Raw genomic sequence first — 115343 nt, forward strand, 5'->3', positions numbered from 1 at the left:
CCCCGGCGCCAACTCGATACCGACAGTCGCGGTCTCGGTGTGCTCGAAAACGCCGTCGTTCTTCACCGTGATCGGAACGACAACCGACGTGTCGCCGGCGTGAATCGTGACCGGGCTGGTCGGCAACTCGAAGTCGTCCTTGCCGGGCCCGCTCACGCCGTGGGTGGCCGTGCCGTCGGTGACGGTCACCTTGACGTCGACGTCCTCGGCGGCCGCGCGGTCGAGCTGGACGGTGAAGCCCGCCGTGCCCGCCGTACCCTCCGTGAACGGGGCCGGGGCGACCAGGTCGTTGAGCACCGCCTCCTGGCCGGAGTCGTTGTCGGCGATCTCCACGTCGACGCTCGCCGGGGCGATCGGCGCGTCGCCCGGTGACGGGTTGGCCAGCTTCACCTTGAACAGCTCGGTGCGCTCGAAGATGGTGTCCTCGTTGATGGTCACCGGGATCGACTCGCTGACGTCACCGGCCACGAAGTCGACAGTGCCGGTGGCCGTGGTGTAGTCACCGGGCTGCTTCGCGGTGCCGTCCTCGGTGGTGTACCCGGCGGTGATCCGCTTCTCGGTGGTGAGGGCCTGGTTGCCGTTCAGGCTGAAGTCCAGCGTCACCGGGACCTGCACGGTGCCGTCCGACTCGTTCTTCTGCAGCCCGGCCGCGACGATCGTCGGGGTCTTGTCGGCCACGTCGTCGTTGATCGTCAGCCAGACCGGCGCGACGTCCGGGATGCCGGTCAGCGACACCTTGACCGTCTCGGCGTTCTCGTCGGCGGTGTCGGCGAGCAGATCGACGGTGCCGATCGTCCAGGGGTTGCTGATGTTGCCGCCGGGCAGGTTCACCGCGGCGAGCAGGTTGGTGGCGTCGAAGTCGCCCGGCTCGGCGGGGTCGCCGTTCGGCTGGGCGTCACCCGCGGCGGCGAGCGTGATCGCGACCGGGTCCTGAGAGACGCCGGTGACCGTCGCGGTGATCGCGGCGGTCTGTCCTTCCGCCCGGCCGGTCTGGGCGTGCAGTTCCACCAGCGGGGCATCGTCGTCGTTGGTGAGGGTGAGCGTCGAGGTCAGGTCACCGGCCACGATGGCGGGATCGTTCATCGTGGTCGCCACCTTGATCGTGGCGGACTCCGGGCCCTCGTACACCTTGTCGCCGTTGACCTGGAACGTCACGTTGGCCGTGGTCTGGCCGGCCGGGATGGTCACGGTGGCGCTCGGCGCCTCGAAGTCGTTGGCGCCCGGCGCGCCGGCCATGATCACCGCGCTGCCGGGGGTGGCGGTCACGTCCAGGGTGATCGAGGTCGAGCTCGGGTTGGTCAGCGCGACCTCGATGGTCTTGGACACCTGGGTGTCGCCCTCGGCCATCGTGAGGTTGGGGAAGGTCGACAACTGCGGGGTGGCGTCGTCGTCGTTGATCGTCACCGTGTGCACGCCACTCGGTGCCAGGCTCGCGGTGCCGGCGGCGTTGGACAGGGTGACAGTGAAGGTCTCGTTGGGCTCGTCCTTGACGTCGCCCTTGATCTTCACGGTGAACGTCTTCGACGTCTGGCCCGCCGCGAAGACGAGTTCGTCCGAGGTGACCGCGTCGAAGTCCTCGCCCTCGGTGGCCGTGTTGCCCTGCACCGCGTAGCCGACCCGGACCTCGCGACCGGACGCGGCGTCGAGCGAGACGGTGAAGGTCTCGTCCCGGGTGCCCGCGTTGCCCTCGGTCACCGACGCCGGGCTCAACGAGACCACCGGAAGGGCGTCATCGTCGCTGATGTGGCCGGTGGCCTCCATCGTCCCGGCCGTGTAGTAGCCCTGGGTCGGCGCTCCCGGCGCGGTCAGCTTGACCTTGAAGTCCTCCGGGTTGAGCTCGTTGAGCAGATCGGTCGTCGTGGGCACGGACACCGTCTTGGACGTATCGCCGGGCGAGAACACGACGGACTGGTTGGTGACAGCGGTGAAGTCGGCCGACGACGCCGTGCCGGTCTCGGTGTTCGCGACCACGGTGACCACACGCTTGGACGCTGCGGAGAGGTTCACCGTGAAGTCGAGCTGGGTTCCCTCGGTGGCGGCGCCGGGCCCGACGATGTTCACCGTCGGCATCGCGTCGTTGTCGGCGATCTCCACCTGGAGCGCGGGTCCGGGCGCCGCGGTGGTGTTGGTCTCGCCCGAGCCGGCCACCGTGAAGGCCTCGATGTCCGGCTCGTCGAACAGATCGTCGACGATCGGGATGTCGACGTAGCCGGTGGCCGCCCCGACCGTGATGGCCAGGGGAACGTTGTTCTGCCTGGTGTAGTCGTCCGGCTGGACGGCGGTGCCGTCCGACGTGCTGATCGGAATCGTCACGGCACGACCGGAGACCGCCGACAGCGTCGCGGTGACCCGGGCCACTGACGCGTTCTCCGCGACCGGGTTGGTCACCGACAGCGTGTACGTGGGCGTCACGTCGTCGTCGTCGAGGATGCCCTGGGCCTCCACGGCGAGCGGCTGCCCGCCGACCGTGCCGGTGAACTTGAGCTTGAACGTCTCGTCGTCCTCGTCCAGCGCGTCGGAGAGGCCCTGGACGGTGAACTTCTTGGTGGTCGCCCGGGTGCTGTTGGCCGGGAAGGACGTGGTGCCGCTGATCGCGGTGTAGTCCTTGCCGGCCTCGGCCGTGCCGTCCTCGGTGGTGTAGGTCAGGTCCAGCTTGTCCGAAGACCCGCCCTGACGGACGAGTTCGAAGACGAAGGCGTCACTCTCCACCGACTCCTGGTCGCTGGTGAAGTCGACCTCGCCGGCGGCGTAGGCCGGAGTGGCCACGAACACCGCGGGAACGAGACCGATGAACGCGGCGACCGCCGTCGCCAGGAGCATCCGGAGGGAGCGTGGAGCCCCCGGGGTGTAGTGCATGGCTCAACGTCTCCTTCAGGCGGAATCGCACGTACGTCGGACGTAACGTAACCGAAGGTTTACCGCCAAAAGGTGCGAATAGCTTTCTCTACCGGGCCCGCAAACCGCTCAAAAATATCGAGAATATGGCAATACCCAACAGAACAGTCAGAATCGGAAGGCACCACCACCACGCGAGGTCCGGCGGTGGACCGGCCGGCGGGGCGCTCACCCACGGGCGCGCGCTTTTCGACCAGGCCACGAAGGCGTCTCCGACGGGGAGTACGCCGAACGCGTAGCGCCGGGCGTGCGGGGTGTCGATCGGCACCCCGGCGACATCGGCCAGACCGGTCAGCGCGTCGGCGAGCCGCCCGTCGCCCTGCACCCGGGCGGCGCCCATCGTCACCGCGGTGGCCGAGAGGCTGACGCCCAGCACGAGCGGACCGGAGTCGACGTCACCCGCCCCGGCCACGCCGGTCGGGAACTCACGGATGGCCGGGCCCCACGGCCGGAACCGCTCGCGGAACACCCGGTACTGCTGGGCCGCGAAAGCCGGATCGACGTCGACCAGGAATCGCTGGATCATGCTCTGCGAAGAGCCCCGGGCCACCTCGATCGGAGCGCCGGTGGCCACGTCGGCGCGATGCGGCAGCAGCCCGGTGGCCGGGTCGAGCCGCTCCTTCGCCCCGGCCAGCCAGCGGTCGACCGTCGCCCGATAGCGCGGCGCGGGAGTCGCCCGGCCGCCCGGCGCCGGGTCCGCGTGCGGCGGGAAGAGCTTGTCGTACAGCCGGAGCGAGGCGATGGCCACGGTCGAGTCGACCGGCCAGGCCTGGCCCGGATAGGCAGCCAGGAACGGCGTCGGCGCGGCGTCGAAGGCAGCCGCCAGCTCGGCCGAATCACGCTCGAACCGAGCCGCCTCGGGACCGGACGGGTCGAGGGCGACGATGCCGCCGCGCAGCCAGTTGGTCCAGCCGCGGTAGAAGACGCCGTAGGACGGGGTCAGGCCGGCGTCGAAGGGGGCGCGGCCGTCGGCCGAGTCGAGGGCGGCCAGGGCCCAGCGGGCCGCGGTCAGCTCGCCGGCCCGCTCCCCCGGCGGCCGGCCCAGGCCCAGGTCGACCTCGGTCAGGCCGTACAGGGCGTACAGGAAAAAATAGCCCTCGGGGAACATCGCCTGGGCGTCGTGGGCGGCGCCCGACTCCAGCTCCGACCGCAGGAACGCGAGCTGACGGCGTACCGAAGCGGGGTTGTCATCGGCGACGACGAGCCGCACCGCCGCGATCAGCGCGCCCAGGCACACAGCGACGGCCAGCCCTGCCCGAAGCATCCGGAAGATCCGCACCCGCCCGATGGTAGAAAGCCCTGGCCAGCCCAAAGCGGGGAGCAGACGTTGTTTCTGCCGGGGCCGTTCAGCTTCTGTTCACCCGCGGTCCTCCTTAGACTGATGCGGTGTTGCGCATGAATGCTCTTCGTTCCCGCCGGATCGCGCTGACGCTCACCGCGCTCGCGGTCGTGGCCGTTCCCAGCGCGGCCGTCGCCGGTGACGCGCACCGGGACAACACCCAGTCGGCCAAGCACGCGATCCAGGGCGGCAAGGCCCGCAACGTGATCCTGCTGATCGGTGACGGCATGGGCGACAGCGAGATCACCATCGCCCGCAACTACCAGGTCGGCGCCGACGGCCGCCTGGCCATGGACAAACTCCCGCTGACCGGTGCCTACACCACGTACGCCGTGCACAAGGACCGCCCGACCATTCCGGACTACGTGACCGACTCGGCCGCGTCCGGCACCGGCTGGGCCACCGGCCACAAGACCTACAACGGCGCCATCTCGGTGACCCCGGACGGCAAGCCCAAGCCGACCATCCTGGAGAAGGCCAAGGCGGCCGGCTTCCGCACCGGCAACGTGACCACGGCCGAGCTCGAGGACGCCACCCCGGCCGTGCTCGTCTCGCACGTGGTCAGCCGCGACTGCAAGGGCCCGGACGCGATGGCCACCTGCGCGGTCAACGACAAGGTCAACGGCGGCGCCGGCTCGATCGCCGAGCAGCTGGTCGAGACCAAGGCCGACGTCACCCTCGGTGGCGGCAAGGCCTACTTCGACCAGAAGGTCAAGGCCGGCAAGTACTCCGGCCTCACCGTCCTGCAGCAGGCCCAGGTGAACGGCTACCAGATCGTCACCGACACCACCGGCCTGGCCGGCCTCCCGGCCAACCCGAAGGGCCCGGTCCTGGGCGCCTTCGCGCCGAACAACATGGACCTGGAGTGGGTGGGCCCCAAGCCGACCCGCACCGGCACTCCGGCCACCCGCTGCGCCGTCAACACCGCCCGCAACGCCGCCCAGCCGCACCTGGTCGACATGGCCGGCAAGGCCCTGCAGATCCTCGACCGGCAGACCCGGGACAGCCGCAAGGGCTTCTTCCTGCAGATCGAGGGCGCGTCCATCGACAAGCAGGACCACGCGGCCAACCCGTGCGGCCAGATCGGTGAGACGGTCGCCTTCGACGCCGCGGTCAAGAAGGCCCTCGACTACCAGAAGTCCCACCCCGACACCCTGGTCGTCGTCACCGCCGACCACGGCCACACCAGCCAGATCGTGGAGGCGGCGACGCTCGGCTACACGGCGACGCTGACCACCAACGAGGGTGGCGAGCTGACCATCTCGTACGCGACCGCCGACATCACCGGGTCGCAGCAGCACACCGGCACCGAGGTGCGGATCGCGGCCGGCGGCCCGCAGGCGTCCAACGTCCTCGGCGTCACCAACCAGACCGACCTCAACTACACCATGCGGCGCGCACTCGGCGTCAGCTAAGACTGGTTTCAAACTCGCTTTCGAGGCGCTTCCACAGGCGGCGAATGTGGAACTAGTCCTAGGCAGTAGGTTGGGCGGCGTGCGGCTCGCCGGGATCCTGATGGTTCTGATCCTGGTCTCGGGCTGCACGCCGCCCCCGTCCGCACCGGCTCAGCAATGGCGACTGGTCTGGGCCGACGAGTTCGACGCCCACACGATCGACCGGTCGAAGTGGACCATCCGGAACGGCGAGGGCCGTGACGTCGACCTCGGATGCAACGTGGACGACCCGGCCAACTCGTATATCCGCTATGGGTTCCTGGTGATCCGGGGATTGCGGAAGACCGTGCGATGCGGGTCGCGGACAAGGCACTACACGCAGGCGTACCTGGACACCATCGGCCGGTTCTCGTGGACCTACGGGCGCTTCGAGATCCGGGCCAAGGCGCCTTCGGAAGCCACCGGGATCTGGCCGGCGTTCTGGCTGCGCCCCGACGACGGCGGCAAGGGCGAGATCGACGTGGTCGAGCTGCCCGGCGGCGCAAAATGGCAGGACAAGGCCACCGCCGCGATCTTCTACGACTACTCCCCCGTCAAACAGGACACCCGGATCCCGCTGACCGGCGACGGGTTCCACACCTACGTCACCGAGTGGACGCCGACGTCGCTGACCTGGTTCATCGACGGACAACCGGTGTGGCGACGAGACAGCTCGACCACGAAGTTCTTCGGCGAGGTCTTCCACAAACCGTACAACCTGCGCCTGAACCTGCAGGTCGGCGGCTGGCTCGGCGCCCCCGACGCGACCACCGTGTTCCCGGCCGAGTTCGTCGTCGACCATGTACGCGTCTATCAAAGCTCGCCTATGGTTAGCCCGTGATTCCGCAGCAGCGCCGGTCGTCGGCCGCGCGCCCGGACTATCCCGCCGACGATCCGCGTTCGCGCACTGACGGGCTCGGGTGGGTCGCCCGGGCCGTTTTCCCCGGCCCGGCACTGCGGCTCACCGTCGGTGGGGGTGAGCCTTCGGCCGCCCGGTACGCCGTGCTGCCCGCCCTCGACGACGCGAAGTTCCTGCTCCCCCTGGCCTCGCGCACGGTGACCGCGGCGTCCGTACTGGCCTACAACGCCCTGCGCCCGCCCCGGGTCCGCGCCACCCGGGCGGCGATCGGCGGCCTCGCCCGCACCGGACTGCTCGGCCTCACCCGCGCCCCGATCCTGCACGTGTCCGGCGGCCCGCTGCTCACCGACCATCTCGCCGGCCTGCTCGGCACGCCGCCCCTGCACGCCGCCATCGGCATCCGCCCGCCCGACCCGCACCACAAGCCGACGCTGCAACTCTTCGACGATCAAGGGCGGCCCCGGGGGTACGCGAAGATCGGCTGGAACGACGGCACCCGCGCCATGGTCCGGCACGAGGCGGCGGCGCTGGCGTCCCTGCCCGAGGCCACCGGCGACTTCCCGGCCGCGCCCGCGCTGGTCCTGCACACGACCTGGCAGCAGCGGGAGATCGCGATCATCGCCCCGATGCCCCGCCAGGTCCGGCGGATCCGGCGGCCGGCGTCGCCCCGGACGGCGGCGATGCTGGCGGTGGCCCGGGTGTCCGGGCCACGGGTGCCGTTCGGCTCGTCGGAGTTCTTGGACAGCTGGCGGCGGCGGGCGGCCGGCGGGGCGCTGGCCGGGGCCGAGTCGCCCGGGGCGATCACGGTCGACGACGCGATCGAGGCGCTGGTGGCCCGGGACGGCCGGCTGGAGCTGGATCTCGGGCACTGGCACGGCGACTGGGTGCCGTGGAACATGGCCCGCCACCGGGGCCGGCTGCTGGTCTGGGACTGGGAAAACAGTGCTCCGGGCGTACCCGTCGGATTTGATCTGGCCCATCAGTTCTTCCAGACCGCGCTGTCGGGTGGCGCGGCGGTCGCTCCGAGCGCGGCCGCCATGGACCAGGCGTTGCGGCGGCACGGGCGGGCGCTCGGCCTCGACGAGCGGCGGCAACGGTTCGTCGGGGACGCGTACCTGATCGAGCTGTGGCTGCGGACCTACCAGCTCTCCCCCGGCGCCGGCTGGAACCGGCGGCTGCACCCGGCCCTGCTCGACACCCTGGCCGGGCGACTCGCCTAGCCTGGGTCTCGGTTTCCGACCGCACTCGCCTAGCCTGGGATCCCGTGGATGATTCGGTGCTCGACAATCCCGGTTGGAGTTCCTTGACCGGGCCGCACGCACGGTTCGCGGACCGGCACGGGCGGGCGGCGCGCTACCCAGCCGACATGTCACCGTGGCACGCCCTGGAGGATGTCTCCGACCCGGCCGCCTGGGCCGACGCGGCCGAGCTGGCCGGGCCCGGCGGCAAGATCACGCTGATGGGCGGCCCGGCCATCCCGCCCGACGGCTGGACGTTCTTCCGCGGCGTCCCCGGCGTGCAGATGGTCGGCGACGCGGTGGCGGCCGAGCCCGACCCGGATGCGGTGGTGCTCGGCCCGGCCGACGTACCCGAGCTGCGCGAGCTGGTGCAACGGACCGATCCGGGGCCGTTCGAAGAGCGCACGGTGGAGATGGGTACGTATCTCGGCCTGCGCGACGGCGGCCGGCTGGTGGCGATGGCCGGTGAACGGCTGCGGCCGCCCGGGTACACCGAGATCAGCGCGGTCTGCACCGACCCGGCGTACCGCGGCCGGGGCCTGGCCACCCGCCTGGTCCGGGCCGTCGCGGCCAACATTCGCGCCCGTGGCGACGTGCCGTTCCTGCACACCGCCGCCTTCAACGCGACGGCGATCCGGCTCTACACCGCGATGGGTTTCACGCACCGCGGCGCGACGCGTTTTGCCTCCTACCTGACACAAGGAGCGCCTGGCACGAACCCGTGAGCAGACCGGGGGCCAAATTTTCCAGACTGGACTCCTCAACGCGAAATCACAGGGGGAGAACCAATGTCTGGCAAGAAGATCGTCGTCGCGGCGCTGTCGGCCGGTATCGCTGTCGCCGCTCTGACCGGCTGCACGCCGGGCGCCACCCGTCCCGGTGCCGCGGCGCCGATCTCGTCGTCCACCGCACCCACGCCGGCCACCTCGTCCGAGCCCTCGTCTCCGGCCGCTCCGGCGCACAGCGCGGCGCCCCGGCCCACGAAGACCCGGACCACCGAGCCGGCCGGGCAGGGCGGCTCCGGCGGTTCCGGCTCGACCGGCTGGTCCGGCGTCGATTTCAACAAGGTGCTGTTCCGGGCCCTCGGGTGCGTCGACAACGCCGAGGCCAAGGGCAAGGTCGCGCTGTACAGCGTGGACCGCGTCGACCTGGCCGGTGACACCGCCCCGGAGGCCGTGGTGGCCGGTTCCTGCACCCCGCTGACCGGGCCGGACCACGCCTACGTGCTGGTCTTCGACGGCGCCAAGCCCGGCAACCACCCGCGGACGATGCTGAAGATCGGCGACGGCCAGACCCTGACCTCGGCCGACGTGCGGATCAACGGCCGGAACATGCAGATCATCTCCCGGGCGCTGACCGAGAAGGCCCCGCTCTGCTGCCCCGACCTGCTGATCACCCAGACCTGGGTGGGCCACCGCGGCGGCGGCATCACCCGGACCAGCCTGACCACCCAGCACCTCAAGGACTGACGTCAGTCGTCCCCACGCACGCGGGCGTGCAGATGCATGTCATGGCGGCCGTCCTCGTGGACGGCCGCACCGCGTTCGATCCCCTCGGGGCGGAAGCCGGCCTTGGTCGCCACCCGGCACGACGCCGGGTTCCGGGTCGAGTGGTCGAGATGCAGGCGGTGGAAGCCCACATCGAAGGCCCATTCGCTCACCGTACGCAGGGCGGCCGGCGCGACGCCGCGACCACGGGCGGCGGGCACCACCCAGTACGCGCACCCGGCCAGTCCGGCGGCGAAGTTGAAGCCACGCACCGCGATCCGACCCACCACCGCGTCGTTCCGGGTCACCGCCCAGTGCCCGCCCCGCTCCCCGGCCCAGTCCTCGGCGTAGGCGGCGAACCAGGCGCGGGCCTCATCGAGGGAGGCGGGACGGTTGGTGTGCCAGCGGCAGATGGCCGGATCCTGGTAGGCGGCCACGAAGTCGGTCAGGTCGGCGGATACCCACGGGCGCAGCACCAGGTCACCGGGCTCACCGGGTTCGCCGGACCGCAGCACGGGCTGCGGTGTGCGGGCGAGTGACCCGGCGGCGATCACCGGCGGCGTGACCAGGGTCATGACCAGGGGAAGCGCATGTGGAGGTGTGCGGCCAGGGCGGCGTTGTGCGGGGCGTAGAAGGCCCGTAGCTCGGCCCGGGTGGCCGGGTTCATGGCCTGGCTCGGGCGGGTGTTGTGGGCCTCGTAGTGGGGCAGGTCGTGGGGCGGGAGTCCGATGAAGGACAGCACCCGGGCGTAGGTGGCGGCCGGGTCGGCGTAGAGGGACTCGCTGGCCAGGAACAGGAACTGGGACTCGTCGAAGCGGTCCAGCCACGGGTAGAGGTGGTCCAGGTAGAGGCCGCGCTCACGGTAGGCGTACCAGTCGAATGGTTGTGAGAAGTAATGCGGGTCGACGATCATTTTGGCCCGCTCGCCCGCGATGCGCCCGGCCTCCGCGGCCAGGGCATCCTCGAAGGACAGGGGCTCGACGCCCTCGCCGCGGCGTTCCTTCCAGTGTGAGAAGGCGCGTTCGACCGGGTCGCGGAGCAGAACGATGACGCGGGCCCGGGGCATGAGATTGGCGACCCGGTCGGCGGCCAGCGGATGGAACATGTAGAGCGGTGCGGCCTCGCCGGCCCGGGGCGGGGCGCCGTGCCTGCGTTCCAGGGCGGCCCGCTGCCTGACCGTCGGAAAGTGTGAGCGGTACCACGCCTCGCCGCGGTGGTGGTTCTCCTCGAAGTAGTGCGAGGTCTTGGTGTTCCAGGCCGGGAAGAGCCGCGGGACCAGCGGGTGCTGGATCAGGTAGCGCCACAGCGAGGTGGTGCCGCCGCGCTTCGTGCCGATGATCAGGAAGTCGGGCAGGGGGCGCTGGTCGCTCGTACGCACGGCGTAGCGCACCAGCGCGCCGCGGATCTGCTCGCGCGCCTGCCGCGGCGCCACCCCTTTGATCAGGTCCTTGACCGTCACGCTCTCCCCCGTCGACACTTCACCGCGCCCGCCACGCCCGCCCCCAGCGGCACTTTCACCGCGCCCACCACGCCCGCCCCCAGCGGCACTTTCACCGCGCCCACCACGCCCGCCCCCAGCGGCACTTTCACCGCGCCCGCCACGCTCTCCCCCGGCGATACCGGACCGCGACGGCCGCGACGATCGGCAGCAGCAGGAGCAGCGCGACCGCCAGCCCCGGCAGCTGCCGGCCCCCCGCCCACACCCCGGCCGCCGCGGCCAGCCCCGCCACCGCCGTCGCCCCGATCACGATCAGCCACAGTGGCCGCGACGACAGCGGCTCCCGCAGCGCCCGCCGGGCCAGTCCGGCGGCGATCAGATTTTCGGCCACGATGCCGAGCGACCAGGCCAGCGCCGCGCCCAGCGCCCCCGATCGCGGGATCAGCACCAGGGCGGCCAGCACGTTCAGGACCAGGCCGGTCAGCGTGGCCACCAGATGGCCCCGGCTGTCGCCGCTCATCAGCAGCACCGTCTGCACCAGCCCGACGCCGACGTTGACCAGCATCGCCACCGCCAGCACGGCGAGCGGACCGGCGGCCGCGCCGAAGTCCCCGCCGAACAGACTCAGAAAGGCCGGGGCGAAGACCGCGAGCAGAATGTACGCCGGGAACGACAGCGCCACGATCGCCTGCGTGGTGTTCCGGTAGAGCGTGGCCGCCTCGGCCGTCCGCCCCGCGCCGAGCAGCCGGGACAACCGCGGCGCCATGGCCACCCGCAACCCCTGCATGATGAGGAGTCCCGCCATCGCATACCGGGCCGCGCCGGCGAACAGCCCCGCCTCCCTCGACCCGGCCAGCGCCCCCGTCAGCAGGACACCGACCCACATGGTGCTGGCGTCCACGGCCACCGACACTGCTCGTGGCAGCGCGTACCCCCAGAACGCCCGCCACCCTCGCGGCCGTCCCACCCGCGGCGCCAGCACCCCTCCGACCAGCAGCGCCAGCCCGACCGGGGCCAGCCAGGCGCCGAAGCCGAGCAGCAGACCGCCCCCGGCCGCGATCAGGAGTATCGGACGCAGCACCGGGACCAGCACGAACTGGACGGCGACGTAGGCGGTCACCGGCCGGGTGGCGCGCACCGCGGCCATCAGAATGGTGCCCGCGACGATCACCGGCACACCGCCGAAGGCCAGCCGGAGCAGCATCGGATCGGGCACCTCGAGCAACCGGGCCAGGGGACCCGCGGCGACCACGCCGGCCACCGCTGTGACCAGGGCCAGGCTGACGCTCGGAATCAGCGCCGTGGCCACCAGCGCCCCCGCCGTTTCACAATCGTCAAACTTGTTGCGGGCGCCGCCCCCGCCCCCACCCCGGCACTGGGTGGGCGTCAATGTAGCGCGGGAAATCGTTGGGGTTACCGGGTTTTCCACAGGATTCAGGCGTGGCAATGCCCACATCAGTGCCGTGTCGGCGCCCAGGCAGCAGACCGCGCCGACGATCGACACGACGCCGATCACCGTGAACAGCACGCCGGCGCCGTCCGCACCGTACCCCCGGGTCAGGAGCGTGGTCAGCACGAACCCGAACGCGCCGTTGACCGCCGCGCCGACCAGCCCGATCGCGCCGCTCCTCGCCGCCCGCCGCGTCTCCACCGCCGTCACGTGACAGAACCCGTCCGCGGCGGCGAGGAGCCGGCCGGCCCGTCCACCGCGGCCAGCCCCAGCCCGATGCCGGCGAACAGCACGGCCATGTTGGGGTCGATGAACGCGTAGAACGGCGTGATGACCACCGCGATCACCGGCAGCGCGCTCAGCCACATCCCGCCGGGGGTGACCGCCGCCGCCATCCGTCGGGTGATCACCAGGAACAGCAGGTACATGACGATCACGGCGGGGATGCCGTGACTGTAGAGGACCTGCCAGATCATGCCCTGGGTGCCGAGGGGTTCGGCCGCGTGGGTGGTGTCGACCGAATTGGGCTGACCGTAGCCGAGCAGCGGCGAGTGGGACACCGCGGTCCAGGTCTGCAGGTACAGGTCGAGGCGGTCGCGGGTGGTGTCGGTGGTCGTGGTGCGGTTGGTGATCAGGTCGGCGACCGGGATGAACAGGGTGATGATCCAGCCGGCCAGGACGATCAGGGCGATCGGCAGCATCAGCCGGACGCGGCCGCGGGCGATCTCGCGGCCGAGCAGGTAGAGCAGGCCCGCGCCGAGGCCGATGAACATGCCGCGGTTGAGGGTGAGGAAGGCCGGGACGATGGAGAGGGGCAGGGAGGCGAGCAGGACGACGCGGATGGGCCGGCCGCGGACCCGGGTGAGGTGGGCCAGGACGAAGGGTACGAGGAAGCAGTACGCGGTGCCCCAGTTGTTGGTGTACGGGTAGGGCGCGGCGGGGCGGTAGATCGGGTTCTCGCTGAAGCGGTTGAACTCGGTGGCGTCGAGCGTGGTCAGGTCGGTGATGAAGCGTTCGCCGGCCAGGCCGTCGGGCAGCAGCAGCGCGAGCGGGCTGTGCACGCTGAACGTGGGGGCGAGCACCCCGAACCAGCCGAGGGCGACCAGCGCCAGCCAGTAGATGATCAGCGGGTTGGCGATCCGGGTCCAGGCGACCCGGTCGCGACGGAGGTTGTAGACGTAGACGCCGACCAGGAACGCGGTCAGCAGGTGGCCCAGGCGCAGACCGAAGATCAGCAGCTGGGTGGAGCGTTCCAGACGGATCGCGCTGATCGCCACCAGGGCCAGGAAGATCAGCCAGAGGGCGGTGCCGGCCGGGCGGCGGACACTGCCGCGGGTGGCCAGCAGCACGAAGAGGACCAGCCCGAAGAACGGCCACACGAAATACCAGACGCCGAGCGCCCACCACACCGGCATGAGCGCGAACATTCCGTACAGCGGCCACACCGGCAGGTCGGCCGGACGCACCTGCCAGATCTGCCGCCCCTCGGTGGCCGCCGACCCGGCGACCACGAGGTCAGATTCCCTTGCCACGCTTCTGCGCCATCCGCAGGACCCGCTCACCGGAGAGCAGGCCGAGGATCACCGGGACGATGACCGCCGTACGCTTCTCCTTCGGGTTGAGCCGCAGCACGGCGGCAAGCTCGCGGATCGCCTCGATCCGACGGCCGCCGGAGGCCAGGGCGAACGCGATCTGCCCCCGGATACGTGCCTCACCGGTGCGGCTGCGGCCCAGCTCGGGGTGCTTGCCGAGCAGGTAACGCTGGGCGTCGACGATCGTCGCCCAACGCCCGAAGTAGAACGAGCCGCCGTGCCAGTCGACGGTGACCAGCGGCTCCCGGACGATGGCCACGTCGGTGTGCCGGGCCAGCCGCAGCAGCCACTCGTAGTCCTCGCTGTAGCCGCCGGGAATGTTCTCGTCGACCGGGCCGGCCGCGGCGAACGTGGTCGCCCGGACCAGCAGCGTGCTGGAGTGGACCTCCATCACCCGGTCGACCAGGAAGTCCTCGATGGTGACGACGTCGCGGTCGAGGACGCGTTCCCGGTCGATGCCGGGTCCCTTGAGGTGCAGGCCGCAGCTGACCGCGCCGATCGCCGGGTCGTCCAGCATTGCGACCTGCCGGGTCAGTTTGGCCGGCCGCCAGACGTCGTCGTCGTCGCAGAAGGCCAGCAGGTCACCGGAGGCCGCCTCGACCCCGCTGTTCCGGCCGCCGGGCAGCCCACGGCTCCGCGAGTTGTGCAGGAAGCGCAGCTTGCGGCCGGGGCCGTGCGGGATGTCGAACTCGCGGACGTCGACGTGGTCGTAGACGACCAGGCACTCGATCTCGCCGGCGTAGTCCTGGGCCAGGATGCTCGCGACCGCCCGTTCCAGCAGGCCGGGACGGTCCCGGGTGGCGACGACGACGCTGACGCTGGGCGGGTTAGGCACCCTTGCCGCCGGTGAGGACGAACCCGGCGGTCTGCGCGCCGGCCGACCGGAGGCGGTCGACCAGGCGGGTCAGGTCGCGGTTGCGGGTGCGGTCGCGGGCCACCACGAGTACGGCCGTACCGTACTGCGCCGCGCGTACGCCCCGCTCGTCCACGTCGGACGGCGGCGCGTCGATCACGGTGACGCCGTTCTGCGGCTGCTCGCTCAGCGACACCAGCCGGACCAGGCCGCCGCCGATGGCCACCACCAGCGGACGCCGGCCGTCCGGACCGGGGAAGCCGCCGCCACCGCCACCGCCGGCGAAGGACGGCATGTAGCTGCGTTGCGGCGCGAGCACCGCCTGGCCGTCGGCGTGCTCGATGACCAGCGTCGACTCCGGGTCGTCGTTCATCGGCGGCCCAGGCACGGCCGGCAGCACGGTCACGCCCGGCGCCGGAACCCCGTTGGTCCGCTGCACCTCGGCGCCGACCCGGAGCACCCGGGCCCTGGGCGGGGTGCGCTTCTGCGCCGCGAACAGCACCGGCCGCAGGCCCTCGTGCAACTCCGGGGCGGTGACCAGGGAGACGTCCTGACCGGACTCGGCGATCGCCACGGCCACGTTGACCGACACGGCGGCACGGCCCTCGTCGTCGCGGCCGGAGAGCACGACCAGCGGCCGGCCCGGGTGCCGTTCGATCCACTGGAGCAGGGCCAGCGACACGTAGCGGGCGTCGGCGGCGGCCGCGTCCTCGGCGTGCCGACCGGCCCGGACCGTGCCCAGGGCAGGCACGCCGATCAGGTCGGCGGCCTGGTCGAGGGAGCGGACCCGCCGGTCCAGCGCCTCCCGCGCGTGCGCGGCGATGATGCCGGCCAGCAGGCCGCCGAGCAGCGCGCCGAGCAGGAACAGGGGCCACGAGTCGTGGCTGGACGGCAGCGGGCCGCGGGCGGCGGCGGTGATCGAGCCGGGAGTCAGGTCGGCCGAGGCGATCTTCGCGCGCTGGTTGGCCAGCTGGGCCAGCTGGTCGTTGAGCGCGGCGACCTCGTCCAGCTTGGCCTGGGTCCGCGGGGACGCCCCGTCGCGCTCGTCGGCGTCGTCGGGAATCCCCCTCTGCGCCGCTTTCCGCTGGTCGGTGACCTGCCGGACGGTGTTGTCGTAGGACAGCAGCAGCCCTTCCCGCTGCTTCTGGTAGATCGCCTCGCGAACCCGCAGATAGGTCTTGGCCGCGGTGTTCGCCCCGGCCACGGCCCGGTCCTCGCCGTCGTCGGCGTAGTCGAAGCGCAGCACGGCGCCGCCGGTGGGCACCTCAACGGTGAGCGATTCCCGCACGTCGTCGGCGTCGCGGGCGAGCGCCCGGGCGGTCGCGTCGATGACCTCGTTACCCAGCGCGACGCCGCTCTCCGCGGTCATGTTGATGGCCCGGTCGGCGCCGCTGGACGGCAGGGTGAACGGGTCGGTCACCACCGGCCGCAGCACGACGACCGTAGTCGCGTGGTAGGTCGCCGGCAGCAGGAACAGGTAGGCGGTCACCGCCAGCAGGGTCAGGACGGTGGCCATGAGAACGGTGCGCCAGCGGCGCAGCGGGATCAGGAGGACGTCGGCGAAGCCGACCACCCGCTGCCGGTTACCGGCCACGGAATCGATGACATCCATGAATAACTCCCTCTGCGCCGCTGGGGCGTGTTTCGTGGATCAGCTGAGTGCGAGGCGCGGTCCAGAGTGTCTGGCGTCGCCCACGACACGCCCTCATCCTGGTTCTGATGTGGGCGTCTCGCGGGTGGCGTCAGGCGCGCTCCGGGCCACGCCGCAGCCCCGGCTGATCCACGAGACGCGCCCCTAAGGCGATTGTGCAGCTAGCTGGTCGCGAAGAACAGCGTGGGGTTGTTCCAGCCCGAAGCGGCGACCTGAGTCGCCGTCGAACCGACGACCGCGGTGGCCGCGCCGGGGCTGAACGCCACCCGCTTGAGCGCACCGGTGGAGGAACCGTAGAGCAGGCTGTTGTTGACCCAGGCCAGGCCCCGGACCGTCGACCAGTCGACACCGCTGGTGGGCAGCGTGAACTCGGTGCAGCCGATGATCGACCCGTCCGGCGTGAAGTAGCGGTAGTAGAGCCCGCTCTTGCCGGACAGCGTGTAATACATCCGGCCGCTCAGGTAGAACGCGCCGGTCATCGTCGACGCGTTGAACCACGCGTTGAAGCCGCTGGCCTCCCACGGCGCCCCGCCCGCGCCGGCCGAGAACACCGAGGCGTTGAGCTTGCCCGCCGTGGTCGAGTAGTAGACCTTGTTGCTCAGCGAGAACGCCGCCTTGGCCCCGTTCAGCTGGCTCTGCGTGCTGGTGGTGGCCGTACCCAGGGTGGTGCCGTTGAACGGAACCTTGGTGAACGCGGTCGTGCCGGCCCCGCGGTACAGGTAGCCGCTGGTGGCCGTGGGCGCGTTCTGCACCGCGATGGTCCGGCCGCCGGTGGTCGGGAACAGCGCCTGCCGGCCGTGGTACTCCTGGGCCACGCCGTCCGAGTCCTGCCCGATGTAGACGCCGTTGCTCCCCTTCCAGATCTCCCAGACGATCGGGCCCCAGTCGGTGCCGCCGGGCGGGAGCGCGTCGCCCGGCGAGCGGCCCGGGTTCCAGGACAGCGGCAGGCCGTTGTTCGGGTCGAGCGCGCCGAAGCCGTACCGGTCGATGCCACCCGGGCCCTTGGCGTCGTCGCCGTTGGCGTTGCTCAGCCAGCGGAAGTGGCCGCCGACGTAGACGATGCCGTCGGCCGCCTCGATCGAGGTGACCGAGTCCGTGCCGGTCCGGTTGACCCAGGTGGCGGTGACCGCGCCGCGGTCGGCCGTCTCGAACCGGGCGATCGCGTCGCAGTAGCTGGTGCCCTTGCCGCCGTCCGCGGCGATGACGAAGTAGCCGCCGTCGTCGGAGAAGTCCACGTCGCGGGCGTAGAACGAGAACGAGTTGGAGGCGCAGGGCGCGACGTACTGGTCGGTGCTCCAGTCGGTGACGGCCGGCACGCCGCTCACGTCGATCATCGCGACCTGGTTGCGGCTCTGCCCGTTGACCGAGGTGAAGTTGCCGGTGGCGACCAGCGTGTTGCCGTCCGGGGACAGGGCCAGGGCCCAGACCAGCTCGGCCGAGTTCGGGTACGGCCGGGCGCCGCTCGCGTCCACCTGGAAGCCGGCGTCGATCGCGCCGGTGGTCGCGTTCAGCCGGGCCAGCAGCGAGTGCTCGGTCCCGTTGACCCAGTGGAACGCGCCCGCGATGTAGAGCTGGTTGCCCTTCACGATGGCGCGCCGGACGACACCGCCGTCGCTGCGGCCGACCCAGGCGGCGATGGTGGCCCCGGTGGCCGGGTCGACCTCGACCAGGTTCTTGCGGGCGACGCCGTTCACGGTGCCGAAGTTGCCGCCGACGATCAGCTTGCCGTCCGGGCTGACCGCGAGCGCCTGCACCGGACCGTCGAAGGTGGGCGTGAAGCCGGTCTTCAGGGCACCGGTGGTCGCGTCGTACGCCACCAGGTAGCTGGCCGCGGACCAGCTGGCGGCGCCGGCCGCCTTGACCCCGGTGAACCCGCCACCCGCGTAGATCGTGTTGCCGATCTGCGCGAACGCCCGGACGTCGCCGTTCTGGAAGTGCGGCAGGTAGTCGACCGGGTCGGCCGACACGATGGTTCCGGCGACCGGCGGCGGCACGTAGACCGCGCTCGCCGGTACGGCGCTGAGACCGACCACCAGGCCGGCGACGGCGGCCGGCACCAGGAGCCGACGGAGTAAGGACACTTGCCCTCCCTAGGGAACGGACTGCTGAGTTTCGGACGTGAGGCGGAACGGTGTGACAACCGGGAGACTGCGCACCGACCAACCGGCGGCGGTCTCCAGATCGGCGAAGGTGACCTCGCCGGCCTCGCGGGCCACGACGAGATCGCGTTTCTCCAGGTCGCGGGCGATCGCCACCTGGTGGTCGTCGACGTGCTCGCCGTACGCGCGGCGCCGCGGAACATACAGCGCCCGGCGGCCGGCCTGCATCGCGGCCAGCGCCGAACCCACCCCGGCGTGCGAGATCACCACGTCGGCGTCGCGCAGCGCCCGGCGCATCTCGGCGATCGGCACCTGGGCCCGGGCGCCGGCCGGCATCCGGTCGATCCGGGTCGCGCCGGTCTGCCACAGCACCTCGAGGTGCGGGGGGAGAATGTCGACGAGGCGGTTGAGCAGCCTCGGGAACGCGTACCCCGGATGGGTGCCGAGCGTGACGACCACCTTGCGCACCGGCCGGGGCCGCGCGGGCTCGGCGTGGAAGCTGTCGAAGATGGACCCGCCGTACCGCCAGGTGTGGTCGGCCCAGGCGCGGTGCTGGGTGAAGAGCCGGGTACGCGGCAGCCACGCCGCCAGCCGCCCGGTCAGCGACGGGCCCTCGGTGCGGGTCGCGCTCTCGATGTAGGTGCACCGCACGCCGGTGGCGACGGCCGGCACGAAGAACGACAGCGCGATGCTGGCCCCGGTGCTGATCACCTCGTCGTAGCGGCCGTCGCTGAGCATCCGCCGGGCCACCGCCATGGTCCGCAGCGCGCCGGGCAGGTCGCGGGTGGTGGACGGGCGTACGTGCACGACGTCCTCACCCTCCAGCAGGGACCGGCTCTGCGGACTGTCGAACGTCACCCAGCGCCGGTCGGGCACGCCCAGCCGCGGCACCAGGTCGTGCAGCTCGGCCAGGTGACCGCCGGTCGAGGCGACCAGGAGCGCGGTCATGCGGCCGGCTCCAGGGCTCGCGGGGAGGCTTTCCGGGTGACCCCGGCCAGCACACAGACCGACAACGCGAAGCCGGCGAACAGGGCCGGTCCGAACATCAGACCGCTGATGACGTCGGTCAGCCAGTGCTTCTGCACGTAGACGCGCGAGTAGCCCTCGTAGGTGGCGAGCACCAGCACGCCCGTACCCAGCGCGACCTTGATCCTGGTAGTGAACCGCCAGGTGAGGGCGGCGAACAGGGCGAGCGTGCCGAACACCATGACGATCCGGGCGATGCCGCCGGACGGGTACGTGCCCAGTCCCGTCGGCGGGTGCCCCCGGTCGACCATGCCGGCGATGATCGCCTGCACGTACTGTTCGAGCACGAACTGGGCCGGGATCGCCACCAGCGGGATCCAGAAGCGACGCCGCCACAGCACGGCGAACACCAGCGCCCCGGCCACGGTCACCCACTTCAGCGGGTAACGGTCGCCCAGCGCGGTGTACAGCCAGTTGAAGTCCTCGAAGCCCGGGCTGCGCCGGGGTGCCACCCAGTGCAGCACCGGCCAGTCGACCACGTGCTCCAGCGCGTGGGCGAGCTCGCCGATCGGCCAGAACACCGCCACGACCGCCGCCGACCAGGCCAGCACCACGGTCACCGCGGCACCCGGGCGGCCCAGAGCCGCCACCAGGCCGCCGGTCGCCGCGCGGATCCGGCCCGCCGCCGCGCTCCGGGCGAACCGCCGGCCCGGCCCGTACGCCAGCAGCGGTCCGGCCGCCACCGGAAGGATCACCGCCAGCCCGGCGATGAGATACAGCGTTACCAATTTCCCAGTCCCAATCCCGCGGCCGTCCCTTGCCGCTCGATCCCGCCCCCGCGTCCGTACGCCGTCAGTCAGTAGGCACCCTGGCCACGCATCACAACCATCGCGGTGCGCATGAGGATCACCAGGTCGACGGTGAGTGACCAGTTCTCCACATACCTCAGGTCGAGCCGGATCGAATCCTCCCAGGACAGATCCGACCGCCCGCTCACCTGCCACAGCCCCGTCATCCCGGGCTTCACCACCAGCCGCCGGCGCATGTCGTCCGGATATTGCTCCACCTCGGCGTGCAGCGGCGGCCTGGGCCCGACCAGTGACATCTCCCCCAGCAGCACGTTGATCAGCTGGGGCAGCTCGTCGAGCGAATGCCGGCGCAGCACCCGGCCGGACCGGGTCACCCGCGGGTCCTGCCGCATCTTGAACAGCACGCCGGCGAGGTCGTTGCTCTCCTGCATCGCCGCGCGGCGCTGTTCCGCGTCGACGTACATGGTGCGGAACTTGAACATCCGGAAGGACTCGCCGCCCCGGCCCACCCGGGTCTGCCGGAAGAACACCGGCCCGCCGGTGTCCAGCTTGATCCAGGCCGCCACGGCCAGGAACACCGGCGCGAACAGGACCAGCAGGAAGGCGGCGCCGGTGATGTCGAACACGCCCTTGATCAGGCGTCGGCCGCCGATCAGCCGGGGGTGCTCGACGTGCATCATCGGCAGCCCGTCGACCGGCCGCACGGTAATCCGGTCGCCGGCCGTGTCCACCAGGGACGACGCCACGATCAGGTCGATGTCGTCGCGTTCCAGCTCCCAGGCCAGCCGGCGCAGGATCGGGCCGTCCAGTTCCGGGCAGGACAGCACCATGACGGTGTCGGCGCCGGCCGCCGCCGCGGAGTTGGCCGCCGCGCCCAGCGCCCCGAACACCGGCACGTCGACCACCGCCGACGCGCCCTCGAGCTGGCCGGCCGGCAGGCAGGCGCCGATCACCTGGAAGCCGTGGTGGTAGCGGCGGTGCAGCTGGCGGGTCATCTCGGCGACCGTGTTGGCGTGGCCCAGCACCAGCACGCGGTGCATGGCCCGGCCGGCGGCGCGCTCGCTGTGCAGGCGCTGGCGCAGCAGGAACCGGCCCAGCAGGGACAGTCCCGTGGTCAGCACCAGGACCATCAGCACGTAGCCGCGGGCCAGGTCGGCGTTGAGCACGTAGGAGGCCAGGGCCAGGCCGATGGTGAGGCGGGTGCCCGCGCGGAGCACGCGCTGGTATTCGTCGGTGCCGACGAAGAGCAGGCGGCGCTCGTACGCGTGGGTCATCGCCAGCAGGCCCAGCCAGACCGGCGGCAGCAGGGCGGAGAAGACCAGGTACCACGTCGCGTACGCGGCGCCCTGGAAGCGCAGCGCGTACGCCACGAGGGTGGCGAACAGCGTGGCGGAGAAGTCGACCACGAACAGCCACCGGACGTAGCGTGCCTCCCAGACCCAGCGGTCCGCGAGCCGGCGCCCGGCGGCGTCCCCGAGGTCTCTCTCGGTCACGCCGAAATACGAAGTCGTAGTCGGTATCGATCCCGTGTCGGCGTCGTCCGCCGTCATGTCCGTCGTCGTCACGACGCCCCAGCTCCGAGAGAGTCCCCACGCCCACGAGGCATTGCGGTCATTGGTGCGTCCCCCGCTCCCCATTTCGCGGTGAACATCAGATGAGGTGCGAGAGAATACCGGACCCTTTCGCAGAATGTTTGTTTCGTTTATGCCGACCGGCTCCACATCGGACAATAGGGATCTGAACGACTCTTGATTGAGCCGTCAAGATTCTTTAGTCCGGTGCGATTGCGGGGGCATCGAACGTTAACACAGGAGGCCGGGCGGGCCCGAGAGGGAGAACGTCATCCGTCGATGAATCGTGATATGTCCCACTGGACAATGGACAGTGCACCCGCCGGACCGGCGGATATCGATCAGGGTGGAAGTTTACGACCGAGGTCCGGGCGACGATCTTCCCGGCCGGGTCGGTTCGCGGCCGCCGGAGCGTCCTCGACCAGCGGTTCGGGGATCAAATCGGCCCCACCGGCGGCAGCCGTCGCAGGCGGGGCTACGGGGCCTCCGGTCACGAGGCGGTGGGCTGCTTCTGATCAGGCCGTGGCGTTTGCCGTCCGGGCTTGCTGTGTCTCACCCCGCCGGTGGTCACAGCAGCTCGTCCGACATGGCGGTGGTCACCGCGGCCGTCCGGTCGGCCACGTCCAGCTTGCCGAAGACCCGCAGCAGGTGCGTCTTCACCGTCGCCTCGGATATGAAAAGCTACTTGCCGATCTCGGCGTTCGTCTGCCCCCGCGCGACCAGCCGCAGCACTTCCGCCTCGCGGGCCGAGAGGGCCGGCGGCGCCGGCCGGCGAACCTGCCGGACCAACGTCGAGGCCACGCTTGCCGGCGCCGGCCTACTCCCAGCGGAAGAAACGCGTCGCCGCGGTGACACCGACCGCCGCCCAGGCGGCCAGGCTCAGCCAGATCGCCCCCGGAATCGCCGCGCCACTGAGCGCGTCCCGCAACGCCTGCGCGTGCGCCGCGAGCGGCAACACGAACCACCCGGCCACCCCGAGGTCCGGCGCCGCGAACATGATCCCGCCCACCGACAGCATCACCACGTAGATCAGCGTCGCGCCGGCGGTCACCGTCTCTGGCCGCAGCAGTCCGGCCATGGTCAGCGCCAGCCCCGAGTACGCCGCCACCGCCAGCACGGTGACCCCCACCGCCGGCAGCAACTGCCCGAATTCCGGCCGCCACCCGACCGCCACCCCGACCAGGGCGAGCACCAGCAGCTGGACCAGGACCAGCCCGAGGATCGCGGAGGTCTTGGCGAAGAGCAGCCCCGACCGGGTCAGTGGCGAGGCGCCGAGCCGTTTGAGGACGCCGTAGCTGCGTTCGTAGCCGGTGGTGATCGCCTGTCCGGTGAACGCGGTCGACATCACCGTGAGCGCGAGCACCCCGGGCACCACGTACGCCAGCCGATCGTCACCGGGAACGTTGGTCGCGTCGGTGAGCCCGGCACCGAGCAGCACCAGCAGCGGCACACCCATGGCGAGCACGACCGCCTCGCCGCGGCGCGCCGTGAGCAGAAGCTCCATCCTGATCTGACGCCGCATCACCACGCCACGAGTGGCTCGCCCCGGCGCCGGTGTGAAGGTACCCGCGCTCATCGCAGTGCCTCCGTGTCCTCGGCCGGCGTCTTCGTCGACGTCAGGGCCAGGTAGACGTCCTCCAGCGTGCGCCGCCGCGAGTTCACCGCGGTGACCTGCGCGCCCGCCTCGGCGAACCAGCTCAGCACGGCCGCGATGGCCGCGCTGTCCAGGGAACCGGCCACGGCGTACTCACCCGGCGACAACTCGTCGATCTTGGCGTCGATCCGTTCGCCCAGCCTCGCAACCGGCAGGCCGGCGTCGGCGCGTACCTCCAGCAGGTCTATGCCGGCCGCGGCGGTGAGCTCGGCCGGCGTGCCGGTCGCCGCGACCCGGCCGGACCGCATGATCACAACCTGGTCGGCGAGCCGCTCGGCCTCGTCCAGCAGATGGGTCGTGAGCAGGACGGACACCCCGTCGGCGCGCAGTTCCTCGATCAGCTGCCACGTGGTGTGCCGGGCCTCGGTGTCCATGCCGGCCGTCGGTTCGTCGAGGAACACCAGCTCCGGACGCCCCACCAACGCGACCGCGAGCGCGAGCCGCTGCTGCTGGCCGCCCGACAGCCGCCGCCACCGCGTACGCCGGATCTCACGCAGCCCGAGCCGGTCGAGCAGCATCTCGGTGTCGAGCGGCGTGGCGGCGAACCCGGCGAACAGCTCGAGGATCTCCCCGACCGTCGCCCACGGGTAGACACCGCCGGCCTGCAGCATGATCCCGATCCGCGGCATCAGCGCGTCATGATCGCCGACCGGGTCGAGCCCGAGCACCGAGGCGTTGCCGCCGTCCGGCCGCCGGAAGCCCTCGCACACCTGGAGCAGGCTCGTCTTCCCGGCACCGTTGTTGCCGAGCAGCGCGAGCACCTGCCCGCGCGGCGCGGTCAGCGAGACGCCATCCACGGCGGTGACGTCGCCGTAGCGAACCACCACGTCCCGCACCTCGACGGCCCCGGCCTGACTCATCCCGCCCCATCGTCCTGGCGGATCCCGGCGGATCCGCTCCGGCCACGATACGTTGCGCCCGGCCACGGCCTTGCGCCGAGCCTCGCGACGTTCGGTCACCACCGCCGTCCCCCCTTTCCCGCTTCGCTTCCTCGTGCCTACCGGCTGACAACCGGCGATTCCTCCTCCCGGCGGCCGCAGCGCTCCTCCCTGAGGTGGATATGTTGCGTCCGCAACCGTCGTCATCCGGCCGCGGGCGAGCCCCGGCCGCCGACGATCGGTAGGGTGCCCGCCATGACCGACCGAACCGTCGTCGAGATCTACACCGACGGGGCCTGCATCCCGAACCCGGGTCCCGGTGGCTGGGGCGCGGTGCTGCGTTACGGCACCTCCGAACGTGACCTCTGCGGCGGTGAGGCGACTCCCACCACCAACAACCGGATGGAGCTGACCGCACCGATCCGCGCGCTGGAGTCGCTGACCCGGGCGCCGCTGACCGTGATGCTCTACACCGACAGCGTCTACGTCCGGGACGGCATCACGAAGTGGCTGCCCCGATGGAAGGCCAACGGCTGGCGGACCGCCGCCAAGCAGCCGGTCAAGAACGTCGACCTCTGGCAGCAGCTGGAGGCCGCGGTCAGCCGCCACGAGGTGCGCTGGCACTGGGTCAAGGGCCACGCCGGGCACCCGGAGAACGAGCGTGCCGACCGTCTCGCCGCCCGCGGGCTGCAGGAGGCTCTCGACGCCGCCGTCGAGACCCCACCGGCGACAACGGCCCTGATCGGCGACCCCGGGCCAACCGGCCTGTTCTGACCTGCTGAAGTCCGGCGCGCCCTCAGGTGCGGCGCCGGATCCGTCCGGACGCCTTCGCCAGAAGGATGGCTCTGTGCTCGAGAACGTCCACGACCCAACCCTGTCCACCGACCCCGTGCCCCCGTCTGGGCGCCGGCCTGCCTCCTGGCCGATCGGTGTGCTCCGCGGCCTTTCCTTCCTCGTCGTGCTCCAGGTGCTGTTGCAGGCGGTTCTGGCCGGCGGATTCGTCACCGGGGAGGTCTCGCTGCTCGGCCTGCACAGCACCAACGGCATCGTGCTCTTCGTGACCTCGGGCCTGCTCGTGGCCGGCTCGGTCCTGCTGGTTCGTCCGGGCCGCGGCCCGTGGTGGCCGATCGTGCTCACCAGTGTGGTGTGGTTACTGATCGCGGTGCAGGACTGGTTCGGCTTCGCCCGCATGATCGGCCTGCACATCCCGATCGGTGTCGCGCTCATGGGTTTGATCACCGGATTCGCCTGGTGGACCGGCATGTATCGGACGCCCCGATGAATCTGCACCGGCGCACCCTGCTGACGCTCGCCGGGGTGACCGCCGTGGCCGGCTGCGGACGCCTCTCCGACGGGCCGGGCACGGGCCGCCTGCTCACCAGCAAGGTGCGGCCCCCGCGGTTCAGCCGGCCGTTGCCGATCCCGGCAACCGCCCGGCCGGTCCGGGTGACCGCCGACGCCGATCACTACGTGCTCACCCAGAAGGCCGCCGACGTCGAGCTGGTGCCCGGCCAGAAGACCCGGATCTGGGGTTACGACGGCACCTTCCCGGGCCCGACCCTGCGTGCCCGGACAGGACGGCCGATGGTCGTGACGATGCGCAACGAACTGCCGGTGCCGACGTCGACGCACCTGCACGGCGGCGTCAACCCGCCCGATTCCGACGGGTTCCCCAACGACCTGACCGTCCCCCGTGGCTACTCGCCCGCCCCGCCGTCGTCGCCGGGCGGTCGCGTGCACGAGGCGAGCCGCGACTACCAATACCCGAACGACCAGCGGGCGGCGACGCTCTGGTATCACGATCACCGGATGGACTTCACCGGACCGCAGGTCTGGCGCGGCCTGGCCGGCTTGTTCCTGATCACCGACCCGGCGGAAGAGGCCCTGCCGCTGCCTCGCGACGAGCGGGACCTCCCGCTGTTGATCTGCGACCGGTCCTTCGACGCCGACGGCTCGTTCGCCTATCCCGCGCACGACATGGCGATGCACCAGCCTGGCGCCCGCGGCGAGTTCGTCACCGGCGTCTTCGGCGATGTGATCCTCGTCAACGGCGCGCCGTGGCCGCGACATGAGGTGGACACGGCCCGGTATCGGATACGCCTGGTCAATGCCTCCAACGCCCGTCGTTACCGGCTCGCCTTTCGCGCGCCCGACGGCCGGCGTCTGCCCATGGTGCAGATCGGCAGCGACGACGGCCTGCTGCCGGCCCCGGTCAGCCACGACGAGATCATCATGACGCCGGGCGAGCGCCACGACGTCGTGGTCGATTTCGGCGACCTGCCGATCGGTGCCGAGGTCACCCTGGTCAACGATTTCGGTACCGGCGCGACCGGCGAGGTGATGCGGTTCGTCGTGGCGCGGAAGGTCGCCGACGACACTCGGATCCCGGAACGGCTGACCCCCGTCGATCAGCTCGCCAGGAAGGACGCGGTCGCCGAGCGGCAGTTCGACTTCCGCTACGACGAAGGGCGGTGGACGGTCAACGGGCAGCTCTACGACCCCGCCGGCAGCCTGGCCGCGCCACGCCTGGACACCGTCGAGCTGTGGCGGTTCACCAGCGACTTCCATCACCCGGTGCATCTCCACCTGGCCCATTTCCAGGTGCTGTCGAGGGCCGGTCAGTCGCCCGAGCCGTGGGAGAGCGGCTGGAAGGACACCGTGGACGTACGACCGTACGAAACGGTCGAGGTACTCGCGAAGTTCGCCGGCCACCGCGGCAAGTACATGCTGCACTGCCACAACCTCGAGCACGAGGACATGGCGATGATGGCCAACTTCGACGTGGTCTGACGCTCGCACCGGGCACCTCCCTCAGGTGGCGTCAGGTTTACCACCTCCCTCCGACAAGTGTTCGAGACAGCGGAGAAATACCTGCTCATCCCCTGTGGATAACTTTTCGAGGAGGCCTCGCTCGGCGGCGCGGATGGCCACCCGTACGACTCGATGAACGTCTCGGCCCGCATCCGTGAGCGCCAGTAGCCGGACCCGCCGATCGGCCGGGTCCGGTTCGCGCTCGATCAGGCCGCGCCGCTGCAGGTCGTCGAGCACCGGGATCAGCCGGGTCTTGTCCGCGCCGATCGCCTTGGCCAACGCCGCCTGCGTCCGCATCGGCTCGTCGCGCAGCGCCGTGAGCACCACATACGCCCACATCGACAGGTCGTTCTCGGCCAGGATCGGCTGCTCCAGGGTGATCAGCAGCCGCGCCAGCCGGGCCGCCATCGCGCCCAGATCGGGCCGATCCGTGTCGCTTGTCACGCCGAGACGATACCCGTTGACAGATCGTACGCTCAGGTAGATCGTAAGCACATGCATATCGATCTGATCCGAGCCGATGCCACCGCTGTACGAGCCACCGTCGAGCTGGTGAACCGTCTTTCCCCCGACGACCTGGCCCGGCCGACGCCCTGCGCGGGGTGGAGCCTGCGGGCCCTGCTCGCCCACATGACCGCGCAACATGAGGGCTTCGCCGCGGCCGCCGCCGGGCGCGGGCAGGATGAGGCGGTCTGGCGTCCGCGATGGCAAGATCCCCAACCCCTCGAGGGGTACGCCGTAAGCGCGGCCGTCGTGCTCTCGGCGTTCGAGGGCGAGGGTGTGATGAACCGTCTGTTCCACCTGCCCGAGATCCGGCCGGAGCCGGTGCCCGGTTTCATGGCCGTCAGCTTCCATCTGGTCGACTACCTCGCCCACTGGTGGGATGTCGCCGCCACACTGGAGCTGCCCTGGTCACCGCCGGCCGAGGTGGTCATCGCGGCCCTGCCGATCGCGCGCCAGGTGCCCGACGACGGCAGCCGCACCCGGTCCGGCGCCGCCTTCGGCCCCGGCATCCCGGTCCCACCGGACGCGTCACCCGAGGTCGAGTTCCTCGCACTTCTGGGCCGATCCGCGTCCTGGCGACCGGAAACTGTCGGATCCGACTGATAGGACAAGGTCATGACAGAGCAGACGACGCGCTTCGGCGTGGTTCTTCCCGGCGGCACCGCGGCGCGACAGCTCGATCAGGCGATTCTGGCCGAGCGGTCGGGGTGGGACGGTGTGTTCGTGTGGGAGACGACCTACGGCGTCGACGCGTGGAGTCTGCTCGCAGCGATGGCCGTCCGGACGACTCGGGTACGCCTCGGCACCATCCTCACGCCGCTGCCGTGGCGCCGCCCGTGGAAGGTCGCGAGTCAGGTCGCGACCGTCGACCAGCTCTCCGGGGGCCGCGCGATCCTCGGCATCGGGGTGGGCGCGGTGATCAAGGAGTCCCAGGTGACCGACGAGGAGACCGATCTGCGCACCCGAGCCGAGATGATGGACGAGGGCATCGATCTGATGCGCGCGCTCTGGGCGGGTGAGGCACGGTCCGCGGGAGAGCACTACCGGTACGCGTTCGATGCCGGCGATCTTCCCGGGGCCGCCCGGCCCGTCCAGGCACGGGTCCCCATCTGGGTGGCGGCGATATGGCCCCGGCCCAAGTCGATGCGCCGTGTGCTCCGGTGCGACGGGCTGATTCCCGGCCACGAGCAGACGCCGGAGGTGATTCGGGCGACCCGCGCCTGGCTCGATGAGCGGGGAGCGCCGGCAGATCTCGACATCCTGGCCGAGGGCGAGACGCCGACCGACGACGCCCGGGCCGGGTGGGATACGGTGCGGCCGCTGGCGGAGGCGGGTTGCACATGGTGGCTGGAGACGCGCTGGGGGCAGCCGAGTGACGAGGACGACCGGATGGCCCAGATGACCGAACGGATCGCGGCCGGCCCGCCCCGGAGCCCGGCATGACGACTATCGAGCCGTTTCGCCTGCGGATCAGCAACGACCGGATCGCCGAGTTGCGCAACCGGCTGCGCTGGACCCGCTGGCCCGAGCCGGCCACCGCGCCTGGGTGGGGGCAGGGGCCGCCGCTGGACTACGTGCGTGAACTCTGCCGCTACTGGGCCGACGAGTACGACTGGCGGGCCACCGAGGCGCGGCTGGCCGCGGTGCCTCAGTTCCGCACGACGATCGGCGGCCTCGGGATCCATTTCTGGCACGTGCGGTCGGCCCGGCCGGACGCGATCCCGCTGATCATGACTCACGGCTGGCCGGGCTCGGTGATCGAGTTCGAAAAGGTGCTGGGTCCGCTCAGCGAGCATTTCCACGTGGTGTGCCCGTCGTTGCCCGGCTACGGCTTCAGCGATCGGCCGGCCGGGCGCGGCTGGACGGTGGAACGGATCGCCGACGCGTGGACCGAGCTGATGACACGGCTCGGATATGGCTGGTTCATCGCGCAGGGCCACGACTGGGGCACCAGCATCAGCACCGAGATCGGCAAACGCCGGCCCGACCGGGTGATCGGGCTGCACCTGATGCCGCCCCTGGCGCCGCCCGATCCGGCGACCGCCGGCGACCGCACTCCCGCCGAGCAGGCCGCCGCGGCCGCGCTGACCTCGGCGAGCATCGGCGACGGCTACTCGCTGGAACAGTCGACCCGGCCACAGACCATCGGCTATGGCCTGGTCGACTCGCCCGCGCTGCTGTGCGCCTGGATCATCGAGAAGTTCCAGGCGTGGACCGACTGCGACGGCGACCTGCAAAGCGTCCTCACCCGCGACGAGTTGATCGACAACCTCATGCACTACTGGCTGCCCGGCACGGGAGCGTCGGCCGCCCGGCTCTATGCCGAGAGCTTCGCCTCCGTGCAGAGCCGCTTCCGCGGCGGCGTCGCCGACAGCATCGACGTTCCGACCGGCTGCTCGATCTTCCCGAAGGAGAACCCGCGGCCGTCCCGCCGCTGGGCGGAACGCCGCTTCACCAACATCCGCTACTGGAGCGAACCTCCTCGCGGTGGCCACTTCGCCGCCTTCGAACAGCCCGCCCTCTTCACCGCCGAAGTCATCGCCTGCGCCCGCGCCCTCACCGCCGACATCCCCAGCTCATGACCCGCTCTCACGACGCGAGCCAGGAAGTCGTAGTCCCGGCCGCCCACCAGTTCTGCCCCTACAGCGACGCCACCCACGGCACTGGCAGGCACGATCGCTCCGCCGCGCAGGGAGCCCGACAGTTGATCCTTACACGATCGGGGTAAATCAAACGGGCCATAGCTCTCAGTCGATACTTATCGCCAGAATCGGGGAATGACCGCCCCCCTCGTGTCGTCGATCCTCGCTGTCCTCTTCGCGCTCGCGGGCTACGCCGCCGGTCGCTACCAGCAGTGGCAACGCGGTGCCGGAGAACGGGAGGAGGCCTATCGCGAGGGCTACGACGCGGCCACCGAGAGCACGTTCAGCATGGCCGCGCGCATCGCCTCCCCGCCCAAGCCGGCCACCACGCCCGCCGCGACGGAAACGCCGCCGGCAGCAACGTCCGTCCCGGCTGCGGCCCAGGCCAGCGCCTCGGTCGTCACACGCGCGCCGGCGTTGACCCCCATCACGCCCGCACCAGGCCCGGCCCCGCAGACGACGGCCATCGCACCCCACTCGCCAGCCCCAGCTTCCACCCCGCCCACGCTGGCCACGGACCCCGTCGCGCCCGTATCTCCATCCGCTCTCACAGGTCTGCCCGCACCGGCCGCCGCGCCTTCGCGGCCAAGCCCACCGGCGCCCGCAAACGCAGCGCACGGTGCGACAAACACGCCGGCTGGCGGGGGCGGAGACCTGAGTGACGACCCGACCACCCGGCTCGGCGGCGGTCAGAGGTCGGAGGCGCCGGCGGTGAGGTTCGGTGGGGCGGGTTACGGGTCGCACTCCGGTGCTGCGCTCGGGCGGGGACTGGCGGCAGATCATGCGGCGATGTCGGCGCGGGAGCGTGCTGGCGAACTCGGGGATCGAGGCCGGTCGGTTCGTTCGGCTGAGGAGGACTCCGCGCATCTGGCTCCTGTGGCCGAGCCAGCTGTCGGCATGCCGCTCGGGCAGCGGCACAGGGGACAACACGAACAGTTCGAGGACGAGGCCGGCCGGTGTCAGGGGGAACCACGCGGAGAGGACAAGGGGGCGACCGGACACCGGCACCAGGCGGAGCCGTCCGAAGAGGAGGAGCGATCGGTGGCGTTCTTCGCGCCGGTCGTGCGTGACGCAGGTGAGGGGGCCGACGCGAACGACGACGGTGAGCCTCGGGTGGGGCGGCGGGGGCGGCACTACGTACCGGATGAGCTTGTCCGGGCCTCGACCTATCGGCTGCCGGCCGATCGGGTGGCTCGGGCGAAAGTGCCGGGGACGATCAAGCCGGACGAGGAGGAGGACGAGCCGCGCGGGCATGTGCCGAGGCCTCGGTCGTCCTGAGGAAACGACGGCGCGGGATTGTCGTACCCCGGGGATAGCGTCCTCGCATGGTGACGGTTGAGGACGTGCGGGAGGTCGCGCGGCGGCTGCCCCGGAGTGCGGAACACCTGATCCGAGACAGGGTGAAGTTTCGGGTGGGAAAGATTGTGTATGTGGCGTTCTCGCGGGATGAGACCGTCATGGGGTTCGGGTTTCCGCGGGAGGAACGGGCCGCTCTCGTGGCCTCCGCGCCCCGGGTGTTTCATCTGCCGGACGCGGTCAACATGCGCTTTCAGTGGGTGCAGGCGTGGATGGGTGAGCTCGATCAGACCCTCATGGAGGAGTTGGTGATCGACGCCTGGCGGATGGTGGTGCCTAAGAAGGTTGCGGGCGCCTACGTCGCGGGGCTGGCCGATCGCTGACACAAAAAGAGAAGCGGGCAGGCGAGGCAATCGGGCGGGAAGCAGGCAAGGCCAGCGGGCGAGGCGCGAACAGCGGAGGGAACGGGAGCGGCGCCGCCTGACTGGGTGAGTAGGCGGCGCCGCTGGGGGGCTCAGCTCTTGACTGAGCCGGCCATCAGACCGCCGATGAACCAGCGGCCCAGGAGCACGTACACCAGCAGGGTGGGCAGGGACGTGATCAGGGCGCCGGCCATCGAGGCGGCGTAGTCGGGGCTCTGCGCCCCGGCCAGTGCGTTCAACGCGATCGTGATCGGGCCGTTGCGGGTGTTGGAGAGGAAGATCGCGAACAGGTAGTCGTTCCAGGCGCTGGTGAACTGCCAGATGATGGTGACCACGAAGCCGGGGATGGAGATCGGCAGGATGATCGACCAGAAGGTGCGCAGCAGGCCGGCGCCGTCCATGCGGCCGGCCTCGATCAGGTCCTCGGGCACCGTGGTGGCGTAGTAGTTCCGGAAGATCAGCGTACAAATCGGAATGCCGTAGATGCAGTGCACAAAGATCAGCGTGGGGATGCCGGGCTGCAGGTTGATGTTCGTCACGATCTCGCGCAGCGGGATCATCACCGCCTGGTACGGGATGAACATGCCGAACAGGATCATCGTGAAGACGACGTCGGCGCCAGGGAAACGCCACCGGGCCAGCACGAAACCGTTCGCCGCCCCGATCAGCGACGAGATCAGCGCCACGGGAACGGCCAGTTCGAACGTACGGAAGAAGGCCGGCTGCAGAGCGGTCCACGCCTTGCCCCACGACGCGAACGTCCACGTCGACGGCAGGTTCCACTGGCCGGTCACGCCGATCTCGTTGCCCGCCTTGAACGACGTCACGATCAGCACGTACGCCGGCATCAGCACGACCAGCACGAAAAGGATGGCCAGGGCGTACTTGATCACCGGGCCGACGCCGGAGGACGAACGACGACGAGGCGCGGAGGAAGGAGCCTCGAGGCCGGTGGGAGGCGCGGAAGCGACAGTGGTCATCGGTTCTTCTCCGCCCGGTTGGTGTAGATCAGGTACGGCACGATGACGACGGCCACCAGCAGCAGCAGGATGATCGAGATCGCTGCGGCCTTGGAGTAGTCGCTGGTCAGCAGCGCCTGCCAGACGTAGACGGCGGGCACCTCGGACAGCCACTGCGCGCCGGACACGCTCATGATCAGGTCGAACATCTTCATCGACATGTGGCCGAGGATGATCAGCGCGGACAGGGCGACCGGCGTCAGCTGCGGGAAGATGACATTGCGATAGAGGCGGTAGGTGCTCGCCCCGTCCATGGCCGCCGCCTCGCGCAACTCCGCGGGGATGCCACGGAAGCCGGCCAGGAACAGTGCCATCACGTACCCGCTCAACTGCCAGACGGCCGGCAACGCCATCGCCGCCATGCCCCAGTCGGGGTTGGTCCACCAGGTGTTCTGCAGGAATCCGAGGCCGAAGCCGTCGAACACGGCGTTCAGGCCGCCGTCGGCGGGGTTCATCAGCCAGCGCCACACCACACCGGACGCGACGAAGCTGACGGCCATCGGGAACAGGTAGACCGTACGGAAGAAGCCCTCGCCCCGGACCCCGCGCTCCAGCAGGAACGCCCACAGCAGGCCCAGCAGCATCGTGCCGACCAGGAACACCACCGTGAAGAGCAGCAGGTTCTTCAGCGAGTGCAGGAACCGGTCGTTGATGTCCTTGGTGAACAGGTTGACGTAGTTCTCCAGCCCGACGAACCCCTTCGAGCCGCGGGCGTTGTGCTCGTCGGACAGCGAGACCTTCGCGGTCCAGGCGATCAGGCCGTACACGAAGACGGCCAGCAGGATCAGGGACGGGGACAGCAGAACGAGTCCCGGCCCCCATTGCCGCATGCGGCGCATCGGAGCTCCTCAGGTACACGCGTGGGACGGCCTCGGCCGTCCCACGCGTTGCTACGCGACAGTTACTTCTTCTTGCCGAACTGCTCGGCCGCCGCGGTCAGCGCCTTGGTCAGGGCGGCGTCGTCCTGGTTGGTGCTGTACGCGCCGAGCGCCGAGTTCGCGGCACCCTGCCAGCCCTGCGAGCACGCCGAGCCGTGGGCGCACGACGGCACCGGCTTGGCGGACTTCCAGTCGGCCATGGCGGCCTGCTGGTACTTGGGGTAGTCGGCGGGCGACGCGTCGGTACGGGCCGGGATCGAGCCCTTCTTGGTGTTGAACGCCTTCTGGCCCTCGGCCGAGCCGACGGTCTTCAGCCAGCACTTGGTGCCCTCGGGGTTCTTGGCCCCCTTGGGCAGCACGAACGAGTCGGCCAGCCACTGGAAGGTGGTGCCGTTGCCCGGGAAGGTGAACCAGGCGTAGTCCTTGAAGCCCTTGGCGTCGAGGTCGGCGGCCTCCCAGTCACCCATCAGCTGGTAGCCGGCCTTGCCGTCCATGATCTGCTTCTCGGCGTCGGTCCAGTCGAGAGCGTCACGATCCTTGTTGGTGTACGACAGGAGCTTCTTGAAGTCCGCGATGCCCTTGGTGACGCCCGGGTCGTTCCACGGGGTGGTGCCGTTCCACAGGCCGGTGAACTTCTCCGGGCCCAGGTCGGTGATCAGGACCGACTCGAACAGCATGAGCTGGGTCCAGTCCTTGCCGACGGCCAGCGGCGTGACGCCCTTGGCCTTCAGCTTGTCCAGGGCGGCGAAGAACTCGTTGAGGTCCTTCGGGTCGGCGGTGATGCCGGCCGCGGTAGTGACCTTCTTGTTGCTCCACACCACGTTGGCGCGGTGGATGTTCGCCGGCACCGAGTAGATCTTGCCGTCGACGGTGAGGTTGTCGATCAGGCCCTGCGGGAAGGCCTTCTTGAGTCCCCAGCTGTCGTAGTCGGCGCTGATGTCCTCGACCTGTCCGGCGTCGATGTAGTCGAGCAGCTCGGCACCGGCGTGGGCCTGGAACGTGTCCGGCGGCGTGTTCTGCTGCAGCCGCGAGGCGAGCACCGACTTGGCGTTGGCGCCGGCGCCACCGGCCACCGCGCCGTTCTCGAAGGTCTGCCCGGCGCAGGCGGTGCCGAACGCGCTGACCAGGCCGTCCAGACCGGCCTTCTCACCGCCGTCCGCCCACCAGGTGAACACCTCGACCTTGGTCGATCCGGTTCCGCCGCTGTCGTCACCGCTGCCGCACGCGGCGGTGGTCAACAGGGCGGCTATGCCGACAGCCGCAACCGCGGCCCGCGTGAAGCGCATATGTCCCCCAAGCTCGTTATTTGACATCGTTGTCAAAGACAACCGGTCGCACACTGCCGCTCAACACCGAACATCGTCAAGGGTGATTGCGCCATCGTTTCCGCAACGTAACGTGACGCTATGCGGGCGGACGCTCACCCGATCCACGAGGGACGACCGTCGTCGAGATGACGACCGTCTGCGCGGGACCGTCGTAGCCGCTGATCCGGGCGTAGGCGAGGCGTGCGGCCTCGCGCCCCAGAGCCACCATGTCGTGGGCGACGACGGTGATGCCGAGTACGTCAGCCAGGTCGAAGTCGTCAAAACCGATCAGCGCCGGCGGCGCCCCGGAGTGATCACGGAACGCACGCAAAGCACCAGTGGTCAGCCGGTTGTTGGTGGTGAAGATCGCGGTCGGCGGCTCGGCCGACGCCAGCAGATCCCGGACGACGTCCTCGGCCCGGCGTACGTCATGGACGTCGGTCTTCAAGAACCAGTCGGAGTTGCCGGCCGCGGTCATCGCCTGCACGAAACCCTCGATGCGGTTTCGCTGCGGCGCCTTGCGGGCCAGGTCGGAGACCAGGGCGATGCGCCGGTGCCCGCCGGCCAGCAGGTGCTCGCCCGCCGCCCGGGCCCCGCCGAGGTTGTCGATCAGCGCGACGTCGGCCTCGAGACCCTCGGGCGGCCGGTCCAGGAAGACGAACGGGACCCCGCCCGCGCCCTCGGCGGCCAGGTGGTCGTGCCGCTCGGCGCTGGGCACCACCAGCATCGCCCGCACCCGGCGTTCCAGGAACGCGTCGACCAGGCTGCGCTCGAGCTCCGCGTCCTCGTCGGTGTTGGCGGTGATCAGCTGCAGGCCGTGCTGGCGCAGCTCGCGCTCGATGCCGCTGGCCACGGCCGAGTAGAACGGGTTGGCGAGGTCACCGCTGATCAGCCCGACCAGGGCCGAGGTCGCGCCCCGGCGCAGCTCCCGGGCGATCCCGTTGAGGCGGTAGCCGAGCAGGTCAGCCGCCTCACGGACGCGCTGCCCGGTGTCCTCGGCGACGTTCGGCTCACGGTTCAGCGCCCGGGACGCCGTTTTCAGGCTGACCCCGGCCAACGACGCCACCTGCGTGAGCGTGGGGCGGCGCACGGCGGACATGGCGGACAGTATGACATCGATGTCGGACCGGATCATCCGCCGTGATCTGTCCGGTCCCCGTCCTCTGTCCGTTCGGACAGCGGCGCATGACGGCGAAAGCAACTACGTTCGGTGATTGCTGCCCAGAGCAGGTTCCGAGAAAAGAGCAGCTAGGAGCGCCATGCCGAGCATTAAGGCCGCCAGCAGAGATCGGTACTTCGATACTCTGCGTGCATTGGCCATGATCCGGGTAGTGGTGTTCCACGCCTTCCCGTTCGCCGCTCTCGAGCTGGTCTTTCCGTCGATGGGCGTGATGTTCGCCCTGGGCGGTTCGCTCATGGTCAAGTCGCTCGACCGGTCGGTGTCGCGGACCATCCGCAACCGGGTTCGCCGGCTACTGCCCGCGTTGTGGGCCATGGGCCTGATCCTGGTGCCGCTGATGCTCCGGCTGGGCTGGGAGGATCATGCGCGGTGGTCGCTGCTGCTCTGGGTCGTGCCCGTGGCGCAGCCCCCGTCATCCGAGTTCGGGTTCCCCGCCGCCGGCGTGTTGTGGTATCTCGTCACGTACCTCTGGCTGGTGCTCCTCTCGCCGCTGCTGCTCAAGCTCTACCGCCGGGCGCGGATCGCCACACTGCTGCTGCCGCTGGCGTTGCTGGCGGTGTTCACAATCCGGCCCGACACGTTCGGGCAGCAGGCCGGCGAGGTGGTGCAGAACGTGCTCGCGTACGCCACCTGCTGGATGCTCGGCTTCGCACACCGCGAGGGCGACCTCAGGCGGGTCGGCAAACGCTACGTCTACCCGCTGGCCGTCGCCTGCGTCGGCGGGGCGCTGGCCTGGGCGTTCACCCACCCCGAGGACAGCGGCTTCGACCTGGTCGGCATCCCCCTGGCGTACGCGATCTTCTCGATCGGTTTCGTCCTGGCCCTGATGCGCTGGTCGCCGAACATGGCGTGGCTGGCCAAGGTGCGGCCGCTGGACGGGTTCGTGTCGATGGTCAACAACCGGGCCGTCACCATCTATCTGTGGCACAACGTGGCGATCACGATCGCGGTGGTGCTCTTCGACCCGCTGAAGCTGTGGGAGATCCCGACCCAGTTCGCCGAGGACCTGGCCGACTTCAGCATCGCCATCACGCTGCTCATCGTGGCCGTGCTGAGCCTGGGCTGGGTCGAGGACATCGCCGCGCGTCGCAAGCCACGGCTCTCGCCCTTCCCCCGCAAGAAGAGGAGCCGTGTGGTCAGCGTGCCCACCATTGGGGGGCAACAGGCGAAGCCGGTTGCCGCTTGACCTTTCCCCTGGGGAAAGACCCAAGGTTGCTTGTGCCGGTCAGAAGATCGGCACGAGGAGGGTACGAGTGGAGCTGCTGACCATCGGCGGGTTCGCGCGCGCCGCCGGGCTGACCCCCAAGGCGCTGCGCCTGTACGACGAGCAGGGGCTGCTCCGGCCGGCCGCGGTCGACGCCGCCAACGGGTACCGGTTCTACACCCACGAGCAGCTCGGCCGGGCCCGGCTGATCGCCCGCCTGCGCCGCGTCGACATGCCGCTGGCCCGCATCCGCGAGGTGTGCGACCTGCCACCGGCCGAGGCCGCGGCGGTGGTGGCGGAGTTCCGGACGGGCGTGGAGGCGGACGCCGCGGCCCGCGCCCACGAGGCCGGCCTCCTCGTCGATCTGCTGACCGGTAGGGAGACAACCATGACCACGCTGGGACTGAAGTCAGCCGCGCGGACCGCGATCGGTTTGGTGCGGACGACCAACGAGGATGCCGCGTACGCCGACGACACCGTGCTGGCGGTCGCCGACGGCCTGGGCGGGCTGCCCAACGGCCACGAGGCGTCCGCCGCGGCGGTGGCGGCGGTCCGCTCCGGCGACGGCGACCTGGCCACCCGGATCGCCGCCGCGAGCCGGACGATCAAGGCGATGGGCGGGCCCGCCACCACGCTCACCGCGCTGGTCCGCTCGGGCGACAGACTGCTGCTGGCCCACATCGGCGACACCCGGGCGTACCTGCTGCGCAACGAGGAACTGGCCCGGCTGACCCAGGACCACTCGTACGTACAGACCCTGGTCGACTCCGGCAAGATCGGCCCCGGCGACGCCGCCGACCACCCCAAGCGCCCGGTCCTGCTCCGTGCGCTCGGGGCCACCGCCGACGACGACCTCGACCTCGGGCAGCGCGCGATGCTCGCCGGTGACCGCTATCTGCTCTGCTCGGACGGCCTGTGGGCGCACGTGCCGCCGGCCGAATTGGCGGCCGCCCTGCCCGGCGGCGACCCCGGAACCGCCGCCGACCGCCTGATCGAACTCGCCCACACCCACGGCGCCCCCGACAACGTGGCCGTGGTCGTCGCGGACGTGCTGGTCGCGGACTGATTACGAACCGAGCGGACAGGCGCCGGCGGCCCTAGGCTGAACCCGTGACGACGGTGGACGAGCAGCAGTCCGGGTTCGCCATGCGGGTGGCCCAGTCGAAGATCGAACCCCGCCGCGACGTGGTCCGGCGCACCGAGGTGGCGCTCCGGGTCACCGCGGTCACTCTGGCCTGGCTGGTGACGCTGGCCCTGCTGCTGGGCTGGAGCCTGGCCAGCCCCGGCCCGGCCGGCGCCGAACGCTACGCGGCCGCGCTGATCGCCATCCTGCTGCCGTTCGTGGCCGCGGTGATGGCCGTCAGCAACCATCAGGGCCGCCTCGGCAGCGCGTACATCGTCCTGACCCTGGTCATGGTCTTCCCCGCGCTGGCCATCGCCGGGTGGGCGTGACATGGAACGCCACGGCGTCACCCTGACCAACCTCGAACAGGAGATCTTCCCCGAGGCCGGGGCGACCAAGCGCGACCTGATCGACTACCTCGACGCGATGAGCGACCGCATCCTGCCGGTCCTGACCGACCGCCCGCTCACTGTCACCCGCGTGCTGCGCGGCCAGGACGCCTTCGTCCAGAAGAACCTGCCGAAGTACACGCCCGACTGGGTCGAGCGCACATCGGTGTGGGCCGAGGCGTCGCACCGCGAGGTGTCCTACGCCCTCTGCAACGACATCCGCACCCTGCTGTGGTTCGGCAACCAGCGCGCCATCGAATACCACCCGGCCTTGATGCTGGCCGGCAGCCACCACCCGACCCACCTGATCATGGACCTCGACCCACCCGAGGGCGGCGCCTTCACCCAGGTGGTCGACGCCGCGCAGCTGGTCCGCCGGGTCCTGGACGACGCCGGCCTGGGCCACGCGGTGAAGACCAGCGGCTCCAAGGGCTTGCACATCTTCGTACCCCTCACCGACGACGTCCCCATCGAGGACGTGGCCGCCGCGACCCGCGCGACAGCCGCCCGAGCCGAACGCCTCGACCCGTCCATCGCGACAACGGCTTTCATCCGCGACGACCGCCACGGCAAGGTCTTCCTGGACTCCACCCGAGCCGGCGGCGCCACCGTGGCGGCGGCTTACAGCCCGCGCATCCGCCCCGGCGCCCCCATCTCCTTCCCCCTGTCATGGTCCGACCTGGACGGTGTGACCCCCGCCGACTTCACCATCAAGAACGCGCTCGATCACCTGGCCGACCGCGACCCGTGGTCCGACCTCATGCCCCCACCCCAGCCCCTCGACAAGTCCCTGGTCGAGGAGGGCCACACCATCCCGATCGCTCGCGTGGCCGCCATGCACGAGGGCAAACGGCGCAAAAACCAGAAAAAGCCGGCGTAAGCGCTTCGGTTTGGGGCACGCGAGCGTCCCCAGACGACATCAAGCGACGCGTTCCGCTCCCGGGCAGCCTGATCACCACGACCGCCGCCCTAGGCACACCAAACCCTCCGTCCCCCACTCCGCCCGCTCAGCGACCCGCCCAAACCGTGCCGCGCCCAGCGGTCGTGACCGATCCGGCACCCAGAGCGAACACGCCCCCACCAAGGGTCCCGCCGCGGCCCCTTTGCTCTGAGCACAAATACGCATCACCACGCCCCTTGCTCTGAGCACAAGCACGCATCACCACGCCCCTTGCTCTGAGCACAAGCACGCATCACCACGCCCCTTGCTCTGAGCACACATACGCATCGCCTTGATGGGCGGCGTGTCGGATACCGCCGGTTTCCAAGTGATGCATATGTGTGCTCAGAGCAAAGGCGCGACCAACCACACATGCCCGGCGCGCGCGGCACGGCCCGGACGCGCACGAAGCGGGCGGAGTGGGGACGGGACTGAGGTGTGCCCGTACCTGGAAAAAGAGGGCGCCGCTCAGAAGACTGAGCGGCGCCCCCTTGCTCTCAAACGATCACAGCTTTGCGCACTGGCCCTGTTTGGAGCCGGTGACCCGGTTGGGCAGGCCGTTGTCGACCGGGGCCGGATCGTTGCCGGAGCAGGTCAACGAGCCCGTGATGCGGTTGGCGGCCAGGACCGTCGCGGTGTTGTTGCGCCGGATGGTTACCGAACCGCGGACTACCGAGTTCTCCACGCTGACCGGGCCCGAGTCGACGGCCTTGACGGCGCCGGTGATCGTGCTGTTCAGGATGGAGAGCGTGCCGGCGTTGGTGGCCGTGACGTCGCCCTTGATCGTCGCGCCGTTGGTGTAGAGGGAAGCGCCGTCCTTCACGGTGATCGTGCCGTTGACCGTGGCTCCGGCGGTCAGGCAGGTTACGCCGGACTTCACGGTGAAGCCGCCGACCACCTTGTCACCGATGGTGGTGGTGCAGGCCGGCTTGGGCTTACCGAGGAGTTCGATCTCGGACAAGGTTGTGTTCGCGCCCGAGGACACCTCCAGGCGGTAGTAGGCGTAGGTGCCGGGGTGGGTGATCTTGAACGGGCGGGTCTGCAGGCGCCAGTCGAACTTCTGGGCGCCGCGCTCGTCCAGCGTCGTCCACGTGGTGCCGTCGTAGGAGCCACGCAGCTTCCACGCCGTCGGGTCGGCGCCCTCGGTGGGGCCGGACGTCAGCGTGTAGAACGAGGCCTGCTCGCCGCCCGAGGCGAACTGGTACTGCCACGCGTTGCCGGCCAAGGAGGCCCGGGTGGCGGTGGTGTCGTCGACCAAGGTGGGCTCGGACGCGGTGCCCTTGCCGGGGCCGGTCAGGTCACGCAGCGGGTCGGCCACCGCATCACCCGAGGTGAGCGACTGCGGCGGGCCGGACGTGCCCCACGACGACGGCTGGGGGCCCATGTCGAAGTCCAGCGTCGCGCCGTTGGCCAGCAGAGAATGCGGCAACGAGGTGGAGTCGTACGAGGCGCCGTTGACCTTCAGCGATTGCACGTAGACGTTGGTCGCCGAGTTCGAAGGCGCGTTGACGACGATCTTCTTGCCGTTCTCCAGGTTGACCGTGGCCTTGGTGAAGAGCGGCGAGCCGATCGCGTACGCTGGCTTGCCCATCTGCAACGGGTAGAAGCCGAGCGCACCGAACACCTGCCAGGCGCTCATCTCGCCGTTGTCCTCGTCGCCGGGGTAGCCCTGGCCGATCTCGCTGCCCAGGTAGAGCCGAGACAGCGCCTCGCGGACCAGCTTCTGCGTCTTGTGGGGCTGACCGGCGTAGTCGTACATGTAGATGATGTGGTGCGACGGCTGGTTGCTGTGGCCGTACTGGCCCATCCGCACGTCCCGCGCCTCGAGCATCTCGTGAATGACCGAGTTGTACGAGCCGCGCTTGGTGGCCGTCTCCGGCGTGCTGAAGAACGAGTCCAGCTTCTTGGCCAGCCCAGCCTGCCCGCCGTAGAGGTTGGCCAGGCCCTGCCCGTCCTGCGGGACGTGGAAGGCCATGTTCCAGCCGTCGGTCTCGGTGTAGTCGTAGCCCCACACCTCGGGGTCGTACTGCTGCGGCCCGAGCCGGAAGCCGCCGGCCGAGTTGCGGCCCTGGAAGAAGCCGACCGACGGGTCGAACATGTTGACGTAGTTCAGGGCCCGGTTGCGGAAGTACTCCGCCTCCTCCGTGTGCCCGAGCTGCGCCGCCATGTTGGCGATGCCGAAGTCGTTGATGTAGCCGTCCATCGCCCAGGACAGCGCCTCGCCGGTGGTGTCGTACGGCGTGTAGCCCTTGAAGATCGACGTGGCCAGGCCCTTGCGGCCGACGTTGCTGTTCGGCGGGGTGACAGTGGCGTTCTTCAGGGCCGCCTGGTACGCCGCTTCCTGGTCGAACTGGATGCCCTTGCCGGCCGCGTCCGCGAAGGCGACGTCCGAGCTGGTGCCGACCATCAGGTCCGCGTAGCCGGGCGCCGACCAGCGCGAGATCCATCCGCCGTCCTTGTACTGCTGCACGAACCCGTCCGCCATCTCACCGGCATCCGAGGGCGTGAACAACGAGTAGGCCGGCCAGGTGGTGCGATAGGTGTCCCAGAAGCCGTTGTTGACGTACACCTTGCCGTCCTTGACCTGAGCCCCGGTCTCGGTCGGCGTGCTCGGCGGGGTGGTCGTGGACGACTGGACCGCGTGCTTGTAGACCGGGTTCGCCGCGGTGCCGGTGTTCTCGTAGGCCGAGTTCGGGTAGAGGAACAGCCGGTACAGGTTCGAGTAGAGCGTGGTCAGCTGGTCCTCGGACGCGCCCTCGACCTCGACGATGTGCATCTTCTGGTCCCACAGCGCCCGGGCGGCCGCGCTGACCGACGCGACGGTGGCGTCGCCGGCGAGCTCCAGGGCCAGGTTCTTCTTCGCCTGGTCCACGCTGAGCAGCGACGTCGCGATGCGCATGGTCACCGTCTTGTCGGTGCTGGTGTCGAACTTGAGGTAGCCCGTGGACGGCCGGTTGCCGCTGGTCAGCATGCCGCCGGCGGTGACCGGGGCGTCGACCGTGCCGTACACGAACAGCCGGGAGAAGCCGGCCGAGCCGCCGCCGCTGTTGACGTCCGACCAGCCGGAGAACGACCGGCCGGCGGCGTCGATGGTCAGGCCGGCGTCGCCGTCGACGTTGTCCAGGATCAGGTTGGAGCTGTTGCCGGTGAACGTGAAGTCGAAGATCGCGGCGTGGTCGGTCGGTGCGAACGACGTCTTCATGCCGTTGTCGAAGGTGACGTCGTAGCCGTACGGCTTGGCCACCTCGTTCTCGTGGCCGAAGGCGAGCGCCCGGGCGGCCCGGTCGGCGTTCGGCGTGCCGTCCCCGGCCGAGGGCATGACCTGGAACGTCTGCCGGTCACCCATCCACGGGCTGGGCTCGTGGCTGGCCGCGAACGCCTCGATGGTGGGCCGGTTGCCGGCGTTGTTGTCCCGGTGATATTCGTACAGCCAGCTGGTCGTGCCGGCGTTGGTCACCGGCGTCCAGAAGTTGAAGCCGTGCGGGACCGCGGTGGCCGGGAAGTTGTTGCCGCGCGAGAAGTCACCGGACGAGTTGGTGCCGCGCCGGGTGTCGACGTGGTCGGACAGGTGGTCCTTGGGCTGGGCGGCCGGCACCGAGGCCAGGCTGATGTCGTCGAACCAGGCCTTGAACTGGGCCGGACCGGCCGGTTTGTCGTAGCCGATCAGGATCCGGTCGACTGTCTTGCCCTCGGCGACCGCCCCGACGCGCGCGGTCCGCTTGTTCCACTGCTGGGTGTAGAGCGTCTTCGACTCGCCCTGCGCGGTCGGGCTGACCTTGACGCCGTGCTGGTCGACGGCGTTCAGCTGGGACAGGTAGGTCCCGTCGGTGAAGGCCAGGTCGACCGCGGTGTACGTGGCCGGGTTGCTCAGGTCGTCCTTGGTGAACTCGGGGAACACCAGGTAGGACAGTTCGGTGTCGGCGGTGACGGGCAGGTCGACGTCGAAGACCTTGTTGTACGAGTACGCCCGCCCGGCCGCGGTGTGCCGCCCGGCGATCTGGAACGCCCGCAGCCCGGAGTAGCCGACGCCGGTCTTGGCCGTCGGCGACGAGTTCGGTCCGGCGCCGATGTGGCTGGTCATGTTCGGCGGCGGCTCCGAGGTGGTGCCGTCGTTGAGTTCCCAGTCGGCGAGCTGGGTCAGGCTGCCGGACGGGTGGCCGGTGATGTTCAGCCGGTAGATCGAGAACGAGCCCGGGTTCGCGATCTCGTACGCGTTGGTCACGAACCGGTCGCTGAAGGTCTGGCCGGTCCGCGAGTCCACGGTCGTCCAGTCGGTGCCGTTGTTCGAGCCGAGGATCTGCCAGTCCCGCGGGTCCCGTTCGGCCGCGTCGTTGGCCGAGGTCATCGTGTACTTGATCGCCCGCGCCGGGCCGTCCAGCGTGTACTGGGCCCAGCTCGTCGGCGTGTCCACCAGCCACTTGGTCTGTGAGTCGCCGTCGTTGAGGTTGTTCACGCCCTCGCTGGAGTTCGGCTGGGCGTTGGCGGTGATCACGATGACGCTGTCGCGCAGGCTGCCGGGCGGGCCGGAGCGCACCGGACCGGAGACGCCGCTCGCGTGCGGGCCGTCGGAGCCGGTGTCCACCGTGTCGGACCAGGTCGGCTGCGGGTCGCCGGTCTCGAAGGACGAGGCGAAGGGTGGGCCGGCGGCGTGCGCCGGGCTGCCGGTGGCAAGGGAAGCCACCAGCGCTAAGGACGCCATGACGGCGACCCGTCGAGCCGGTTGCATGCGGTCTCCTCGGTGGAATGTGTGGGGCGGGTTAACACACCCGACACATCCTGACCGTCACCGACGTCGATGCACAAGCTCTGGCTGACATCGATGTCAGCCGGGTGTCACCAGCCCGTCCTCGTAGGCCAGGATGACCATCTGCACCCGGTCCCGGACGCCGAGTTTGGCGATCGACCGGGTGATGTGGGTCTTCGCCGTCAGCGGGCTGATCACCAGTTCGGCCGCGATCTGCTCGTTGGACAGTCCGGTCGCGACCAGCCGGACCACCTCCAGCTCCCGGGCGGTCAGCACCGCGAGCCGGGCGCCGGGCTCGCGGGCCGACTTCAGGTGCCCGAACCGCGACACCACCCGCCGGGTGACCGACGGTGACAGCAGGGCCTCCCCCGCCGCCACCACCCGCACCGCGTGCCGCAGCCCCTCCGGGTCGACCTCCTTGGTCAGGAAGCCACTGGCCCCGGCCTGCAGCGCCGCGAACACGTACTCGTCGGTCTCGAACGTGGTCAGGATGATCACCCGGCAGTCCCGCAGATCGGGGTCGGCGACGATCCGCCGGGTGGCCTCGATGCCGTCCAGCCCCGGCATCCGGATGTCCATCAGCACCACGTCGGGCCGTGTGGCCCGGGCCGTCCGCACCGCCTCGTCCCCGGTGGACGCCTCGCCGACCACGGTGATCTCCCGGTCGCGCTTGAGCAGGCTGCGGAATCCGGCCCGGACCAGCTGCTGATCGTCGGCGAGCAGGACGTTGATGGTCATCTGCTCATCGGGATCGTCGCCCGTACCGCGAATCCGTGCTCGGACGCGATCGTGAGCGAACCGCCCAGCGCGGCCACCCGCTCCCGCATTCCCGCGATGCCGTGGCCGGCGCCTTCCGGCCCGGCCGAGCCTCGCCCGTCATCGATCACCTCGACCCGCACCTCCGTCGGCCGGTAATGCAAACGCACCGCGATGGAATCCGCGCCGGCGTGCCGCACCGTGTTGGTCAGCGCCTCCTGCACCACCCGGTAGACCGCGGTGGCCACCGGCGCTGGCACATCCTGCCGGTCACCATCCTCGGTCACCGACACCTCGAGGCCCGCGCCGCGCACCTGTTCGGCGAGTCGTTCCAGCCCGCTCAGCTCACCGGCCGGCTGGTCCGTCCACGAACCGTCCCGCAGCACTTCGACCAGGGCGCGCAGGTCGAGCATGGCCCGGTTGCGAACCTCCTGGGCCAGCCGCAGCGCCTGACGCGCCTCGGCCCGGTCGTCGTCGAAGGCGTCGATCGCCACGTTCAGGTGCACGCCGACCACGGCCAGCGTGTGCGAGACGACATCGTGCAGGTCACGGGCGATCTCCACGCGTTCCTCGGCGCGCCGGCGGCGGGCCGTCTGCTCCCGCTCGTGCTCGTCGGCGGCCAGCCGGGCGGTCAGCTCGGACCGCCAGCGCACGTTGTTGCGGTACGCGGTGGCCGCCGCCAGCACCGCGGCCAGGTAGAGCGCCTCCGCCCCCACGTGCGTGACCGCCCAGCCCTGGCCGTGTTCCAGGTCGACGAACGCGTCCCACTGCAGGCCGTACACCAGCGTGGCCCCCGCCGTGATGATCGCCGCGCGCAACCGTCCGTCGAGCACCAGCAGCACGAACGCCGCCGTGGCGGGCCACGCCCAGCCGGCGCCGAGCAGGTCCGAGCCGCGCTGGCCGGCCACGCACAGCACCGACACGATCGTGATGACGAGCGGCCACCGCCGCGCGAACAGGACCAGGAGCGCCAGCGTGACGGCCAGCGTCCCGGTCATGACACCTTCGACGGTTCCGCCGGTCAGCGCCATCCCCACGGGCACGCCGATCAAGGTCAGTACCGCCGCTATCAGTTCGAGTCTTCGCATGTCCCCGAAGGTATGGACGACCCGGGTCCGGCCGCGTCGTCCGCTCGCGGTCACTTCGACGTCCTCCATCCGGAGTATGGACTGCACCGTCCGCCGTATCGATAGGCTGACCCAGTGACCGCCGCCGATCTGCTGGCCGCCTCGGGCCGCTTTCCCGTCCGCCCCGGTCTGACCGAGGCCGAGCTGTCCGCCGTCGAGGACGAGTTCGGCTTCTCCTTCGCCGACGATCATCGCGCATTCCTGGCCGCCGGTCTGCCCTTCGGACGCGGCTGGCCGGACTGGCGCGACGGCGACCGGTCCGCCCTGCGCGAGCGCCTGGCCCTGCCGGTCGAGGGCGTCCTGTTCGACGTCGCGCAGAACGACTTCTGGTACGACGGCTGGGGCCCGCGCCCACCGGCCGGCGAGGCGGCACTCAACGCGGCGCGCGCCGGCCTGTTCACCGCGCCCCGCATGATCCCGCTCTATGCGCACCGCTACCTGCCGGCCGGCAAGGGCACGAGCGGCCACCCGGTCCTGTCGATCTACCAGACCGACGTCATCTGCTACGGCAACGACCTCGAGGATTTCCTGCACCGCGAGTTCGGCCTCGGCCCCGGCGCCGCCGGCGAACCGCCCCGCCCCACGGTCACCTTCTGGAGCCGGCTCATTCAACCCCTTTGACGGGTACGGGCACACCACGGTCCCGTCCCCGCTCCGCGCGCCAGGCGGCCCGTCCCGCTGGTTGCCGCGACCGCCGGCGGAGGACATCCGGATTATTCGGGCGCCCGTGGGTAACCAACGTCCCGGCGATGCGTATTTGTGCTCAGAGCAAGGCGCCTTGCTCTGAGCACAAATACGCATCGCCCGAGGGATCGCGAGTGGCGAAAGGGGCGACTGGGTGAAGGTCGAGCGACTGCGATGGCTGGGCGTCGTACGGCATGGGCAGAGCACCGGCAACGTCATCGCCGAGCGGGCGGAGAACGGCGGGCGGGAGTCGATCGACATCCCCGAGCGGGACGCCGACGTGCCGCTGTCCGATCACGGGCGCGAACAGGCGGCGGCGGTCGGGCGATGGCTGGCCGAGCGGCCCCCGGACCTGGCGATCGTTTCGCCGTACCTCCGCACCCGGCAGACGGCCGAGACGGCGCTGGCCGGGACGGGCGTACCCATGGAGGTCGACGAACGGCTGCGCGACCGTGAGCTCGGGGTGCTCGACCTGCTGACCGGCCACGGCGTCCGCGAACGGCTGCCCGCCGAGGCGGCCCGGCGGGCCCGGCTGGGCAAGTTCTACTACCGGCCGCCCGGCGGCGAGTCCTGGGCCGACGTGCTGCTCCGGCTGCGCGCGCTGCTCCGTGAGGTCCGCGAGGACCACCCCGGGGCCCGGGTCGTGCTGTTCGGCCACGAGGCGATCGTGCTGCTCGTCCGCTACCTGGCCGAGGGCCTGAGCGAGGCTGAATTGATGGCCGTCGCCCACGACACGACCGTGGCCAACTGTTCGATCAGCAGCTGGCGCCGCCTCGGCGACCGGCTCGAACCGGAACTGTTCAACCACGTCGAGCACCTGCACCAGGCCGGCGCCGCCCCGACGCGTCAGGAGAACGTCAATGCCGAGCCGTCCTGATGTACAGGTGATCACCCGCCGGCTGCTGCGCGAGTGGCCGCTGCCCGCCCCGCAGGGCGGCAAGAAGTCCCGGGGCACGGTCCTCGTGGTCGGCGGCTCCCGCTTCACCCCCGGCGCGGTCCTGCTGGCCGGTGAGTCGGCCCTGCGCGCCGGGGCCGGCCGCCTCCAGCTGGCCGTCGACGGCGGGATCGCCGCGGCCCTGAGCATCACCGTCCCCGAGGCCAAGGTGGTCAGCCTGCCCGGCGCCGACGACGACCTGCCCGCCGAGCTGCGCGAACTGGCCGAGGAGGCCGACGTCCTGGCCATCGGCCCCGGTCTCGACGACATCGAGCAGACGTCCCGCCTGATCGGCGACCTGCTGGATGTGGCCGACAAGAACGCGGCCGTGGTCCTGGACGCGTACGCCCTGGGCGCCATCAGCAACGACCCCGACCTGCTGTCCGGCCGCCCCCAGCGCGTGGTCCTCACGCCCAACACGACGGAGGCCGCCCACCTGCTGGGTCACGACCCCGGCGACGACCTGTCGGCCGCCGCCCAGGCCGTGGCGGCCCAGCGCCAGGCCGTCGTCTCGTTGCACAGCCACATCGCCGCCCCCGACGGCCGTATCTGGCGCGACGAGAGCGGCGACGCCGGCCTGGGCACCTCGGGCAGCGGCGACGTTCTGGCCGGCATCATCGCCGGCCTGCTGGGCCGTGGCGCCGAGCCGGCCCAGGCGGCGTGCTGGGGCGCGTACGCACACGCGGTCAGTGGCCAGCGCCTGATCCCCCGCCACGGCCGCACCGGCTTCCTGGCCCGTGAACTGGTGGAAGAGGTAGCCGCCACGATCGCCATGGTCTGACCGCGGCCCCTTTGCTCTGCGCACCTGTAGTCACCCCCTCGTGAGCTGCGAATCTCCGAATCGCGGCCCCGCCTGACCTCTTTGTCAGCATTTGCGGTAGGCAACCAGAGGTGCGCAGAGCAAACCGCGCGGGGAAGAGGTCAGCGGAGGGCCAGAGCGCGGGTCAGGCGGGGCGGATGTCGGGGGCCGGGGTCGCGGGGCCGGGGCGGGACAGGACCATGGCGACGACCAGGGCGGCCAGGCCGAGGAAGGTCAGGAGCTGGTACCACTGGTCCACGGCCAGGTCACCGGTCAGGCCGAGGCGACGGGCCAGGCCCAGGGTCGGCGCCAGCACGCCGGGCTCGGGGATGCCCTCGGAGCCGACCGGCTCGGTCGAGGTCAGGTAGTAGACCAGCGACATCGTGAACATGGTGGCCGGCGGGATCAGGGCCAGCAGGCCGGCTAGGGCCAGGCCGGTGCTCAGGCCGCGGCGGCGGGCGGCGGCGATGCGGTGGGCCGCGGCGGCGGCCAGCAGCCAGCCGGCGACCAGGCCGAGGAGGGCGCCGGCGAGGGACAGCCACAGGTATGCGGCGGGGCGGGTGGGCCAGCCGGAGATCTGGAGCATGACCTGGTCGAAGCTGGAGACGTAGACGTCCACCTCCACGGTGGAGTGTGAGGCGTTGAAGTGGGCGTCCGACTGTCCGCGGGTGACCGGTCCGACGGCCCAGCCCGCCGCGGACAGGCGTTGGCGGGTGTGCTGGGCGACGGCGGTCACGTCGGTGCCGGCCGGCAGACCGTCCATCAGCGACCAGTAGTCGTCGCCGCTGGAGCGGACCGAGGAGGTGCCGCCGGGTTCCATCGCCATGGCGGCGAACGGCTCCGGCGATGGCAGGTCGGCGTAGGTCAGGGAGCCCGCGGCTGAGCCGGCGGCCGCGCCCAGGGCCCCGCCGACGAGTACGGCGAGCACGGTGGCCAGTACCGCGAGGGGGCGGGGACGGCCGGCGGGCAGGCGGAACCGTTCGCGTACGCCGTCGAGGACGACGTGCCACAGGTCGGTGCGGGACGGGGTACCCATATCGGACAGCGTGGTCAGCAGTTCGGTGCCGTGGTGGCGGCGGAAGCGGGCGGGGTAGGCGATGAGGAGCGGTCGGTAGCTCATGCGATCCCCAGGTTCCGCTCGGCCGCGCGGGCGTGCCGGTGCAGCCGGGAGGCCTGCTCGGCCAGGGCGGACGCGCCGGAGCCGGTGAGCCGGTAGTAGCGCCGGAGCCGGCCCTCGACCGCTTCCTCGCGCTCGACGACGACCAGTTCCTGCTCGGCGAGCCGGTCGAGCGCGCCGTAGAGGGTGCCGGGCCGCAGTTTCACCTCCCCGTCGGAGAGGGCGGAGACGGCTTGGACGATGCCGTAGCCGTGCAGGGGTTCGGCCGCGAGGGCGGCGAGGATGAGGAAGGTGGTTTCATGCACGGCGAGGAAGGTACGCGACGCGTCATATAACGTCAAGCGTACTATCAACCGCGCACTAGGATTTCGGCATGGAACTCTGGGACGTGGTGGCCGGCTCGCACGATGGCACGCTGGCGACGATCAAGAAGGACGGGCGGCCGCAGCTGTCCGACGTGTCGTACCTGGCCGAGGACCGCCTGATCAGCATCTCGACGCGCGTGCCGCTGGCCAAGGTGCACAACCTGAAGCGAGACCCGCGGGCCAGCCTGCACACCAAGGCCAAGGCCGGCCACGGGTACGCGGTGGCCGAGGCGATCGCCGACCTCAGCGAGCCGGCCCGGGACATCAACGACGCCACGGTCGAGGAACTGGTCGAGCTGTACCGGAAGGTCCGGGGCGAGCACCCGGACTGGGACGAGTACCGCCGGGTGATGGTCGAGGACGCCCGCATCGTGCTGCGGCTCCAGGTCGAGCGGGTCTACGGCTGGTTCATGGAGGCCTGATGGCCCGGATCGGCGACATCGTGGTCGACTGCGCCCACCCGGCGTCATTGGCCCGGTTCTGGGCCGCCGTTCTGGACGGGTACGCGGTGGCACCCTATGACGAGGCCGAGCTGGCCCGGCTGCGTACGGCCGGTGCCGACGACCCCGAGGACGACCCGAGCGTGCTGGTCGAGGCCGGCCCGGGCCAGCCCCGCCTGTGGTTCACCCGGGTCCCGGAACCGAAGACGGTGAAGAACCGCATCCACCTCGACCTCCGCGCCGGCGACCACCGCGCCGAGCTGGCCCGGCTGGCCACGCTCGGCGCGGAGGTCGGTGCGGAGCAGGAGGGCTGGACCACCCTGCGCGATCCGGAGGGGAACGAGTTCGACCTCCTCGAGGACTAGCTTCCTACGACAGCGTCATCGCGTAGAAGTTCATCCGTGAGTCGTTGGGCAGGGTCACCGAGCGGATCTCCTTGCCCGCCGACACCGGCACCTTCAGCCCGAAGAGGCTGACCGGCGGCCCGTCCACGCCCTGCCCGGCCTTGATCCGGTGCGGCATGGCCAGGACGGCGGTCGTGCCGCTGGTCGGCGACCCGCACCAGTCGGCCACCGTGATGCTCTGCGTCTCGGACGTGCCGTCGGCGTAGCCGATGGTCAGTGCCCCGGTCACCGGCCCGTTGTGGGTGGTGGCGACCAGGTTCAGCCACGAGTGGGAGCCCTGGGGCAGGACCAGCGACTGGCCGGTGGCGGTGACGAAGTTCTTCGCGGTGCCGGTGGGGTCGGGAGCGTTGAAGACCGTTCCGCCCCAGGTGACCGGCCCGGCCGCGGGCAGCAGGCCGGCGTCGTAGCTCCAGCCGCCGGTGTCGAAGTCGCCCTGGTCGGACGCGGCCACGGTGGCCGTGCCGTCGCGGGTCAGCTCCGGTGTGAGGTCGAGCGCGCAGGCGGTGCCGGCCACGCAGGACAGCGCCGGCCGGATCACGACCTGGGCGGTGCGGGTCACGGTGTTGGCGCCGCCCACCGTCACTGCGATCGGGTACGAGCCTTCGGCGACCCCGGCCGGGACCTTGACCGTGACGGTGGCCGTGGTGGCGACCGGCAGGTTCGACGACTGCAGGTACGGCAGTTCCTTGGGCTTCACCTTGACCGTCCAGCCGGCCGGGCCGGTGGCGGTGACCGTGGGCCGGATCGTGGTCGGGTGCTGGGCCACGATGTCGACGGTGAAGCTGGTGGTCCCGCCGGACGGCAGTGCGGCGGTGGCCGGGCGCAGCGACGCGTCGATGTGCCGCCGGGTGTCCTTGGGCGCCTGGTTGACCGACGGTGGCTCGGCGTTCTTGCCGGTGCCCCAGCCGGACGGCGTCGCGCCCAGCGTGTGCTTGAGCGTGCCGCCCTTGGCCACCGCGTCCCAGGTCACCCAGTTCTTGGTGAGCGTGTTGGTGCCGAGGTGCACGTTCTGGATGTAGCGGTTGGTGTCGGAGGCGCCCGGCGCGGTGATCTTCAACGTGCCCTCACCGGTCTTGACCGTGGCTCCGGGGAACTGCGGGCTGGACACGGCCAGGAAGTTGGCGCCGCTCATGGTCGGGTAGAGGCCGAGCGACGAGAACACGTACCAGGCGCTCATCGTGCCCAGGTCGTCGTTGCCGGTCATGCCGTCCGGTCCGGTGGTGAACAGCGTCATCGCGGCGCGGACCACTGTCGCGGCCTTGGCCGGGGCGCCGGCCCAGTGATAGAGGTACGGGGCCAGCAGGTCGGGCTCGTTGTTGGGGTTGTAGGTGGGCTTCTCGTAGTAGTCGTAGGGCGCCGCGATCCAGTCGTTGCGGGCGGTGCCCTCGGGGTCGGTGAGCAGCTTGTCGTAGACGAAGAAGTCGTCCAGCCGCTCTTCGGTCTTGGCCCGGCCGCCCATCAGCGCGACCAGCCCGGCCGGGTCCTGCGGCACCAGCCACTGGTACTGGTTGGCGCCGCCCTCGTGGAACTGCTCGGCCGCGTGCACCGGGTCGTAGGGCGTGAGCCAGGTCCCGTCGACCGTACGCGGGCGGAAGTGCTTGGTGCCCTTGTCCCACAGGTTGCGGTACCACTGGCCGCGTCCGGCGAACAGCGTCGCGTCCTCGCTCTGGCCGAGCCCCTGGGCCATCAGCGCGAGGGCGGCGTCGGCGGCCGAGTACTCCAGCGTCGCCGAGGCCGGGTGCACGCAGTCGTTGTCGCCGCCCTTGTGCGCGCAGTCGGTGCCCAGCTTCAGCCCGGACGGGATGTAGCCGCGGTCGGCGTAGTAGTCGACGCCGGTCCGGCCGTTGTAGGGCGAGCCGGCCGGCGGCTGCGACAGGGCGTTCTTACGCAGCAGCGCGTACGCCTCCTCCTCGTGCCCGGCCAGCAGCCCCTTGGACCAGGCCTCGACCAGGAACGGGGTGACCGGGTCACCGGTCATGATGTTGGTCTCGCTGTTGGCCAGCGCCCAGCGCGGCAGCCAGCCGCCGTCGCGCCCGATGCCGACCACCGACAGCGCCACGTCCTTGGCCACGTCCGGCGCGATCAGTTCGAGGAGCTGGTTCTGTGGGCGGTAGGTGTCCCACAGCGAGAAGTTCTGGTACGGCGTGTAGCCGGCGGCGGTGTGCGCCTGCCGGTCGAAGCCGACGTACCGGCCGTCCACGTCGCCGGCCACGTTGGGGTGCAGCAGGGCGTGGTAGAGCGCGGTGTAGAAGGCGGCGCGGCGGTCCCCCGTACCCCCGTCGATCTTGATCCGGTCGAGCTCGTCCACCCACCGGGCGCGCAGCGCGGCACGGACCCGGTCGAAGTCGTAGGACCCGGCGGTCTCTTGCGCGAGGTTCTTCCGCGCGCCCTCCAGGCCGGTGTACGAGAGCCCGACCTTGACCACCACATCCCGGTCGGCGGCGGTGTCGAAGGTGACGTAGGCGCCGTTGCCGCCCTCGCCGGTCGCGTCGCGGCTGTCCGCGGTGATCGTCCCGCCCCGCCAGGTGCCGAACGAGGCGAACGGCCGGTCGAAGCCGGCCGTGAAGTACACGGTGTGGTCGTCCTTGCCGGCGCAGAAGTTGCCGGCGTTGACCCGGCCCTCGATCGTGCGGTCGCCGACCACGTGGATCTCCGAGCCGAACACGTTCTGGTTGGCCTTGCCGGTGTTGAAGAGCACGTTGGCCTGGCCGGTGGCCGGAAACGTGTAGCGCTGCCAGCCGGTGCGCGCGGTGGCGGTCAACTCGGCGTCGATGTCGTAGCGGGACAGCCCCACCCGGTAGTAGCCGGGCGACGCCTCCTCGTCGTCGTGCGAGAACTCCGACTTGTACGCATTGTGATCGGAGCTGGTGACCGCGCCGGTCGTCGGCATGATCGGCAGCTCGCCGGCGACGCCACAACCGACCCCGGACAGGTGCGTCTGGCTAAAGCCGTAGATGGCGCCGGCCTTGTAGTCGTACCCGCCCTGGCCACCGGTGTCCGGGCTGACCTGGACCATGCCGAACGGGGCGGCGGCGCCGGGGAACGTGTTGCCGAAGTTCTGCGTGCCGACGAAGGGGTGGACGAGGTCGACCGGCTCCGGTTCGGCGGCGGACGCCGGCGCCGCGAACGCGAGGGGAACCAACAAGGAAGCCGCTAAGACCAACCGGCGGATCATTGACATACCTCCATGACGAGAGCGTGACAACGTTGTCACCGACTAGTGACAACTGTCAATGGGAAACCGTTTTGCACCCACCGCCGGCCACCGTCACCGTCCGGAATCGCTCAAGGTCGCCGCCGAAGATCCGATCTCGTCCTGTACGACCGCCATCCGAGCGCGGTCCCGGACCCGCGGAGACACAGGCCGATGCCAGCGACCAGCACCAGCGAGGGCCGCCGACGCGTGACGCGCGGCTGGCCCCGGCTGTGTCTCGTGGTGTCGGTGGTCGCCCTGGTCTTCGGCGTCGTGCTCAGCACCGGCGCCGGCGGCGAACAGGTCGCACAGAGCATCTCCAACGTCGGCCTCTGCCTGGGCGCCGTGACCGCCGCGCTGGCCTGCCTGTTCCGCGCCCGCGAGTACCACGGCCGGGCCCGCTGGGGCTGGGCGCTGATCGGCCTGGGCGTGCTCGCCTGGGGCCTGGGCCAGAGCGCGTGGGTCTACCTCGAGTCGTTCCGCGGCGACGAGGTGCCGTTCCCGTCGGCGGCCGACATCGGCTACATGGGCATGGTCGTGCTCACCCCGGCCGGCCTGCTCGTGCTCCCGAGCCAGGCCCAGGCGCTGGCCAACCGGGCCCGCAGCGTCCTCGACGGCCTGATGGTGGCCACCTCGCTGGTGATCATCGCGTGGATCCTGATCGTCCGGCCGATGCTCGACGGCGGCTACGACAGCATGCTCGCGCTGGCCATCTCGCTCGCCTACCCGCTCGGCGACGTGGTCATCGTGACCATCGTGATCTACATGATGGCGCTGCAGCGCCAGCAGGGCCGCGACTTCGGGCGGCTCGCGCTGGTCGGCGCGGGCGTGGTCGCGTTCGCCATCTCCGACATCGGGTACGCGTACCTCAACCTGATCGGCGCCTACCAGTCCGGCGGGGTCACCGACGTCGGCTGGTTCGTGGGCTTCGCGCTGATCCTGCTGGCCGCCCGGAAACCGACCGACCAGGGCCGGGACACCGCGGAGCCCGCCGCCCCGGCCGTCGAAGGCGCCCAGATCGGCGTGCTGCTGCCGTACGTGGCCGTGCTCGCCGCCCTGGTCATCACCGTCGTCTGGTTCGCGCGCACCGGCCAGAGCAACGCCTTCGTCGCGTACACCCGCAGTGCCCTGATCCTGCTCATCGTCGGCCGGCAGCTGCTCACCCTGCTCGAGAACCGCAGCCTCACCCGCAACCTCGAGGGCCGGGTGGCCGACCGCACCGCCGAGCTCTACGCCAGCGAACAGCGCTTCCACGCGCTCGTCCAGCACAGCACCGACGTGGTCACCGTGGTCAGCCCGGAGTCGGTGGTGCTCTACCAGAGCGAGTCGATCCAGCGCGTGTTCGGCGCCCAGGCGGGCCGGCTCACCGGCCGGCGGCTGACCGACATGCTCGACCCGGTCTCGGCGACCAGGCTGGCCGAGGCGCTGCGCTCGCTCGGCGGGCGCCCGTACGCGACCACCATGCTCGAACTGACCCTGCCCAACAACGACGGCGGCAGCCGGCAGGCCGAGATCACCATCACCAACCTGCTCGGCGACCCCAGCGTCGGCGGCCTGGTGCTGAACACCCGCGACATCAGCGAGCGCAAGAAGCTGCAGGAACAGCTGATGCACGAGGCCTACCACGACGGGCTGACCCAGCTGGCCAACCGGGCGCTGTTCCGCGAGCAGGTGTCCGAGGCCCTGGACGCCCGGGCCGACGGCGCCGACGTGACGGTGCTCTTCCTCGACCTCGACGGCTTCAAGGAGGTCAACGACAGCCTCGGGCACCTGGCCGGCGACCAGCTGCTGGTGCGGGTGGCCGACCGCCTGCGGGCTGCGGTACGCCCCGGCGACATCGTGGCCCGCTTCGGTGGCGACGAGTTCGCCGTGCTGATCGCCGCCCCGCTCGGCGCGCCCGACGCCGAGCAGGTCGCCCAGCGCATCGTCGACGCCCTGCACGACCCGTTCCGGATCGACACCCGGGACATCCACGTCCAGGCGTCCATCGGGCTGGCCGCCGGCGCCCTGCTCGCCGGCGACGGCGGCGCCGAACAGCTGATGCGCAACGCCGACCTGGCCATGTACCGGGCCAAGGCGGCCGGCGGCTCCGGCTACGCCAGCTACCACCCGCAGATGCTGTCCGGGCTGGTCGAGCGGCTGGAGCTGGAGGCCGACCTGCGGCTGGCCCTGGAGCGCGACGAGCTGCGGCTGTACTACCAGCCCTCGATCGACCTGGCCGACAACCGGGTGTCCGGCTTCGAGGCGCTGGTCCGCTGGCAGCACCCGACCCGCGGCATGATCTCGCCGCTCGACTTCATCCCGATCGCCGAGGCCACCGGCCTGATCGTCCCGCTCGGCCGCTGGGTGCTGACCGAGGCCTGCCGCCAGGCCGTCGCCTGGGGCGCCCGCGAGAAGGACCTGCGGATGGCGGTCAACGTCTCGGTACGCCAGTTCGACCGCACCGATCTGGCCGCCGTCCTCGCCGACGTGCTGGCCGAGACCGGCATGCCGGCCCACAAGCTGTGCCTGGAGATGACCGAGAGCGTCCTGATGACCGACACCGAGGAGAACCTCGAACAGCTGGTCCGGCTCAAGGCGCTGGGTGTCTCGCTAGCCATCGACGACTTCGGCACCGGTTACTCCTCGCTCGCCTACCTGCGCCGGTTCCCGGTCGACACGCTCAAGATCGACCGCTCGTTCGTCGAGCGAATCGGCGCCGAGAGCGACGACGCCGCGCTGGCCCGGACCATCGTCCAGCTCGGCCAGAGCCTGAACATGTCCACCGTCGCCGAGGGCGTCGAGGAGTACGGCCAGCTCGCCGCCCTCCGGGCCATGGGCTGCCGGTTCGCCCAGGGCTACTACTTCTCCGCGCCCGTGCCCGCCGCCGACGCCGGGCGCCTGCTCCACGACGGGAGCGCCACGCCCGCGACCGTCTGACCCCCCACCTCCCCTGGAGACCGAGCCCCCATGACCCCCGCCCTGCTCACGCCCGCCCGTGTGCCCGCGCACTGGCCGGCGGCGCTGACCCCGGACGTCCTCGAGGTCATCGACGTGCCGACCCCGTACCTGGTCACCGACCTGGACACGGTGGCCGCGCGGCACGCCGGGCTGGAGCGTGCCATCCCCGGGGTGCGGGCGTTCTACGCGATGAAGAGCAACCCGGCGCCCGAGGTCCTGGCCGAGTTGGCCGCCCGCGGGTCCGGCTTCGAGATCGCGTCGCTGGGCGAGCTGCGGATGCTCGAACGGGCCGGCGTGGACCCGGCCGACGTGCTCTACAGCAACCCGGTCAAGCCGCCGGCGCACGTGGCCGAGGCGTACCGGGCCGGGCTGTGGCGGTTCAGCTTCGACTCGCCCGGCGAACTGGCCAAGCTCGCCGAGCTGGCGCCCGGGTCGGCCGTCTACGTCCGGCTGCGGGTGGACGACCAGGCCAGCGTCTTCCCGCTGTCGCAGAAGTTCGGCACCGGCGTGGACGACGCGTACGAACTGCTCAGTCTGGCCGGGCGGCTGGGCCTGCGGGCGTACGGCATCACCTTCCACGTCGGCTCCCAGTGCGGCAACCCACTGGCCTGGCGGCAGGCGATCCGCGAGGCCGGCCGGCTGATGTCCCGGCTGCGCGCCGACGGCATCGAGCTGACCATGCTCGACCTCGGCGGCGGGTTCCCGGCCCGGTACGTGCACGGCGTGCCCGCCATCGAGACGATCGGCGCGGTCATCGCCGACGCGGTCGACGAGCTGCCGTACCGCCCCGAACTGCTCGCCGCCGAGCCCGGCCGGTTCCTGGTGGCCGAATCGTCGGTGCTGGCCACCTCGGTGATCGGCCGGGAGCGGCGCGGCGACGAGAACTGGCTGTTCGTCGACGTCAGCGCCTACCACGGCCTGATGGAGACGTTGCAGACCGCGAACGGCTGGGACTACCCGCTGTGGACGTCGGTGCGGCACGCGGCCGAGATACCGGCCATGCGGTTCACCGTGACCGGGCCCAGCTGCGACAGCTCGGACACCGTGTTCACCGGGGTCAGCCTGCCCGCCACCATCGACGTCGGTGACACGCTGTACATCGGATCGGCCGGAGCGTACACGCTGAGTTATGCCTCCGCCTTCAACGGCTTCCCGCCGCCCACCCCGCTCTTCGTCGGCGGTCATCCTGTCTGATCCCGGGTCCGGCAGACATCGGCTGGTGGTGGCCGGTGGTCTGCGCCGGACCGGCCGCCTCCGTGAACTCCTCACCGCCGGCGTCGTCGACTCGTTCGGCATGGCGCTGGGCTGGACCGTTCTGGTACTGCTGGCCGTCGACCGCGGCGGGCTGGCCGAGGCCGCCCTCTACAACGCCGCGATGCTGGCCGGCGTGGTGCTCTCGGCGCCGATCACCGGCTGGCTGTCCCGCCGCCTGCCCGGCCGCGAGCTGCTCCGCTCCACCGCCGGCGCCGAGATCGTGCTGCGCGTGGCCCTGCTCTGGGGCCTGATCGCCGGCGCGCCCAGCTGGTCCATCGCCGCCGGCGTCACGATCATGCACGTCGCGGCCTGGGCCGGCTTCGCCGGGATGCGGGCCGAGGTCACCGCCGTCGCACCCGGCCCCAAGGCGATGACCAGGTACGCGCTGGGCATCGCGGCGGTCGAGGCGGCCGGCACCGGGCTCGCCGCCCTGCTACCGGCCGGCACCGGCGGCTATCCCACCGGCTGGTGGCTGACCGCGGTCTTCGTCGTGTACGCGGGCTCCCTGCTGCCCACCATCGTCAGCGCCCGCCGGGCCCGGGTCCGCCCCGACGCCACCCCACCGACCGGCGCCGCCTCGTGCCCCACGGTGTCGCCGAAACTGCTGGCCGCCGGCGGTGGCGTGATGCTGCTCGCGGCCGGCCCGACCCTGCTGGCCGTGCCGCTCACCACCGAGCTGCACGGCCGCGCCTGGGTGGCCGGTGCGGCCGTGGCCTTCAGCCTGGGCTGTCTGCTGGCCACGGCCGCGGTCGAGATGATCGGCTCGATGCGGCTGCCCGCGGTGCTGCGCTGGTCGCTGTTCGGGCTGGGCATGCTGATCGGCTGGATGTTCGCGCCGGCCCACGCCTATGCGGTCCTTTTCGCCCAGTTCACGGCCGGGCTGAGCCAGACCGCGTTCGAGGGCGACATGGACGCCCGGGTGGCCGCCGAGGCGCCGCCGAAGAGGGTGACGACGGCGCTCGCGTACAGCGCCGCGGTCCGGGCCCTGGGCGGCTCGATCGCCGTCAAGGCCCTGCCGCTGCTGGTCACCGCCCAGTCGGTGGACCGGGTGGTGAGCGCGGCGGCGCTGGTCCTGGGCATCGCGGCGTTGCTGCTCTACACGGTGACGCTGCTGCCCCGGCTGCCCTTGATCAGCTGGACCAGCTCGTCCCGGCCGGGCCCGGCCGGGGCGGCCGGCCGCCAGCCGCCGGCGTAGATCTCCCGGGCCGCCGGCTCGATCGCCATCAGGTCGGCCGGTGACTTGCGCATCGCCAGGAACAGCACGATGGTCCGCCTCAGCTCGGGCGCCACGGCCATCGTCTCGGTGATCCAGCCGCTGGTCAGTGGCCGGTCGAGCGGGACGTCGACACCACGGCGGCGGGCCAGCTGATCCGGGTCGGACCGCACGTGGTCGTCGAACCAGGGCCGGATCTCCCTGGTGCACCACGCGTCGAAGGCGTCCCGTGCGTCGGCCAGGTCCTCGTGCTCGTCGAGGTCGGCCAGCAGCCGCTGGGCCTGCATCAGGGAGGTGGCGATGCCCCGGCCGGCGACCGGGTTGGTCGCGCACACGGCGTCCCCGACGTGGATCAGCCCCGGCCGCGCGCCCTGGCCGCGATAGGTGTTGCGGACGTTGGCCCCCGCCCGGGGAGCCGTTATCGGGCGGGACCGGGCCGGGTCGGTCCACGCGGCCAGGCCCGGGATCGCGGCGCAGGCCGTCGCGTACGCCTCGGCCTCGCGCAGCCGGCCCAGCTCGTGGTCGCCCGACTCGCGCAGGATCAGCGTCGCGAACGTGCCCGAGTCCTGCAGGAACGTCGCCACCAGATAGCCGCGATGCTGTTCGAGCAGCCCCGCGGCGTCGGTCAGCGGCCCCGGCGTGGCCCCCGGCTGGAAAGCGTGATGCCGCGACACGTACGCCAGCCCGCAGTCCTGGTCGTCGGCCGCCGGCCGCAGATCCTGGCCCAGCCGGCTACCGCGACCACCGGCGTCGAGCACCAGGCCGGCGTCGAGCGTCCGGCCGTCCACCCGCACGCCGGTGACCCGGTCGTGCTCGCGCACCACGTCCTCGGCGTGGCCTTCGACGACCGTGACACCTTCTTGCTCCTCGGCCATGCGGTGCAGCACCCGTTCCAGTACGGCACGCCGGCAGTGCAGCCCGACGGCCAGCCCGTTACGCAGCCGCACGTCCTTCGCCCCGGCCGCCAGCAGCGCCTGGTGCGCGTCCGGCAGTTCCGCGTCCAGCGCCTCGACCACCTGCTGCCGCAGCCCGTGCGGGTGATGGAACTGCATGACTCCGCGCCGTTCCCAGCCGTCCGGCCCCGGCCCCGGATCCCGGTCGACCAGCGTCACCCGGTGCCCGCGCCGAGCCAGCGCCACCGAGAGGTAAAGCCCGGTCGGCCCCGCCCCCACCACGGCGATGTCCCTCATACCCGCCACAACGGAATACGCACACCGCGGTTCAGAACATCGCGGCCGGACCGGCGACGCGGGGATCGCCTCAGGCCCTTGTTCGCGTTCGATCAAATGTCTGGCGCCTCGGGTCCTTCTCGCATCCGCGCAGGAGGCGGTCGCAGCTGCGCCGGACCACTGGGACGGTTCCGGAACCAGGGCGCCACCTGGGGTTATCTGAGAAAGCGCTTCCCGAGCTCTTCACCAGGCATTGACAGCCGTGGAGCCGGGGTTCAGAGTGACCTTTCAAAGAGCGCTTTCTCAACATCCCCGTAACCGCTCTGACACATCCCTCTTCCACCCGTCCCCTTGATTCCCCGCAAGGAGATACCTGAATGACATCCGCTGTGTTCCGACGAAGCCGCACCCGGCTGGCCGCCCTCGGCGTCCTGCTGGTCGGCACGATGGGCAGCCTGGTCGTGGCGACCGGCGCCGAGGCGGCCGAGACGATCGTTTCGCAGGGCAAGCCGGCCACCGCCTCGTCGACCGAGATCGCCGGCGCGTACCAGCCCGGTGAGGCGGTCGACGGCAACACCGGCACCCGGTGGGCCAGCGCGTTCGGCGCCACCCAGTGGTTCCAGGTCGACCTGGGCGCGTCCACCTCGGTCAGCCGGGTCGCGATCAACTGGGAGGCCGCGTACGCCAAGGGCTTCAACATCCAGTTCTCCACCAACGGCACCAGCTACACCCAGGCCTACGCCACCACCACCGGGCCGGGCGGCCAGCAGAGCATCCCGGTCACCGGCACCGCCCGGTACGTCCGGATCAACCTGACCCAGCGGGCGCTGGAGGCCTACGGCTACTCGTTCTGGGAGTTCCAGGTCTTCACCGGCGGCGGCACCACGCCACCGGACAACCCGCCACCGGCGGGCGACACCCGGCTGCTCTCGTACAACAAACCGGCTCTGGCCTCGACCTGGCAGAACGACGTGAACTGCAACCCGTGCAGCCCGGACAAGGCGTTCGACAACGATCCGGCCAGCCGGTGGGCGACCAGCTCGACCAACGGCTGGGTCGACCCGGGCTGGATCTCGGTCGACCTGGGCGCCACCGCCCAGATCAGCCAGGTGGTGCTGCAGTGGGACCCGGCCTACGCGACGGCGTACCAGCTGCAGGTGTCCAACGACAACGCCAACTGGACGAGCTTCTACTCGACGACCACCGGCAACGGGCTCAAGGACGTGATCAACGCGACCGGCACCGGCCGCTACGTCCGGATGTACGGCACCGCCCGGGGCAGCCAGTACGGCTACTCGCTGTGGGAGTTCAGCGTCTACGGCACCGGCGGCGCGCCGCAGAACCCGCCCGCGAAGCCGGCCGACCCGACGTTCCCGGCCACCCGGGTGGTCTTCGAGGACCAGTTCAACGACCCGTCGGGCACCAAGCCGAGCACCGCGAAGTGGACCTACGACCCGGGCGTCCCGCAGAACGGCGAGATCCAGTACTACACGCCGAACAGTGAGAACGCGCAGATGGACGGCCAGGGTCACCTGGTCATCGAGGCGCGGCGGCAGGACTACGAGGGCCGCCAGTACACCTCGGCCCGGATGAACACCTCGAACAAGTTCCACGCCCAGTACGGCCGGATCGAGGCGCGCATCAAGGTGCCGAAGGGCAACGGGCTGTGGCCGGCGTTCTGGATGATGGGCGCCGACTTCCTGCAGGGCCGCCCATGGCCGTACAACGGCGAGATCGACATCATGGAGGTCCTGGGCAAGAACACCAACGAGCTGTACACCACGCTGCACGCCCCGGCCTACAACGGCGCCGGTGGGTACGGCCAGAAGAGCACCGCCCCGGTCGACCTCTCCCTCGACTACCACGTGTACGCGGCCGAGTGGGACAGCAAGGGCATCCGGTTCTTCCTCGACAACACGCTGGTCTTCACGGCCAGCAAGGACACCGTCGAGAACACCCGGGGCCCGTGGATCTACGACCACCCGTTCTACCTGATCCTCAACCTCGCTGTCGGCGGTGATTTCCCCGGCCCGATCGACAGCAGCACGCCGTTCCCGTCCCGGATGCTGGTCGACTACGTCCGCGTCCTGCAATAAATTGACGGCTCGGCAAAGCGCCGGGACGGGGTCCCCATCCCCGTCCCGGCGCCACCAGGTGAAACCGGGAAGCGCTATAACAGACTCCATGACCCCTCGGCCGTCGCGAGGTGGGCCGAACCCCACCATGGATCAGGTCGCGGAGGCGGCCGGGGTGTCCCGTGCGACGGTCTCCCGTGTGATCAACGGCGCGCCGACCGTGGACGCGAAGATCCGCGAGATCGTCGAACGCGCCATCGCCGACACCGGGTACGTCCCCAACCTGGCCGCCCGCACGCTTGTCACCCGGCGGACCAACTCGGTGGCGCTGGTGATCTCCGAGCCCGAACGCCCGGGCGACACCTCGTTCCTCAACCGGGTGTTCACCGACCCGTACTTCGGCCGGATCACGGCCGGCGCGACCGGGGCGCTGCGCCCGCACGACGTACACCTGGTGGTGATCCCGACCGACGCCGGCGACCACCACCACGTGATCCGCTACCTGCGGCAGGGCCACGTCGACGGGGTGCTGCTGATCAGCAGCCACGAGCACGACCCGCTGCCCCGGCAGGTGGTCGAGATGGGCATTCCGGCGGTGGTGTCGGCCCGGCCGGCGCAGCCGATCGCCGCCTCCTACGTCGACGTCGACCAGCGGCTCGGCGCCCGCCTCGCCGCCGAGCATCTGCTGGCCCGGGGCTGCCGGCGGCTCGCCACCATCTCCGGGCCGCTGGACATCCCGTCCGGGCTGGATCGGCTGGAGGGCTTCCGGGCGTACCTGAAGGAAGATGTGCCGTCGATCGAGGGTGACTTCACCCGGGCGGGCGGCGAGGAGTGCGCCCGGCGGCTGCTGGCCGACCATCCGGACGTGGACGGGCTGTTCGTCGCGAGCGATCTCATGTCCGAGGGGGCGTTACGCGCCGTACAGGATCTCGGTCACCGCGTGCCGGACGATGTCGCGGTGGTCGGCTTCGACGACAGCAGCGCCGCGCTCGAGTGCCGGCCGCTGCTGACCACGGTCCGCCAGCCCGTCGAGGAGATGGCGGCGGAGATGGCGGAGATGCTGCTGGCCCAGATCGCGGCACCCGGCCGACTTCCACGCTCCGTGACCTTCCAACCCACCTTGGTGATCCGCGACAGCGCGTGACCGTCGCCATTGTGCAGACTTCGGTGATTCGCGGGTGAACCGACATGCTTGTCGCACTCGTTGGGTACCTTCTTGCGTCGCAAGCGGGGAATCATCTGGTTCCGCGCCACGATCAAGGAGCGAGTGTTGTGACCGACCCGTCCGCCCCTCGGCCGGTGGTCCCAGCGGAGCAGCGGCAGCAGCCGTTGTCCGTCGAGGACGTTGCCGAGGGCGAACAGTACGCGGAGCCGCACGACCCCGGCGCCCCTGAGGACTACGCCGGAGCACCCGTGCCCGACCCCTGGGAGGAGGTGCCGACCGATGGCGAGCTGGATCCTGGTCCCGTGCTTGGTGAGCCTTCGTAACGAGTTCAACACGCTGGCGCCGTCGCGTGACAAGTCCAGTGACGGTTCGATCGGCGACTCGGCGCACGCCTCGAGTTCGAGCGACCACAACCCGGACGAGACCGGGACCACGCCGTACGAGGACGCCGACAACACCAACGAGGTGCACGCCATCGACGTGGACATCGACCTGCACAAGTCGGGTTGGACCATGGAGAAGGCCGTCGAGATCATCGTGACCCGGCACCGGAACGGCACCGACGACCGGCTGCAGAACGTGATCTACAACCGGCGCATCTGGTCGCGCTCGTGGGGCTGGACGGCCCGCGAGTACACCGGCTCGAACCCGCACGACCATCACGCCCATTTCTCCTCCCGTTACACGACCGCCCAGGAGAGCAGCACGCGGCCCTGGGGCCTACTGGAAGCCGAGGACGACGACATGGCAACGATCACTCAGGCCGACTTCAACGCCCGGATGGACTCGTGGTGGCTGGCCCGGATGTCGCCGAACGCCGCTGACAATCCGTGGCGCCGCGCCCTGCGGGTCGCGCCCTGGCAGCAGGAGGTCGGCCGGAAGAACCGGTCCACCCACGACGTGCTGTTCGGTGACATGCTCACGATGCTGCAGCAGCTGGTCGCGGCCAATCCGGCGATCGCCGGTGAGGTCTTCGCGACGCTGGCCGAGGACCAGTCCACCGAGGAGACGGTCAAGGTGCTGCGGATGGCCCTGGGCGACAAGGCCGCCGAGGTGGGACGCCAGCTCGCCGCCTAGGTCCCGGTGGTAGCCCAGGGTGCCTCCGCTCTGGGCTACCCCTTTTTGAGGGGTACGGGCCCAGCCCGTGCTCGCCGTCGACGCGCAGGCCAGGCGGACCGTCACCGCCCGCCGGCCGACCGCCGGGCGGGCCCGTATCGTCAGACTTAAAGATCACCATGAGTATCGTCGTGGTGACATCCGGTGTTACGTTGGTCGGCGTGCTCGTGGACTCCCCCACCCCGACGATCCCGCAGAGACGCATCCCGGAACAGCGCCGGGCACCCGTGGACGACGCCGTCGAAGTGGCCCGGGCCCGGCTGCGCAAGGGCTGGCGGCTGGAGGCGGCGCAGCTGCTCGACCGGTGCCTGCAGGCGCGGCAGCTCGACCGGATCGACGACCAGATCCTGCTCGAGCGGTGGGCGTACGCCCAGGATCGCTGCACCGGCAACGGCCGCACCGCGCTGACCGACCCGGTCCTGCAACGCGCGATCGCGTGGGTGACCGCCGAGGAGCTGACCGCCGCCGACCGCGCCCTGGCCGCCGACCGGCCGTTCGCCGCGGCCCGCTTCGGCCTCGCCGCCGACAAGATCGACCCGCGCGGCTGCCGGTCGGCGTTCCTGCAGGCCACCGCCATGCACCGGGCCGCGCAGAAGTCCCTGGCCCGGGCGGCCGAGGTCGGCGAGGAGGAGATCCTGGCCGAGGGCCCCGAGGCGGTCGGCCCGCTCGACTTCACCGGGCTGACCACCGAGTCGCCGCAGGCCCGCGACCCGCGCCGCACGGTGCCCGCGCATCTGCAGCGCGCCGACCGGTGCCTGCGCAAGGCGATCCCGCTGATCCTGCGCGCCTCGGCCGACCCCGAGCTGCGCCTGGAGTGCGACTGGCTGTCATCCGCGGTGGAGCGCATGCTGCACGGGCTGACCGAGCGCCGCGCCACCACCGACCGGATGGCCGCCGCCTGCGCCTGCCTGGTCGACTACGACGCGTTCGTCCGCCACTACGCCGACCAGGCGCTGCGCAGCCCCGCCGACCGCAGCAGCTTCCGCTCGTCGCTGGCCGCGCTCGGCGCCCGGGTCGACCGCCTGCTCGTCCTGTCCCCGCCCGGCTCGGCCGAGGCCCGCCTGCTCACCACCCTGGCCGGCGGCGTAACCAACATGCACCGCGCCTTCACCCCCTGACCCCACCCAGTGGTAGCCCCGCGCGGCATCGCGCCGAGGACAGCGCCGGCGGTAGGCGGGACGGGACGGCGAGGACAGCGCCGGCGGTAGGCGGGACGGGACGGCGAGGACAGCGCCGGTGGTACGGCGGGACGGGACGGCGAGGGCGGTAGGGCGGGGCGGGACGGCGAGGACAGCGCCGGTGGTAGGGCGGGGCGGGGTGGCGATGGAACTACGATCGGGGGATGTTGATCAGTTTCGGGTTGCCGGTGGCGGGGACCTGGGCCGAGCCGGCGATCGTGGGCCAGGTCGCGGCGCGCGCCGAGGAGCTCGGGTACCACGGACTGTGGACGTTCCAGCGGCTGCTCGTCGCCGACGGTGACCGGCCCGATGTCGTCTATCGGAGCGTCCTCGACCCGATGGTGACGCTCGGCTATGCGGCCGCCCTCACGTCCCGCATCCGGCTGGCCGTGGCGGTGATCAATCTGCCGTACCTGTCGCCGGTCTATCTGGCCAAGCAGGCCAGCACCCTCGACGTGCTCTCGCGGGGCCGGGCCGAACTGACGCTGGGCACCGGCTGGTCCGAGGTGGAGTTCGCCGCCACCGGGTCGGAGGCGGCACCGCGCGGACGGCGTACCGAAGAGTATGTGGCCGTTCTCCGCAAGCTGTTCACCGCCGGGGTGGCGACCTTCGACGGCGAGCTCTACACCGTCCCGCCGAGCCGGATGCGGCCGCTGCCGGTCACGCCGGGTGGCCCGCCGATCCTGCTCGGCGGCGCGGCCGACAGTGCCCTGCGCCGGGCCGGCCGGATCGCCGACGGCTGGGTCAGCCGCAGCGCCGCCACCCTGGACGACGTGCGGCGCGGCACGCAGGTCGTGCGCCGCGCGGCCGAGGAGGCCGGTCGCGACCCGGATCAGGTGCGCATCGTGGCGCGCGGCGCCGTCCGGTCGGGTGAGCGGGACGACGCCCGGCCGCTGTCCGGCAGTGTCGAGCAGATCCGGGCCGGTGCCGAGCTGTACGCCGAGGCCGGCGTCACCGAACTCTTCTACGACCTGAACTGGGATCCGCTGATCGGCGGCTCGGACGCCGACCCGGACGCCGCCGTCGCGCGGGCGGCCGAGCTTCTGGAGGCTCTGGCCCCGTCAGCCTGACGGCTGAAGATCTCCCGTGAACGTGTCATCACCCGGTCGCGGTCTGTTGTGGCAGCCGGCCCGGCCTGCACGCTTGTCGCACGTCGCCCACCGCGGGCGATGATCGACCCAGGGAGATCCATGAACCGCCCGCTCGTGGCCGCGACCGCTCTCGCCGCTTTCCTCTCCCTCACCGGTTGCAGCCTCCTCGACCAGGCCCAGGCCGCGCCGGAACCGACCCCGGCCGCGACCACCGGCGACTCGGCCGGCTCCGAGCCGGCGCCGTCGGCCCGGTCGAAGGTCGGTTCGGTCCGGGACTCCGGCGACATCCCCGACCCGTGCACGCTGATCAGCGACGCCGAGGTCACGAAGCTGACCGGCCGGGGCATCACACAGCGGGACTCCGACGGCGCCGAGCCGGGCACCGCCGCGCGTTTCTGCCAGTGGCAGCAGCCCAGCGGCCAGCTCGCGCTCTTCCTGGCCCGCACCACGCCGTCCGACTACGAGGTGCGGATCGACGGCGCGACCGAGGTGGACGGGCTCGGTGAGCGGGCGTACACGCTGGCCGGCCACCTGTACGTCCTCTACGGGACGGTGCAGGTGGACGTCTACTCGCGCGGCGACAGCGAGGAGCAGAACCTGGCCACGGCGAAGGACGTGGTGAACTTCGTCCTGCCCAAGATCTAGCTCAGGCGGAGTGATGCGTATTTGTGCTCAGAGCGCTCTGAGCACAAATACGCATCGGGGCTGGCGCCGACCACGTCGTCGGTGGCCGGTCCCGGCCGGGCGGCGTCGGAGTAGGTGCCGACCGGCCGGCCGGCCACCGCGTCGCCGGTCGGGTGGTGGCTGGTCGCTAGAAGGCGGTCAGCCGGATCGCGATCGACGACGGGTCGCCGCTGTGCACCAGCGACTCCTGGTTGGCGACGTCGTCGAAGGCGAACGCGTACGCCTTGCCGTCCACCATCTGCTCGTGGATCACCTTGTTGTAGAGGTTGGCCGGTTCACTCCGGTAGAAGGTGGCCGGGTCGGTGGCGGGCTCGACCGCCTGGGTGCCGAGCGTCCCGCGCTGCAACGCCGCGCACAGGCTGCGCGCGATCGGCCCGACGACCAGGTCGTTCGGGGCGCCGAGGTTGCCGTCGCAGCCCCACACGTTGGACGTGCTGGGCTTGGTGAAGGACGCCACCTGCGCGCCCGAGCCGTCGCGGAAATTCAGGATCTCGCCCGACGTACGCCCGGTGAAGACCTTGTCCGGCTGGTCCAGGAACGGCCGGACCGTCAGGTCCTGGGTCGCGTAGGTGTTCCAGGCCCGGTCGATGTAGCCGTCCAGGTAATCGGCCGGGAAGCCACCGGTGTCGGCGCCTTTGCCGGGGGACAGCACCCGCAGCACTGTCCCGTCCGACCGGGTGCGCACCAGTTTGCCGAAGTCCGGGTCGGCCGACATCGCGTCGATCACCGCCTTGCGGCCGCCGTCCTTCAGCCGGCCGGTGGTCAGGGTCCGGCCGTCGGTCCCGGTCACGCTGACCGAGTGCGGCACGGCGAACATGTCGACCTGCGAGCTGTTCAGGAACACGCCGGCGTCGTTGTAGGTGAACTCGCTCCAGTCGAACAGGAAGTTCGCGTTGGCGTCGCCGCCGGCCCACGGCGCCGGCTGGACCAGACCGTCGGGGGTGAGCTTGAAGTCGAGCTTGTCGCCGAACGACATGTACATCCGGCCGGACAGTCCCTTGGGCACCTGGATGGTCCGGCTGGCGCCGGGGGCGGGTCCGTCGATCGAGACGTCCGGCGCGGGCACCGGCGGGTTGGCGCCGCCGGTCCACGGGGTGAACGCCCCGGCCGCGGTGACGTAGCCCAGCCGGCCGCCGGACTCGCCGAGGACGTACAGGTGGACGGCCTCGCCGCGCCCCGAGTCGTTGGTGATCGTGAGCGGCAGCAGGTCGGGCCCGGCGGCGAACGCGCTGGGTACGACGGCCACGGCGGCGGGGACAGCCACCGCGGCCACGGCGAGTCCGAGAAGTTTGCGCTTGAGAGGCATCGGCCACTCCACAGTCGTCCCCCTGTTCGACGCCGCCCGGCGATCACGCCGGGCTGGGGATGGCGTCCGGCCAGGGTCGCGTCGGGGGGCGGACGAGGTTGGGGGTGCGCCCTGACCGTCACGCTCGGTCACGGCGGGGCGACCATCGCCTCGGCCGTGAGAGCGCTCTCACGATCATGGGTGGCGCTTCGATAGATGTCAAACGGTCAATGCGGAACGACATCGGGGCGGGCCGCGCCGCACCATTCCAACCAAGATCATCCACTCTGGTCGATACGAATCGGAAACGGCGTACAGAATGGCGTCCGCATCGATGAGTAACCATGAGTACGCGCGAGATCACGGGCAAGCACCCGGCCGGAACGGCTGCCGGCCGGAAGCCTGCCCTGAACGCGGGGCGTACGCGAAAGATTCTCCGTCGTCGGCCGCGGAGCCGTCACCTCCGTCGATGCAGTGCGGGAGCTCGAAAGGTGAAGATCGGAAACTCCGACGTAACGACGGAACCGACTGGACGGCCATCACTTAGCGTGCAAGGCTGATTGCCTTATGTAGTGTCTTCTGGTACGTATGGGGCGAATCGCTTCAGCAAAACGTCGGCTTTGCACAATCAGTCCCACTCTGAGAAGGGAACGGAAAGTGTTGTGACCCGCGTCATACCGTCATGCGTTATTCATTCGATGCGTCAACTCATTTCCTATGGCCGAATGCTGGACTACGTTCGCACCCGCAGCACCCGAATACGTCTCACGCACCAAGGCACGTGAAGGTGTCGTGCCCCATGGGAGGTGACAACGCGTGGAACCGCTGATCGGTGAGACCCCTCCGGCCCCGGCCACGCCGCAGAAGAAGGTGCCGACCGCGGGGAAGTCCCCCACCGCGATCGCCTTCGCCCGGCTCCGCAAGGATCGGGTCGCGGTCACCGGCGCGTGCGTCTTCGTGTTCTTCGTGCTGCTGGCGATCTTCGCGCCACTGCTGGCGAAGCTCGAGGGACAGGACATCGCGACGCTCCACCAGGACCTGACCGACCAGTACGGCTTCCCGACCTTCGTCGCCAACGGCGACCACTGGTTGGGTGTCGAGCCCCGGCTCGGCCGCGACCTGTTCGCCCGGTTCGTCTACGGCGCCCGGCCGTCGCTGATCGTCGCCAGCTCGGTCACCATCATCTCGACCATCATCGGCGTGACCGTCGGCCTGATCACCGGGTTCACCGGCGGCTGGATCGACCGGATCCTCTCCTGGATCATCGACTTCGTCCTGAGCCTGCCTTACCTGCTCTTCGCGATCGCCGTCCCGGCCGTGCTGCTGTCGGTGTTCGTCGGCTCGGCCGAGAACGCGGGCAGCGACCAGGTGGCCACGGTTCGGTTCTACTCCCTGATCTTCGTGCTCTCCTTCTTTGGCTGGGCGCCCCTGGCCCGGCTGATCCGCGGCGAGGTGCTGTCCCTGCGCGAGCGCGAGTTTGTGCAGGCGGCCAAGGTCCTCGGCGTGCCCACCCGCAAGGTGCTGTTCAAGGAACTGCTGCCCAACCTGGTGGCGCCCATCGTCATCTCCGTCTCGCTGGCGCTCCCGACGTACATCGTGGTCGAGGCTGGTCTGACCTACCTCGGCGTCGGGCTGACCGAGCCGACGCCGTCCTGGGGCGTCACCATCTCCCAGGCGCAGTCGTATTACCGCGAAGACCCGCTCTACCTGTGGGTTCCGGTCGCCGCGATCACCATCCTCGTGCTGTCCCTGAGCCTGCTCGGCGATGCGGTACGAGACGCCTTCGACCCCCGCACCCGACGGTGACGTCCTGTCACGCCCAGTAATGAGAAGAGGAGAAATGGGTAGGCGATTCCACGTGGCGGTGGCAGCTTCGGCGGCCGTCGCACTGGCCCTGGCGGGCTGTTCGAGCCCGTCGTCGAACCGTGACAGCGGCGGCGACAACGCCGACGCGGGCAAGATCACGGCCCAGTCGCAGGCCATCGACCCGAACGCCAAAGGCCCGGCGCCCGAGATCCAGGGGGCGAGAGACGGCGGTAACCTCGAGGTCCAGGCACAGACGACGCCGGCGACGTTTGACCCGACGGACAACTACTACCTGGACGCCAACGGCATCAGCAAGCTGTTCCTGCGTACGCCGACCCAGCTCGACATCCGGGATGGCAAGCCGACCCTGGTGCCCGACCTGACCGACGTCGGCACGGTCTCGGCCGACAAGCTGACCTGGACCTTCAAGCTCCAGCCGGGGATCAAGTACGAGGACGGCACGGACGTCAAGGTCGAAGACCTGGCGTACGCGATCAAGCGCTCGTTCGCCCACGACGTCTACCCGAACGGCCCGGCCTACCAGCTGCAGTACTTCAAGGACGGCGACAAGTACAAGGGCCCGTACGTCAGCGGTGACACCTACGCGGGGGTGGAGACCCAGGGCACCGACGGCCTGATCATCCACCTCGCCAAGCCGTTCGCCGACCTGCCCTTCTACATGACGTTCCCGCTGTTCACGCCGATCCCGAAGGCGAAGGACACCAAACAGGACTACAAGAACCACCCGCTCGCCACCGGCCCGTACATGTTCGACTCCTTCCAGGCCGGCACCAAGCTGGTGCTGAAGCGGAACCCGAACTGGAAGAAGGAGACCGACGCGGTCCGCCACCAGTACCCGGACACCTTCACCTTCAACTGGGGTGTCGACCTGGTGAAGAGCCAGACCGCGGTGCTCAACAGCAATGGCGCGGACGCCAGCGCGATCAACTACGACCCGCTCGACGCGTCGCTGATCCCGCAGCTCAAGGGCAAGGAGTCGCAGCTCCTCCAGGGCCAGAGCTCCTGCACCTTCGTGTTCCAGATTGACACCCGCAAGATCCCGCTGGAGGTGCGTAAGGCGATCGCCAAGGCGTTCCCGTACGACGCCAGCTTCAAGGCGGACGGCCGGAACGACTACGTCGCCGAGCGCGCCAGCACCGCCATGCCGCCGTCGATCCCGGGCTACACCAAGTACCCGCCGATCCCCGACCTCACCGGCACCGGCGCCGGCGACCCCGCGGCCGCCAAGAAGATGCTGGAGGCGGCCGGCAAGGTCGGCTTCGAGATCAGCTGGTACTACGACAACACCAAACCGATCCCGCAGCAGGTCAGCCAGGTCCGCTCGGACGCGCTGACCAAGGCCGGCTTCAAGGTCAAGGCGATCGGCGTGGCCACGGCCGACCTGCGCGGCAAGATCGGCGACTACAGCGCCCCGGTGAACACGGCTCAGGGGCCCCGTGGCTGGTGCTCCGACTGGCCGACCGGCACCTCGTGGATCCCGGTGCTCTTCAAGTCCAACAGCGTCGCCGACGGCACCACCTGGGGCGCGCTGAACGACAAGGAGTTCGACAAGAAGATCGACGCGGTCGCCGAACTGCCGACCGAGCAGGCCACCGCGAAGTGGGCCGAGTTGGACAAGGAAGCCATGGAGAAGTACGTCGCCCTGCCGCTGTTCTACGACAAGACGGCACTCCTCGAGGGCACCAACATCGGCAAGTCGACGGTTGACCCGACGACCTCGCTGCCCGTGCTGACCAGCATGTTCCTGAAGAGCTGACGCTGCTCGCATGACCGCGGTGGTCCGGTCGCCCTCACGGGCGGCCGGGCCACCGTGGATTCAGGTCTCCCCGGACCGTTCCACCTGATAAATCCGATACGCAGGAGCGAGCTGTGCTGCTCTACATCCTTCGACGCCTGGTGAGCGCCGTCTCCGTGGTGATCGTGACGCTGGTGGCCAGCTTCGCGCTGTTCTTCCTGGCCCCCACCGACCCCGCCGGCACCATCTGCGGGCCGCGGTGCACACCCGAACGGCTCGACAACATCCGGCACAGCCTGCACCTGGACGAACCGCCGCTGACCCAGATCGGCCTCTACCTCAAGGGCCTGGTCGCCGATCGCGAGTTCGAGACCGGCGGCACCGTGCAGGAATGCCCGGCGCCCTGCCTCGGCTACTCCTACACGCTCGGCCAGCCGGTCACCAAGCTGCTCGGTCAGGCGGTGCCGGTGACCCTGTCGATCGTGCTCGGCGGCGCCGTCGTCTATCTGGGCCTCGGCATCCTCGCCGGCACCACGGCGGCCCAGGTGCGCGGCACCCTCCTGGACAAGACGGTGGTCGGCGCGACATTGGTGCTGAACTCGTTCCCGTACTTCGTGTTCGCTCTGATCGTCGCGCTCTACCTGATCCCGCCGCTGCCCGACAGCAGCTACACCAACCTGACCGACAATCCCCTGGCCTGGGCCAGCGGTCTGCTCGCGGCCTGGCTCACGCTGGGCGTGACGAACGCCGCGGCGTACACCCGCTATTCGCGGGCCTCGATGATCGAGGCGCTCGGGCAGGACTTCGTCCGCACGGCGCGGTCCAAGGGCATCTCGCGATCCCGCGTCGTCTACCGCCACGGCCTGCGCGCGGCCGTCACCCCGGTCGCGACGATCTTCGGCGTCGACCTGGCCGCCCAGCTGACCGGCGCGATCTTCACCGAGCGGATCTTCGACCTGCCCGGCCTCGGCAACCTGACCCTCCGGGCCTTCGGCCAGTCCGACCTCCCGGTGCTGCTCGGCGGCGTGCTCGTGGGCTCCGTCGTGCTGGTTGTGATGAACCTGGTGGTGGACATCGCCTACACGTTCCTGGACCCGCGGGTCCGGCTCGGATGATCCACCCTCACGTACGCGGAAATAAGGCGGCAGCATGAGCGACCAGAGCATCCGCTCCCCACAGACCGTGACCCGCACGGCCCGCACCCGCGGGGTCGACGAGGAGGCGTACCTCGAGGTCACCGACCTGCAGGTGCAGTTCCCGACCGCGGACGGCATGGTCAAGGCCGTACAGGGCCTGAGCTACTCGCTGCCGCTGGGCCGCACCCTGGCGATCGTCGGCGAGTCCGGCTCCGGCAAGAGCGTCTCCAGCATGGCCGTGATGGGCCTGCACGACGCCCGGACCGCGCGGATCTCCGGCTCGATCAAGGTGGGCGGCCGGCAGATCGTCGGGCTGAGCGAGAAGGAACTGGAGTCGTACCGCGGCAAGGACTCCGCGATGATCTTCCAGGATCCGCAGTCGTCGCTGCACCCGTACTTCACGATCGGCGACCAGATCATGGAGGGGTACCGGACGCACAACAACGTCTCCCGGAGCAAGGCCAAGGCGCGGGCGATCGAGATGCTCGACCGGGTCGGCATCCCCAACCCGCGGCGCCGGGTCGACAACTATCCGCACGAGTTCTCCGGCGGCATGCGGCAGCGCGCGATGATCGCGATGGCCCTGGTCAACGACCCCAAGCTGCTCATCGCCGACGAGCCGACCACGGCCCTGGACGTGACCGTGCAGGCGCAGATCCTCGACCTGATCTCCGACCTGCAGCGCGACTTCGGCTCTGCGGTCGTCTTCATCACCCACGACCTCGGTGTGGTGGCCGAGATCGCCGACGACATCCTGGTCATGTACGCGGGCAACGCCATCGAGCACGGCCCGGTCGACAAGATCCTCGGTACGCCGCTGCACCCGTACACGTGGGGCCTGCTGGAAAGCATCCCGGCGCTGGCCGGCGAACCCCAGCCGCTGCACCCGATCCCCGGCACCCCGCCCAGCCTGCTGGCCGTGCCGTCGGGCTGCGCCTTCCACCCGCGCTGCGAGTTCCGCGGCCGGGTGCCCGGCGATCTGTGCACCACGCTGCGGCCCGAGCTGATCCCACGGACCGGCGACCAGGGCCGCGCCTCGCGTTGCCATCTCAAGGAGCCGGACCATGTCTTCCAGTCCGAGATCCTGCCCCGGCTGCCGTAAGGACCCGCAACCATGACGACCACAGCGACCAACCGTGCCGAGGACCCCATCCGCTGCGTCGAGGGCGCCCCCCTGCTGCAGCTGCAGGACCTGGCCATGCACTTCAAGACGTCGGGGGACGGGCTGCTGGCCCGCGGCACCAAGTCGGTGCAGGCGGTGGACGGCGTGAACCTGACGGTGCACGCCGGCGAGACGCTCGGCCTGGTCGGCGAATCCGGCTGCGGCAAGTCGACCACGGCCAAGCTGATCACCCGGCTGCTGGAGCCGACCCGGGGCAAGATCATGTACCAGGGCCACGACATCGCACACCTGAACGAGCGGCGGCTGCGCCCGTACCGGCGGGAGATTCAGCTGATCTTCCAGGACCCGTACTCGTCGCTGAACCCGCGGCACACGGTGGGCACGATCGTCGGCACCGCCCTGCGTACCCATGGGATGGTCGACAAGAAAGGCGAGCTCCCGCGGGTGCAGGAGCTGCTCGAGATGGTCGGTCTGAACCCCGAGCACTACAACCGATACCCGCACGAGTTCTCCGGCGGTCAGCGGCAGCGCATCGGCATCGCCCGGGCGCTGGCCACCCAGCCCAAGATCATCGTGGCCGACGAGCCGGTGTCCGCGCTCGACGTCTCGATCCAGGCCCAGGTCATGAACCTGCTGGAGAACCTGCGCAAGGAACTCGGCATCGCGTTCGTGTTCATCGCGCACGACCTGGGCGTGGTCCGGCACTTCTGCGACCGGGTCGCGGTGATGTACCTCGGCCGGGTGGTCGAGGAGGGGCCACGGGACCCGCTGTACGAGAAGCCGGAGCACCCGTACACCCAGGCGCTGCTGTCCGCGGTGCCGGACATCGCCGTGGTCCGCGGCGTGCCGCCGAAGAACCGGATCCGGCTGGTCGGCGACGTGCCCAGCCCGGTCGATCCGCCGTCCGGCTGCCGGTTCCGGACCCGCTGCTGGAAGGCCGAGGACATCTGCGCCGAGGTCGACCCGCCGCTGGAGGAGAAGGCGCCGGCACAGCGCGCGGCATGCCATTTCGCCGCGCCGCCGGTCGAGTCGATCGTGGCCGAGGTACCCTCCTGAGCCGTGTCCGCCACGGTCTACAAGTCCCGCTCGCGCGCCCTGCGTAACCGGCTGCTCATCGCGGCCGGGGTGGTCGTGCTGCTCGTCGTCGGCTGGCTGCTCGGCCGTTCCTCGGCGGCACCGCCCGCTGTCTCGGCGCCGGCTACCTCGCGTCCCCCGTCACCGTCACCGTCCCCTTCGCCGTCCGAGGCCCCGCCCGCCGTCAAGGTCACCTTGCAGGTGGAGGACGCGGCCGAGGTGTCGGGGGCGGAGATGCAGGACACCTCCGACTCCGGCGGCGGCAAGAACGCCGGGTGGATCAACAACGGCGACTACCTGCGGTTCGACGACGTCGACTTCGGGGCGTCACCGCTGGCGTCGGTCAACGTCCGGATCGCTTCGGACAGCGACAAGGACGGGCGGATCGAGATCCGGGTCGACGACAAGAAGAACCCGCCGGTCGCGACGCTCAACACGGCGCGCACCGGCGGGTGGCAGAACTGGGTGACACAGACCACCGACCTATCGCCGGTGACCGGGCGCCATACGGTCTACGTGACCTTCGGCAACGCGGTCCCCGACGACTTCGTCAACGTCAACTGGCTGGAGTTCCGGCCGCCCGCTCCTGCTTCCTGATCGGGATCTGGAGGGTCAGCACGCCCTCGGCGAACCGGGCGTCGAGCCGGTCGGTGTCCAGCCCGTCGGGCAGCACTATCTGTTCCTCGATCGCCCGCTCGTCGCTCTTGCGGCGCGCGGCGCTGATCGTGACGGTGTCATCCTTCACGTCCACCGCGACGTCGGCCGGGTCCGCGCCGGGCAGATGAATGCCGAGGTGGAGCGTGTCGTCCTCGCGGTGCGCGTCCAGGCGGCAACCGGCCGCCCGGGTGGTGTCGAAGACGCGTGCGGAAAGCCGCAGCATCGCAGTCCCCTTCTTTCCATTTCTCGAGACCACGCGCATCAACGGCTGCGGCCGCGGCGCTATTCCAGCCGGAAGTCGGCGAAATCGAAGCCCGGAGACACCACACAGCTGACCAGAACCGGCTCCTGAGCTGCGGGAACAGCCGCCTGCCAGGTGGCCGCCGGGATCAGCACCTGCGGGTTGGTGACGCCCAGCACCACTGTGTTCTCCAGCACGGGCGAGTCGCCACGGCCGCCGAAGCTCAGCTCGAGCGGGCCGCCCGAGTGCCAGAACCACAGTTCGTCGGAGCGGACCACGTGCCAGGCCGAGCGCTCGCCCGGGTGGAGCACGAAGTAGATGGCTGTGGCGGCGGCGCGCGGTCCCGCGTACCCATCGAGGTTGATCGTCGTTGCCGAACGGAAGGTCTCACGGAACCAACCGCCCTCGGGGTGCGGCTGCAGGTCGAACTGCTCGGCGAGGGGTGGGCGGGTTGTCAACAGGGGCTCCCATCTATCGAACAGATGTTCTAATCTATCCGCGTGCATGATCAGGCGACCATTCTGCACGCCGACCTGGACTCCTTCTACGCGTCGGTCGAGCAACGCGACGACCCCGCCCTGCGCGGGCGTCCGGTGCTGGTCGGCATGGGCGTGGTGCTGGCCGCGAGCTACGAGGCCAAGGCTTTCGGCGTACGCACACCGATGGGCCTGACCCAGGCCCGCCACCTGTGCCCGCGCGCGGTCGTCGTGCCGCCGCGCATGTCGGCGTATTCGGCCGCGTCGAAAGCGGTGTTCCAGGTGTTCCGAGACACCACGCCGATCGTCGAGGGCATCTCCATCGACGAGGCGTTCCTCGAGGTCGGCGGGCTGCTGAAGATCCGGGGTACGCCGGCGTCGATCGCCGCGCGATTACGCACCGACGTCCGCGAGCGGGTCGGGCTGCCGATCACCGTGGGCGTGGCCCGCACCAAGTTCCTGGCCAAGGTGGCCAGCGGCGTCGGCAAACCGGACGGGCTGCTGGTCGTGCCGCCCGGCCAGGAACTGGCCTTCCTGCACCCGCTGCCGGTCGAGCGCCTGTGGGGCGTCGGCCCGGTCACCTCGGGCAAGCTGCGCGAACGGCAGATCCGCACCGTCGGTCACGTGGCCCGCGTCGGCGAGGCGGCGCTGGTCGCGATCCTCGGGCCGCACGCCGGCCGGCACCTGCACGCGCTGGCTCACAATCACGATCCTCGACGGGTACGCACGGGAGTGCGCCGCGGGTCGATCGGCTCACAGTGTGCGCTGGGCCGCTCTTCCTCCCGGACCTTCGATGAGATCGACGCCGTGCTGGCTGCCCTGGCCGACCGGGTGACCCGACGGATGCGGGCGGCCAAGCGGGCCGGGCGCACGGTCACCGTCCGGTTCCGGTTCAACGACTACACGCGGGCGACCCGGTCGCGCAGCATGCTCGAGGCGTCGATGCGGACCGCGTCGATCCTCGCCACTGCGCGCACTCTGCTGACCGAGAATTCCTCGTTGATCGCGTCGCGCGGCCTCACGCTGATCGGGCTGGCCGTCAGCAATCTGGACACCGATGGCTATCAGCAGCTGGAGTTGCCGTTCTCCTCGGCTCCCGACGTCGATCAGCTGGATTCCGCGCTGGACGCGGTCCGAGACAAGTACGGCAGTTCGTCGATCATGCGCGCCGACACGCTGGGGCGCGAGCTCGGGCCATCCGTACCCGTCCTCACTGATTGACATCCGTCGAACTGTTAAATAACCTTCCAATCCTTCCCCTGCTTGCTTGCTTCCTCCCGGAAGGACCATCCCCATGAAGCGCAGGACCCTCCTCGCCGCGGCCACCACTGTCGCCGCCGCCGGCACCCTCAGCGTCGCCGGCATCACGTCCGCCTCGGCCGCCGCCCTCGACCCGTCCCTGCCACCCGGCGGCAACTTCGACCTGTCGATCTGGTCACTCCAGCTGCCCATCGGGTCGCCCGGCAGCCCCGAGACCATCCCGCCGTCCCGCCTGCGCGGCCGCACCGGTTACACCAACCCGGCGTACTTCTGGACCGACGCCAACGACGGATCGATGACCTTCTGGGCCCCGGAAAAGGGCGTGACCACGCCGAACTCCAACTACGCCCGGTCCGAGCTGCGCGAGATGAACGCCAACGGCAGCGCCGCCGACTGGCCGCTGGCCGGCAACCACACACTCAGCGCCGAGCTGCGGATCCCGTCGGTGACCAAGAACGTGTGCGTGGGCCAGGTGCACCTGGGCTCGGGCGGGTCGTCGACCAAGCCGCTGCTGGAGCTCTACTACCGCCCGAACGGCGACATCTTCCTGGGCACCGAGAACTCCCCCGCCGGCGGCCAGACCCTGCACCACGTGGGCAACGTCGCCCTCGGCCAGCACTGGACCTACGTCATCAACGTCACCGGCAACACGATCAACCTGACCGTCAACGGCAACCGGACCAGCTACGGGATCCCGTCCTCGTTCAACCCGTACAAGCAGTACTTCAAGGCCGGCTCGTACAACCAGTCCTCATCGGAGAGCACCACCAACGGCGCCAAGGTGAAGTTCTACCGCCTGAGCGTGAGCCACAGCTGACCGGCAGGTACACCATCGATCGTGACTGTGTCGCGGGTCGCCCCGTGAGTGGTCCCCAGGCAGATCTCAGGATGTTGATCTACTGTGGAGAACCTCGCGTGGGCGGCCCGTTCTCTGTCTGGCCTTCTCGCTCTCGCCGTGTTGATGGCTGCGCGGCTTTGCGCCCGGCCTGTTGGTGGACGGGTCGGCCGGCCCCGGTCTGCTCTGCCGGGCGGGCTGGACAGCTCGGCTGGCCCGGTCTTCCGCGTCGGGCGGACTGGGCGGGTCGGCTGGCCCGGTCTTCCGCGCCGGGCGGACTGGGCGGCTCGGCTTGGCCGGTCTTTGTGCCGGGCGGACTGGGCGGGTCGGCTTGGCCGGTCTTTGTGCCGGCCTTTGTGCCGGGCGGACTGGGCGCCTCGGTCTATTGTGCCGGGCGGGCTCGGGTTCGGTCCTTGTGCTGGGCCGGCTCGAGGGCTCGGTCCAAGTGCCGGGCCGGCTCGGGGGCTCGGTCCTTGTGCCGGGCCAGCTCGGGGGCTCGGTCCTTGTGCCGGGCCAGCTCGGGGGCTCGGTCCTTGTGCCGGGCCAGCTCGGGGGCTCGGTCCTTGTGCCGGGCCGGCTCGGGGGCCCGGGCCGCTTTCCGGGCGGCCCCGCGCGGTGCATGGTTGTCGGTAGCGATGAGCAGGGAGGCGGGACGGTGACGGATCCGGACCGGGCACTGCCGCAAGCTGTGCTGCGCGCGGCCACCGACCGCCGGCTGCTCGACGAGACCATCCGGCGCGGCCGGACGACCCGGGCCGAACTGGCCGCCGAGACCGGCTACTCGCGGCCGACGGTGTCCGAGGCGGTCCGGCGAATGGTCGCGCAGGGACTGCTGGACGCGTCCGGCCTGAACGAGACCGGCCGGCGCGGGCGGGTCGGCACGTTCTATTCGTTGGGAGCGCGGGCCGGGTGGGTGCTGGGCCTGGAGATCTCCCAGACCGGCGTACGCGCCAGAGCAACCGACCTGGCCGGCACCATTCTCCACGAGGAGACCAACCCGCCCACCTCCCCCGGCGACGTGCCCGAACTGGTCGCCTCCGTCCGCTCCCTGACCCGCCGCATGTCGGTCATCAGCGGCACCGCCCTGGCCACCGCCCCCACTCCATCCGCCACGGACCCGACCACTCCCCCTTCCACCGGCTCCGCTTCCCCCTCCGCCGGCCCGCCGCCTTCCTCCTCGGGCACCACTCCCCCCTCCGCCGGCGCCAGTTCCCCTTCGGCCGACGGCCCCCTACCCTCCTTCTCGGGCGCTGGTTCCTCCTCCACCAGCGGCGCCTCGCCCTCCCCCTCGGGCGCCGCTTCCCCCTCCACCAGCGGCGCCTCCCGCTCAGCCAGCAGCGCCTCGCCCTCCCCCTCGGGCGCCGCTCCCCACTCGGCCCGGGGTGCTTCCCCCTTCTCGCACCCGGCCGGGGTTTCCGCGGGCCCTTCGCGGGCGGGGTTCGCGGCCGGGCGCGGGCCGTTGCGGGCGATCGGCATATCGTTGGCCAACCCGGTCGACCCCTCAACGCAGGCGGTCGTGCCGCTGCCGGGTACGCCCTTTCCCGAGGGTCTGCTCAGCCCCGAACACATGCTGGCCGACCTGACAGATGCCCCCATCCTGGTCGACAACGACGTCAACCTGGCGGCTCTGGCCGAGCACCGATTAGGCCGGGCCGCGGGCGAGTCCAGCTTCGCGTACGTCTATCTCGGGGCCGGCATCGGCGTCGGCCTCTATCTGGGCCATCAGCTCATCCGCGGCGCCCACGGGCTGGCCGGTGAGATCGGCTACCTGCCGGGCATCGTCTCGCCGACGTTGTCCGGTGACCTCCGGGCCGGCGGCTTCGACCGCAAGGACGCCCCGGCGATCGACGTGAACTCGATTCTCGCCCTGCTCGACCGGCCGTCCGAAACGGCTGTCCGCCAGCTCGCCGAAGCGACCTCCCGCGCCATCGTCTCGGTCGCGGCCGTCGTCGACCCGGCGTTGTTCCTTCTGGGCGGCCCGGTCGGCACCCATCCGGCCCTACTTCCGGCGGTCCGCGAGCTGATGACCTTCCCGGGGCCGCCGCGTATCGAGCACGGAGCCCTCGGCGCCGACGCCCCGCTGACCGGCGCTCTCCAGCTCGCCCTCGAGTTCGCCCGAGCGGCCGCCACCGCCCCCTGACCGCCCTCGACTTCACGCGAGCCGCCGCCATCGTCCCTGACTCCGGCGCCCCCAACTCGCCCTCGCGTCTGCCCGACCACCCCGCCACCGCCCGCAGACTCCGGCACCCTCGACCCCACGCCAAGCCCACCACCGCCCCTGACTCCAGCGCCCCCCAACTCGCCGGCGCGTCTGCCCGAACGGCCGCCACCCCCTGACCACGGCCGGGCCGGCTTTCCGCCCAGGGGGCCGGGCACTTGTCGCGGGCGGGGTAGATCGGGTACCACTCTCGGTGGATCAACGTACGGGAGACTCGACCGCATGACGTCGCGAGGTGAGGGGCTGGGCGCGGCGATCCGGGCCTGGCGCGAACGGCTGCCGCCGGCCGCGGCGGGGTTCTCAGCCGGCTACCGGCGGCGGGCCGTCGGGCTACGGCGGGAGGAGTTGGCCGACCTGGCCGGGGTGTCGGTCGAATATCTCGTACGGCTGGAACAGGGCCGATCCACCGCACCCTCGCCGCAGGTGGCCGCCGCCCTGGCCCGCGCGTTGCAGTTGACCACCGCGGAGCGGGACCATCTCTACCGCCTGGCCAACCTGCTGCCGCCGCCGACCGACGTGATCTCCGACCAGATCCCGCCCGGGTTGCGGCGGGTGGTGTCGCGGCTGGCCGACGCCGCCGTCGCTGTCTTCGCGGCCGACTGGCAGATGGTCTGGTGGAACCGCCAGTGGGCCGGCGCGATCGGTGACCCGGCGTCTCTGCCACCGGAATCGCGCAACTTCGCCCGCAACACTTTCCCGGTCGGCCCACCGGCCGGATCCGGCCCAGGAAGCGCAACACCCACGTCCCACCAGCAACCGGCCGACCCACCAGCCCGTTCCGGCCCACGAACCACAACACCCACGTCCCACCAGCAACCAGCCGACCCACCAGCCCGTTCCGGCCCACGAACCACAACACCCACGTCCCACCAGCGGCCGACCGACCCACCAGCCGGATCCGAACCGCGAACCACAACATCCGCGTCCCACCGGTGGGACGCGCCGGCGATGTCGAGCTGGCCGGTCGTCTACGACAACGTCGACATCACGGCCGCCTCGATCGTGTCCGACCTGCGGCGCGCCACCGGCCGGTTCCCGCGCGAGGAGCGCCTGACCACCCTGATCAGCGACCTGATCGAGGGGAACGAGCAGTTCGCCGCCCTGTGGGCCGCCGGGGCGGTGGGCGCGCACCGCTCCGACGGCAAGGTGATCCACCATCCGGAGTTGGGCCCGATCGCCGTCGACTGCGACGTCCTGACCGACGGTGAGACGGAGCTCAAGGTCGTGATCCTCACCGCGGCGCCGGGCTCCGAGGACGAGTCGAAACTGCGCCTGGCCACGATGTTGCCCGACGCCGAGCCCGCGAGCCGCGCCGACGCGGCACTGCGCTGACCGGGTCGGCGCGGTGAGGGGGCGCCCCGGCCGGGCGGCCGGTGGTGCGTCCGTCATAGTGGGGTTCGTGCGGAAGATCTATGTCATCGGGATCGGCGCGGGCGACCCGGACCACTTGACCCTGCAGGCGGCGAAGGCGATCGGCCGGACCGACGTGTTCTTCCTGCTGGACAAGGGCGAGGCCAAGGAAAGCATGATCGAGCTGCGGCGGCGCATGCTGAAGGCGTACGCCCGGCCCAGCCGCCGCATCGCCGAGGGCCGTGACCCCGACCGCGACCGCAAGCCCGACGACTATGTGGGCACCGTCGCGGACTGGCGCAGCCGCCGCTCGGCCGTGACCGAGGCGCTGATCACGGAGCATCTGCTCGACGACGAGACCGGCGCCTTCCTGGTGTGGGGCGACCCGACGCTGTACGACTCGACGATCGCGATCCTCGACGAGATCCTCGACCGCGGCGCGATCACGTTCGAGTACGAGGTGATCCCGGGCATCAGCAGCGTCTCGGCGCTGGCCGCGAAACACCGCGTACCCCTCAACCGGGTCGGCCGCCCGGTGCAGATCACCACCGGCCGCCGGCTGACCAACGACGGGTGGCCGGCCGGCGTGGACGACGTCGTGGTGATGCTCGACGCGGGTCAGTCGTTCGGCACCGTGACGGACGCCGACATCTACTGGGGCGCCTACGTCGGCACGGCGGACGAGATCCTGCGGTCGGGGCCGGTCGAGGACGTGGCCGACGAGATCAAGCGGGTACGCGCGGACGCCCGCGAACACCACGGCTGGATCATGGACACCTACCTCTTGCGCCGCCGCGCCGAAGAGGAAAGCTAGCCCGGAACCCCGCCCCGGGCGGCCAGGACCGTGGCCGGACTGTCGGATCTAGCCCGTCAGTCGTCGTCTCCCTCCAGGTCGCCCTCGGTGGCCAGGTAGACCTCGCGCAGCGCGTCCAGCGTCGCCGGGTCGGGCGAGTCCCACAGCTTGCGATCGGCCGCCTCGAGCAGCCGCTCGGCGATGCCGTGCAACGCCCACGGGTTGGACCTGGTCATGAACTCCTGATTTTCCGGGTCGAGCACGTACGAGGCGGCGAGCTGCTCGTACATCCAGTCGGCCACCACGCCGGCCGTCGCGTCGTACCCGAAGAGGTAGTCGACCGTCGCGGCCAGCTCGAAAGCACCCTTGTAGCCGTGCCGGCGCATCGCGGCGATCCATCGCGGGTTCACCACCCGGGCCCGGAAGATCCGAGCGGTCTCCTCGGTCAGGCTGCGGGTCCGCGTCGCGTCAGGGTTGGTGGAGTCGCCGATGTACGCCGCGGGCGCCCGTCCGGTCAGCGCCCGCACCGTGGCGATCATGCCGCCGTGGTACTGGAAGTAGTCGTCCGAGTCGGCGATATCGTGCTCGCGGGTGTCGATGTTCTTGGCCGCCACCTCGATGCGCCGGTACGCCGATTCCATGTCCGGTCGCGCCGGCACCCCGTCGAGGTCGCGTCCGTACGCGAACCCGCCCCACACCGCGTACACCTCGGCCAGGTCGGCGTCGTCCCGCCAGTTGCGGCTGTCGATCAGCGGCAGGATCCCGGCGCCGTAGGCCCCCGGCCGCGACCCGAAGATGCGGGTGGTGGCCCGCCGCCAGTCGCCGTGCTGCTCCCGGTCGGCGACGGCGTGCGCCCGGACGAAGTTCTGGTCGTGCGGCTCGTCGAGCCCGGCGACCAGCCCGACGGCGTCATCGAGCAGGGCCACGACGTGCGGGAACGCGTCGCGGAAGAAGCCCGAGATGCGTACCGTCACGTCGATCCGTGGGCGGCCCAGCTCGGTCAGGGTGATTGGCTCGATGCCGGTGACCCGGCGAGACGCCTCGTCCCATCGCGGGCGGACGCCGAGCAGGGCCAGGATCTCGGCGATGTCGTCGCCGGCCGTACGCATCGCGCTGGTCCCCCAGGCCGACAGGCCGACCGAGCGCGGCCAGTCGCCGTGGTCCTGGCGGTAGCGGGCGAGCAGCGAATCGGCCATCGCCTGCCCGGTCTCCCAGGCCAGGGCGCTGGGAATGGCCTTGGGGTCGACCGAGTAGAAGTTGCGGCCGGTCGGCAGCACGTTGATCAGGCCACGCAGCGGTGACCCGCTCGGGCCAGCCGGGACGTACCCGCCGTTCAGGGCGTGCAGGGTGTGGGTCAGCTCGTCGGTGGTGCGATCGAGGCGCGGAACCACCTCGGCGGCGGCGAACTCGAGGACTTTGCGCACCTGGGCGTCCTCGGTGAAGGCGGCGGCCGACGCCGGCCAGCCCGCATCCTCCATGGCCTGGACCAGGGCGCGGGCCTCGGCCTCGACCCGGTCGACCTCCTGGGTCGGCGCGTCCTCGGCCAGGCCGAGCGCCTCACGCAGGCCGGGCAGGGCGGCGACCTGACCGGCCCACATCTGCCGGGCCCGCAGCATCGCGAGCACCAGGTTGACCCGGGCCTCGCCGGTCGGCGCCGCGCCCAGGACGTGCAGGCCGTCGCGGATCTGCACGTCCTTGACCTCGCAGAGCCAACCGTCGACGTGCAGGATGAACTCGTCGAACTCCTCGTCGCCGGGGCGGTCGGCCAGGCCGAGGTCGTGGTCGAGGCGGGCGGCCTGGATCAGCGTCCAGATCTGAGCCCGGATGGCGGGCAGTTTGGCCGGGTCGAGCGCGGCGATATTGGCGTGCTCGTCGAGCAGTTGCTCGAGGCGGGCGATGTCGCCGTACGACTCGGCCCGGGCCATCGGCGGGATCAGGTGGTCGATCAGGGTGGCGTGGGCCCGGCGTTTGGCCTGGGTGCCCTCGCCGGGGTCGTTGACCAGGAACGGGTAGATCAGCGGCAGGTCACCGAGCGCGGCGTCAGTGCCGTCTGCCGCCGACATGCCGACGTTCTTGCCGGGCAGCCACTCGAGGTTGCCGTGCTTGCCGACGTGCACCATCGCGTCGGCGCGGAACTCGTCGGCGACCCAGCGGTAGGCGGCCAGATAGTGGTGGCTCGGCGGCAGGTCGGGGTCGTGGTAGATGGCCACCGGGTTGGCGCCGAAGCCCCGGGGCGGCTGGACCATCACGACGACGTTCTCGTCCCGGAGCGCGGCCAGCACGATGTCGCCCTGGTCGACGTAGAGCTCGCCCGGCGGCGGACCCCAGTGCCGCTCCACGGCGGCCCGCAACTCCGACGGCAACGTGGCGAACCATCGGGCGTACCCGTCGCCATTGATCCGCACCGGGTTACCGGCCAGCTGTTCCTCGGTGAGCCAGTCCGGGTCCTGCCCACCGGCGGCGATCAGGGCGTGGATCAGCCCGTCGCCGTCGTACCGGTCGAACTCGCCGATCCGGTAGCCGGCGTCACGCAACGCGGCCAGCAGCCGGACCGTCGACTGCGGGGTGTCCAGGCCGACCGCGTTGCCGATCCGCGAGTGTTTGGTCGGGTACGCCGAGAGCATCAGCACGACCCGGCGCTCGGCCGGCGGGATGTGCCGCAGCCGGGCGTGCTTGACCGCGATGCCGGCCACCCGGGCGGCGCGTTCCGGATCGGGCACGTAGACCGACAGGCCGTCCGGGTCGATCTCTTTGAACGAGAACGGCACCGTGATGATCCGGCCGTCGAACTCGGGGATCGCCACCTGGGTGGCCGCGTCGAGCGGGGACAACCCGTCGTCGCTCGCCTCCCACACCGCGCGGCTGCTGGTCAGGCAGAGCGCCTGAAGGATGGGCACGTCGAGCTCGGCGAGGGCGCCGACATCCCACGCCTCGTCGTCGCCACCCGCGCCGGCTGTGGCGGGTTGGGTGCCGCCGGCGGCCAGCACGGTCACCACCAGGGCGTCGGCCCGGCGCAGCTCGGTGAGCAGCTCGGGACTGACCCGCCGGAGCGACGCAGTGAAGATCGGCAGCGGCGTCGCACCCCGCGCCTCGACCGCCCGGCACAACGCGTCGATGAAGCCGGTGTTGCCGGCCATGTGGTGAGCGCGGTAGTAGAGGATCGCGACGTTAGGGCCGGTCGCGGGCGCGGCCTCGCGTTCGAGCACGCCCCAGTCGGGCGCCTCGGCGGCGGGCGCGAAGCCGTGGCCGGTGAGCAGGATGGTGTCGGAGAGGAAGTCGTGCAGGGCGGCGAGGTTGGCCGCCCCGCCGTACGCGAGGTAGCCGTGCGCCTCGGCCGCCACGCCGGCCGGGACCGTGGACAGCTTCATCAGCTCGGCGTCGGGAGCCTGCTCGCCACCCAGCACGACCACCGGAACCGGGCCGGCCAGCAGGGCGTCGACGCCCTCGGGCCACGCGCGGCGGCCACCGAGGAGGCGGACGACCACCAGCTCGACGCCGTCGAGCAACGCGGGCAACTCGCCGGCGTCGGTGCGGGCCGGGTTGGCCAGGCGGTAGGTGGCGCCGCTGGCGCGGGCGCTCAGCAGGTCGGTGTCAGAGGTGGAAAGCAGCAGGAACAACGCGCACACTCCCATCCGGGTAGCCCCGGTCGAGGGGGTCTCCCACCCTTCCGGGCCGCCGATCGCGCCGTCAAGCGACCCCCGGCGATGTGACGCTGCTGACGCGGGCTTACATCTGCGTGTGCCGGGCTCCGTATATTCCGGTCCGTGAGTTCGCCATCGGTCCGGCACTCGGACGTCGACGCCTGTCCCGGCGCGCTGCGGTTGCACACCGCGGCCGACGGGCCACTGGCCCGTGTCCGGCTGCCCGGTGGCCTGCTCACCGGCGAGCAGGTGCGGGCCCTCGCGACCATCGCGCACCGCTGGGGTGACGGCCAGGTGGAGCTCACCTCCCGGGCCAACGTTCAGCTCCGCGCCCTCACCGGTGCCCCGGCCGACGAGCTGGCCGCGGCGCTGCGGGGGGCCGGCCTGCTGCCGTCCGAGACCCATGAGCTGGTACGCAACATCGCCGCCGTTCCCACCGCCGGCGGGTGGGAGGTCCGCCCGCTGGTCCACGCCCTGGACGCCGCGGTGTGCTCCGAGCCCGCCCTGGCCGGCCTGCCCGGTCGTTTCCTCTTCGCCCTCGGTCCGGTGCCCGCCGCCGCCGACCTGGCCGCCGTCGAGACGCCCGAGGGCGCCGCGATCCTGTTCGGCGGCCGCGACGAGGGCCTGCGCGTCCCGCCCGGCGCCGTGGTCGACGCGCTGATCGCCGGCGCTCTCTCGTTCCTGGCGGTCCGGGCCGAGCGGTCCGTGCCGGCCTGGCGGCTGCGCGAGCTCGCCAACGGACCGGCCGAGGTGGCCGCACGCACCGCGGCCCGGCTCGGTGTCGCGTTGCAACCGCCCGGCCCGTCGACGGGTACGCCGGGACCACCGCCAGGACCACCGCCGGGTTCGGGGCAGCTCCCACCCGTCGCATCGCAACCACCACCGCGCGCGGGAGAGCTCCCACGCGTCACCTCGCAACCACCACCCGGGCCCGAGCGGTTGCCCGCGGACCCATCGCAGCCGCCGCGGGGCCCGGTGTTGTTGCCGGTGGCGGCCGAGCCGATCGGCGTCGTGGAGCAGGCCGGTGGACGGTTCGCCGCGGCCGCGCTGGCCCCCCTGGGTCTGCTGAGGCAGGCCCAACTGGCCGCCCTGGCCGAGGCCGGCGAGCTGGCCGTGACACCCTGGCGGGGCGTGATCGTCCTCGATCAGAGCCGGGCGGAGGCGGCGGCCTGGCTCGGCGTACTCGCCGAGGTGGGTCTTGAAGTGTCGCCCGGATCGCGATGGTCCGGGGTGACCGCCTGCGCCGGCCGCCCCGGGTGTGCGAAAGCGCTGGCTGACGTGCGGCACGACGCCGACGCGGCCACCACCTTCGGCGCGGGGCTGCCGGTGCACTGGGTGGGTTGTGCCCGCGGCTGCGGGAGCCCGGCCGGGGCGCACGTCCGGGTCGAGGCGACCGGGGACGGCTACGCGGTGACCGGCCCGAGCGGCGGGGGTACGGCGACGGCGAGCGACGTGGGCGCGCTGGTCACGACGGCGAGGAGGGCGTGATGGAATACGTACGCGACGGCGCGGAGATCTATCGGCGGTCGTTCGCGACCATCCGCGCGGAGGCCGACCTGAGCGGGCTGCCGGCCGGTCTGGCCCCGGTCGCGGTGCGGATGATCCACGCCTGCGGCATGGTCGACCTGGTGAGCGACATCGGTTACAGCGAGGGTCTGGTCACCGCGGCCCGCAAGGCTCTCCAGGACGGCGCCCCGATCCTCTGCGACGCCGAGATGGTCGCGTCGGGGGTCACCCGCAGCCGGCTCCCGGCCGGCAACGACGTGGTGTGCACGCTGCGCGACCCGGCCGTCCCCGAGCTGGCGCTGCGGCTGGGCACCACCCGCAGCGCGGCCGCGATGGACCTCTGGGGCGACCGGCTCGGCGGTGCGGTGGTCGCGATCGGCAACGCGCCGACCGCGCTGTTCCGGCTGCTGGAGATGGTGGCCGCGGGCGCGCCCCGGCCGGCGGCGGTGCTCGGCATCCCGGTCGGTTTCATCGGCGCCGCCGAGTCGAAGGAGGCGCTGGCCAGATCCGAACTGGACCATCTGGTCGTGCGCGGCCGGCGGGGCGGCAGCGCGATCACGGCGGCGGCGGTCAACGCGCTGGCATCGGAGCGGGAATGAGCGGGCGGCTGTACGGCGTCGGGCTCGGTCCCGGCGACCCGGAACTGGTGACGGTCAAGGCCGCCCGGCTGATCGCGGCGGCCGGCGTGGTCGCCTATCACGCGGCTCGGCACGGGCGCAGCAATGCCCGCGCGATAGCGGAACCCTACTTCCGACCGGGGCAGATCGAGGAGGCGCTGATCTACCCGGTCACCACCGGGACGACCGACCATCCGGGTGGCTATCAGGGCGCGATCGACGAGTTCTACGCGGCCAGTGCGGCCCGGCTGGCCGCCCACCTCGACGCCGGTCGGGACGTCGTGGTGCTGGCCGAGGGGGATCCGTTCTTCTACGGGTCCTACATGCACATGCACAAGCGGCTGGCCGACCGGTACGAGACGGTGGTGGTGCCCGGGGTGACGTCGGTCAGCGCGGCGGCGGCGGTGCTCGGCCGGCCCCTGGTCGAACGGGACGAGGTGCTGACCGTCCTTCCGGGGACGTTGCCGCCGGGCGAGTTGGCGGCCCGGCTGGCGGCGACCGACTCGGCGGCGGTGATGAAGCTCGGGCGGACCTTCGGCGGGGTGCGTGACGCGCTGGAGAAGTCGGGCCGGTTGGCCGAGGCCTGGTATGTGGAGCGGGCGACGACCGAGCGGGAGCGTACCGGTCGGATGTCCAATGTGGATCCTGAGTCGGTGCCGTATTTCTCTTTGGCGCTGGTGCCGAGCCGTGACCCGTCCGGGCCGGCCACCGAAGCCGTAACGGGGAGCCCATCGGCCGATCACGGCGCGGCCGAGGCTGAAGACACGGCGGCCGGTGTGGCCGTGGCCGCCGATGACCGCGCGGCCAACCGCATGACCACCGCCAATGACCCCGCGGCCACCCCCATGACCACCGCCAATGACCCCGCGGCCACCCCCATGACCACCGCCAATGACCCCGCGGCCACCCCCATGACCACCGCCAATGACCGCATGGCCGCCGCCGGTGAGGGCGCGGCGGTCGAGGGCGGTGTCACGGTTGTCGGGCTGGGGCCGGGTGGGGCGGAGTGGCTGACGCCCGAGGCGCGGGCGGCGCTGGCCGGGGCCGACGACGTGGTCGGCTATGTGACCTATGTGGAGCGGGTGCCCGTGGTGGACGGGCAGCGCCGGCACGCGTCGGACAACCGGGTCGAGGCGGAGCGGGCGGCGTTCGCGCTCGACCTGGCCAAACGCGGGCGGCGGGTGGCGGTGGTGTCGTCGGGCGACCCGGGCGTGTTCGCCATGGCGGCCGCCGTGCTCGAGACGGCCGGGGATCCGCAGTGGAAGGACGTGCCGATCCGGATCGTGCCGGGGCTGACCGCAGCGCAGGCGGTGGCCAGCCGGGTCGGCGCGCCGCTCGGGCACGACTTCTGTGTCGTCTCGCTGTCCGACCGGCTCAAGCCGTGGGAGGTGATCGCCGGGCGGCTGACCGCGGCGGCCTCCGCCGACCTGGTGATCGCGATCTACAACCCGGCGTCGCGCAGCCGGGTCACCCAACTGGTCGAGGCGCGCCGGCTGCTGCTCGAACACCGGGCACCGGACACCGTCGTGGTCGTGGGGCGGGACGTCGGCGGGCCGGCCGAGTCGATCCGGGTCACCACGCTGGCCGGGCTCGATCCGGCCGCCATCGACATGCGCTGCCTGCTGATCGTCGGGTCGAGCCGGACCCGCGCGGTGAGCCGGGCCGACGGGAGCACGTTCGTCTACACACCACGAACGTATCCGGACGGAAACTGACCGCAATGGCTCCTACCGTGGCTCGCATGACGCCGTACCGGATCGACATACCGCAGGCCGAGCTCGACGACCTGCACGACCGGCTCGACCGCACGAGGTGGACGCCACAGCTGCCCGGCACGGGCCGGCGCCGCGGCGTCCCGGTGGACCAGCTGCGGGAGCTGGCCGGCCACTGGCGCGACGGCTTCGACTGGCGGGCGCAGGAACGGCGGCTCAACGAGTTCCCGCAGTTCGTCGAGGAGATCGACGGGCAGGAGATCCATTTCCTGTGGGTACGCGGGGCCGGACCGGACACGTTCCCGGTGCTGCTCACGCACGGGTGGCCGAACTCATTCGCCGAGTTCCGCGACCTGATCGGGCCACTCGTCGCCCGGGGCTTCGACGTCGTCGTGCCGTCGGTGCCGGGGTTCGGGTTCTCGGCGCCGCCACGGGAGGACGGGTTCAGCGTCGCGCGGGTCGCCGGGCTGTGGGCCGAGCTGATGCGCCGGCTGGGGTACGAGCGCTACGGGACGCAGGGCGGCGATCTCGGTGCCTACGTCGCGCCGGAGGTGGCCAAGGCCGATCCCGAGCATGTGGCCGGGGTGTACGTGATCGCGGGGCTGGGCTTCCCGACCGAGGCCGACGTGCCGGAGATGACCGAGGACGAGCGGGCGGCGTTCGCGGCGATGCGGCAACAGGAGTGGATGTCCGGCGTCGATCATCACGCGTTGTTGCGGGCGGCGCCGCAGACGTTCGCGTACGGGTGGCATGATTCGCCGGTCGCGGCCCTGGCCTGGATGGTGCAGAAGTTCCAGGAGTTCACGGTGGCCGGGGCGGCCCTGACCGAGGTGCTCGACCGGGACGCGCTGCTGACCACCGTGAGCGTCTACTGGTTCACGCGGACCTTCGGCACGTCGTCCTGGCCGATGTACGACACCAGCGGCTTCGCCTGGCCGGAGGGTCAGCGCACGGTCCCGACCGGTGTCTTCACCGGGCCGCCGGGGATCCGCCGCTTCGCCGAGCGCACCAACCGGATCATCCACTGGCCCGAGCACAACACGTCCCGCCACCACTTCGTCGCGATGGACGCCCCGGAGGCGATGGCCGCCGACATGGCCGAGTTCTTCGCGAAGGCCCGAGCCGAGTAGGGCCCGGGGAAAGCCGGCGCGGGTGCGGGAGGTGGGCAACCCGGGGCGGGCACGGGACGGAGCCGGTCAGGTGGTGGTGAGCTCGGCCGGGTGGAAGTCGGGCTGGACGACCGGCTTGCCGAAGTGGTAGCCCTGGGCCAGCCGGTAACCGAGGCGGTGCAGTTCGGCCGCCTGCTCGGGAGTTTCGACGCCTTCGGCCACGGCCTCCAGGCCCAGGCCGGCGGCGACCTGGATGAGGGCCGTGGCGATGACCGCGTGGCGGCCGGCCATGGTGATGTTGTCGACGAAGGACTTGTCGACCTTGAGGATGTCGACCGGCACGGTCTGCAGGAGGCCCAGGGACGAGTGGCCGGTGCCGAAGTCGTCCAACGCTATCCGCAGGCCGGCGCGATGCAAGGCGACCACCGCCTCGACGGTTTGGCCGCCGCCGAAGACCGCCGTTTCGGTCACCTCGATGACCAGGCGTTCGGCGGGCAGGCCGGTCGTGGAGAGGACGTCGGCGACGAAATCGGCGAAGCCGGGCTCGGCCAGCTGGCGGGCGGACACGTTGACGCTGATCCGGGCCGGTGCGGCCTTGCCCAGGTCGTCGTGCCAGCGGACCGCCTGGCGACAGGCCGTGCTCAGGACCCAGGCGCCGAGCTCGACGATCAGGCCGCTCTGCTCGGCGATCGGGATGAACTCGGCGGGGCTGACGAAACCGCGGGTCGGGTGCTGCCAGCGGACCAGGGCCTCGACCGAGACGATCCGGCCGTGCGGCAGCTCCACGATCGGCTGGTAGACCAGGTGCAGTTGATCGGCGTCGAGGGCGATGCGCAGCTCGGCGCCGAGCCGGGACCGTTCGCCCGCCGCCTGGTCGAGGTCGGCCCGCCAGCGGCAGCTGCGACCGCCGCCCAACTGCTTGGCCTCGTACATCGCCACGTCGGCGCGGCGCAGCACCTCGTACGGGTCGTCGACGCCGGCACCGTCCGCGTACCCGATGCTCACGCCGACCAGCAGCTCCTGATCGTACGCGCGAATGGGTTTACGCAGTGCGGCCGCGAGCCGCTCGACCAGGCCCTTCATCGCACTCGCGGGCGCGTCGGGCAGCAGCACCGCGAACTCGTCGCCGCCCATCCGGGCGACTAGGTCGTCGCCGCGCACCGAACCGGTCAGGCGTTCCGCGACCTCCTGCAGGAGCCGGTCGCCGTAGGAGTGGCCGAACCGGTCGTTGACGTCCTTGAACCCGTTGAGGTCGATGATGGCGACCTGCGGTGAGCCGGCCCCGCCGAGCGCGCCCAGCCTCTCCTCGAAGAGCCGGCGGTTGGCCAGCCCGGTCAGGTCGTCGCGCATGGCCAGGTCCTCGAGCTGCCCGGCCTGCCGCTGCACCTGCCGCACGAAACCGGACATGCGCACCAGCACCAGCAGGAACAGCACGAGCGCGCCGGCGCCGATGGCCCGCCAGTCGATGTCGGCGGGGTGACGCAGGCCCTCCATGAAGAGCACGCCGGGTACGAGCAGCGTGCTGGCCGCCAGCGCGGCGAACCGGCCCCGGCCGAACGTCTCCGGGCCGGCCGCGGCGGTTGGCTCGCTGACCGACGGGTGCAGTCCGGCGCCGGCCCAGCACACGTAGGTCATGACGAATCCGGCGAAGGCCAGCTCACCAACCGCCGGCGCGAGGACGTAGGTGACGTTGGAGACGACCACCACCGCGATGCCGATTCGCAGCAGCCACGTGCTGGGGCTGGAGCGGCCGCCCCGGACCAGCATCGGCGTGCCGGTGCCGACCAGCAGCACGCCCATCACGGCGTACCCGATGCCGGTGGCGCGCGCCCCAACCGGCATGGAGTCGTCGCGCACCAGCGGTCCCACCACCAGCACCCAGTAGATCAGGCTGAGCGCGGACGCGACGATCGCCAGGTCGATCAGGCCGCTGGTGCTGCGGCGTCCGCCTCGGCGGACCAGCCGGAAGAGACCGACCGCGATCAGGGGGTACGCGCTGAGATAGCAATAGTCGGCCACCGAGGGGTACGGCAGGGTGACGCCGCGCAGGTCGCTGACCGCGTACACGAAGTCGCCGGCCGCCCACAGGCTGACCCCGGCCGCGAACAGCAACCGGCCGCGCGCGTCCTCCGGGCGGTGCGCCCGAACCCCGATCAGGGTGCAGACGACCGCGGTCAGCCCGGCCGATCCGGACAGCAGGTAGCCGGCCCAGCCGTAGGGCATGGCCAGGTAGGCCACGAACGCGATCACGCCGGCCAAAAGCCATCCGGGCCACCAGCGCTCCAGCCGTCGCACACCCATGTCGTCCCGATCGGCAACCGGAACGGCAACTTGAGCGAGCCGGAAATCACTGCGAAGGGTGATGCCGATGAGGCCGCTGAGTAGTCTCCTGGAGTTTGACCGCGCGGCCGAACGAGGAGCATGAATGTCTGATCTTGCCCAGCGGGACACGACCGTCGCGATCATCGGGGCCGGACCGTCCGGTCTGACTCTGGCCAACCTGCTGCGCACCGCGGGTATCGGCTGCGTGGTCCTCGAGCGGCGGAGCCGGGAGTACGTCGAGCAGCGGCAGCGCGCCGGCGTGCTGGAGCACCGGGCGGTCCGGATGTTCGAGGAGTGGGGTCTGGCCGACCGGGTCCTGCGGGACTCCCGGGTCGACGGCGTGCAGGAGTTCCGGGTCGACGGCGAGCCCCGCTTCCTGCCGATCGCCGAGCTGGCCGGTGGCCGGTTCGGGCGGATCCTGCCGCAGCAGTTCCTGGTTCAGCGGCTGATCGGGGCGTTCCTGGAGAACGGCGGTGATCTGCGGTTCGGCTGCGCCGACGTGGCCCTCGACGGGCTGGACACCGACCGGCCGGCGGTGACCTACCGGGACGGGGCGGGGGCGGCGCATCGGATCGTGGCGGATTACGTCGCCGGGTGCGACGGGTTCCACGGTGTGAGCCGGCCCGCGATCCCCGAGGACGCGCGAACCGTCTACACGTACGACCACGGCATCGGCTGGTTCACGGTGCTGGCCGACGTGCCGCCGCCGCGCCATCCGACGTTCGCGGTCAGCGAGCACGGGTTCGCCGCGCATTTCCCGCGTGGCCCCCGGAGCAGCCGCTTCTATCTGCAGTGCGCGCCGGGTGAGGATCTCGGCGCCTGGACCGACGAGCGGATCTTCGAGCAGCTTCGGCGGCGGATCGGCGACCCGGATCTGCCGGTCGGCGCGGTGCTGGAGAAGGCCGTGGTCGACATGCGCAGCTTCGTGGTCGACCCGATGTCGTACGGCCGCCTGTTCCTGGTCGGCGACGCCGCCCACATCATCACGCCGATGGGCGGCAAGGGCATGAACCTGGCCCTGGCCGACGCCGAGGTGCTGGCCCGGGCGGTGCGTTCGGCGGTACGCGACGGCGATCAGCGGCCGCTGCGCGACTACTCCCGGGTCTGCCTGGACCGCACCTGGTCCTATCAGGAGTACAGCCGCTGGATGACCGAGATGCTGCACGACTCCGGCGATCCGGCGACCTCGGGCCCGTTCCGGCACCGGATCGCCCGGGCCCGCCTCAATCGCCTTTTCACCAGCGCCAACGCGGGTGGCCTGTTCGCCGAATTGATGGCCGGAGAAGCCTGAGACAAAGATCGGGAATTCCCCTGTACGGGTGATTCGAGTTCCGATCAAGAAATGCCCCGGATAAAGTGCTCAAGGCATACACAATGATCACTATCTGGGCGCAGGAGATCAATTTCGTGACGAGGTTGAGCCGCATTGTTGGCGCCATGATCACGGTAACCGCGCTGATCTTGGCTGCGGGTTGCTCCGATTCGAACGACAAGAAAGATCGGCCGGGCCAGCCGGAAAAGGTGACCTATCTGACCGGCGCCGGCATTCTCGGCCGCGAGAGTTATGTGTACGTGGCCATGGAGAAGGGCTATTTCCGCGACGCCGGTTTCGAGGTCGAGGTCAAGCCCGGCATCGGCACCGAGAACAACCTCAAGCTGCTCCAGTCCGGCGCGGTCGACTTCGCGGTGGTCGACATCACCGCGGCCCTGATCGCCTACGGCAAGGGCACGTTCCGGGACTTCACTGTGGTCAGCGCGATCCAGCAGCGCAATCTGGCCTGCTTCATGGCCCTGTCCGGCAGCGGCATCAGCACGCCCAAGGACCTGGAGGGCAAAAGGATCGCCTACATCCAGGGCGGCATCGTGAAGACCCTGTTCGACACCTATGCCAAGCTGGCCGGTGTGGACGCGACCAAGGTCACCTGGGTTCAGATGCAGCCACAAGATCTGGTCAAGGGCCTCGGCTCCGGCTCGGTCGACGCCGCCACCCAGTTCGTGGTGGGCAAGCCGCAGGTCGAGCAGGTGGCCCAGCAGAAGGGCCAGCAGGCGGTGGTGCTGCCGTTCAGCGATCAGCTGGTCGACCTGTACGGCAACGGGCTCGGCGTGAGCCGCAAGGCGATCACCGGCGACCCGGATCGGGTCAAGCGCTTCAACGCCGCGATGCTGGAGGGCCTGCGATACGCCCTCGACCACCCGGACGAGGCCGGCCTGATCTACACCAAATACCAGAAGACCCAGCCGCAGCCGGTCGCGACGGCCGAGATGAGACTGATGGTCCCGTACGCCAAGGCCGGCAGCGCCCCGGTCGGCCGGCTCGACGAGCAGAAGATCACCCGGAACATCGCCGCGCTGCAGGGCGGCGGCGCGATCCCGGCCACGATCAACCCGAGGGACATCATCAACTTCGACTACGTGCCCGCGAGCTGATGCGGCGCGCCCCCGGTCCGCTGTGGTCCGCCGGCCTGGCCATCGGCGGCGCCACCCTCGCGGTCGGGGCGTGGTGGCTGGCGATCATCGTCTTCCGGATCGAGTCGTTTCTGATCCCGACCCCGGCCCAGGTCGCCGGCGCGATCGCCCGCGAGTGGTCCTACCTGCTGCGGAACGCGTTGATCACGTTGTCCGAGACCGGGCAGGGCTTCGGCTGGTCGGTGCTGATCGGGGTGGCGTTCGGCGCGCTGCTGGCCGGGTCGAGCCTGATCGAGCGGGCCTTCATGCCCACGCTGGTGGCGCTGAACGCGGTGCCCAAGCTGGCCTTCGCCCCGCTGCTGGTGGTCTGGCTGGGCTTCGACCAGGGCCCGAAGGTGATCCTGGTCGTGCTGATGTGCGCCTTCCCGATCGTGCTGGCCACCAGCGCCGGCCTCGCGTCGACCCCGGCCGACCTGGCCGAGCTGGCCCGGTCGCTGACCGCCTCGCGATGGCAGACGTTCTGGCGCATCCGGCTGCCCGGGGCATTGCCGCAGGTCTTCGTCGGCCTCAAGGTCGCGATGCCGCTGGCGGTGATCGGCGCGCTGGTCGGCGAGCTGTTCGGGTCGGCCGAGGGGCTCGGCTTCGTGATCCAGAACTCGGGGTCGGACATCGGCCTCGGTTTCGCCGCGATCGCCCTGCTGTCGGTGCTGAGCATCGTGCTCTTCTATCTGGTCGTGCTGATCGAGCGGCTGGCCCTGCCCTGGGTCCGGGACACCACCGGCTGATTGTTCAACAACTTGTCGATGGTCACGGAAGACTTGATCCGGCACTCTGTACACGATGGACTCTTCCGTGGACGCTGAGCGGTTCCGGGCCGCCCTGGCGGTCGCGACGGCGCTGACCGACCCCGAGGAACGCGCCGCCCAGCTCGACCGCGTGCTGACGCTGTGGCAGGGCCGCACCGGCATCGACCCCGCCGAGTGGCTGCACGCCGTCGCCGCGCGGTGGTCCACCGAGATCGACCGGGAGCGGCCGGGCGCCGCGATCGGCCCGCTGACCACGCTGGTGGCCGACCACCCGCGGCGGGAAGACCTGCTCATCCTGCTGATCCGCGCGCTGCATCGGGCCGGGCGCCCGGGTGACGCGCTGGAGGTGTACCGGCGGGCACGGACCCGGCTGGTCGAGGAGTTCGGCATCGAGCCCGGACCGGACCTGCACCGGTTGCAGGAGGCGGTGCTGCGCGGCGATCCCGATCCGCTGCCGGTGGCCGATCCGGCGGCGCGGCCGGCCGGCGGGTTCGTCGGGCGCGAGGCGGCGCTGGCCGAGCTCGACACGCTGCGCGGCGGCACGATCGGCGTGATCGGCGGTCCGGCCGGGGTGGGCAAGACCGCGGTGGCGGTACGCTGGGCCGCCCTCGCCCGGCACCGGTTCCCGGACGGGCACCTCGTGCTCGACCTGCGCGGCGCCGGCCCGGGCCGGCCGCTGAGCACCACCGAGGCACTGTCCCGCATGCTGCGGGCGCTCGGCGTCGCGCCGGCCCGGATCCCGGTCGAGGTGGGTGAGGCGGCCGCCACCTACCGCGCCCGGATGGCCGGCTGCCGCCTCGTGCTGATCCTGGACAACGCCGCCGGCGCCGAGCAGGTGCGCCCGCTGCTGCCGGGCAGCCCGCGCAGCGTGGTCGTGGTGACCGGCCGCGATCGGCTGAGTGGGCTGGTCGCGATCGAGGGCGCGCACCGCATCGTGCTGCCGCCGCTGACCCACCGCGAGGCGTGCGACGTGATCGACGGGGCCGCGGACGACCTGATCCGGGCCTGCGGACGGCTTCCGCTCGCGTTGCGGATCGCCGCCGGGCCGGCGCGGCGGCGACCGGTGGCGGGAATCAGAACGGACGGCGGAACGGGAGGCGGGACGGAAGCCGGGCCGGTGGCGTGGGCGTTCGGGTTCGCGTACGACCATCTCGATCGGACCGCCGCGGCCACCCTGCGCATGCTCGCCCTCGCCCCGGACGGCGTCGTCACGCTGCCGATGGCCGCCGCGCTGACCGGCCGGCCGCCCGCCGACGTGATCGCCTGCCTGGGCGAGCTGACCGACGCCCACCTGCTGGAACAGGACGGCGACCAGTGGCGGATACACGACCTGGTCGCCGCCCAAGCCCGGGACCGCCTGGCCGCCGAGACACCCGAACCCGAGCGCACCGAGGCCGCCGCGCGACTCCTGGACTGGCATCTGGACACTTCGGACAGTGATCAGCGGCGGATCGGGCCGGCGATCTACCGCGCGGCGTTGCGGGCGGCCGAGCGGCGCGGCGAGACGCGGCGGCTCGGCGTACTGCTGAATCATCTCGCGGTGGCCCTCACCGACGCCGGTGAACCGGCCGAGGCCCGCGAGCACCTGGATCGCGCCCTGGCCCTGCACCGGAGGCACGGTGACCTCGCCGGGGAGGCCGAGACGGCTCGTTTGCGTGGGCTACTCGGCGCTTGACGGCCGATCGGTTCTGTCAGTTTGCCGTCCCACGTTCGGCCAGGCTTCCGGGCCCGAACCGCCCGCAACGATCTTGCATTGATCCACACTGATGCGTGCTGACCTGCGAGTACAGGGCGATTGCCAAGGGCGCAAGGGGTTGTTCAGCCCCCGAGCGAAGGACTGTCCACGATGTGCTCGCACCCACTAACGTGCCAGGCAGGCGGCGATCGGGCGAGGTGATCTGATGATCGGGCTCCTGGTGGTACGGGACACCGGTTATTACGGTGTTCCGGTTCGGCAGTTGCTCAATGCTCAGGCCGACATCGAGGTGCTCGGCACCATTCCGTTCGACACCGACCTGGTCGGCAGGGCCGCCACCCTGTCACCGCGGGTGATCGTGATCGACACGGAGTACATGGTCAGCCAGGTGCTCCCGGTCGCCGCCGAAGTCCGCGCCGCGCTGCCCTCCTGCTCGGTGCTGATGCTCTGCGACCCGAGCAAACGCGGCATGCTCCCGCCCCGGCGCCGGGCCCGCGACCTCAGCTTCCTGCTCAAGGACGCCTCGGAGACGCTGCTGGCCGACTCGGTGCGGCGGCTGGCCGCGGGCGAGCGGATCGTCCACCCACGACTCCAGACCGCGTCGCTGACCACCGACCGTGAGCTGAGCACCCGCGAGCTGGAGGTGCTCGGGCTGGCCGCGGAGGGCGAGTCGGTGTCCGACATCGCGGAACGCCTCTACCTCTCCGGCGGCACGGTCCGTAACTACCTGTCAACGGTCATCTCCAAGACCGGGGCCCGCAACCGCCTCGACGCCATCCGCATCGTCCGCAAGAACGGCTGGCTGCATTGATCGGCCGGCTGCGTCAAGCGGGCGGGGTCACGCGGGCCACGTCGCTGCCGAAGCCCACGACCAGGTCGCCGTCGCCGGTCACGGCCATCGGCCCAGGCCGGCGCGGCAGGGTGATCGGCGGCGCGACCGGACGGCCGGTCTCCAGGTCGAGCAGGGTCACGGTGCGGTCGGCCCGTGCGACGTACATCTGCGGCCACGATCGCTCCACCACCCCGGTGAGGTCGGCGGGGCCGGGCACGACCGGCCCGAACAGCTCGCCGGCCAGGGTCCAGGCCCGCAGCAGGCGCCCGGTGGACACGATCACCCGCTCGCCGGCCAGCGCGTGCACGACCACGTCGTCGCCGGCCGGTGGGAGCTCGATCGGCGGCGCGACCAGATCATCGAGATCGATCAAGGTCAGGGGCTGGGTGTACGAGGACAGCGCCGCGTACGCCCGCCCGCCGATCACCCCGGTCACGAACCCGGTGACCTTCGACCGCACCTCGGTCCGGACCTGGCCCACCAGGACGCCGTCGGAGCGCCGCCAGAGCTTGAGCATCTGGCCCGGCCCGAACGTGACCAGCGCGTCGCCGAACGGGAGCACGCCGTACACGAGCTTGACGTGGGCCTGAACCGCCGGCCCGTCCTGCTCACCGGTGGTCACGTTCCACCGCCGCAGCTTCCCGTCGCTGACCCGGTGGGCCGTCCCGGCGCCGGTGACGGCCCGGATCTGCCCAGCGTCCGTCCAGGCGGCGAGCACCCCGGTGAAGTTGACGCCGGTCGCCCGCGGCGGCGTCAGCATCCGGTCGCCGGAACGGGCCAGAATCGTCCCGCCCTCGTCCACGCTGACCACCACGTCGCCCCGATCGATCAGGGCCAGGGCGCTGATCCGCTGCTCGTGACCCGGTCCCCGCTCGACCGGCCGGTCGAGGTCCCACAGGGCGACCACCCCGTCGTACGCCGAGGCGGTGAGCAGCACCTCGCGCCCCGCCCAGCGCACCGCCCGCAGCTCGGCGTGACCGACCGGACCGGCGATCGGGACTCCGCCGGGCCACAGGTGGACGCGCCAGGCCGTGGCGACGGCCACGACACCGCCGACCGCGGCCAGGACCCCGGACGAGTGGCCCCAGATCAGCATCGGCGACTCCGCCACCCGATGATGCGCCTCCACGACCGGACCGAGCAGCTCACCGGTCGCCGGGTCGAACGTCGCGATCGTGTCGAAGCCGTAGGTGACGGTCACCCGGTCGCGGCCGTCGACCACGGCCAGGGCGACGGTCCTGACCCGGGGCAGGTGCGGCTGACGCAGCCGGTCGGGGTCCAGGGCGGCTGGCGTTCGCAGCGGCAACCGGGTGCCGTCCCGCGGATCCCACTGCGCCAGGCCCTCGTCGCCGCCGGTCAGCAGCACGACCTTCCCGTCAGCGCGGCGGCCGGACCAGATCGGGAAACGCTTGTGGTCGTCCAGCCGCCCCAGGTCGGCGCCGTCCGGCAGCGACCAGCGCCGCACGTCGCCCCTCGGGCCCTGGGTCACGGCGATCAGCCGCGCGCCGTCCGGCACCAGGTGCAGGTCGTGGGCCCGGTGATCGCCGAGCAGCACCGTCGCCACGATCCGCCGCCCGGCCACGCTCCACACCCGCAAGGCCACGCCGTCCTCGATGGTGACCAGCACCGGCTCGCCGTCGAGCACACCGAAGGCCATCCGGCCGGCCCAGTTGCCGGCGGGTAGTTCGGTCACCTCGCCGGAGACCACGTCCCAGACCCGGAGGCGCGGCGCGGCATCCTCTTTCACGCAGACCGCCAGCAGCGGCCGCCGGTCGTCGTCGTGCCAGGCCACGCTGGTCGGATGCCGGTGCGCAGCAGCTTGACCAGCCGGGGATCGCGGTCCGTGGCACTGGCCCAGGCCACCCGCCACGGACCGCGGTCGATGTCCATCGGCTAGTCGGTGCCGGACTCCAGGGCGGCGCGGTCCAGGGCGTCCGGGTCGACCGGCACGTCCTCGCCGGCCTCGCTGTGCCGGGCGATCGCCGCGGCGCCACCGGCCGCCAGCTCGCCGATCAGGCCGTTGCCGGGCTGCAGCTGACCGTGCGACGCGTACTGTTCGAGCATGCTGCGCGAGTCCGCGATGTCGAGGTTGCGCATGGTCAGCTGGCCGATGCGGTCGTCCGGCCCGAACGCCGGGTAGTGGCTGCGCTCCATCGACAGCTTCTCGGGGTGGTAGCTGAGCAGCGGCCCGGTGGTGTCCAGGATCGAATAATCCTGACCGCGGCGCAGGCGCAGGGTGACAGTGCCGGTGATCGGGTAGCCGATCCACCGCTGCATGCTCTCGCGCAGCATCAGCGCCTGCGGGTCGAACCAGCGGCCCTCGTAGAGCAACCGGCCGAGGCGGCGGCCCTCGGTGTGGTACATGGCCACCGTGTCCTCGTTGTGGATGGCGTTGAGCAGGCGTTCGTACGCGATGTGCAGCAACGCCATGCCCGGCGCCTCGTAGATGCCGCGGCTCTTGGCCTCGATGATGCGGTTCTCGATCTGGTCGGACATGCCCAGCCCGTGCCGGCCACCGATCTGGTTGGCCTCGTGCACCAGGTCGACCGGCGAATCGAACGAGCGGCCGTTCAACGACACCGGCCGGCCGTGCTCGAACGCGACGGTGACGTCCTCGGCGGCGATCTCGACCGCGGGATCCCAGAACCGGACGCCCATGATCGGGTCGACGATCTCGACCGACGTGTCCAGGTGCTCGAGCCGCTTGGCCTCGTGGGTGGCACCCCAGATGTTGGCGTCGGTGGAGTACGCCTTCTCCTGCGCGTCCCGGTAGGGCAGGTCGCGCTGGCTCAGCCAGGCCGACATCTCGTGCCGCCCGCCCAGCTCGGCGACGAACTGCTCGTCCAGCCACGGCTTGTAGATCCGCAGGACGGGGTTGGCCAGCAGGCCGTAGCGGTAGAACCGCTCGATGTCGTTCCCCTTGAAGGTGGAACCGTCGCCCCAGATCGAGATGTCGTCGGAGCGCATCGCCTGCACCAGCATGGTGCCGACCACGGCCCGGCCCAGCGGCGTGGTGTTGAAGTAGGCCTGACCACCGGACCGGATGTGGAAGGCCCCACAGGCCAGCGCGGCCAGCCCCTCCTCGACCAGCGCGGTGCGGCAGTCGACCAGGCGGGCGTTCTCGGCGCCGTAGGTCAGGGCGCGGCCGGGCACGTCGCTGAGGTCGGGTTCGTCGTACTGGCCGACGTCGGCCGTGTACGAATACGGGACCGCGCCGCGCTCGCGCATCCAGGCCACCGCGACGGACGTGTCCAGACCGCCGGAGAAGGCGATTCCGATGCGTTCCCCGACCGGTAGCTTCCTGAGGACCTTCGACATGCTGATCAGCCTAGGGGCTGCCCTCTCCCGGCCTCTGCCAGGCCCTGATGTAGTCCACGTGTTTGGACGCGACGCTCGTACCCGCCGCCGGTGGGATCTTGGAGTAGACCGCGAGGTTGGAGATGATGTTGGTCGGGCCGTCCGAGGTCGCCGGGGACGAGCACACCTGCATGCCGTCGACGTACCAGGTGGTGCCGGACGGCTCGACGGCCACGCCGTAGGTGTGCCAGTCGCCGCTCGGGTCGAAGTCGGGCCGGAACTCGCAGCGGGCGCGCGGGCCGGAGTACTGCGTGCCGTAGAGCCGGCCGTGGTTGTCGGAGTAGAACTCGTACACGTCGGTCTCGGTGTGCCGGTCGACCCCGCGCGCCTGCCAGGTCCAGAAGGCCGGCCAGAAGCCCCGGGCCGAGGGGAGCACCGACCGCTCCTCGAGGTAGCCGTACTGGAACCGGTACGAGGGCGCGCTGCTGATCAGGCACGACGTCCACGCGTAGCGGGTGCCGCCGGGCGAGGTCACCGGCTGCCGGCGGGCGACCATGACCAGCACGTTCTCCCGGACCTGGCAGTTCGCCGCCTGGTTCCACTCGAGCTGCTGGTTGCCGGGGTTGCCGCGGCCCGCGTCGGGTTCGGCCGTCGAGTGGTCGTCCCAGCGGCTCCGGTCCAGCGTGCTGCCGGCGAACTCGTCGCTGAAGACGAGTTCCCAGCCGGCGCCCTGACCGACCGGCAGCGGCGGGCCGTCGTTCGGGCCGGACGACGCGGGTGGCGGGGGCGCCGGGACCGGTTCGGCGGCCGGAGTCGGACTGCTGCACGCGGTCAGCAGCACCACGGCGGCGAGGAGCACGCGGCGCATCGGGACCCCCTCAGAACGTGAACGGCAGACGAGCGATCCGGTTGTCGAAGCTCGACGGCGCCATCTCGGCCGCGCCGGTCGCGCGGATCGCCGGCATCCGGGCCAGCAGTTCGCGGAAGATCGCCGTGATCTCCTGCCGGGCCAACGAGGTACCGAGGCAGAAGTGCGGCCCGCCGCCACCGAATCCCACGTGCGGGTTCGGGCTCCGGGTGACGTCGAAGGCGTCCGGGTCGCCGAACACCGCCTCGTCCCGGTTGGCCGACGAATAGAACAGCATCACGTCCTCGCCCGCTTTCACCACGGTGCCCTCGAACGAGTGGTCGCGGGCCAGGGTGCGGCGGAACTGGATGATCGGCGAGCTGTGCCGCACCACCTCCTCGACGAAGCCGGCGCCGTGCCCGGCGAAGTCGGCCAGCAGCAGCGCCCGCTGATCCGGGTGCTCGGTGAGTAGCCGCAGCCCGTGCGCGATCGTGTTGCGGGTCGTCTCCACCCCGGCGACCAGCAGCAGCGAGAAGAACGAGCCCAGTTCGCGGGCGTTCAGGCCGGCGCCGGCCAGCGCCGAGATCAGGTCGTCGGCCGGCTCGCGGCGGCGCTGCCGGGCCACCTCGGCCACGACCAGGTGCAGACGGGCCAGGGCACGCAGATTCTTCCCGGGTACGCGCAGCCGCCCGCCGGTCCGCTCGGTGGTGTGATCCACCTGCGCCCGCACCTCGGGCCGGTACGACTCCGGGATGCCCATCATGTCGCAGATCACCGCGAACGGCAGCCGCCCCGCCACCGCCTCGACGAAGTCGCCGGGCCGCCGCTCGCGCACGTCCTCGGCGATCCGCGCGGCCAGGTCGGTGACGTCGCCGGCGATCCGGCTGACCACGCGCGGGGTGAACGCCTTGCTCACCACGCCGCGCAGCCGGGAGTGCCGCGGGTCGTCCAGGTTCACCATCGAGTCACCGAACACGGCCCGCACCCAGCGCGGCGGCCGCGGCGTCGTGACACCGGTACCGCTGAGGAAGACGTCACCCCGCCGGCTCGCCTCGACCACGTGCGCGTGCCTGGTCAAGGCCCAGAAATCCCCGAACTTCCGCGGTACGCCCAGAGCCCGCAACTCGCGGAACGCGGCCAGCCGTTCCCCCTCGGGCAGCCGCCAGAACCCCGGGTCGGCCAGGTCGTACGCGAACGTGGTCACCATGCCGCGAACTCCTTCCGGCCGCGCAGCACCGCGGTCGTCTCGGCGGCCAGCCGGTCGAAGGTCAGCCGCAGGTCGAATCGGGCGGCGTGCCGGGCCGCCGCCGCGCTCTCCCGCCGCAGCAGGTACGGGCTGGTCAGCCGCTCGGCCACCGCCCCGGCCAGGGCAACCGGATCCTCGGCCGGCACCCGGGCGCCGACGTCGGGCGCGACCACCTCGGCCAGCCCCGGGATGTCACTCACGACCACCCCGCGCCCCCGGGCGAACGCCTCCAGCACGGTCAGCGCCAGCCCTTCCCAGCGCGAGGGCAGCACGACCAGGTCGGCCGCGGCCAGCCACGGGCGGACGTCGGTGCTCGCCCCCGCGTACCGCACGCCCGGGACGCTCCGGTCCCGCAGAGCCGGCAGCAGATCGCCGTCTCCGACCACCGCCAGCCGCGCTTCCGGGCACCGCCGCCGCACCTCCGGCCACGCCGCGAGGAGAACGTCCTGCCCCTTCTGCCGGGTGACCCGCCCGACACACACCGCCAGCGGCGCGATCAGATCCAGCCCGAGCGCACGCCGAGCGTCCGCGCGGTCCTTCTCGGTCGCCGACCGGAACCGCCCGAGATCGACCCCGTTGCGCACCACCGCGAACCGCCCCCGCACGCCCTGCGTTCGTCCCTCCTCGGCCTCGGCGTCACCCACGCAGAGGAAGAGGTCGGTCCAGCGGGCGGCCCGGCGTTCCCAGGCCAGCGTGGCCCGCCGCAGCGCCCCTTCGACGGCGAGCCAGGACCAGCCGTGCGGCTGGAACAGCACCGGTCGTGGCCCCCGGCCGAGCCGCCCGGCCAGCCCCGCCTTGGCCGCGTGCAGATGCAGCACGTCCGGGCGGACCCGTTCAGCGATCCGGCGCAGCCGCAACGTCTCCGGCAGCGACTCGGCCCCCGGGCCGCGGACGGCGGGCCAGCGCAGCCGCCGCACGCCCGCCCGGATCAGGTCGTCGGCCAGCCGCCCGCCGTCGGGGCAGGCGACGGCGACGTTCCAGCCGCGGGCGAGCTGGTCGAGGCAGGCGGCGAGCACATAGCCGGCCACGCCTCCCTCCCGTGGCTGGGCGACGTGCAGCACGGTGACGGTCATGGCTTCGCCGCCCCTTTGCTCTGCGCACCGGTGGTCGCCCCCGAACCGGGCGGTCCGGGCGCGCCGGCGGGCGGGGTCAGGCCTCGGGCCAGCGGTTCAGCGTTTTCCGAGCTCGCGTCGGCGATCTTGAGTTTGCTCTGCTCACCAATGGTTGCAGGGGTGCGGCGGGGGGTGAGGGTGGCGGCCAGGCCTTCGGTGCGGAGGCGGTTGCGGAGCTGGCGGATCCAGGGGGCGTGAGTCTTGAGCGAGGCGATCAGGCGGCGCCGGGCCAGGACGCCGCGCGCGTACGCGGTGCCACCCGCGCTGCCCGGGCGGACCAGCAACAGCCGCCGGTTGCGGACCTCGGACGGGCGCCAGGTCGACTTGTGGGCCTCGTCGCCGCGCAGCATGCTCATCGTCGGCCGGTCCAGCCGGTCGGCCAGGCCCAGGGCGTCGGCGAGCAGCATCGTGGTGACGTCGATCCGCCCGCGCAGCGCCGGGTCGACGCCGAACAGATAGCCGCCGACCAGGTCGTTGCCGATCAGCAGCAGGGACGAGGCCTGCAGCCGGCCGGCGAAGCGGTACTCGATCAGTGCCGCGTGACCGGACTCGATCATCGCCGTGACCGACCGGGTCAGGTGCTCGGCGAACGCCGCGGTGCGGTGGGCGGGGTTGCCGCCGCGGCCTTCCCACTGCTTCTGGTGCAGGCGCAGCAGTTCCGCCACGGCCGGACCGGCGGAGGCGGCGGGCACGGTGGTGATCTCGGGGGCAGCCTTGCGGAGCTGGTTGAGGCGGCGGCGGACGGTCTTGCGGGAGTGCGCCGGCAGCGCCGCGACCAGGTCGTCGAACGGGCCGGCGGCCAGCTCCAGGCAGAGTGAGCCGGGGGTTTCGAAGACCCGGCCGGGCCAGGCGGGTACGAGCAGCCGCGCGGTCGCCGCGCCGGGGCGGGCCTCGCCGAAGTCCATCGTGTGCCAGCCGCGGTCCCGGATCAGCGCGGTGGCCAGCACGTGGGCGGCAGCAGCGGCCTGTTCGTCGTCGAGCAGCACGTCGGTGAAATCGGTGAGGTCGCCGCCGATCGGGACCAGCACCCGCCCGCGCAGCGCGAAGGCGGCCGCGGCGACCAGCGTGCCGCCGTGCCGGACCAGGAAGACCCGGAGGGCGCCGGACCGGCCGTACGAGCGCCACCAGGAGTGCAGCCACGCGTACGACTGGAAGGGTGCTGCCCCGGCGCAGCGCGCGTGCAGGCCGTCCCAGTCGGCGGCGAGTCCGGCGAGGGCGGCGTCGCCGCGACGGATCTCCACGGACCACGCGGCGACGGCGGCGGGCTGGGCGATCGACGCGGTCATTTCTCCTCCACCCGGAACACGACGGCCCGGCCGACCACCCGGACCGGTTCCTTGCCGGGCTCGTCCGGCCGGTCGGCGGACGATTCGACCGGGGTCGCGGTGAGCACCTTCTGTTTGGCCCGGGACACCCCGGAGAAGCTGAGGATCTCGGCCGGTTCCTCGGTGTAGGGCTCGGCGACGACGGTCTCGCCGACGGGCGCGGCGGAAGCGCCGGTGGCGGAGGCGCCGGCGGTGGAGAAGACGGTGGTGGGGGAAGCGTCGGTGGTGGAGAAGACCGAGGCGGAGGAAGCGCCGGTGGTGGACGAGGCGGAGGCGGGCGAGCCGCGGCCCACTCCGGCGAGTACGGCCAGCCCGCCGATCAGCAGACCGGCGGCCGCCCCGACGGCCAGTTCCATCGGCGGCTTGGGTGAGGTCGGCCGGGCCGGTGGCGTGGCCGCGGCCAGCATCGCCAGCCCCACCCGGGTCTCGCCCTTGCGGGTGTCGCCCAGAGCGATCAGCCCGTTGGCGACCGCGTTGGCCACGGTCGCGGTGCGGTCCGGCGACGTGCCGGTGGCGGTGATCTCGATGACCGGAGCGTCCGGTGAGGTCGACGCGGTCACCCGGCTGAGGCCGGACCGGTCGGCGCCCAGGGTCTGCCCGGCGGTGGCCAGGATCGGGCCGGTGGTGGCGATGCGCCCGTACGCCTGCGCGTAGTTGAGCGCGACGATGGGTTCGGCCCCGGCGCCGATCGTGACCACGTACGCCTTGGCCGTGTAGGTCGGCGTCTTGACCGCCGCGTAGGTGGCGCCGGCCCCACCGCCGAGCGCCGTGAGCAAGAGCAGCAACCCGAAGCGGCGGACCAGCCGCCGCAGGATCTCCCGTGATTTCACCCGCGTGCTCCTTTGATCTGAACCAGGTGCGGGACCCGCCGCCGAGGGCGGGCGGCGAGCCGTTCGTAGAGGTGGCCGATGGCGGAGGACAGGACGCCGGTGTCGAAGCGGGCCACGACGTCCGGTACCGGCAGCCGGCCCCCGCCGCGTTCGGTGAGGCTGGCCAGTTCGGCCCGCAGGGTGCGGGGCAGCGCTTCCGGATAGGCCGAGAGCCGGCGGGCCCCGGGTACGCCGGGCGGGGTCAGCTCGTCCAGCGGCGGGCAGTCGGCGTAGAGGGCGGGCAGCCCGCAGGCCAGCGCCTCGAGCACGGCCAGCCCGAACGTCTCGGCGTCGGACGGCGACGCGAACACGTCCATCGCGCACAACATCTCCCGCGCGTGCCCGACGGCGCCGGCGAACACCACCCGGTGCCCGACGCCGTGCAGGTCGGCCACCTCTTCCAGGGCGGAGCGGGCCGAGCCGTCCCCGACCAGCAGCAGGGTCACGCCGGGGATCTCGGCGACGGCCCGGATCAGCCGGTCGAAGTGCTTGGCCGGTTCGAGCCGGCCGACGCCGCCGACGACCACCGCGTCCTGTGGGATGCCGAGCCGGGTCCGGGCGGCCCAGCGCAGCCGCGGGTCGAACGTGAACTCGTTCGCGTCGATTCCGTTGGGCACCACCGCGATCCGCCCGGGGCGGACACCCCACGCGCGGAGCCGGGCGGCGACCGCTTCGGAGACGGCGACGGTGGTGTGGCCGAGGCGTTCGGTGGCGCGGTAGAGCAGGCGGACGCCGAACGAGGTGGGCCGGCCTTCGATGAGGTGGTCGCCCAGCGAGTGCTCGGTGGCCACGATCGTCGGCACGCCGGCCAGCCGGGCGGCGACCCGGCCGAACAGGCAGGCGCGGTAGAGGTGGGTGTGCACCACGTCGTAGCGGCCGGCCCGGATCAGCCGGCGCAGCCGGGGCAGGGCGGTGAGGTCGTGGTTGTGCTTCATGGTGAGCTCGTGGACGGTGGTGCCGTCGGCCCGGATCGCCTCGGCCACCGGGCCCGGGTTGGACAGGGTGACCACGTCGCAGTCGTGCGGCAGCCGGCGCAGCAGCAGGCGTAGTTGGTGTTCGGCGCCGCCGGCGTTCAGCCCGGTGATGACGTGCAGGACGCGCATCAGGCCGCCCTGCCCGCGGTCAGCCGGTGCCGGGCGAGCTTGGCGTAGAGGCGCGGGGCGGCGTCCCGGTCGCCGATGAAGGTGCGCGGGATCGCGTACCGGCCGGCCACCGGGGTCGTTTGCACGGCGCAGGCGTAGTCGTAGCCGGCCGCGCGGACCGAGGCGACCTCGCGTTCACCGACCGCGCCGTACGGGTAGCAGAAGCCGCTGACCTCCTGCCCGGCGAGGTCGGTGAGTAACTCCTTGCTCAGGCGGGTCTGCAGCAGGAGGTCGTCGTCGGCCGTGGCCGGGAGCCGGATGTGGGTGAGGCTGTGCGAGCCGATCTCCATGCCGGCCGCGACCACGGTGGCCACGTCCAGGGCGGTCATCAGGTTCTTGCGCGGGCCGGGGACGTCCCACGAGTTGTGGCCGCCGAGCGAGCCGGCCACCACGTAGACGGTCGCGGTGAAGTCGTAGGAGATCAACAGCGGCAGGACTTCGCGTACGAAATCCGCGTACCCGTCGTCGAAGGTCAGACCGACCAGGCCGGAGCCGCGCCCGGCCCGCCGCGCCGCGAGCAGCTCGCGCATCGACACCCCGCGCCGGCCGCGCCGCCGCAGCCAGCGCAACTGCCGCTCGAACCGGCGCGGGCTGACGGTGACCAGGTAGGGGTCCTCGGTGTAGGGCTCGACCGAGTGGTACATCAGCACCAGGGGCATGGGTGTGAGGTCAGCGTCCACTTCGGATCCTCCGGGAAAGCTTGGCCACCACGGTGGTGGCCTCGTCGACTCCGGCCAGCCGGGCCAGCCCGGCGAAGCCGACCAGCACGACCACGCCACCGGCCACGGCGATCACGGCCGAGGGGAGGCCGGCCAGCGCGCGGCCGGTCAGCCAGCCGGCCGCGCCCGCACCGGCGGCGGCGACGCCCAAGCGCAGGACGGCCAGGCCGAGCACCTTCGCCGGCGGGGCGAACGAGCGCAGCCCGAACAGCAGCAGCACCGCGGCCGTGCTGATGCCCAGGCCGTTGGCCGCGGCGATGGCGTACGCGCCGAACGACCCCACCCCGGCCACCGCCACCACGGCGGTCACCGCCAGCCCGGCCCCCATCGCGCCGGCCGGGAACCATCGGCGTCCGGTGCCCGCGTAGAACGGCCGGGACAGTGCGGTGACCAGCACGTGGCCGAGCAGCCCGAGGGCGTACACGCGCATGATCCCGGCGGTGGCGGCGGTGTCGGCGGCGGTGAACTCGCCGTGTTCGAGCAGCACGTGCACGATGTGCGGGGCGAAGACGACGAGGTACGCGGCGGCCACGAAGATCAGCGCGGTGACCGTACGCAGATCGGCCTCGAGCCGCCGCCGCGCCGCCTCGGCCTGCCCCTCGGCCATCGTCCGGGCCAGCGCCGGGAAGGTGACGGTGCAGATCAGCAGGGCCACCAGCATCGGGATCTGGGCGACCTTCTGCGCGTAGTTGAGGTGCGAGATGGTGCCGGCGGCCAGCGCCGAGCCGAGGAACCGCTCGATGAAGACCTGCGCCTGCCGCAGCAGCGTGTACACCGTGATCGGCAGGAACGCGGCCAGCGACACCGTGGCCGCGCGGGAGCGCCAGTCGCGCGGAAGGCCGACGTGCCGCAGGAAGCTGGGCAGTTGCACCAGCACCATGAAGACGCTGCCCAGCGCCACCCCGGCGGCCGCACTGACCACGCCCAGCCGGCCGTGCAGCGTCCACATCAGGGTCAGGATCCCGATGTTGTACGCCAGATGGATGGCGGCCGGGGCGCCGAAGATGTTGCCGGCCCGCAGCGCCGCGCTGACGTACCCGGTGATGCCGAAGGTCAGCACCGTCACCGAGGTCAGCCGGGTGCAGGTGACGGCCAGCTCCGGGTCGGCCAGCCCGGGCGCGATCAGGTGCACCAGCCACGGCGCGCACAGGAAGGTGAGCGCGGACAGCAGGCAGAGCACCGCGAGGATCGGCGGGAACGTGGCCGCGACCACCTTCCGCGCCGACACCGCCCGGCTGAACAGCGGGATCATCAGCAGCGACATGCCGCCCTCGACGACCACGGCGAACGCGGTCTCGGGCACGGTCCACGCCACCAGGAAGGCGTCCGTGCCCCCGTCGGCGCCGAAGAACCGGGCCAGGAACAGGTCGCGGACGAACCCGAGGAGCGAGCCGGACAGCGTGACGACCAGCGTGATCATGGTCGCCTGGACGAGGGTCTTCCGGACGCGCGGGGTGGCGGTCATGACGTCTCCCGGGTTCGGGGGCGGGGGATGATGACGCGGCGGCGGACCACGATGCCGAGCAGGGTGGCCATCAGGACGGTGCTGGGGCCGGCGCCGATGTCGCCGTACATCCAGTCGATCAGCGTCCACACCATGAGGGCGGGTGCGGCCAGATCGAGAAAGCGTTCCTCATCCCCACCCCACCCCCAGTGGTAGCCCCGAGCGGTGTCCGGGGCCCGGTCGCCGCTCGGGGCTACCACTGGGGGTTTGGGTGGTGGGCGGCGCGGGCGGACGGCTCCCACGGCCAGGGTCACGAGCAGGCTGCCGAAGGCGACGATGCCGATCGTGCCCTGTTCGCTGAGCACCATCAGGTACTGGTTGTGGGGCGACATCAGGGCCTGGCGCGTCACGCCGGAGCCGGCGTCGCCGACGTCGCTGCCGGCCGACAGCTCCACACTGGCGTAGCTGTCCCGGTAGGCGACGAAGTCCTTCATGCCGACGCCGGTCACCGGATGGTCGGCCCAGATCGCGCGGGCCGCCGCCCACAGGGCGTACCGGTCGCGGACCGACTGGTCGGGCGCGCTGCCCACCGCGACGATGCTGGTCAGTCGCTGGTCGAGGCGGCTGCCGGACGGGTCGCCGCCCGATCCGGCCGACCACATGAGAATGGCGGCCCCGAGGACCGCCATCACGCCGAGGAACGCCGCCGCGCGCCAGTGCCAGGCGAACAGCAGCATGAGCACGGCGGCGGCGGTGGCGATCCAGGCGCCCCGGCTCAGGGTGAAACCCAGGGCCAGGACCAGGAATCCGCACACCGCGAGCAGACCGGAGCGGGACCGGCCGGGCCGTGCCAGGGCCAGCGCGAGGGTGATCACCAGCCCGTAGCCGACCAGGGCGGCCAGGGCCATGATCTGCTCGGCGCCGAACGTGCCGACGGCGCGGACGAACTCGCCGCCGTACGAGGCGCCGGTGCCGGAGAGGTACTGGTAGACGCCGTAGGCCCCCTCGACCACGGTGACCGCGACTATCGCGCCCGCGGTGAGCAGCACGTCGAGCCGGTCGCGCAGGGACATGGCCACCGCCACCGGCACCAGGACGAAGATCTCGGCGTACCGGATGAAGCCCACGGCCGAGGCGACCACGTCGGCGGCGATCACGGTGGCCAGGGCGAAGGAGAACAGCGCGGCGGCGAACGGCAGCCAGCCCCGCCCGGCCACGGCCCGGTCGCCGCGCAGCAGGTTGACCGCGACCACCGCGACCAGCAGGCCGGCGATCAGGTCGGCGGCGGTGATCCGGCCGTCGCCGGTGAGGTTGCCGATCTCCGGGGGCAGGCAGACCACGCCGATGCTGGCGACGATCAGGATGCTGGGCCGTTCCACGGTCTTCTGGATGGTCGCCAGCAGCACGGCCATCGGTGCCAGCAGGATCCGCTGCGGGGCGTCGAACCGGTGGCGCCGGCGTTCGGCCAGGGGCGCGGTGAGCAGGTCGTCGAGGGTGGTCATGTCAGACCCGGTGGATGCTGAGCATCGAGCCGACCGTACGCAGAATGATCTTGATGTCGAGCCCCAGCGACCAGTGCTCGATGTAGTGGTTGTCGAACCGGACCCGCTCCTCGATCGAGGTGTCGCCGCGCAGTCCGTGGATCTGGGCCCAGCCGGTGATCCCGGCCGGCACGCGATGCCGGTCGGCGTATCCGGCGTAGGTGCGCTGGAACTGGTCGACGAAGAATTGCCGTTCCGGTCGCGGGCCGACCAGCGACATCTCGCCGCGCAGCACGTTCACCAGCTGGGGCAGCTCGTCGAGCGAACTGAACCGCAGCAGCCGGCCCACCCGGCCGAGCCGCAGGTCGTTGTCGATGTTCCACTTGACCTGCGACTCGCGGTCGTCGGCGGGGGTCAGCGAGCGGAACTTCAGGATGGTGAAGGGCTTGCCGTCCCGGCCGACCCGCTCCTGTCTGAACAGCACACCGTTGCGCCGGGACTCGACCTTGACGGCCAGCGCGCAGAGCAGGAAGACCGGGGCCAGCAGCACCAGGCCGGCCAGGGCGCCGGCCACGTCGATCAGCCGCTTGAGCACCCAGCGCCGCAGCTGGGCCGGTTCCGGGCGCAGCCGGGCGAGCGGGATGCCGCGGACGAACTCGGTCCGTCCACCCCCGACGGCCAGTTCGAACAGCCGCGGCACCACGTGCACTGTCACCCCGTAGCGGCGGCACCGGCGCAGCGTGCGGACCAGGTCGGAGTCGGGGATGGCGGGAAAGGCGACGATCAGGTGCAGCGGCTTGTACCGGGCGACCGCGCGTTCCAGGTCGGC

95 protein-coding genes and 1 pseudogene (1 of these 96 only partly in view) are annotated in these 115343 nt (G+C 71.2%); 51 read left to right on the forward strand and 45 right to left on the reverse strand.

Annotated features, from left to right (window positions below; genetic code table 11):
- Together ACGFIO_RS07595 and ACGFIO_RS07600 are read right to left on the reverse strand one after the other, a co-directional pair.
- Positions 1-2820 (reverse strand): Calx-beta domain-containing protein (locus tag ACGFIO_RS07595; protein ID WP_392823370.1); only part of this gene is annotated, 2820 nt, incomplete at its 3' end.
- Between the two features lie 124 nt (positions 2821-2944).
- Complete coding sequence (locus ACGFIO_RS07600; protein ID WP_392823371.1) at positions 2945-4174, reverse strand: hypothetical protein; 1230 nt, start codon at positions 4172-4174, stop codon at positions 2945-2947.
- 116 nt (positions 4175-4290) lie between these two features.
- Here ACGFIO_RS07600 and phoA point away from each other — a divergent pair, with 116 nt between their 5' ends.
- From phoA to ACGFIO_RS07625, 5 genes are all read left to right on the forward strand, one after another.
- Entirely contained in the window at positions 4291-5649 is a 1359-nt protein-coding gene (gene phoA, locus ACGFIO_RS07605; protein WP_392823374.1) for an alkaline phosphatase, read from the forward strand.
- Positions 5650-5728: 79 nt separating this feature from the next.
- Positions 5729-6508 carry a family 16 glycosylhydrolase gene (locus tag ACGFIO_RS07610; RefSeq protein ID WP_392823376.1) on the forward strand — a complete coding sequence of 260 codons (780 nt, stop codon included), beginning with the start codon at positions 5729-5731 and terminating at the stop codon, positions 6506-6508.
- A complete protein-coding gene (locus tag ACGFIO_RS07615; protein ID WP_392823378.1) occupies positions 6505-7746 on the forward strand; it encodes a hypothetical protein in 1242 nt (413 codons plus the stop codon). The genes ACGFIO_RS07610 and ACGFIO_RS07615 overlap by 4 nt, the downstream gene beginning before the upstream one ends.
- A gap of 44 nt (positions 7747-7790) precedes the next feature.
- Entirely contained in the window at positions 7791-8489 is a 699-nt protein-coding gene (locus ACGFIO_RS07620) for a GNAT family N-acetyltransferase (RefSeq protein WP_392823380.1), read from the forward strand.
- Between the two features lie 63 nt (positions 8490-8552).
- On the forward strand, positions 8553-9233 hold the full coding sequence (locus ACGFIO_RS07625; protein ID WP_392823382.1) for a hypothetical protein: 681 nt from the start codon (positions 8553-8555) through the stop codon (positions 9231-9233).
- Positions 9234-9235: 2 nt separating this feature from the next.
- On the opposite strand, the gene ACGFIO_RS07630 is transcribed toward ACGFIO_RS07625, so the two are convergent.
- The 13 genes and pseudogenes from ACGFIO_RS07630 to ACGFIO_RS07690 all read right to left on the reverse strand — a co-directional run bounded on the left by ACGFIO_RS07630 (position 9236) and on the right by ACGFIO_RS07690 (position 24194).
- Positions 9236-9826 (reverse strand): GNAT family N-acetyltransferase, encoded by a 591-nt coding sequence (locus ACGFIO_RS07630; protein ID WP_392823384.1) that lies wholly within the window; start codon positions 9824-9826, stop codon positions 9236-9238.
- Entirely contained in the window at positions 9823-10710 is an 888-nt protein-coding gene (locus ACGFIO_RS07635; protein ID WP_392823387.1) for a sulfotransferase, read from the reverse strand. The genes ACGFIO_RS07630 and ACGFIO_RS07635 overlap by 4 nt, the downstream gene beginning before the upstream one ends.
- 127 nt (positions 10711-10837) lie before the next feature.
- On the reverse strand, positions 10838-12349 hold the full coding sequence (locus tag ACGFIO_RS07640; protein WP_392823389.1) for a lipopolysaccharide biosynthesis protein: 1512 nt from the start codon (positions 12347-12349) through the stop codon (positions 10838-10840).
- Positions 12346-13671, reverse strand: coding sequence for an O-antigen ligase family protein (locus tag ACGFIO_RS07645; protein ID WP_392823391.1), 1326 nt, complete (start codon positions 13669-13671; stop codon positions 12346-12348). The genes ACGFIO_RS07640 and ACGFIO_RS07645 overlap by 4 nt, the downstream gene beginning before the upstream one ends.
- Complete coding sequence (locus tag ACGFIO_RS07650; RefSeq protein ID WP_392823393.1) at positions 13655-14566, reverse strand: glycosyltransferase family 2 protein; 912 nt, start codon at positions 14564-14566, stop codon at positions 13655-13657. The genes ACGFIO_RS07645 and ACGFIO_RS07650 overlap by 17 nt, the downstream gene beginning before the upstream one ends.
- Positions 14559-16196, reverse strand: a complete 1638-nt coding sequence (locus ACGFIO_RS07655; protein ID WP_392823395.1) for a hypothetical protein — start codon at positions 16194-16196, stop codon at positions 14559-14561. The genes ACGFIO_RS07650 and ACGFIO_RS07655 overlap by 8 nt, the downstream gene beginning before the upstream one ends.
- A 200-nt stretch (positions 16197-16396) precedes the next feature.
- A complete protein-coding gene (locus tag ACGFIO_RS07660; protein ID WP_392823397.1) occupies positions 16397-18316 on the reverse strand; it encodes a hypothetical protein in 1920 nt (639 codons plus the stop codon).
- A 9-nt stretch (positions 18317-18325) separates the two neighbouring features.
- Complete coding sequence (locus ACGFIO_RS07665; RefSeq protein WP_392823399.1) at positions 18326-19282, reverse strand: glycosyltransferase; 957 nt, start codon at positions 19280-19282, stop codon at positions 18326-18328.
- Positions 19279-20088 carry a phosphatase PAP2 family protein gene (locus tag ACGFIO_RS07670; protein ID WP_392823401.1) on the reverse strand — a complete coding sequence of 270 codons (810 nt, stop codon included), beginning with the start codon at positions 20086-20088 and terminating at the stop codon, positions 19279-19281. The genes ACGFIO_RS07665 and ACGFIO_RS07670 overlap by 4 nt, the downstream gene beginning before the upstream one ends.
- Before the next feature lie 68 nt (positions 20089-20156).
- The gene (locus ACGFIO_RS07675) at positions 20157-21602 is read right to left on the reverse strand and encodes a sugar transferase (RefSeq protein ID WP_392823404.1); all 1446 of its coding nucleotides are present in this window, start codon (positions 21600-21602) and stop codon (positions 20157-20159) included.
- A 645-nt stretch (positions 21603-22247) separates the two neighbouring features.
- A pseudogene (locus ACGFIO_RS07680) lies at positions 22248-22448 on the reverse strand (response regulator transcription factor); the annotation flags it as partial.
- Positions 22449-22497: 49 nt separating this feature from the next.
- Positions 22498-23256 carry an ABC transporter permease gene (locus ACGFIO_RS07685; protein WP_392823407.1) on the reverse strand — a complete coding sequence of 253 codons (759 nt, stop codon included), beginning with the start codon at positions 23254-23256 and terminating at the stop codon, positions 22498-22500.
- Entirely contained in the window at positions 23253-24194 is a 942-nt protein-coding gene (locus tag ACGFIO_RS07690; RefSeq protein WP_392823409.1) for an ABC transporter ATP-binding protein, read from the reverse strand. Before ACGFIO_RS07690 ends, ACGFIO_RS07685 begins: the two co-directional genes overlap by 4 nt.
- A 273-nt stretch (positions 24195-24467) precedes the next feature.
- Here ACGFIO_RS07690 and rnhA point away from each other — a divergent pair, with 273 nt between their 5' ends.
- The 3 genes from rnhA to ACGFIO_RS07705 all read left to right on the forward strand — a co-directional run bounded on the left by rnhA (position 24468) and on the right by ACGFIO_RS07705 (position 27002).
- Positions 24468-24986, forward strand: coding sequence for a ribonuclease HI (gene rnhA, locus ACGFIO_RS07695; protein WP_392823412.1), 519 nt, complete (start codon positions 24468-24470; stop codon positions 24984-24986).
- A gap of 73 nt (positions 24987-25059) precedes the next feature.
- Positions 25060-25494 (forward strand): hypothetical protein, encoded by a 435-nt coding sequence (locus ACGFIO_RS07700; protein WP_392823414.1) that lies wholly within the window; start codon positions 25060-25062, stop codon positions 25492-25494.
- Positions 25491-27002, forward strand: a complete 1512-nt coding sequence (locus tag ACGFIO_RS07705; protein ID WP_392823417.1) for a multicopper oxidase family protein — start codon at positions 25491-25493, stop codon at positions 27000-27002. The genes ACGFIO_RS07700 and ACGFIO_RS07705 overlap by 4 nt, the downstream gene beginning before the upstream one ends.
- Positions 27003-27023: 21 nt before the next feature.
- Here ACGFIO_RS07705 and ACGFIO_RS07710 read toward each other — a convergent pair whose 3' ends face one another.
- Complete coding sequence (locus tag ACGFIO_RS07710) at positions 27024-27518, reverse strand: MarR family winged helix-turn-helix transcriptional regulator (RefSeq protein ID WP_392823420.1); 495 nt, start codon at positions 27516-27518, stop codon at positions 27024-27026.
- On the opposite strand from ACGFIO_RS07710, the gene ACGFIO_RS07715 reads away from it, so the two are divergent.
- Genes ACGFIO_RS07715 through ACGFIO_RS07725 form a run of 3 tightly spaced genes read left to right on the forward strand, consistent with a single transcriptional unit; the run spans position 27519 to position 30109 of the window.
- Positions 27519-28130, forward strand: coding sequence for a TIGR03086 family metal-binding protein (locus ACGFIO_RS07715; RefSeq protein WP_392823421.1), 612 nt, complete (start codon positions 27519-27521; stop codon positions 28128-28130).
- A gap of 12 nt (positions 28131-28142) precedes the next feature.
- Positions 28143-28970 (forward strand): LLM class flavin-dependent oxidoreductase, encoded by an 828-nt coding sequence (locus ACGFIO_RS07720; protein WP_392823424.1) that lies wholly within the window; start codon positions 28143-28145, stop codon positions 28968-28970.
- Positions 28967-30109: an epoxide hydrolase family protein gene (locus tag ACGFIO_RS07725; protein WP_392823427.1), complete on the forward strand. Its 1143-nt coding sequence runs from the start codon at positions 28967-28969 to the stop codon at positions 30107-30109. The genes ACGFIO_RS07720 and ACGFIO_RS07725 overlap by 4 nt, the downstream gene beginning before the upstream one ends.
- A gap of 317 nt (positions 30110-30426) precedes the next feature.
- Here ACGFIO_RS07725 and ACGFIO_RS07730 read toward each other — a convergent pair whose 3' ends face one another.
- Positions 30427-30666, reverse strand: a complete 240-nt coding sequence (locus tag ACGFIO_RS07730) for a hypothetical protein (protein ID WP_392823429.1) — start codon at positions 30664-30666, stop codon at positions 30427-30429.
- 544 nt (positions 30667-31210) lie between these two features.
- On the opposite strand from ACGFIO_RS07730, the gene ACGFIO_RS07735 reads away from it, so the two are divergent.
- Positions 31211-31447 carry a hypothetical protein gene (locus ACGFIO_RS07735; protein ID WP_392823432.1) on the forward strand — a complete coding sequence of 79 codons (237 nt, stop codon included), beginning with the start codon at positions 31211-31213 and terminating at the stop codon, positions 31445-31447.
- A 47-nt stretch (positions 31448-31494) separates the two neighbouring features.
- Positions 31495-31848, forward strand: coding sequence for an MmcQ/YjbR family DNA-binding protein (locus ACGFIO_RS07740; protein ID WP_392823434.1), 354 nt, complete (start codon positions 31495-31497; stop codon positions 31846-31848).
- A 131-nt stretch (positions 31849-31979) separates the two neighbouring features.
- Here the strand turns inward: ACGFIO_RS07740 and ACGFIO_RS07745 are convergent, their stop codons facing one another.
- The 4 genes from ACGFIO_RS07745 to ACGFIO_RS07760 form a co-directional block, all read right to left on the reverse strand.
- On the reverse strand, positions 31980-32867 hold the full coding sequence (locus ACGFIO_RS07745; protein WP_392823437.1) for a carbohydrate ABC transporter permease: 888 nt from the start codon (positions 32865-32867) through the stop codon (positions 31980-31982).
- Positions 32864-33736 carry a carbohydrate ABC transporter permease gene (locus ACGFIO_RS07750; RefSeq protein ID WP_392824345.1) on the reverse strand — a complete coding sequence of 291 codons (873 nt, stop codon included), beginning with the start codon at positions 33734-33736 and terminating at the stop codon, positions 32864-32866. The genes ACGFIO_RS07745 and ACGFIO_RS07750 overlap by 4 nt, the downstream gene beginning before the upstream one ends.
- Before the next feature lie 71 nt (positions 33737-33807).
- Positions 33808-35070 carry an ABC transporter substrate-binding protein gene (locus ACGFIO_RS07755; protein ID WP_392823440.1) on the reverse strand — a complete coding sequence of 421 codons (1263 nt, stop codon included), beginning with the start codon at positions 35068-35070 and terminating at the stop codon, positions 33808-33810.
- Positions 35071-35188: 118 nt separating this feature from the next.
- Positions 35189-36190: a LacI family DNA-binding transcriptional regulator gene (locus tag ACGFIO_RS07760; protein ID WP_392823443.1), complete on the reverse strand. Its 1002-nt coding sequence runs from the start codon at positions 36188-36190 to the stop codon at positions 35189-35191.
- A gap of 160 nt (positions 36191-36350) precedes the next feature.
- Here ACGFIO_RS07760 and ACGFIO_RS07765 point away from each other — a divergent pair, with 160 nt between their 5' ends.
- The 4 genes from ACGFIO_RS07765 to ligD all read left to right on the forward strand — a co-directional run bounded on the left by ACGFIO_RS07765 (position 36351) and on the right by ligD (position 39867).
- A complete protein-coding gene (locus tag ACGFIO_RS07765) occupies positions 36351-37457 on the forward strand; it encodes an acyltransferase family protein (protein WP_392823446.1) in 1107 nt (368 codons plus the stop codon).
- 67 nt (positions 37458-37524) lie between these two features.
- Complete coding sequence (locus ACGFIO_RS07770; protein WP_392823449.1) at positions 37525-38541, forward strand: MerR family transcriptional regulator; 1017 nt, start codon at positions 37525-37527, stop codon at positions 38539-38541.
- Positions 38542-38585: 44 nt separating this feature from the next.
- Positions 38586-38927, forward strand: coding sequence for a hypothetical protein (locus ACGFIO_RS07775; protein WP_392823451.1), 342 nt, complete (start codon positions 38586-38588; stop codon positions 38925-38927).
- A 1-nt stretch (position 38928) separates the two neighbouring features.
- Positions 38929-39867: a non-homologous end-joining DNA ligase gene (gene ligD / locus ACGFIO_RS07780; protein WP_392823454.1), complete on the forward strand. Its 939-nt coding sequence runs from the start codon at positions 38929-38931 to the stop codon at positions 39865-39867.
- Positions 39868-40432: 565 nt separating this feature from the next.
- Here ligD and ACGFIO_RS07785 read toward each other — a convergent pair.
- From ACGFIO_RS07785 to ACGFIO_RS07795, 3 genes are all read right to left on the reverse strand, one after another.
- Positions 40433-44653: a GH92 family glycosyl hydrolase gene (locus ACGFIO_RS07785; RefSeq protein WP_392823457.1), complete on the reverse strand. Its 4221-nt coding sequence runs from the start codon at positions 44651-44653 to the stop codon at positions 40433-40435.
- A gap of 96 nt (positions 44654-44749) precedes the next feature.
- Entirely contained in the window at positions 44750-45409 is a 660-nt protein-coding gene (locus ACGFIO_RS07790; RefSeq protein WP_392823460.1) for a response regulator, read from the reverse strand.
- Positions 45406-46515 (reverse strand): sensor histidine kinase, encoded by a 1110-nt coding sequence (locus ACGFIO_RS07795; RefSeq protein WP_392823463.1) that lies wholly within the window; start codon positions 46513-46515, stop codon positions 45406-45408. Before ACGFIO_RS07795 ends, ACGFIO_RS07790 begins: the two co-directional genes overlap by 4 nt.
- 114 nt (positions 46516-46629) lie before the next feature.
- Between ACGFIO_RS07795 and ACGFIO_RS07800 the strand changes: the two genes are divergently transcribed.
- The 3 genes from ACGFIO_RS07800 to ACGFIO_RS07810 all read left to right on the forward strand — a co-directional run bounded on the left by ACGFIO_RS07800 (position 46630) and on the right by ACGFIO_RS07810 (position 48953).
- On the forward strand, positions 46630-47175 hold the full coding sequence (locus tag ACGFIO_RS07800) for a hypothetical protein (RefSeq protein WP_392823466.1): 546 nt from the start codon (positions 46630-46632) through the stop codon (positions 47173-47175).
- A 217-nt stretch (positions 47176-47392) separates the two neighbouring features.
- Positions 47393-48115: a histidine phosphatase family protein gene (locus tag ACGFIO_RS07805; RefSeq protein ID WP_392823469.1), complete on the forward strand. Its 723-nt coding sequence runs from the start codon at positions 47393-47395 to the stop codon at positions 48113-48115.
- Positions 48099-48953: an NAD(P)H-hydrate dehydratase gene (locus ACGFIO_RS07810; protein WP_392823472.1), complete on the forward strand. Its 855-nt coding sequence runs from the start codon at positions 48099-48101 to the stop codon at positions 48951-48953. The genes ACGFIO_RS07805 and ACGFIO_RS07810 overlap by 17 nt, the downstream gene beginning before the upstream one ends.
- Positions 48954-49116: 163 nt before the next feature.
- Here ACGFIO_RS07810 and ACGFIO_RS07815 read toward each other — a convergent pair whose 3' ends face one another.
- Both ACGFIO_RS07815 and ACGFIO_RS07820 read right to left on the reverse strand, forming a co-directional pair.
- Positions 49117-50091, reverse strand: a complete 975-nt coding sequence (locus ACGFIO_RS07815) for a hypothetical protein (RefSeq protein ID WP_392823475.1) — start codon at positions 50089-50091, stop codon at positions 49117-49119.
- On the reverse strand, positions 50088-50393 hold the full coding sequence (locus ACGFIO_RS07820; RefSeq protein ID WP_392823478.1) for a PadR family transcriptional regulator: 306 nt from the start codon (positions 50391-50393) through the stop codon (positions 50088-50090). Before ACGFIO_RS07820 ends, ACGFIO_RS07815 begins: the two co-directional genes overlap by 4 nt.
- A gap of 68 nt (positions 50394-50461) precedes the next feature.
- On the opposite strand from ACGFIO_RS07820, the gene ACGFIO_RS07825 reads away from it, so the two are divergent.
- Both ACGFIO_RS07825 and ACGFIO_RS07830 read left to right on the forward strand, forming a co-directional pair.
- The gene (locus ACGFIO_RS07825) at positions 50462-50875 is read left to right on the forward strand and encodes a PPOX class F420-dependent oxidoreductase (protein WP_392823481.1); all 414 of its coding nucleotides are present in this window, start codon (positions 50462-50464) and stop codon (positions 50873-50875) included.
- Entirely contained in the window at positions 50875-51258 is a 384-nt protein-coding gene (locus tag ACGFIO_RS07830) for a VOC family protein (RefSeq protein ID WP_392823484.1), read from the forward strand. The genes ACGFIO_RS07825 and ACGFIO_RS07830 overlap by 1 nt, the downstream gene beginning before the upstream one ends.
- Before the next feature lie 4 nt (positions 51259-51262).
- On the opposite strand, the gene ACGFIO_RS07835 is transcribed toward ACGFIO_RS07830, so the two are convergent.
- Entirely contained in the window at positions 51263-54478 is a 3216-nt protein-coding gene (locus ACGFIO_RS07835) for a GH92 family glycosyl hydrolase (RefSeq protein WP_392823486.1), read from the reverse strand.
- Positions 54479-54664: 186 nt separating this feature from the next.
- Between ACGFIO_RS07835 and ACGFIO_RS07840 the strand changes: the two genes are divergently transcribed.
- The 3 genes from ACGFIO_RS07840 to ACGFIO_RS07850 are packed head-to-tail and all read left to right on the forward strand — an operon-like array spanning position 54665 to position 59879.
- Complete coding sequence (locus ACGFIO_RS07840) at positions 54665-57409, forward strand: putative bifunctional diguanylate cyclase/phosphodiesterase (RefSeq protein ID WP_392823488.1); 2745 nt, start codon at positions 54665-54667, stop codon at positions 57407-57409.
- Between the two features lie 30 nt (positions 57410-57439).
- Positions 57440-58624, forward strand: coding sequence for a type III PLP-dependent enzyme (locus ACGFIO_RS07845; protein ID WP_392823490.1), 1185 nt, complete (start codon positions 57440-57442; stop codon positions 58622-58624).
- A gap of 25 nt (positions 58625-58649) precedes the next feature.
- Entirely contained in the window at positions 58650-59879 is a 1230-nt protein-coding gene (locus ACGFIO_RS07850) for a hypothetical protein (protein ID WP_392823493.1), read from the forward strand.
- Here the strand turns inward: ACGFIO_RS07850 and ACGFIO_RS07855 are convergent.
- A complete protein-coding gene (locus tag ACGFIO_RS07855; protein WP_392823495.1) occupies positions 59780-61087 on the reverse strand; it encodes an FAD-dependent oxidoreductase in 1308 nt (435 codons plus the stop codon). The two genes, ACGFIO_RS07850 and ACGFIO_RS07855, sit on opposite strands and share 100 nt — an antisense overlap.
- 356 nt (positions 61088-61443) lie before the next feature.
- On the opposite strand from ACGFIO_RS07855, the gene ACGFIO_RS07860 reads away from it, so the two are divergent.
- The 6 genes from ACGFIO_RS07860 to ACGFIO_RS07885 all read left to right on the forward strand — a co-directional run bounded on the left by ACGFIO_RS07860 (position 61444) and on the right by ACGFIO_RS07885 (position 68336).
- The gene (locus tag ACGFIO_RS07860; RefSeq protein ID WP_392823497.1) at positions 61444-63162 is read left to right on the forward strand and encodes a discoidin domain-containing protein; all 1719 of its coding nucleotides are present in this window, start codon (positions 61444-61446) and stop codon (positions 63160-63162) included.
- A 127-nt stretch (positions 63163-63289) separates the two neighbouring features.
- Positions 63290-64285, forward strand: coding sequence for a LacI family DNA-binding transcriptional regulator (locus ACGFIO_RS07865; RefSeq protein ID WP_392823499.1), 996 nt, complete (start codon positions 63290-63292; stop codon positions 64283-64285).
- A gap of 300 nt (positions 64286-64585) precedes the next feature.
- A complete protein-coding gene (locus ACGFIO_RS07870; RefSeq protein ID WP_392823501.1) occupies positions 64586-65383 on the forward strand; it encodes a hypothetical protein in 798 nt (265 codons plus the stop codon).
- A gap of 158 nt (positions 65384-65541) precedes the next feature.
- Complete coding sequence (locus ACGFIO_RS07875; protein ID WP_392823503.1) at positions 65542-66540, forward strand: hypothetical protein; 999 nt, start codon at positions 65542-65544, stop codon at positions 66538-66540.
- 224 nt (positions 66541-66764) lie between these two features.
- Positions 66765-67670 carry a TIGR03619 family F420-dependent LLM class oxidoreductase gene (locus ACGFIO_RS07880; RefSeq protein WP_392823505.1) on the forward strand — a complete coding sequence of 302 codons (906 nt, stop codon included), beginning with the start codon at positions 66765-66767 and terminating at the stop codon, positions 67668-67670.
- A 120-nt stretch (positions 67671-67790) separates the two neighbouring features.
- On the forward strand, positions 67791-68336 hold the full coding sequence (locus ACGFIO_RS07885) for a DUF3558 family protein (RefSeq protein WP_392823507.1): 546 nt from the start codon (positions 67791-67793) through the stop codon (positions 68334-68336).
- Positions 68337-68502: 166 nt separating this feature from the next.
- Here ACGFIO_RS07885 and ACGFIO_RS07890 read toward each other — a convergent pair whose 3' ends face one another.
- Entirely contained in the window at positions 68503-69681 is a 1179-nt protein-coding gene (locus ACGFIO_RS07890; protein WP_392823509.1) for a beta-1,3-glucanase family protein, read from the reverse strand.
- Between the two features lie 795 nt (positions 69682-70476).
- On the opposite strand from ACGFIO_RS07890, the gene ACGFIO_RS07895 reads away from it, so the two are divergent.
- The 6 genes from ACGFIO_RS07895 (at position 70477) to ACGFIO_RS07920 (ending at position 77152) form a co-directional block, all read left to right on the forward strand.
- Positions 70477-71466 carry an ABC transporter permease gene (locus ACGFIO_RS07895; protein WP_392823511.1) on the forward strand — a complete coding sequence of 330 codons (990 nt, stop codon included), beginning with the start codon at positions 70477-70479 and terminating at the stop codon, positions 71464-71466.
- Positions 71467-71500: 34 nt separating this feature from the next.
- The gene (locus tag ACGFIO_RS07900) at positions 71501-73243 is read left to right on the forward strand and encodes an ABC transporter substrate-binding protein (protein ID WP_392823514.1); all 1743 of its coding nucleotides are present in this window, start codon (positions 71501-71503) and stop codon (positions 73241-73243) included.
- 113 nt (positions 73244-73356) lie between these two features.
- Positions 73357-74337: an ABC transporter permease gene (locus tag ACGFIO_RS07905; protein WP_392823516.1), complete on the forward strand. Its 981-nt coding sequence runs from the start codon at positions 73357-73359 to the stop codon at positions 74335-74337.
- 34 nt (positions 74338-74371) lie between these two features.
- Positions 74372-75460, forward strand: a complete 1089-nt coding sequence (locus ACGFIO_RS07910; protein WP_392823518.1) for an ABC transporter ATP-binding protein — start codon at positions 74372-74374, stop codon at positions 75458-75460.
- A 12-nt stretch (positions 75461-75472) separates the two neighbouring features.
- Positions 75473-76537, forward strand: coding sequence for an ABC transporter ATP-binding protein (locus ACGFIO_RS07915; protein WP_392823520.1), 1065 nt, complete (start codon positions 75473-75475; stop codon positions 76535-76537).
- A 3-nt stretch (positions 76538-76540) separates the two neighbouring features.
- Positions 76541-77152 carry a carbohydrate-binding protein gene (locus ACGFIO_RS07920; RefSeq protein ID WP_392823522.1) on the forward strand — a complete coding sequence of 204 codons (612 nt, stop codon included), beginning with the start codon at positions 76541-76543 and terminating at the stop codon, positions 77150-77152.
- Here ACGFIO_RS07920 and ACGFIO_RS07925 read toward each other — a convergent pair.
- Together ACGFIO_RS07925 and ACGFIO_RS07930 are read right to left on the reverse strand one after the other, a co-directional pair.
- Positions 77112-77435 carry an Hsp20/alpha crystallin family protein gene (locus tag ACGFIO_RS07925; RefSeq protein WP_392823524.1) on the reverse strand — a complete coding sequence of 108 codons (324 nt, stop codon included), beginning with the start codon at positions 77433-77435 and terminating at the stop codon, positions 77112-77114. The two genes, ACGFIO_RS07920 and ACGFIO_RS07925, sit on opposite strands and share 41 nt — an antisense overlap.
- A gap of 59 nt (positions 77436-77494) precedes the next feature.
- Positions 77495-77911 carry a cupin domain-containing protein gene (locus ACGFIO_RS07930; RefSeq protein WP_392823527.1) on the reverse strand — a complete coding sequence of 139 codons (417 nt, stop codon included), beginning with the start codon at positions 77909-77911 and terminating at the stop codon, positions 77495-77497.
- A gap of 42 nt (positions 77912-77953) precedes the next feature.
- Here ACGFIO_RS07930 and dinB point away from each other — a divergent pair, with 42 nt between their 5' ends.
- The 5 genes from dinB to cobF all read left to right on the forward strand — a co-directional run bounded on the left by dinB (position 77954) and on the right by cobF (position 84406).
- A complete protein-coding gene (dinB, locus tag ACGFIO_RS07935; protein WP_392823529.1) occupies positions 77954-79150 on the forward strand; it encodes a DNA polymerase IV in 1197 nt (398 codons plus the stop codon).
- Positions 79151-79223: 73 nt separating this feature from the next.
- On the forward strand, positions 79224-80006 hold the full coding sequence (locus ACGFIO_RS07940; RefSeq protein ID WP_392823531.1) for a polysaccharide lyase family 7 protein: 783 nt from the start codon (positions 79224-79226) through the stop codon (positions 80004-80006).
- A gap of 673 nt (positions 80007-80679) precedes the next feature.
- Positions 80680-82164: an ROK family protein gene (locus tag ACGFIO_RS07945; RefSeq protein ID WP_392823534.1), complete on the forward strand. Its 1485-nt coding sequence runs from the start codon at positions 80680-80682 to the stop codon at positions 82162-82164.
- 300 nt (positions 82165-82464) lie between these two features.
- On the forward strand, positions 82465-83574 hold the full coding sequence (locus ACGFIO_RS07950; protein ID WP_392823536.1) for a helix-turn-helix domain-containing protein: 1110 nt from the start codon (positions 82465-82467) through the stop codon (positions 83572-83574).
- Between the two features lie 67 nt (positions 83575-83641).
- Complete coding sequence (cobF, locus tag ACGFIO_RS07955; protein WP_392823538.1) at positions 83642-84406, forward strand: precorrin-6A synthase (deacetylating); 765 nt, start codon at positions 83642-83644, stop codon at positions 84404-84406.
- Positions 84407-84462: 56 nt separating this feature from the next.
- Here cobF and cobN read toward each other — a convergent pair whose 3' ends face one another.
- A complete protein-coding gene (gene cobN / locus ACGFIO_RS07960; RefSeq protein WP_392823540.1) occupies positions 84463-88017 on the reverse strand; it encodes a cobaltochelatase subunit CobN in 3555 nt (1184 codons plus the stop codon).
- 132 nt (positions 88018-88149) lie between these two features.
- On the opposite strand from cobN, the gene ACGFIO_RS07965 reads away from it, so the two are divergent.
- From ACGFIO_RS07965 to ACGFIO_RS07980, 4 genes are read left to right on the forward strand one after another with little or no spacing between them, the layout of a single operon-like run.
- Positions 88150-89514 (forward strand): precorrin-3B synthase, encoded by a 1365-nt coding sequence (locus ACGFIO_RS07965; protein WP_392823543.1) that lies wholly within the window; start codon positions 88150-88152, stop codon positions 89512-89514.
- Entirely contained in the window at positions 89511-90131 is a 621-nt protein-coding gene (locus ACGFIO_RS07970; protein WP_392823545.1) for a precorrin-8X methylmutase, read from the forward strand. The genes ACGFIO_RS07965 and ACGFIO_RS07970 overlap by 4 nt, the downstream gene beginning before the upstream one ends.
- Complete coding sequence (locus ACGFIO_RS07975; protein WP_392823547.1) at positions 90128-91864, forward strand: precorrin-2 C(20)-methyltransferase; 1737 nt, start codon at positions 90128-90130, stop codon at positions 91862-91864. The genes ACGFIO_RS07970 and ACGFIO_RS07975 overlap by 4 nt, the downstream gene beginning before the upstream one ends.
- A gap of 26 nt (positions 91865-91890) precedes the next feature.
- Positions 91891-92991 (forward strand): epoxide hydrolase family protein, encoded by a 1101-nt coding sequence (locus ACGFIO_RS07980; RefSeq protein ID WP_392823549.1) that lies wholly within the window; start codon positions 91891-91893, stop codon positions 92989-92991.
- Positions 92992-93057: 66 nt separating this feature from the next.
- Here the strand turns inward: ACGFIO_RS07980 and ACGFIO_RS07985 are convergent, their stop codons facing one another.
- Complete coding sequence (locus ACGFIO_RS07985) at positions 93058-95271, reverse strand: putative bifunctional diguanylate cyclase/phosphodiesterase (protein ID WP_392823551.1); 2214 nt, start codon at positions 95269-95271, stop codon at positions 93058-93060.
- 124 nt (positions 95272-95395) lie between these two features.
- On the opposite strand from ACGFIO_RS07985, the gene ACGFIO_RS07990 reads away from it, so the two are divergent.
- From ACGFIO_RS07990 to ACGFIO_RS08010, 5 genes are all read left to right on the forward strand, one after another.
- Positions 95396-96583 (forward strand): 4-hydroxybenzoate 3-monooxygenase, encoded by a 1188-nt coding sequence (locus ACGFIO_RS07990; protein WP_392823554.1) that lies wholly within the window; start codon positions 95396-95398, stop codon positions 96581-96583.
- A 146-nt stretch (positions 96584-96729) separates the two neighbouring features.
- Positions 96730-97719, forward strand: coding sequence for an ABC transporter substrate-binding protein (locus tag ACGFIO_RS07995; protein WP_392823556.1), 990 nt, complete (start codon positions 96730-96732; stop codon positions 97717-97719).
- Positions 97719-98483: an ABC transporter permease gene (locus ACGFIO_RS08000; RefSeq protein ID WP_392823559.1), complete on the forward strand. Its 765-nt coding sequence runs from the start codon at positions 97719-97721 to the stop codon at positions 98481-98483. Before ACGFIO_RS07995 ends, ACGFIO_RS08000 begins: the two co-directional genes overlap by 1 nt.
- Before the next feature lie 55 nt (positions 98484-98538).
- Complete coding sequence (locus ACGFIO_RS08005; RefSeq protein WP_392823562.1) at positions 98539-100179, forward strand: BTAD domain-containing putative transcriptional regulator; 1641 nt, start codon at positions 98539-98541, stop codon at positions 100177-100179.
- Positions 100180-100405: 226 nt separating this feature from the next.
- Positions 100406-101011: a DNA-binding response regulator gene (locus ACGFIO_RS08010; RefSeq protein WP_392823565.1), complete on the forward strand. Its 606-nt coding sequence runs from the start codon at positions 100406-100408 to the stop codon at positions 101009-101011.
- Between the two features lie 13 nt (positions 101012-101024).
- On the opposite strand, the gene ACGFIO_RS08015 is transcribed toward ACGFIO_RS08010, so the two are convergent.
- The 12 genes from ACGFIO_RS08015 to ACGFIO_RS08070 all read right to left on the reverse strand — a co-directional run.
- Positions 101025-102824: a WD40 repeat domain-containing protein gene (locus ACGFIO_RS08015; RefSeq protein WP_392823567.1), complete on the reverse strand. Its 1800-nt coding sequence runs from the start codon at positions 102822-102824 to the stop codon at positions 101025-101027.
- A 101-nt stretch (positions 102825-102925) separates the two neighbouring features.
- Positions 102926-104350: an argininosuccinate synthase gene (argG, locus tag ACGFIO_RS08020; protein ID WP_392823569.1), complete on the reverse strand. Its 1425-nt coding sequence runs from the start codon at positions 104348-104350 to the stop codon at positions 102926-102928.
- A 10-nt stretch (positions 104351-104360) separates the two neighbouring features.
- Positions 104361-105197: a family 16 glycosylhydrolase gene (locus ACGFIO_RS08025; RefSeq protein WP_392823571.1), complete on the reverse strand. Its 837-nt coding sequence runs from the start codon at positions 105195-105197 to the stop codon at positions 104361-104363.
- Positions 105198-105207: 10 nt separating this feature from the next.
- A complete protein-coding gene (locus ACGFIO_RS08030) occupies positions 105208-106383 on the reverse strand; it encodes a cytochrome P450 (RefSeq protein WP_392823573.1) in 1176 nt (391 codons plus the stop codon).
- The gene (locus ACGFIO_RS08035) at positions 106377-107495 is read right to left on the reverse strand and encodes a glycosyltransferase (protein WP_392823576.1); all 1119 of its coding nucleotides are present in this window, start codon (positions 107493-107495) and stop codon (positions 106377-106379) included. The genes ACGFIO_RS08030 and ACGFIO_RS08035 overlap by 7 nt, the downstream gene beginning before the upstream one ends.
- A complete protein-coding gene (locus ACGFIO_RS08040) occupies positions 107492-108820 on the reverse strand; it encodes a GNAT family N-acetyltransferase (protein WP_392823579.1) in 1329 nt (442 codons plus the stop codon). Before ACGFIO_RS08040 ends, ACGFIO_RS08035 begins: the two co-directional genes overlap by 4 nt.
- Positions 108817-109689, reverse strand: coding sequence for a Wzz/FepE/Etk N-terminal domain-containing protein (locus ACGFIO_RS08045; protein ID WP_392823582.1), 873 nt, complete (start codon positions 109687-109689; stop codon positions 108817-108819). Before ACGFIO_RS08045 ends, ACGFIO_RS08040 begins: the two co-directional genes overlap by 4 nt.
- Positions 109686-110831 (reverse strand): glycosyltransferase, encoded by a 1146-nt coding sequence (locus tag ACGFIO_RS08050; protein ID WP_392823584.1) that lies wholly within the window; start codon positions 110829-110831, stop codon positions 109686-109688. The genes ACGFIO_RS08045 and ACGFIO_RS08050 overlap by 4 nt, the downstream gene beginning before the upstream one ends.
- Complete coding sequence (locus ACGFIO_RS08055; protein WP_392823586.1) at positions 110831-111550, reverse strand: polysaccharide deacetylase family protein; 720 nt, start codon at positions 111548-111550, stop codon at positions 110831-110833. Before ACGFIO_RS08055 ends, ACGFIO_RS08050 begins: the two co-directional genes overlap by 1 nt.
- A complete protein-coding gene (locus tag ACGFIO_RS08060) occupies positions 111540-113054 on the reverse strand; it encodes a lipid II flippase MurJ (RefSeq protein ID WP_392823588.1) in 1515 nt (504 codons plus the stop codon). The genes ACGFIO_RS08055 and ACGFIO_RS08060 overlap by 11 nt, the downstream gene beginning before the upstream one ends.
- On the reverse strand, positions 113051-114535 hold the full coding sequence (locus ACGFIO_RS08065) for an O-antigen ligase family protein (protein WP_392823590.1): 1485 nt from the start codon (positions 114533-114535) through the stop codon (positions 113051-113053). Before ACGFIO_RS08065 ends, ACGFIO_RS08060 begins: the two co-directional genes overlap by 4 nt.
- 1 nt (position 114536) lies before the next feature.
- On the reverse strand, positions 114537-115343 hold the 3' portion of the coding sequence (locus tag ACGFIO_RS08070) for a sugar transferase (protein WP_392823592.1). It continues 618 nt past the right edge of the window; only the last 807 of its 1425 coding nucleotides appear in the window; its start codon lies beyond the right edge, outside the window — the gene reads right to left on this strand; it ends in the stop codon at positions 114537-114539.

The organism is Actinoplanes sp. NPDC049265 (genome assembly GCF_043197135.1).
Lineage (GTDB): Bacteria > Actinomycetota > Actinomycetes > Mycobacteriales > Micromonosporaceae > Actinoplanes.

What these genes read in the sequence shown, in the direction of transcription:
- phoA (WP_392823374.1), top strand. Translation starts at nt 4,291, where the DNA reads ATGAATGCTCTTCGTTCCCGCCGGATCGCGCTGACGCTCACCGCGCTC.
- ACGFIO_RS07625 (WP_392823382.1), top strand. Translation starts at nt 8,553, where the DNA reads ATGTCTGGCAAGAAGATCGTCGTCGCGGCGCTGTCGGCCGGTATCGCT.
- ACGFIO_RS07630 (WP_392823384.1), bottom strand. Translation starts at nt 9,826, where the DNA reads ATGACCCTGGTCACGCCGCCGGTGATCGCCGCCGGGTCACTCGCCCGC.
- ACGFIO_RS07655 (WP_392823395.1), bottom strand. Translation starts at nt 16,196, where the DNA reads ATGGATGTCATCGATTCCGTGGCCGGTAACCGGCAGCGGGTGGTCGGC.
- ACGFIO_RS07665 (WP_392823399.1), bottom strand. Translation starts at nt 19,282, where the DNA reads ATGACCGCGCTCCTGGTCGCCTCGACCGGCGGTCACCTGGCCGAGCTG.
- ACGFIO_RS07685 (WP_392823407.1), bottom strand. Translation starts at nt 23,256, where the DNA reads ATGAGCGCGGGTACCTTCACACCGGCGCCGGGGCGAGCCACTCGTGGC.
- ACGFIO_RS07690 (WP_392823409.1), bottom strand. Translation starts at nt 24,194, where the DNA reads ATGAGTCAGGCCGGGGCCGTCGAGGTGCGGGACGTGGTGGTTCGCTAC.
- rnhA (WP_392823412.1), top strand. Translation starts at nt 24,468, where the DNA reads ATGACCGACCGAACCGTCGTCGAGATCTACACCGACGGGGCCTGCATC.
- ACGFIO_RS07705 (WP_392823417.1), top strand. Translation starts at nt 25,491, where the DNA reads ATGAATCTGCACCGGCGCACCCTGCTGACGCTCGCCGGGGTGACCGCC.
- ACGFIO_RS07715 (WP_392823421.1), top strand. Translation starts at nt 27,519, where the DNA reads ATGCATATCGATCTGATCCGAGCCGATGCCACCGCTGTACGAGCCACC.
- ACGFIO_RS07720 (WP_392823424.1), top strand. Translation starts at nt 28,143, where the DNA reads ATGACAGAGCAGACGACGCGCTTCGGCGTGGTTCTTCCCGGCGGCACC.
- ACGFIO_RS07725 (WP_392823427.1), top strand. Translation starts at nt 28,967, where the DNA reads ATGACGACTATCGAGCCGTTTCGCCTGCGGATCAGCAACGACCGGATC.
- ACGFIO_RS07740 (WP_392823434.1), top strand. Translation starts at nt 31,495, where the DNA reads ATGGTGACGGTTGAGGACGTGCGGGAGGTCGCGCGGCGGCTGCCCCGG.
- ACGFIO_RS07745 (WP_392823437.1), bottom strand. Translation starts at nt 32,867, where the DNA reads ATGACCACTGTCGCTTCCGCGCCTCCCACCGGCCTCGAGGCTCCTTCC.
- ACGFIO_RS07750 (WP_392824345.1), bottom strand. Translation starts at nt 33,736, where the DNA reads ATGCGGCAATGGGGGCCGGGACTCGTTCTGCTGTCCCCGTCCCTGATC.
- ACGFIO_RS07755 (WP_392823440.1), bottom strand. Translation starts at nt 35,070, where the DNA reads ATGCGCTTCACGCGGGCCGCGGTTGCGGCTGTCGGCATAGCCGCCCTG.
- ACGFIO_RS07760 (WP_392823443.1), bottom strand. Translation starts at nt 36,190, where the DNA reads ATGTCCGCCGTGCGCCGCCCCACGCTCACGCAGGTGGCGTCGTTGGCC.
- ACGFIO_RS07765 (WP_392823446.1), top strand. Translation starts at nt 36,351, where the DNA reads ATGCCGAGCATTAAGGCCGCCAGCAGAGATCGGTACTTCGATACTCTG.
- ligD (WP_392823454.1), top strand. Translation starts at nt 38,929, where the DNA reads ATGGAACGCCACGGCGTCACCCTGACCAACCTCGAACAGGAGATCTTC.
- ACGFIO_RS07785 (WP_392823457.1), bottom strand. Translation starts at nt 44,653, where the DNA reads ATGCAACCGGCTCGACGGGTCGCCGTCATGGCGTCCTTAGCGCTGGTG.
- ACGFIO_RS07790 (WP_392823460.1), bottom strand. Translation starts at nt 45,409, where the DNA reads ATGACCATCAACGTCCTGCTCGCCGACGATCAGCAGCTGGTCCGGGCC.
- ACGFIO_RS07795 (WP_392823463.1), bottom strand. Translation starts at nt 46,515, where the DNA reads ATGCGAAGACTCGAACTGATAGCGGCGGTACTGACCTTGATCGGCGTG.
- ACGFIO_RS07810 (WP_392823472.1), top strand. Translation starts at nt 48,099, where the DNA reads ATGCCGAGCCGTCCTGATGTACAGGTGATCACCCGCCGGCTGCTGCGC.
- ACGFIO_RS07815 (WP_392823475.1), bottom strand. Translation starts at nt 50,091, where the DNA reads ATGAGCTACCGACCGCTCCTCATCGCCTACCCCGCCCGCTTCCGCCGC.
- ACGFIO_RS07825 (WP_392823481.1), top strand. Translation starts at nt 50,462, where the DNA reads ATGGAACTCTGGGACGTGGTGGCCGGCTCGCACGATGGCACGCTGGCG.
- ACGFIO_RS07830 (WP_392823484.1), top strand. Translation starts at nt 50,875, where the DNA reads ATGGCCCGGATCGGCGACATCGTGGTCGACTGCGCCCACCCGGCGTCA.
- ACGFIO_RS07835 (WP_392823486.1), bottom strand. Translation starts at nt 54,478, where the DNA reads ATGTCAATGATCCGCCGGTTGGTCTTAGCGGCTTCCTTGTTGGTTCCC.
- ACGFIO_RS07840 (WP_392823488.1), top strand. Translation starts at nt 54,665, where the DNA reads ATGCCAGCGACCAGCACCAGCGAGGGCCGCCGACGCGTGACGCGCGGC.
- ACGFIO_RS07845 (WP_392823490.1), top strand. Translation starts at nt 57,440, where the DNA reads ATGACCCCCGCCCTGCTCACGCCCGCCCGTGTGCCCGCGCACTGGCCG.
- ACGFIO_RS07855 (WP_392823495.1), bottom strand. Translation starts at nt 61,087, where the DNA reads ATGAGGGACATCGCCGTGGTGGGGGCGGGGCCGACCGGGCTTTACCTC.
- ACGFIO_RS07860 (WP_392823497.1), top strand. Translation starts at nt 61,444, where the DNA reads ATGACATCCGCTGTGTTCCGACGAAGCCGCACCCGGCTGGCCGCCCTC.
- ACGFIO_RS07865 (WP_392823499.1), top strand. Translation starts at nt 63,290, where the DNA reads ATGGATCAGGTCGCGGAGGCGGCCGGGGTGTCCCGTGCGACGGTCTCC.
- ACGFIO_RS07870 (WP_392823501.1), top strand. Translation starts at nt 64,586, where the DNA reads ATGGCGAGCTGGATCCTGGTCCCGTGCTTGGTGAGCCTTCGTAACGAG.
- ACGFIO_RS07875 (WP_392823503.1), top strand. Translation starts at nt 65,542, where the DNA reads ATGAGTATCGTCGTGGTGACATCCGGTGTTACGTTGGTCGGCGTGCTC.
- ACGFIO_RS07880 (WP_392823505.1), top strand. Translation starts at nt 66,765, where the DNA reads ATGTTGATCAGTTTCGGGTTGCCGGTGGCGGGGACCTGGGCCGAGCCG.
- ACGFIO_RS07885 (WP_392823507.1), top strand. Translation starts at nt 67,791, where the DNA reads ATGAACCGCCCGCTCGTGGCCGCGACCGCTCTCGCCGCTTTCCTCTCC.
- ACGFIO_RS07890 (WP_392823509.1), bottom strand. Translation starts at nt 69,681, where the DNA reads ATGCCTCTCAAGCGCAAACTTCTCGGACTCGCCGTGGCCGCGGTGGCT.
- ACGFIO_RS07900 (WP_392823514.1), top strand. Translation starts at nt 71,501, where the DNA reads ATGGGTAGGCGATTCCACGTGGCGGTGGCAGCTTCGGCGGCCGTCGCA.
- ACGFIO_RS07910 (WP_392823518.1), top strand. Translation starts at nt 74,372, where the DNA reads ATGAGCGACCAGAGCATCCGCTCCCCACAGACCGTGACCCGCACGGCC.
- ACGFIO_RS07915 (WP_392823520.1), top strand. Translation starts at nt 75,473, where the DNA reads ATGACGACCACAGCGACCAACCGTGCCGAGGACCCCATCCGCTGCGTC.
- ACGFIO_RS07925 (WP_392823524.1), bottom strand. Translation starts at nt 77,435, where the DNA reads ATGCTGCGGCTTTCCGCACGCGTCTTCGACACCACCCGGGCGGCCGGT.
- ACGFIO_RS07940 (WP_392823531.1), top strand. Translation starts at nt 79,224, where the DNA reads ATGAAGCGCAGGACCCTCCTCGCCGCGGCCACCACTGTCGCCGCCGCC.
- ACGFIO_RS07950 (WP_392823536.1), top strand. Translation starts at nt 82,465, where the DNA reads ATGACGTCGCGAGGTGAGGGGCTGGGCGCGGCGATCCGGGCCTGGCGC.
- cobN (WP_392823540.1), bottom strand. Translation starts at nt 88,017, where the DNA reads ATGGGAGTGTGCGCGTTGTTCCTGCTGCTTTCCACCTCTGACACCGAC.
- ACGFIO_RS07975 (WP_392823547.1), top strand. Translation starts at nt 90,128, where the DNA reads ATGAGCGGGCGGCTGTACGGCGTCGGGCTCGGTCCCGGCGACCCGGAA.
- ACGFIO_RS07980 (WP_392823549.1), top strand. Translation starts at nt 91,891, where the DNA reads ATGACGCCGTACCGGATCGACATACCGCAGGCCGAGCTCGACGACCTG.
- ACGFIO_RS07985 (WP_392823551.1), bottom strand. Translation starts at nt 95,271, where the DNA reads ATGGGTGTGCGACGGCTGGAGCGCTGGTGGCCCGGATGGCTTTTGGCC.
- ACGFIO_RS07990 (WP_392823554.1), top strand. Translation starts at nt 95,396, where the DNA reads ATGTCTGATCTTGCCCAGCGGGACACGACCGTCGCGATCATCGGGGCC.
- ACGFIO_RS07995 (WP_392823556.1), top strand. Translation starts at nt 96,730, where the DNA reads ATGATCACGGTAACCGCGCTGATCTTGGCTGCGGGTTGCTCCGATTCG.
- ACGFIO_RS08000 (WP_392823559.1), top strand. Translation starts at nt 97,719, where the DNA reads ATGCGGCGCGCCCCCGGTCCGCTGTGGTCCGCCGGCCTGGCCATCGGC.
- ACGFIO_RS08005 (WP_392823562.1), top strand. Translation starts at nt 98,539, where the DNA reads ATGGACTCTTCCGTGGACGCTGAGCGGTTCCGGGCCGCCCTGGCGGTC.
- ACGFIO_RS08010 (WP_392823565.1), top strand. Translation starts at nt 100,406, where the DNA reads ATGATCGGGCTCCTGGTGGTACGGGACACCGGTTATTACGGTGTTCCG.
- argG (WP_392823569.1), bottom strand. Translation starts at nt 104,350, where the DNA reads ATGTCGAAGGTCCTCAGGAAGCTACCGGTCGGGGAACGCATCGGAATC.
- ACGFIO_RS08025 (WP_392823571.1), bottom strand. Translation starts at nt 105,197, where the DNA reads ATGCGCCGCGTGCTCCTCGCCGCCGTGGTGCTGCTGACCGCGTGCAGC.
- ACGFIO_RS08030 (WP_392823573.1), bottom strand. Translation starts at nt 106,383, where the DNA reads ATGGTGACCACGTTCGCGTACGACCTGGCCGACCCGGGGTTCTGGCGG.
- ACGFIO_RS08035 (WP_392823576.1), bottom strand. Translation starts at nt 107,495, where the DNA reads ATGACCGTCACCGTGCTGCACGTCGCCCAGCCACGGGAGGGAGGCGTG.
- ACGFIO_RS08040 (WP_392823579.1), bottom strand. Translation starts at nt 108,820, where the DNA reads ATGACCGCGTCGATCGCCCAGCCCGCCGCCGTCGCCGCGTGGTCCGTG.
- ACGFIO_RS08050 (WP_392823584.1), bottom strand. Translation starts at nt 110,831, where the DNA reads ATGCGCGTCCTGCACGTCATCACCGGGCTGAACGCCGGCGGCGCCGAA.
- ACGFIO_RS08060 (WP_392823588.1), bottom strand. Translation starts at nt 113,054, where the DNA reads ATGACCGCCACCCCGCGCGTCCGGAAGACCCTCGTCCAGGCGACCATG.
- ACGFIO_RS08065 (WP_392823590.1), bottom strand. Translation starts at nt 114,535, where the DNA reads ATGACCACCCTCGACGACCTGCTCACCGCGCCCCTGGCCGAACGCCGG.